Raw genomic sequence first — 115343 nt, 5'->3', positions numbered from 1 at the left:
CCCGTGTGCTACTCCTGATATCGAGTATAGCATGCCTAGAACATCTTTTCAACAAGCAAGGGCTCAAGCCCGGACACACCTTACCCCGCTCTCAAGAGACGGGGCTTGCGGTGGGCTCAAGCCCAAAATGTCAGGAGAAAACGATGACATCACCGATCCACGTAGAGGGCTTCGCGGGAAGCCTGCGCAAACAATCGTATAACAGGGCTCTTTTGCGCGCAGCTCTGGAGTTGTTGCCGGAGGGAATGGAACTGGAGATCGTCGAACTCGATGAGCTGCCGCTGTGAAGCTGTGATCGGGAGCATCCCCCACCGGAAGCCGTCCGCGTCTTTTGCCAGCACATTCGGCAGGCGGATGCCCTCTTGATCGCCACGCCCGAATACAATTATTCGTTCAGCGAGGTACTCAAGAATGCGATTGACTGGGCCTCGCGTCCCCCTGGTCACGAGGCCATGCAAGGCAAGCCCACGGCCATCATGGGCTGTTCGCCCGGTCGTTTCGGCACCGTGCGCGCGCAATTGGCCTTGCGCTAGACGCTGCTCTATCTGAACATGCCAGCGGTGATGCAGCCGGAAGTCATGGTCACGAACGCCGCCGAGCGCTTCGACGAGGAAGGACAGCTCCGCGACGAGCGCACCCGCAAGCAAGTCACGGAGCTGTTCGTCGCGTTGAAAGAGCTCATGGACATCACTCGCCAGAGTGAAAAAGAGGAGCTGGCACCCATGATCTGATCCCCAGACGGTGCCAGATCCCCTCTGAGCGCCAAAACGGCTCTGTTTTCTTTCATCTTCATTGTTGAGGTTGGCCCACTTTTATGGAGTCCCCGAAGATGGGGACTACCGGTATATTCTACAGGTTACGCACCTTGTTCAAGCCGAGCAAAGTATACGATGACAAAAGTGCGAAACACACGTGCTGCTCCTGTCAAATAACGTTTTTTGATCTGTGTCAGGCCAATAGTACGCTGGCAGTGCATGTTTGTAACATGGAGTGGCACAACATTCACTCCTGTGATACTACGCAGAGCAAGTGCAGGGATAAAAGCAACTCCAAGCCCTGCTGCCACCAGACCACGTACAATTGTAAGGTCGTCAACCTCAAAGGTGGATTTGGGCTTGAAACCGGCTTGCAAACAGAAGCGGTCTGTCATCTCTCGCAAACCAGAGTTGGGTTTCAGGTTGATGAAATCTTCTTCTTTGACTGTGGGCAGATCAATGCTGCCTTGCGCGGCAAGGCGATGATCAGACGGCACCACAAGGAAGATCTCCTCGGTCAGCAGTGGAATCCATTCCATGTCCGGTTGCTCAGGACTGGGAGACGAAATACAGAAGTCAATCTCGCCTTGTTCAAGCTGACTGAGCATTACTTGAGCCGGGTTTTGAAAGAGGTGAAATTGAATAGAAGGATGTTCCTGACGAAAGGCTCTGAGCAGTTCAGGTATCAGTTGGGCACCGACAGTATACAAGACTGAGAGCCGGACAAGTCCCTTTTCTATTCCCGCCAGATCTGCTACTGCATACTGCCCTTGCTCTATTTCAGCTAATGCCCGTTCTATATGCTGGAGAAAGACTCGCCCCAATGAGGTGAGGTAAATGTTCCTTCCCTGCCGATCAAACAGAGGGACGCCAATCTCCTCTTCTAATCGCGCAATTGCCCTGCTTAATGAAGGCTGTGCAACAAACAGTTCCTTTGCTGCCTGCGTCATGTGCTCTAGACGCGCAACGGTTTGAAAATATTTGAGCTGTTGCAATTCCAAAATCGGTTTTCTTTCCTCCATTTAATAGCCTGGATGCATAGAAGTGGTAGCAAATTATATATTGGACATCATGAATAAGTCAAGGGTAAGATGAGCATAGCTTCGAAATGTTGACAGAAGCCTAAAAAGCACAACATTTCATTGGGATGTTGGAGTTCAATTTCAATAGTCGCAATTGGGATATCTCCCAAAAAAGGATTCGTTTTCCATGGAATTTATCGAAAAAGGCACCCCTGAGTTTCGCAGAGTTAATCTCTGTCTTTTTCTCGGGGGGCTGGTTACCTTTGCTACGATGTATTGTGTGCAGCCATTGTTGCCGCTTTATGCTCACGATTTTCGTGTAAGTCCGTCAATGGCGAGCCTGATCCTCTCTCTTACCACAGCGCTTCTGGCTGTGATGATAACCTTTGCATCCTCTCTCTCGAATGCGTGGGGGCGCAAAAGCATCATGGGGATCTCTCTTTTTACGACCTCTCTCATGACGATGGTGAGTTCATTCAGCCCGAACTTCACTCTGCTGCTGATCTGCCGAACGCTGGAGGGAATTGCGCTGGCCGGTATTCCTGCTATCGCGATGGTCTATTTAGGCGAAGAGGTCCATTCCAGGCATCTGGGAACCGCCATGGGCCTGTATATTGGTGGTAGTGCTTTTGGTGGCATGATAGGGCGCGTCGCTACGGGAGTTCTGACGGATCTTTTTTCCTGGCGTGTTGCTCTTTGTTGCATTGGCCTGATGGGGATCGTCTGTTCCTGGTATTTTTGGAGGTTTCTTCCATCCTCTAAGCATTTTGTTGTGCAGCCCTTCGGCGCAAAACAGCACGTCCTCGGACTGGGCCAACAACTGAAGAAGCCTGGCCTGCTCTGTCTCTATAGTATTGCCTTTTTGCTCATGGGAAGCTTTGTCACCTTATATAGCTACAGTGGCTATCAGCTTCTCGCGCCGCCTTACAATCTGAGCCAGGGACTGATTGGTTGGCTCTTTGCCATTTACCTCGTTGGTTCTCTTGGCTCGGCCTGGCTCAGCAGGCTTGCCGATCGCTGGTCGAGGCAATATGTCCTCTTGTTTGGCATTGGCCTGATGCTGATTGGTACACTGATGACACTGAATACCAGCCTGCTCCTCAAATTGCTTGGTGTAGCGGTCGTCACTTTCAGCTTCTTTGGGAGTCATGCCATCGCGAGCAGTTGGGTGAGTATACAGGCGGGGAACGGAAAGGCACATGCTTCCGCGCTGTATCTGTTTTTCTACTATGTCGGCTCCAGTATAGGCAATACATCTGGAGGCTTCTTCTGGAGCATGAGCGGTTGGCCCGGGGTAATCGGGATGATCAGTACATTTTTACTGATCTGTCTGGTGCTGGGGCTTGTCTTACCGATCATATCACTATGCCGTGCAGAAAATCCCAGTAGAGAGTAATAGTGCCGGGTGTGTCCGAGGTAGCGTGCGAATTGACCTGAAGGCGCGCACCTTCAGGTCGTGTGCCACGACGTCGAAGCTATGCTGTACGTCGCGTGCATACATGAGCTGGAACATGGGCGCAAAGAGACCCAAAAACGTCTCACGGGCAAAATATTCGGTGGTCTGGCATCGATGGGCTTGGGTTCCTGAAGGCGTTCACCACGCAGAGACCAGACAGACGAGCGTGTCTTCTACAGCGCTTTCCAGGGTGGAGGGACCCGTCATGCAGCTCGAACACCTGGTCGAAGAGTTACTGGATGTCTCCAAGATCCAGGCAGGCAGGTTGGAGTACCTGCAGGAGACGGTCGATCTCGACGCGTTGCTCTATGAGGTGGTCGACACCACGCAGCAGACACAAACGACGCATACTATCGTGGTGCGTGGCACGGTACCCTGCTCACTGGTTGGGGATAAAGATCGACTCGGGCAGGTCTTCATCAACCTGATCAGCAATGCCATCAAGTACTCTCCTGATGCAGAGACGGTCGAGATTGACCTGAGCGCCTCCCCTGAGATGGCGACAATTCGCGTACGCGATCATGGCCTTGGCATCCCGCAGGAGCAGCGCGACAAAATCTTTGAGCGCTTCTATCGCGTCTCTGGTCCAAGCCAGAAGGTCATTCCCGGCCTGGGGATGGCCTTGTATATTGTGGCGGAGATCGTCAGGCATCACGGAGGAACCCTGACGGTGGAGAGCGAAGTCAGCAAAGGCTCGACCTTTCAGGTGACCCTTCCCCTCAAGAGGGATGGCTGACCAGGGAACGGCCACCACGCGCGTCATGTGAGACGATGATGGCGGCAGAAGCTGTTTCGACACGGATTTCGCCGCCATCACTGACCAGCTTCCTGCGGACAACCCTCGCTCGTCACGAGCCGCTGAATACAGGCAGCTTTTCGGTGCATCATGGGCCTCTCGTTTGCATTCTCGCCTTCCCTGGCCTTTCGTACCGCGTGCCTCAAGCGCTCGCGGCGGTCATCTACAACGGGAGGAACTACCGCAAAGAGCGAAAAGACGAAGCCGCGCTGAGAGAATGGCTTGAGTGCTAGAAAGAAGGTGGAAATGGGGAAGCGCATTGTAGTTGTCGACGACGACCAGGCTTTACGGCTTATACAAGAATTGTTGGAAGATGAAGCATATGCGGTAGACACCGCAATCGATGGTTTAGACGCCTTAGGCCAACTGGACCATCAACGGAATGTGTACGATATGATCTTGCTTGATTTAACGATGCTGCGTCTCAATGGATTGCAATTCTTGCACAAGGTACAAGAGCAAGACCCGGCCCTCTTGCACTCGATCATTGCCATCAGTGTCGATGAGGAAGCTCTCCGGCAAGCTACTGGTAGAGGAATTTGCGGCGCTCTTAAGAAACCGTTTGATATGGAAGTGTTGCTTGCGCTGGTTGTACGAGCGAGGTGCTGAAGCTAAGAGAAATCGATGGCCCAATCTTTTTGACCACTGCAATAGCGGTAGTTTGTGGACTCGGGAAAGCATGCCTGATTTCGGGTATCTATCCTGAGCAATTTGAGCTCAAGTTGTCACGATCTGGTGAGTTTAAAACAAGCCGAAATCCGAAGTCAACAAAGTACCGGTAGTGCTCAATTCCTCAAAGGCGGTAAGAAAAGAGACGGTGCAGGTGGCGTCGCGTTTTGGGCGGCCGTCCCCAGATCCACGGTTTGGCACGGTGATTGAGTTGCGCCGTGGCGACGCTCATCGCTCGCTCGATCTCATGAGCATTGGCAAAACTCTGGCCAGCGAAGGCATCGCGTCGGAAGAGGCGCCACCACCCTTCTTGCAGATTGAGCCAACAGGCGCCTTTGGGAATGAAGATGTGCTGGATGCGCGGATGGTCCACCAGCCAGGTGCGGGTTTCCAGACTATTGTGACTGGAGAGATTGTCCGTGATGATAAAGATGTCCCCTGTCGGATTATCCGCCTCGATGTCTTTGAGCAGCTCAATGTAGTTCTTGGAATTACGCGCAGCCGCACAGCGCGTGATCTCCTTGCCATCGCGGACCCGCAGCGCTCCATAGATCCACACCTTGTCATCCCCACGACTGTATTCCAGGGGAGCTTTGATGCGGTGCCCATCCGCTGACCAGCCAGGCGCTGGCGCGAAGGTACGCGGGGTCACCGGTCCTAACTCGTCAGTGCAGATGGTCGTCGACCCGTCGGGTGGCTCGGTGTAGTGGGTGACGACCGCAGTTCTTTTGGGGCAAAGTCTTTGTCATCACTGGTTCCCCAACTATGGCGATTGCGCCAGCGTACCCCTTCACGCAGGTAGATCCGTCGGATCTGGCTCCGCTCCACCTGGATACCCGCGGCATGGGCCGCCTCCGTGAGAGCATCCAAGCTCCATTGCGCTGAACCTTCTTCCTCGCGGGCCTGCAGGCTCCCATCGGCATACCGCTCTAACCTCCCTGGAGGTGGTCGCTTCACCAGGGCCAGAATCCGGCTGCGCTCCTGCTCGGTCAAGCGCGGTTTACGTCCCGCTCCTTCCCGCATTCCCAGGCCGTTGATCCCTTGCGCATTGAAGCGGTTCAGGTGGATGCGCACGGTTCTCGGATGGCATGAGAGCGTGGTGGCGATCTCTTGCGGCGTCTTGCCTGCCCAGCTCTCCACCACCATCTGGGCATGAAACTTCCAATCAGCAGGTGCGTGGTGACTCCTGGCCAGTTTGCGCACCTGGCGTTCTTCCTGGGCATCCTGCGCCGCTCGGGCTTGCACGTGTTTGGGCATAGCTCTGCTCCTCTCTTGGTGACTTGCTTTCTCTCTTTTAGCGTATCACCAATGAGGAATTGAGCAGTAGATCAGAGGAACACGGAACACGCAAACGAGCACTGGCAACCTAGTGCTGCGTTCCTCATTGGTATGAATAAAACGCTGAATCAAGGTTTAGAACCAATGCAGGCATATTTTATCCATAGACTCTGCCTGGCAGTAATGATAGCGCCAATGAGGAACGCAGCACTAGCCCAGTGCTCGTTTGCGTGTTGCATCTAAGCGCAATGTTGATGTTTATTCATTCCGCTCTGCAAGCGCCATCATGCACTACAATGTGACAGCTTATTTGACAGCTTACAGGGTGGAATTCTTGGATAGAATGGACGTATCAGGATGGAACGGATAGGGGAATTGAGCTCAATACAGGTGCGTCCATTTGCTACTGTACAAACGTATATAAGCTAGAGCCTTTATATATAGCAATAGTATGCTTGCTGAGCGTTTTAGTCCACGCAAGCATGGACCCTACATGGGTGTTTGTACTCAGGGGTGAATGTTGGGTGGAGTAGACGACAGGAGATAAAGGATATGCGCAAAGTATGGATTCATCTGCTTGGTGTCTGTATGGTTGCAGCCCTTTTGCTTACAGCATGTAACTCATCTAGCTATGGTGGTTCAGATGTTCCGGGTGTGACCTCAAGTCCTGATAATACAGGTTCAAACTCCGGTTCGAGCAGCGGTGGTGCGCCGAACTGGGGCGTGCAAAGCAAGACCTCTGGCTGCCAGGTCCAGGGGCCGCTTCAGGATAAAGCCTGTTCGCCAGGTGCCATCTTCCCCAACGTGACGAAGACGGATATCTGCCGCTCGGGCTATGCCTCCTCGGTGCGTAACGTGCCAACAAGCGAGAAGAATCAGGTCTACCAGGAGTATGGCATTACGCATCACTCGACGGGCGAGTACGAGGTCGACCACCTGGTAAGCCTTGAACTGGGTGGCTCTAATGACATCTCCAATCTCTGGCCCGAGGCTGCCAGCCCTAAGCCGGGCTTCCATGAGAAAGACAAGGTTGAGAACTACCTGCACGACCAGGTGTGCTCTGGCGCGATCAGCCTGAAAGACGCCCAGATTGAGATCGCGACCAACTGGCTCGACGTCTATAACAAAATGGGCGGTAATTAATAAGCCTGCCTGCCGGGAATATAACATAAGGTCCATGCCTAGGCATGGACCTTATGTTATATTGGTAGGGTCCATGCTTGCATGGACTTTCAACGCCCAGGTAAGCGGATAGCCAGAAGAAGGAGCAAAATTATGGAGCAAGCGCGACCCAATATTTTGCGGCCTAATATTTTGTATATGCACTCGCATGATACCGGTCGCTATATTCAACCGTATGGGCATGCTCTGCCCACGCCACACCTGCAACGCTTGGCGGAGCAGGGGGTGCTGTTTCGCCAGGCCTTCTCTGCCTCTTCTACCTGCTCTCCCAGCCGCGCCGCTCTACTTACCGGACAGAGTCCTCATTCGGCGGGTATGCTTGGCCTAGCTCATCGCGGCTTCTCACTCTATGATTATCAACAGCACCTGGCGAACGTTTTGCGCCCGGTGGGCTACTCCTCGCTGTTGCTCGGTATGCAACATGAGGCGCGCGATCCTGCTCTGCTTGGCTACGATGAGATAGTAGAAGTCGCCAGTGCAAACACGAAAGATGTTGTTCCCAGGGCGGTTCAACTCTTGAAGAAAGGTCTGCCTCAACCCTGTTTTCTCTCCATTGGTTTTTCGGAGACGCATCGCCCCTTCCATGAGTCGCTCACTGCACAGGACGAAAAGTATATGCTACCACCCGCGCCACTGCCTGATACGCCTGAAGTCAGGCGCGACATGGCGGCCTTTAAGGCCAGTGTGCAAAAGCTTGATGAAGCCGTTGGCGTGGTTCTGGCGGCGTTGGAGGAGAGTGGCCTGGCGGAGCACACGCTTGTAATCTGCACTACCGATCACGGCCTCGCTTTTCCCAGAATGAAGTGCAACCTGACCGATCATGGCATCGGGGTGATGCTCTTGATGCGCGGCCCAGGTGGCTTTCGTGGCGGGAAGGTCTGTGATGCCCTGGTCTCGCATATCGATATCTATCCAACGCTCTGCGAGTTGCTGCATGTGCCCAGGCCTGAGTGGGTGCAGGGGCGCTCCCTCTTGCCCTTGATACGCGAGGAGCGTGAGCAGATCAACGAGGCGATCTTCGCCGAGGTGAGCTATCACGCCGCCTACGAGCCACAGCGGGCCGTACGCACGCAGCGCTGGAAGTATATCCGCTATTTTGATACGCACCATCGCAGGCCGGTCCTGCCCAATTGTGATGATAGCCCCACCAAGGATCTCCTGATGCGTTCTGGCTGGGGAGAGGCGACCAGGCGCGATGAAGAGCTCTATGACCTGCTCTTCGACCCAAATGAAGGCTGTAACCGCATCGATGACCCTGAGTTATCCACAATCGCCGACGCCATGCGCCAGCGTTTAATGCAATGGATGCGGGCCACACACGATCCCTTACTGCATGGAGCCATCCCTTTGCCCGCAGGTGCGCTAGTCAACAGCCCCGACCAAACCTCACCTGAGGAGCCTGCACCGCTTATTGAATAGACAAAAAGTAACAGACAGAGAGAAGGAGCAGCCTCGCGAGGTTGCTCCTTCTCTCTGTCTGTTTTTTCTCGTGGATTGACGAGGCGTTATTAGTAGCGGCGAGCCGTACCACGGGAGACGAGGCGCAAGAGGGCGATCAGCACACAAGCGCCGATGAAGGCGATGATAATTGTGCCGATGAGACCGCTCGAACCCAGGCCCACCAGGCTGGCCAGGAAGCCACCGATGAAGGCGCCGATCAGACCGACGACGATGTCACCGACGATACCATAGCCCCCACCACGCATCACAACGCTGGCCAGGAAACCGGCGATCAAGCCGACGAGCAGCCACCATACGATGCTGGTAAGGTCAAGGGCCGCAAGTACGAGAGTAGCCTGTGTAAACATAACTCTAGATCCTCCATTTCCCTGCTTTGAAAGAGTGACTTAATTGATACCTTTTGTGAATAACCATTGCTGTATTATTTACATTTTCTAGTACGGGTCGGCGATAGAAAAAGTTTCAGCATCATAACCGATTATAGAGGAATTTATTATATTCTAAAGCGGCGTTAAGCTTTTTAAGGAATAAATTATAAACACAATTTATGGAGCGGCTAGCTTCACCAGCCACTCCATAAATTGTGTTTATAATTTATTTCCACCTGGGCAAAGTTGATGCCGATACAGATGTTGTCCGACGCGTGCCCTGCGCCCTGAAGGGCACAGGGCACGCGTCGGACAACTTACTCTAGCGTGTAAGTTGTTCACGTTGCAGGTGGGTGTAGAAGGTATATTTGTGGCCACAGTACATGGAGGTAGCGTACTCAAGAGGCTGCTTGCGCTCGGTATAGGTTGTGCGGCGGGTGTAGAGGACGGGGCTGCCCACGGCGATTTTTAAGACTTTGGCCTCCTCTGGCCCAACCAGGCCCGCCTCAAGCTCTTGATCGGCCTCCATGGGGGGCTGACCATATTTTGTTTCTAGCAGGTAGTAGAGCGAGTGCTGGTTGAGGTCCTCTTCAAGCAGTCGTTCGCAGCCCATAAAGTGAATAAATGAGGTCTCCAGAGCCAGCGGATCGCCATCGGCCAGGCGTAGGCGGTGCAGGCGAAAGACCTTGTCGCCTGGTTTAATATGCAGGCGTTCAGCCACTGTTTCGTCAACTGGCCACATCTTCGCCGAGAGGACGTGGGCGCTGGGACGTTGTCCGCGCGCGTGCATGTCCTCGCTAAAGCCGGTTAGCTGCGTCAGGTGCTGCGTAATACGGTGGTGGCTCACAAAGGTGCCGCGCCCCTGCTCACGGTAAAAGAGTCCTTCATTGACCAGTTCAGTGATGGCCTGGCGCGCTGTCATGCGACTGATACCATATTGTTCGCTTAGCTCGCGTTCCGAGGGAATAAGGTTCCCTGGCTGCCACTCACCGTTGCGGATCTTTTCGCGCATAATCTCTTTTAACTGATAATAGCGCGGTAAAGGACTATTTCTAGAAATAATACTCATGCAAACATCTTCCCAATGTAAGAACACCACTGTTAAGGTGTGGTTTGGAGCGTTACGATTGGGAGGGCACAATAGAACGTTGACCCTTTGCCCTCCTTGCTTTCAACCCAGATGCGTCCACCGTGCCTGGAAATTACCTCTTTGACCAGGTAGAGGCCAATACCGAAGCCGCTCTGGCTCTGATCAACGTTGCGCGCGCGGTAGAAGCGCTTGAAGATCAGTGGGATTTCATCGTTGGCGATGCCAATGCCTTGATCCCTGACCCAGAAAACAACTTCCTGATCTCCCTCTTGCTCTCTATTGTAACGCAAACCAACCTCAATTTCACTGCCTGGCGCGCTATATTTTATCGCGTTGCCAATAAGATTGTTGAGCGCCTGGATTAAGCGCTCTTCATCCACCAGGGCCAGCAGGCGGTCGCTGGCACTGAGACCACGCAGTATGAAGTGAAGTTGATGCTGGCGAGCCGCCACCTGCTGACCCTGAAACACATTGGTGATGATGGGTAGCAGGTCATATGCCTGGCGTTGAAGGGTGAAGCGGGATTGCTCAATCCGCGAGATATCGAGCATCTCTTCGATCAAGTGGGTAAGATGCTGGCTCTGTTCCGCGATGCTGCTCAGGGCATATTTCGTTGTGCCATCAAAGGCGGTTTCTTGTTGGGCCCTCATCTGGAGGATCTCCGCAAAGCCCTGAATGACCGTGATTGGTGTGCGTAGCTCATGATTGGCGATAGAGAAGAACTCATTTTTATGCTGTTCGAAGGTCTTCTGGGCCGTGACGTCCTGCAGGACGACGACCGCGCCCTTCATAATACCATCTTCTGTGTAGAAGGGCGCGCAGGAAGCCAGCGTAATCAGACGACTTCCCTCTGCATGCACAACGATAGCCTCTTTGCCTTTAATGGTTTCGCCACAGAGCGCTCGCACCACGATAACCGTCCAGGGCGTGAGCATTTGCCCACCCACGCGCAGATCCTCGTTCTTCATTTGCCGCCGATAATGGTGCAATGGCTGATCAATAACATCCTGTGACTCTAAACCGAGGATGTTGGCGGCGGCCTCATTCGCGTAACTTATGGTCGCGTTGGCTGCCTCAACAATCAGGATGCCTTCAGGGAGCTGATCTAAAACGGCCTGGAGATAGGACTGTTCGCGTTCGACAGAGGTATGGATGCGCGCATGCGCCATAGCCGAGGCGATATACGCGCTGCATCCGCGTAAGATGCGGATCTCAGGTCCTGCGGGATCGATGGGGGTCTGGAAGAGTACACAGAGCGCCCCCTCAAAGCGATTGCTATGCCAGAGGGGCAGGTAGGCATAGCCCAGTATCCCGGCGGTCACGAATGGGTTCCTGGCGGGCACACGCTCCTGAGCGGCGGCTAGTTGGAGATCAGTAATGAATACAGGCTCACGCTGCTGGAGAATTGAGGAAGTAAGGGGGAGATCCTGGCTCTCGAAGGGCAGGTAGTCAACGCCTAGCAGATGATGCTCGGCCAGGGCGTCTTGGTGCGAGGACAGGCAGCGTAGCGCGCGGTGCGTGGTGTCGCTGACAAAGAGACTGGCCTTGAGGGGGCGGATATGGTGCGCAATCGCATGAATAGCCGTCTGAGCCACGGTTTCGATTTCGAGGGAGTTGCGCAGGCTGCGCGCGATGTGTTCTATGACTGCCACCGCCTGGTGCTCTATTTTGGCTAAATCGCTCTTTGTGCTGAGAGTCGCACCAGCTTTCTGGCGTGCCAGGACCTGCTCAGTTACTTCCGTAATGCTCTGAATAATATGCGTGATATTCTGCTGATCATCAAAGACCGGTTGGAGGGTCCAGCTCCAATAAGAAACGCCTTCGCCGCTGTGGAAACAAAACTCAGGGTTCTGATAGGCCTGGCCGCTGGCTTTGACCTGCTGAAAGATGGTGAGAAGCTGCGCGCTCTGGGGATGATATACCCAATCGGCAACAGTCTGATCGGGCCGGAGCTTATGCGCCGGTTGAGTCGCAAAGTGGGTATCAAAAAAGCCCAGGAAACGCGAATTGGCCTCAAGCAAACGAAAATCGGCGGCATCATAAATAGCCATACCTACTGGAGTATGCTCTAACATTGTCTCCGCATAGTGATATGGCCTGGTATTCATAAGGGAACTCATAAGCGCACCTGCTTAAAATTGCTGCGGCAACTGCTCAGGACTTCTCGCCACTACGTGGCTCGCAGGGTTATGGGATGTGGGAAAAAATGTCTTCGGCATTTTTCCCACATCCCATAACCCTGCTCAGCGTCGCAGACGCTGCGAGTATCTCTTGGAGAGAGGATCTGAGTAGCTACTTTCTGCGTTCTACTTCAGGACTTTTTTAAAAACATATGTATGGTGGATGAGAGGCAACAGAAATACGCAATTATTGTAATCTAAACCGTAATTAGGATACGTGTCAAGAGGTTAAGCTATATTGCGGTACTAAAGTCAGCATATTATAATTGTTTTGGAGAGAGGTTATTTTTGATACTTTAAGGAAGTAGGACTCTATGTCGGAGCAATGGGAAGCTATTGAAGCTAAGAGAGAAGAACAGGTTGGTGAGAGCACATATTTTATAGATGCCGATAATTTCGGTGAGGTCGCGCGCCTGTGTAAACAGCATCGCCTGTTGGCGAATGGCATGGGAGGTGCCCTGCCAGAGATAAGCGACTTTTCCTATATTCAAGATGTGCTTGATATCGCGTGTGGCGCCGGAGGATGGGCCGTTGATATCGCGCTTGCGCACCCGACTGTCCAGGTGACGGGCGTTGATATCAACCCGGGAATGCTAGAATATGCGCGCTCACAGGCTCAGGAAGAGGATGTACAGAATCTGCACTTGCACCTCATGGACGTAACCAGGCCATTGGATTTTTTCCACAATACATTCGACCTTGTCAATGCGAGGTTGCTCTCTAGTTTTATGCCAACGAGCAAATGGCCCACCTTTTTGCGGGAATGCGCGCGTATCACGCGACCGGGCGGAGCTATTCGCGTCGTAGAAGCGGAGGCGCCGCTCACCAATAGTGCTGCCTGTGAACAGTTGAACGCCTTGATTGCCCAGAGCCTGAAGGCGGGGGGACTTGGTTTTTCACCTGATGGGCGCCACCTCGGCCTTATACCAGTGATGAAGCGCCTGTTGCAGGACGCGGGTTGTTGCAATGTGCGTCTCTTCAGCTATGCTATTGATTGTTCGGCAAACAGTCTTGAGCATGTGCGAGCCTATCAGAATGGGCAGACGGTCTATAAACTGGTGCAGCCATACCTGCTCCAGTTAGGACTGGCGACGCAGCAAGAGCTAGACCGCCTCTATCACCTGGCACTGGAAGACATGAACTCGCCGGACTTCTGCGCCCTCTGGACCTTTGTGACCGTGCTTGGCGAAGTTCCCGATCCAAATAAGGCTTGATCTAAGGGAGATCTGTACTAGAAGGCTTGTTTCAATATTAACGTATAAGAAGGTAGCCTTCTCTCCCTAAATCATGCACGAGGTCGTTGATCGATGACACGCCGGGCCTTTAGTTCAAAGCGCGGCAACGTCTGCGGCTCAACGGCCTCTATAGGGATGCGCAGGCTGAAGGCAAGCCGTAGATTCTCCTGAAGGCGCGGAACAAGCTCTGCGGGACACTCAACTCTGAGTGTGATTTCATCCATCCCGCCATCACGAGTAACGAGCACCTGGTACTCCGCAATCTCAGGGAAGCGATGCAGTACATCTGCCAGGGCCGAGGGATATAGATTGACCCCGCGTACGATAAGCATATCATCCACGCGTCCGAGAATACCTCCCTTCAGCAGGAGAGAGCCTCGTCCACAGGCGCAGGCATAGCCCCCATGCTCAACCAGGTCGCCCGTGCGATAGCGCAAGGCGGGACTGCCCCAGCGCCCCAGGTTGGTCAGTACCAGCTCGCCCTTCTCGCCCTCCGTAACTGCCTGTCCAGAATGGGGCTGAACGATCTCGGCAATGAACTCCTCTTCATTGATATGGATGCCGGTATGTGCGCTACAGGTGAAGCCATAGGCTCCTATTTCGGTCATACCTGCATGATCGAAGGTCTCCGCGCCCCAGGCCTCCTCAATCCGTTTGCGTGTTGCGGGAATTGAGGCACCTGGCTCGCCTGCGTGAATGGTCAGGCGGATGCGGCTCTTATGTAAAGGAATATGCTGCTCGCGAGCGATCTCGGCCAGGTGCAGGGCATAGCTTGGTGTGCAGACCAGGACTGTCGCGCCCACATCCTGAAGGGCCTGCAATCGCTGTAGCGAGGTCATGCCACCGCCAGGCACAGTCAATGTGCCTATGCGTTTAGCCCCCTCATAAGCTGACCAGAAGCCAATAAAAGGGCCAAAGCCAAAGGCCAGAAAGAGAATGTCCTCCTTCGTCACGCCTGCCGCCCTATACACAGTCTCCCAGCACTTTGCCCACCAGTCCCAGTTCTCCTGTGTATCAAGAATCTTCAATGGGTGACCTGTAGTACCTGAGGTCTGGTGCAGGCGTATATAGGCCGATGGCGCATAAGTCAGATTGCTCCCAAAGGGGGGATACTCCTCTTGATCGGCCACCAACTCGCGCTTGATAGTAAAAGGGAGCCATGCCAGGTTGGCTATAGATTGAATATCATCAATATTAAGCCCGGCGGAGGCGAACTTGCGCTCATAGAAGCGGTTATGAGTGGAGATACGGCGTAGCCCCTCCTGGAGCCGTTGTAGTTGATGAGCAGCGATCTGCGCCCTCGTGGCGCCTTCCAGGTCCATCATGGTCCCGTCATCCTCTCTGAACGTACACGTTCATGCGGATAATTTCTACTCCACTTATTGATTGCTATTCAGTAAGAAACTGGTTGAGGGCGCGCCGGATGTATACGGGCGTGACCTGTTTGCGGTAGTTGATAGTAAGGTCGGCATTATCGAGTGGCTTGGCGAGCCTGGTGGCCTCTTGGGCGACATGTTCAATGAGATTGACGCTGAGGCGCTGACCATGTAGGAGCGCCGCGGCTTTCTCTGCTACAATCGGATACGAGGCGACTGCTCCAAGTACGATGCGCGCTTCTTGTATGGTGCCATCGTGCTCTTGACGCAGAGCGATGGCCACACCCAGTAGGGGGAAATCGAATGAACCACGACGCCGTAGCTTGAGGTAGGTACTCTTCCAGCCCTCAGCAGGCGGGAGATAGATCTCGCGCAGTATCTCATCAGGCTCGTGGGTATAGGGATGCATGCCATCGTCGCGATAAAGTTCCTGGATTGGTAACATGCGTTCTCCACGTGCGCTAACGAGTCGCACCTGGGCCTTCAGGCTGAGTAGTACAGGTGCGGTATCGGCGGAGGAGATGGCCCAGCAGCGTGGACTGCCCGGCGCGACCAGACAGATCTCGCCATCTTTCTTCATGCAATAGCCAATGGAGTGGCGCCAGAACTCGCTCTGATTGTAATAGTTGCAGCGTGTATCAAGCAGGATATTGCCGCCAAGCGTACCCATAGCGCGTAATTGAGGCGTCGAGACCGAGCTAGCCGCGCTGGCCAGGGCAGAGTAAGCACTCTGGATGTCGGATCGCTCGGAGAGCCTGGCGAGTGTCACGCCCGCGCCAATGTGCATCCCACTCTCGGGCGAGCCTGTGATAGGGCTTAGCTCAGGAAGATTGCCGATGCCAATGAGGACCTGCGGGGTAAACTGGCGGCGTTTCATATTTGGGAAGAGGTCGGTACCGCCCGCGACCAGCATCGCCTGCTCGCCCTCCTCACTGAGCATATGCGCGGCCTCAGCAAGTGTGGAGGGTGCCAGGTAACGAAATGGGGGAAGGCGAAGCATCAGGCATCTCCTCCTTTCATCAACGTAGCTCGCTGATTGCTCTTATAGCCATAACGTGATGCAGGCTCAATAACTTTTGCCTGCTCGTCGGGCTGCCATTGAATGAGGCGGGTGGGCCAGGGATTGGGGATGGTAATTGGTTGTACTGTACGCGCCTGGACACGTTTACCAGAGATAGCCTTGAGGGCCTGAAGAATCTTATCTGGCGTGATGGGCGTCTCATCAATGCGGACGCCTACGGCGTCGTAAACGGCGTTGGCTATGGCTGGAATCACGGGATTGAGCGGCCCCTGCCCCGCCTCCTTGGCTCCGAAGGGCCCCTCCGGGTCGGCCTCTTCGATAAGAATCGTCTCAATCTCGGGTGTATCCAGGGTTGTAGGGAGCTTATAGTCGAGCAGAGAGGGAAGCTTATGGCGACCCTTGCGAAAAGTTTGCTGCTCCATCACGGCCTCGCCATGGCCCATATATGCCCCGCCCTCGACCTGGCCCGCCACAAGCAGGGGATTGATAGCCTGCCCAACATCATGGGCCAGCCAGAGCTTCTCAACGGTCAGCTCGCCAGTCTCTATGTCGACTGCCACCTGGGCCGCGCAGGCCGAGTAGGAGTAGGCTGGTGATGGGCCGACGCCCGCGCCCTTATAATCGCCGTGAATGCCCTCGGGGGGCGCGTATGTTCCAGCCGCGACCAGCGCGCCAAACTTCGTCTCGGCAAGTTGGACTGCCAGGACGAAAGGTAGCGAACGACCAGGATCATCCTCGTCGTAGAGAGCGTTTTCTGCTGCGAGCAGGCGTTCAGCCGGAACAGCCAGGCGTGTGGCTGCGACCTCAAAAAGCTGCTCCTTGAGCTTGCGCGCCGCGCTGATGGCAGCGTTGCCCGCCATGAAGGTCACACGACTGGAGTAGGAACCCAAATCAACGGGAGTAAGTGCGGTGTCAGCGGTCTCCACGTGGATATGCTCTGGTGTGATGCCCAGTTCCTCGGCGACGATATAGGCCAGAATCGATGTCGAGCCCTGCCCGATATCCGTTGAGCCGCAGTAGATGGTCACGCCGCCGCCACGGTCCAGGCGAATCTGCACCGCGGAGTGCGGCATATCGTTCCAGTAAATAGGTTTACCTGCGCCACATATGTAGGAGGCGGCGGCGATACCCAGGCCCCGGCGAAGTGGACCCACCACAGACGGTTGATTTGGAGTACTCTGGCGCATTCCATACCAGTGGGAGCGCTCGGTGACAACGTCCAGGCACTTATCCAGGGCGCAACTGGTTACACGTAGCCCATTGATGGTGCGGGTATAGGGCTGTATCAGGTTATGTTTACGCAGGGCAAGAGGATCTATGTTGAGATCGTATGCCAGCTTGTCCAGGTGGACCTCCAGGGCATAGCGTGGCTGGGTCGTGCCATGTCCACGCTTGGGACCACAGGGAGGCTTATTGGTAAAGACACGCATACCCTCGAACTTATAGGACGGCAACTTGTAGGTGACAGTCTGGAGCACACCAGTATAATAGGTGGTCGCGATGCCATAGGAGCCATATGCCCCTCCATCCAGGAAGGAGCGGAAGTGCATAGCTGTTAGCGTACCATCCTGCTTTACGCCCGTCTTAATCCACATCTTGACGGGATGGCGTCCCCGGTGCAGCAGGAAGACCTCCTCACGTGTGCAGGTAATCTTTACGGGTCGTCCAGTGCGTCGTGAGAGTTCGGCGGCACAGATCTCGTGTGAAAAAGGATCAGACTTGCCACCAAAGCCGCCACCCACATTGGGGACGATCACACGCACATGCGATTGAGGCAGGCTCAGGACCTTGCTCAACTCGCGATGTACATAGTGAGGCGTTTGAGTTGAGCTCCAGAGGGTGAGTTTTCCGCCTATGGGGTCGCTGGGATTAGGTTCCCAGTTCGCCACGCAGGCGTGTTCCTCGATTGGTGCGTGTGTATTGCCCTCGTAGTAGAACCAGTCCTCGCGCATGTAGTCGGCCTCAGCGAAGCCTGCCTCCACATCTCCAAATTCATAGGCGACGGCCTTGTGGATATTGCCGATGCGTGCCTCCTCATTGATCTTGACATCGGGTTGGTCCAGGGCTTCGTCGATGCTCATTAAGGCGGGCAGCACCTCGTACTCAACCTCGATCAGCTTCAGGGCCTGCTCAAGGGTCTCGGGATCGAGCGCAGCCACAGCAGCCACGGGATCGCCGACATAGCGTACTTTATCGCGCGCCAGGGCGTACTCGTCTTGGCTGGAGGGGAGGATACCGAACTTGTGTGGTAGGTCTGAGCCTGTGAGGATGGCGACCACGCCTGGAAGATCGAGGGCGCGGCGTGTATCAATGGCGAGAATATTGGCGTGGGGATGAGGGGAGCGCAGCAGCGCGCCATAGAGCATGCGTGGTAGTGAGATATCGTCTGCATACAGGGCGCGACCAGTAACCTTGGGGTAGGCATCGACTTTAGGTCTGGACGTACCGATTATACTATAGGGGTGAGGCTGCCTGTTGTCCAATTGCTGTTCTTTCATTGTCGTTTGCCTCCTATCCCGTTCGGCGATGAAGCTGGCACGGCAGTCTCCTGTTTTTCTCCCTTTCCTCGCTCAGCCGCCTTTTCCAATGCCTCATAGATCTTGGTATAGCCAGTACAACGACAGAGATTGCCGGCCAGGCCCTCCTTCATCTGTGTGCGGGTAGGCTGAGGAATTTTTGCCAGCAGGGCCGCACCCGCCAGGAGCATTCCGGGAGTGCAATAGCCACACTGGGCCGCGCCCAGTTCTGCAAAGGCCTCCTGTAGGGGGTGAAGTTGACCATGGTGTTCCAGGCCCTCAATAGTCGTAATAGCGCGGCCCTGTATGGCCAGGGGAAGCACCAGGCAGGAGAGAACAGGTTCACCATCCAGCAGGATTGTGCAGGCACCACATTCGCCTAGTTCACAGCCATGTTTGGTACCAGTCAGCCCGAGATCTTCGCGTAATACCTCCAGGAGTGTATGATGGGGGAGGACCGCAACCTCTCTCTCTTCTCCATTGACTGTGAGCGTAATGAGCGTTCTTTGCATAGTCGGTGCTCGCTCCTTTCGGCGCGCCGATGCGCCAGTGAGATTACCACTACAAATAGTCAGGAGCTGTGAAGCGTGAGGCAAAATCAATAATCTACAAAAGCAAGTATATGTTCAGATGTGAGTATATACAAGTGTAACATGGTACTTATTATCACCACTTTACTTTCAAAGCACTTTTGGAGTTGTAGTAGCAAGCGCAGGTTATAGCAAGAGGTGAGGAAATTAGGAAGAGGTGAATAGTCTACAGACTATTCACCTCTTTAGCGCTTCCGGGAGGCCTCGTTCGACCCCGTGAGAGTGTATTCAGACGTTTCAACGTACTGTGTTTAATCACGTCTTGCCTGGCGCGTCGAGCGCGTCCACTTGTGCGCGCTGTAGGCCAGAATAGTCGCGATCCCAAAGAGCAGCAGGGCGTTGGCAGGATGCAACGCGGTAAGGGCCGTTACCTTAAAGAGGCGCAGGAAAGAGACCAGCCCTACCTGAAACACCACGTCTACAATGAGCAAGAGATGCAATAGGATAATTCGGCGTGGAAAGCGGCCCAGGAAGAGCAGGATCAGCATCAGGATGGAGAAGTTTCCTAGTTCCCAGCCTAGATTTGAGTGATCCTTTAACCAACTCACATTGGTGAAGATGCCCATGCCAGCCAGGTAAGCCTGGATAAGCACGCCAAGCGCAAAGAGCCACGCGACGATAACATATATTACCTGGAAAATGCGAGTCACAGCTCCATAGGTATGGGTGACTGGCGGTTTAATCACCCTCTGTTCACGATTCTCGATCATTTGACGATGACCTCCAGTTGCATCCCCCCGTGTATGGTGCAGTAGAGGTGAAAGGTGCCAGCAGTAGTAAAAGGACCAATGGACGTCGAACTATTGCCACTAACCTGAAGATTTTTGACTGTGGGCGCGCCCGCTTCGGTAGAAGGCTTGGCCGTGTCGTTGTCCCAGGTCCCATTGGCGATAGTATGCGGCGTCAAGGTGTCGGCTACAAGGGTGATACTATCACCCTTCTTGATGGTGATTGATGACTGCACAAAAGAGTTATCGCTCATATGAACGGTATTGGGCGTGTCATTCGCGGTGCTACTACTACAGGCAATAATGCTTAACAAGAGCAAACTACATATAGACAATAGGATAGTGCATTTGCGAAACATGTGGTTACCCCTTCAATTGCTATCTTTGTCTCGCGGTTTATCCGCGCTATCCTATCTACGGATATGGTTTGGGGATCGCTATCACCCTGCAAGGGTGATTAAGAGGATGATTGAAGGAGGGTGCTGACAGTTGCAACACATGTTGATTTTTCGTATACTTCAGGTATCGAGGTCAACGCATCGATGGCCCAGCAGCGAATCGTCTCGCGGGGTCAGAAACCAGGAGGACGCAGGTGGTCAAAACGCAAACGCTCTCGTTCCCCATCCGCGTGCCCGATGGCATGCAAGCTCAGGCCCTGCGGCTCCTCGATGCCAGCCGCCTCGCCATCAACCAGATCATCACCACGCTCTGGCCCCAGCTCGATGCCTTTGCTGGCGAGAGGGCCGGTCCTGCCTGGAAGCAGGTCGAGCGCCACCTGCTCATCCGCTCTGGTCACGGCAACCGCCAGGAGCGCTGCGAGATGGAGCAGGCGGGCCGCATCCTGCGCGCCCAGGCCAGCCGCAAGCGCGTCTTCGAGGCGATCGTGCCCCTGCTCTCCGAGGGCTTGATCATCCCCGCCCAAGGCAAGCGGCCCGCCAGAAAAGATCACCGGCAGATCAACGAGCAGGTTCGCACCTCGCGCGCACAGCTGCAGGATGCCGGGGAGGATGCTGAGGCGTTTGTGGCCATGACCAATCTCATGGCACAGGCCTGCAACTGGTACTTGCAAACCGGAGCGTTCCCCAGCACCTATGAAGCCCTTCAACCCGTGCCCGTCCTCTCGGTCGGTCACCTGACCTTCGCCGGAGACGACGGCATGAAGGCAGAGCAGACCTATCGGGCACGCATCGAGCTGGCCCCGGGCTGCGATCTCGAGAGCAGGCAAGAGCGACAACTCGCATCGCTCTCCCTGCGACTGCGCACCCCCGATGACCAGGGGAAATGGAGCTGGGGAGCCTGGAGCCAGGCCATCGCGCTGCCCCCCGCCGTCTGCGCGTCCCTCGCGCAAGGGGCTCTCCCCCAGGCGCCAACGTTGAGAGAGATCCGGGGCGACGATGGCAGCCGCGTGGCCGTGCTCGATCTCACCCTGGAGGTACCGGCCAGGTACGTCTCTCCGCTCGAGCAGGAGACGCGCGTGCTGGGCTGGGACTGGGGCGTGCGCTCGCTGATCACCGTCTCGATCCTGCAACGACCGGAGGAGGGCGACGAGGAGCGGTCCCGGCAGGTGAGCCGTCCGGTCTTCCTGGATACGGGCGGCATCGATGGCAGGCAGGCGCGCTTGCGAAGGGAGATTGATCGGCTCAAGGCCTGCCGCGATCGCTACGGACAGTTCGTCAAGGAGGCCCAGGCCGCCCACCAGGAGCATGGGGTCCCACTCCCCGCGCATCTTGCGGGCTGGCAGCAGCGGGTCCGGGAGTACGATGCGCGCATCAGCCAGTGCTGGAAGAGCTACGAGCGGAGAAACCGCGAACTGGCGCACCTGGCCTCGAACCTGTTGATCCTGCTGGCGCTGCTCTCCGACTGCCGGCTCATCTGCGGAGAAGACCTCAGGACGCTCAAGACGCAGGGGCGTGGCCGTGGGGTGCGGGGACGCTTCCGCAACTGGCGCAACAATACCACGGTGCGAGGTGAGCTCTGGCGCGTCCTCAAATACAAGTGCCACCTGTTGGGCATCCGGGCGCGGCAGGTGGAAGCGCGTGGCACGACCCATACCTGCCCTCGCTGTGGTGAGCCGGCCAAGACGTACGCCTCTGCGGCACCAGAGGACCGCACACAGGCCATCTCGTGGGGGCCGATGCTCTGCTGCTCGAACCCCGAGTGCCTGTGGAAGGGGGCGAGGGATTACGCGGCGTCGCTCAATATCGCCCGGCTGGGCATGGCCTTTCTCCTCACCTATCAGCAAACCAGGCGGTACGAGTCGTACCGCGTGACTTCTTTGGAGGTCAACTCCTGCTTGTATAGCGGGCAGGAGGCGACGCTGCTGTTGCCGTCGCAGGGGATCACACCCCGCCCGCGAGAGGGCAAACATGTGTACTATGCCGGATGGTCCTACACCATCGCACTGCGCACCTCTCAGCCCAGAGAGGTGCTTGCCATCCTTTCGACGTCTCATCTGAGGAAGGACGTGCTCTCAAGTGCGTGAACATCGCATAGTATCATGTTTTGCAACGGTAGGAAAATTGATCAGAGTAGATGCAAGCGTTTTGCGGCATCGTAGGCATCTTTACGGCTGGACACATTGAGTTTGTGATAGATACTCCTGATCTGGGTCTTGATGGTATTGACTGAGACGATCAGCTCGCTTGCGATCTCTGGACGAGAACGACCAGCCGCAAGCAGGCGCAGGACACGCACTTCCTGAGGACTAAGCAGGTCTTCGCCAGGAACGGTATCGGGTCCGGAGAAGTGGCGGATGAGTTCGTGGGCATAGACACGCAGAGAGTTGTCAGAGATATCACGGATGGTCGTGCGCAAGAGAATACACATTGGCTCACCCTTATCGAGAAAGAGACGTTGATATCCCTCAGGATGTGCCTTCTCAAGCGCGAGGAGGAGAAGGCGTCGAGCATTGAGCAAGGCGCTCTCATCCTCACGCTCAGTAGCATGGGCCAGGACCATTAGTGTGAGGCACTCTAATTCGCTATTCACCCGGCCTTGCTCGCGGGCCTGGGGAAGCAGTGATGAGAGTACAGATAGTGCCTTGGCTGTATACTCTTGCGCGATAAGCAGGCGTGCCGTGACCAGTGTCTCCCGCTCGCGGAGTAGGTAGGTCAAGGACTCTTCATGGCAAGGAAGGTTGGCAGACCAGCGCCGCGCGGTCGCCAGGTTGCCATGTACGAGTGCTACGCTAGCCTGCTCCAGTAGCAGTTCACGGCGCAGACCCGCTCTTTGTACATGTGTCAGAAGGGAGGACGCATTCCGTGCATACTCCTGCTGTCCAGTTATACGGGCTAGCAAGAACAAGGCCCGGATTTTAAGCTCTTCCGTTTTGCGATGCTGACCTATAGAGAGAGCCTCGCGTGCCTGCTGTTCCGCGCATTCCAACATATTCCACTCGTAGGAGAGATGTGCCAGCCCGAGCAGCGCGCCCCCTTTATCATCGAGCCAGTATTCCTTCATATTCTGGCTCTCCATCTCTGCGAGGATCTGTTTATAGAACGTACTTGCCTGGTGGAGTTGGCCGCGCCAGTGGCTCATTTCAGCCTGGGCGGCGATCGACGCGAGCATGGGAGAGGTCGAACCACAGGATGTGAGAAGCTGGCGAGCCTGGATACAGGCCTCCCAGGCCTTGTCGAAGCGCCCAGCCCACAGGTCCTCCAGGCTCACATTCAACAGGCTCATACCGCGCCATTGCACTTCATGGTCCGCGAGATGAACCAGGGATTCTCGTGCCAGGCGGAACGACTCGGCATACTCTTCCTGCCAGAGTGCGACGAGCGCACGGAACGCCAGGATCTGAGCAAGGCGCTTCACATTGCCCTCATCGTGCCAGTAACGTTCCGCAAGGCGCAGGGGGACCTCGATGCGTGCCTTCGTAAGCGGAGCATAGCGATCCTGCGTAAAAAGCAGCGCTACAGCGTACAGGAAGCCCAGACCAGGTTGGGCTTCCATAGCCTCTGGTGGCAGCGTTCTCAGCCAGCGCCAGAGCGTCTGGTGCTCGAAGTAATCACCCCAGGGTTCCACGAGGCGTATGATGAGGTTCGCCATGTTGGTAAAGTCATGGGCACGCATAGCAGTTTCAATCGCCTCCGGCAGCATATGCTTACGCTCAAACCATGCGCTGGCACGCTTCAGGCACGCATAAATCTCTTCCTCGCCAAGGCGTCTCTGGGCCTCGTGCTGCATAGCTTCAGCAAAGAGAGCGTGATAGCGATACCAGACTTGCGCGCCGTCGAGAGGCTGCAGAAACATGTTTGCGCGCTCCATATGCTCAAGCGCTGCAGCACTATCAGTCCGACCAGTTACTGCGTCGCAGAGGGAGGATGTCAGACCATCGAGCAGACTTGTCTGAAGCAAGAATGTCTGGAGGTGTTCAGGCTGTTCACGTAGGATCTCGTCGACCAGGTATTCTTGTATGTGGCGATGACGACCAGAGAGGTCTGCGATAATCTGTTCAGCTTCGGGCGTGTTTTCATGCCCGCGTAAGGCCAATGAAGCCAACTGGATACCAGCTGGCCAGCCCTCAGCGCGTTCGTAGAGGTGCTGAACGATTTTATCGGGTAGCGGATGATCAAGCGAGTTTCTGAGAAAGAGTCGCGTCTCCTCAAGAGTAAAACGAAGGTCAGCGCTACGCAACTCATAGAGATCATCGCTGGCACGCAGGCGCGCCAATGGTAAGGGAGGATCGCTTCTAGTCAAGAGGATCAGGCGCAGGCCAGATGAGTGAAGCTGAAACAGCCTCGCCAGAGCTTTATGTATCTCTGGTGTCACGATGACGTGATAGTCTTCTAACACCACCATACCCACCTGGGTGTAGCTGCTCAGGTCATTGAGGAAGGAGGAGACAACCATATCCTGCAAGCGCTCGGGTTGCAACCGAAGCGGCGACTGTAATAGCGCCAGCGTGGTTCGCCCCACACCTGGGTAGAGTTCCTGGCAGGCGGTAATGAAGTAGCGCCAGAAACGAATGGGATCGTTATCACCTTCATCGAGTGCTAGCCAGGCCACAGCGGGTGATGCCTGGCATGTGTTGCGATGGGTCGCCCACGCACTGGCCAGCGTAGTTTTCCCATACCCGGCGGGGGCAGAGACAACGGTCAGCCTGCGTTCGGAGGCGGCGTCCAGGCATGCCTGAAGCGCTTCGCGTTGCACCAGTGATGGGCGCAAACGTGGTAGTTGGAGTTTGGGGGCCAGCACTGGTGGCAGTGACAGTGCCTCACTACTCACAAGAATTGCTCCTTCGTCAAATCTATCGTGACAATACCTTTCCTCAGATTACAATGTTTGTGAGTCCAACGCAATGCCTGTACTTATTCAGTACGCCTAAAAACCTTTCTCTATCATCTGCCTCTTAGGGAAATCTCCTGAGGGTTTATCGGTGAGGAAAAGGTTATCTCATGAGTGCGACTATGCGAGTATAGTTTTGCTGGCTATAGGGATACCGTACTTTTTCGTCAACATCGCATGGTAGGCCATAGGCATGATGCTAGCTTGTCTGTAGTGGTGCGTAGGCTCGGGTAGTAGCGCGGGGCACAATTTGTACTGGCAGCAGTTCGGAGCCTATGGCGTCCTCATGTTGCAGTTGAGCCAGGAGCTTGCGCATGCCGCTTCGGCCTAAATTGCGCAGGCCAATATGGACTGTCGTGAGGGCGGGCACAACCACCTGGGCCATGGGTAGGTCACCAAAGCCACAGACGGAGAAGTCTTCTGGCACGCGCCAGCCGAGGCTGTTAAGTCCTCGAAGAACGCCAAAGGCCGTCTCGTCGTTGGCGGCGAAAATCGCGCTGGGACGCTGAGGCTCAGGCAACTGGGCCAGGTTGCGCACCGCCTGTTCGCCTCCCTCGCGGTCAAAGCCTCCCGCCAGGATAAGCGTGTGATCAACATCCAGGCCTGCCTCAATGAGCGCGGCCATATAGCCTTGTAGACGCATATTGGCCACAATCAGGTTGGAGGGGCCGCCTATAAACGCGATTCGCCGATGTCCCAGCTCCAATAGATAGCGTGTCATGGCACGCGCTCCGCTAGCATTATCAACCTGGATAGCGGGTACCTGAAGTGTATGTTGAGCCAGGGTTACTATTGCTGCCCCGCGCTCACGCATAGTTTGCACTATGGTATTGAGACGCTCAGTATGGCCAGGTTCATTGAGGCCGCTTCCCGCGAAGATGACACCATCGGCGCGGTAGTCCTGGAGCATCTGGAGATAGTGTAGCTCGCGCTCACCTTTGCGCTCAGTATTGCAGACGATAGTGAGATAGCCGCAATCGTTCGCCACCTCTTCGACACCGCGTGTAATCTCAGCGAAATAGGGATCGGCGTTATCGCCCACAAGGACTGCGACCAGGTTACTGCGTTGAGCACGCAGGCTACGTGCCAGAGAGTTAGGTGCATAATGTAACTCCTGGGCGGCCTGCAGCACTTTGCCGCGTGTCTCCTCGCTGACGGGATAGGAGGCGTTACTTAAAACACGACTGGCGCTGGCCACCGAGACCCCGGCGTGCCTGGCCACATCCACAATTGAGACTAACTGTTTCCCCATCGCTCTAACTCTCTACTCCCCATTGCGCACATATGCAAGCTGTATTAGTAATGGATTACTATGCAAGTATTCCTGAGTCCCCCACTTTTGTCAAGTGGAAGACAGGGATGCTCAAAAGTTCTTTTTGAGCATCCGCTTTCGTGCTTGCTGCGCTCAAGGGTAAGGAGGGATGAGCAGGAAGGGCATGACATGGATAACTTTTGAGAAGCCCGCGTGAAGGAGAAAAGACATTGACAAAAATACTCCGGGGTGTTTATAGTTAGTAACAGTAAACGTTTACTATAAAATGGACCTGAACTTAGTCATATTTTGGGAATAAGAGCTTATAAAGCCCTTCTCTTTTATCCTGAACATGAGAGCGAGAGGATAACGTTTTCTCGATGGCGAGATAGTGTGGCATAGCCGCGAAAGGAATGGACAATGGCAACACGTAGAATTGGCATCATTATGAATGGTGTTACCGGGCGCATGGGCATGAATCAGCACTTGATCCGCTCGATTATCGCCATTCGTGAGCAGGGAGGCGTCAAACTGCCTGATGGCGATGTATTAATGCCCGATCCTATTCTGGTTGGGCGCAATGCGCAAAAGATAGAGGCTCTGGCGCGAGCGCACGGCATCACACGCTGGAGCACCGACCTGGAGAGTTGTTTGCGCAACCAGGAAGACGAGATTTACTTTGATGCCCAGACGACGAAGCAGCGTTATGAGAGCGTCAGTGCCGCCATTCGTGCCGGGAAACATATCTACTGCGAGAAACCGACCGCGACCGATACGCAGGAAGCCCTCGCGTTGGCAGTCCAGGCGCGCCAGGCGGGGATCAAACATGGTGTGGTACAGGATAAGCTCTTTTTGCCAGGCCTCTTAAAGCTCAAACGTGTGATCGATAGTGGTTTCTTTGGGCGTATCCTCTCGGTGCGCGGCGAGTTTGGCTACTGGGTCTTTGAGGGCGATTGGCAGCCTGGGCAGAGACCATCCTGGAACTATCGCCAGGAGGATGGGGGTGGCATCATTGTAGACATGGTCTGTCACTGGCGCTATGTCCTGGCGAACCTCTTTGGTGAGGTTCAGGCCCTCTCCTGCCTGGGAGCTACGCATATTCCTGAGCGCGTCGATGAGCAGGGCCAGCCCTATGCCAGTACCGCTGATGACGCCGCTTATGCCACCTTTGAGCTAGCTGGTGGTATTATAGCTCATTTTAACTCATCCTGGTGCGTTCGTGTGTATCGCGATGAACTGCTTTCGATCCAGGTTGATGGCACACATGGCAGCGCGGTCGCTGGCTTGCGCGAGTGCAAGGTGCAGAGCCGCGTGAACACGCCAAAAGCGGTCTGGAATCCTGACATTCCAAACCCCATTGATTTCTATGCCAACTGGCAGGACGTGCCAGATAATGCCATATTTGAGAACGCCTTCAAGGTCCAGTGGGAAATGTTCCTCAAGCATGTCGCCTGTGATACCCCCTTCCCGTGGGATTTGCTGGCAGGCGCTCGAGGCGTGCAGGTAGCCGAACTGGGGCTACGCTCCTGGCAGGAGAGACGCTGGGTAGACGTTCCCGACCTGGCTGCTGAACTGAGTTAGGTGAGGAGTGAAGCACACATGACCTATCAGATACGTCTGCCACGCGTTAACCATACGCTGGAAACATACACCCTTTCAGAGGTCTCACCATATTCCCTGACAAGCGCGCCAGCGCGCCAGCGCAAGGCCTACGCAGCTGCGCACGTGGTTGCCGACCCCTTCGCCGATAATACTCCTGGCGCCGGAGCGACATTGGATTGGGATGCGACCCTGGCCTATCGCCGCTATCTCTGGGGCCTGGGCTTCTCAGTCGCAGAAGCCATGGATACGGCACAGCGCGGCATGGGTTTGGATTGGATGGTATCTCAAGAGTTGATACGCCGCTCGCTGACTGAGGCGCGGTCCTATGGGGGTGAGATCGCCTGTGGCGCAGGTACAGATCACCTACTGCCCAGGCCGGGCCTGACCCTCGCCGATGTCATAGAGGCCTATCAGGAGCAGTGTGCCTTTATCGAGGGGCAGGGTGGACGCATCATTCTGATGGCGAGCCGCGCCCTTGCTGCCTGTGCGCGTGCGCCAGAGGATTATGTCTACGTCTACGATGCCATTCTCTCGCAGGTAAGCCAACCCGTTATTCTGCACTGGCTTGGCGAGATGTTTGATCCCGCTCTTGCCTCCTATTGGGGGCATGCTGAGCATGGTGCGGCGATGGAGGCCTGCCTCGACCTCATTCAGCGCCACGTGAGCAAGATTGGCGGCATCAAGATCTCACTCTTAGATGCTGAGCGCGAAGTCGAGATGCGGCGTCGCCTGCCGGAGGGAGTGCGCATGTATACCGGCGACGACTTCAATTTTGCCCGCCTCATTCGTGGAGATGAACAGGGCTATAGTCACGCCTTGCTGGGGATCTTTGACGCCATCGCGCCCGCCGCCGCTGCTGCTTTTCAAGCGTTAGATGCCCAGGAATGGGAGCGCTATGGAGCCATCCTGGCACCCACGGTGCCGCTCTCGCGTCATATCTTCCAGGCTCCTACCTACTACTACAAAACAGGCGTCGTCTTTATGGCATACCTGAATGGGCACCAGGAGCATTTTCGCCTGGTAGCAGGCCTGGAGAGCGCGCGCTCGCTTGTGCACCTATCCGACCTGTTTATCCTGGCGGATAAGGCGGGCCTGCTTGTAGATCCTGCTATGGCCTGTGAACGCATGCGGCGTGTGCTGGCTGTGGCTGGCATGGCCTAGAGAGGAAGAAGCATGCACGACGACATATTTACAAATCTCTCAAATCTCTCAAATCTCTCAAATCTCTCAAATCTCTCAAATCTCTCAAATCTCTCAAATCTCTCGCGCTTGAGCTTGAATCAGATGACCACTAAGCCCTGGAGCGTACGCGAGGCCGTTGAGGGCTGCGTCCGCGTTGGTATCCCCTCGATTGGTCTCTGGCGCGACAAGGTGGCTGAGGCTGGGCTACAGGAGAGTGTGCGCCTTGTACGTGACGCGGGTCTCAAGGTATCCAGCCTCTGCCGTGGCGGCTGGTTTTGTGCCGCGAGTGCGCGGGAGCGCCAGGAGCGTCTCGATGATAATCGGCGCGCCATAGAAGAGGCAGCAGTGCTGGGAACAGAGACGCTGGTGTTGGTGTGCGGCCCCGCCGCGGATCGGGATCTGCTTGCGGCGCGTGCCTATGTCGAAGAGTCGATAAGCATCTTACTGCCATATGCACAAGAGCACGGCGTAAAGCTAGGTATCGAGCCACTACATCCCATGTACGCGGGCGATCGCTCAGTGATCGTCAGCCTGGGCGAGGCAAATCGGCTTGTGCGGCGCCTGGCGCATCCAGGTGTTGGCGTCATCATTGATGCCTATCATGTATGGTGGGACCCCGAATTGGAAGAACAGGTTGCCGCAGCGAGTGGCCACATCCTGGGCTTCCATGTGTGTGACTGGCTTGTACCCACGCCCGATATGTTGAATGGCCGGGGCATGATGGGCTATGGCGTCATCGACCTGCGCCGCCTGCGGCGTCTGGTGGAGGCCGCAGGCTATAGCGGCCCCATTGAAGTGGAGATCTTCAATCAAGCGCTCTGGGAGCTACCAGGCATGGAGGTCCTACACTTGATGAGCGAGCGCTACAAGCAATGTGTCTAGCATAAAAGTATAGTCAAACAACTGCCTGGAGCTTGAAATGCCAGGCAGTTGTCTTGTTTAAGAGCGTGTAGCAAGCGTTTAGCCAGCATCCTGAATGGAGGCTTCGGGTGGCGAGGTTGTTGCCACGCCGGGTAGGCGTTCGGCGGCAAAGCCAATGGCCAGGGCGATAACGCCGAGTAAGAGATGGAGGATATGATCCTCCAGATTGGCATGCATAATGCCCAGCAGGCGACCATCGAAGTAGAGAACGGGATAGGCCAGGCCGAGAAGCCCTACCAGGAGATAGATCACGCCTATCGTACGGTTAAAGGTCCTGGACCACGTGGGACCCATAATAGCCACGACCATAGCTACCACTCCGGTCAGGAAGTGCACCATATTGTGTACAACATCGACATCGAAGATGAGCATGTGTCCTGTTTGCATATCTGCGGAGTACGCAATACCAATGGTGCCTACGATGAGGAATATAATCGCGATAGCCAGGGTAAAGTAGCGATTGACTGTCCAGGGCATTTCCACGCCTCCTTTTGTGGCAACTGAGCAGGCAGACCATAGAAGAGGTGTACAAATTTATTTTAATATGTGTTAATGGATAAAGCAAGCATGGATATCTAATCTTTCGCGCCTACGGCGTGCAGGGAGAAAGAGGTGTATGCATGGGAAATTGGGCATTGCCCAATTTCCCATGCATACACCTCTTTCTCGAATGCTTCAATTATCAGGTTTGTGTAAAAGGGCGTTAAGAACCCTGAACCTGGACAGTCTGCGTGGCTGGGTCGCTTTTCTGGCCGAAAGTATCGGTGACCACGAGTTTTACTGTATAGGTTCCGCCTTTACTATAGCTGTGTGAATTTGAAGTACAGTTATAAGAGCTAGTATCGTCCTCGACTGTGCCATCGCCAAAGTCCCAGGTGCAGCTAGCAATTGATGTGCTTTCACCGATATTTGAGGTATCGACGCGGAAGTAAACATACGTGTAAAAGGAGTTATCTGTCGTGAAGGTGACGACCGGTTTGGGTGGATAGGTAGTGACAGACATTTTATCCTGGCTTATATGTCCTAGCGGATCGGTCACGGTCACTGTGACGTTGTGTGAGCCTACGCTTGTAAAGACAAAGTTGACGTGCTGGCCCTCTTTATTTACGACATTGGTTCCACTGCTACTGGTGTTTGAGGTATCGCTGGTGTTCGCGGAGGGCGTATCGTCGAAGGCCCAGGTGTATTTCAAATCGCGTCCGGTACCCTGGGCGCTAAATTGAATTTCGTCTTGCGTATGGTAGGTTTGCGCCGTCAATTGATTGATGTGCACGACAGGCTGGGGGTATCCCAGTTCCAATCCTCGCTGGCCTGACCAGGAGAGCCAGATCAAGCTGGCAGCCAGGATCGCAATGATCACCAGAATGGTGAGTACCAGCGCAATGCGTCGCCGTGTGCTCAATCCCGCTGGCAGTGGATAAAAGCCTGAATTTGTGGGTGTAAATGTAGGGATGGTGGTACCAGGCTGCATTATGCGTTCCCTCCCTGAATATTTGATTCTGTAAACGGCTGTGATGCTTCGACTGGCGGTGTCGTCGGAGGTTGAGGTTGTACCCCTGTTTGGGGTTGGAGTGAAGCAAAGTAGGGCAATAGCGGGTCGTGGGCCAGGGCCGCTGCTGCCGAACTTACAAGCAAGATACCAGGTAGAGCAATCAATAAGAGCGTCATAACATTGCGGAAATTCTCGCTCTGCTCGCGGGTAAGCGCCTGAGCCTGTTGGACCAGCATCAATCCAACGAAGAGAGAGAGAATACCCAGCACAATCGCCACAATCAGCGCTGTATAGAGCAGTACATAGGCGCTACTCCGCTTCATCTGTCGAGGGCGCCCCAGGAGCAGATCAAAGAAGATATAGAGCGGGGTAAAGAGGAGCGCGACTGGTTTAACCAGGAGGCCAAGCACTCTACTTATGACCGAGCGTAAGCCGCTATTCTGATAGGCTCCACCGAGCGCCCCCAGGAGCACCCCGCTGACCAGGCCCCAGAGCAACACATCTCCTGCCTGTGTCCCAATAGAGATGGTGCCTGGGTTGGCTATATTGGCTGTAGAGAACTGGGTTACGCTATTGGTATTGATCGCGGTGAAGAGCAGCAGCAAGGCGGTAAAGGGGAGCGAGATAAGAGCGCCCTGGATGGCACCGGGGCCGATACCACGCACGCGTGAAATTGCCGCGCTTGCCCGTCCGCCCAGGAAGAGCGCCACGATAGGCACCAGCAGGAGCGCGAAGACCCAGGGGTGGGCTTGAATTCCCATGCCAAGCTGTTTCCATATCTGGTAGGAGCCCGGCTCTATACCAGGGTAGCCATCTTGTCCCTTAGCGTGCTGGACAACAAGAGGAATACCACAGGCATAGGCGAGAAGGCCAACGGCTCGCATCAGTCCCTGGACAAAAACAGCTACTGCCTGAAGCGGGCCGATGTTGGGGTCCGCGATGCGGCCCGGGTTAAAAATCACGTCGGGAATGGAATTATTGGCAGGATAATGGCTGATCTGTGAATACAAACTATAGCCAAAGATCATAGCCAGAGAGAGCCCCAGCAGGAGTGCGCTCAGCCCACCAGCGATGATGCCAGTTAGCTGGGGATGTCTCTGGGTATACAGATAGCGATGCAGGTGATGGCGCATCTGTCCCTGCCCTAGCTTGATTGCAGCGCCCACAAGGCCAAAAACTGCTCCCCACAACAGACCATACAGGAGCAGAGTTGTACTATCAATGGAAATTGTGGAGATGCTCTGTTGTGTCGCAGAGGTGCTGCCCACCGGGGGGATGTTTCCGTTGACCTGGGTTGCGAGCAGGAAGAGCAGGAAGGTATAGGGAATAGCGATGGCCATGCCCCGTACCAGGGAGGCGCCGCGTCTATTGCGGAAGTCTGTGCTAGCTGCGATATAACCTCCCAATGCCAGGAGTAGAGCCTGGAGTAGCAGGAGGCCATGGAAGGGCGAGGTCATCGTCTCAGTATAGGTAGTAACCGTCCCGTTCGAACCGCCAGGAAAGGTATCTTGCAGAGTGGTCTGCGCGTTTTGAGAGATTAGAAATAGCTCAGCAGAATCGCGAAAAGGACTCTGTAGAGGCAGGAACTGGAGCAGATTGCCAGCGGTAAGCTCCCCAGCGTTTGCTATGTGGGTGTCGCTAGAAGCAACATAGTACTGTCGGGAAATGTTTTCCGGTACAGCATTGCTTAGCAGGCTGATAATGCAGAAAAAGCAGAGCATGCCAAGCAGAGTTGAGACCAGCGCGCCCAGGATGATCCCGAAAATAGCATTGTTTGCCAGGTAGGGTTGAAAGAGACGAATAGTAAACTTTTGTGCCCAGTTGGGTCGCTCTGGCAGCACGATAACCACAGGCTGCCGGGGCTGGGCTGGCGCTCCAGGCTGTGCTGGATAGGGAGACGGGGCATAGTTGGCACCCGAAGCCGCCTGCGGAGGAAGCGCCGGCTGAATGCCAGACTGAAAATAATTGGGATTGCTCTGAGCCTGCGGTACAGGAGGATAGGCACCCGAAAACCCGCCCGGCATTGTTGGCACGGATGGATGTGAGGGGTGGGGGCCGCTTGTCAAAGGCTGGGATGAGGCAGGCGTAACCTGTGGAGAAGGTGTATTGATCGGCCCGGTCTCGTTGATTGCAGGCGTATCCTCAACAGGAGACTGAGCCTGAATAGTGGTTGCCTGTGTTGATTGGCTGGAAACCTCGTTTTCAGCTTTGCCGGCGTCAGGTTGAGTATTGACGCTTACCGTCTTATCATCTTCTACTTCCTGTTTCGAGGTAGGTCCTGGTGTAGGTAATCGCGTTCCACAATAATTGCAGAATAATCCATCTGATAGCGTTTCTCTGCCACAATTGGGACAAAACATAGCAATAATACCACCTTACATTCCTAATGTTTTTGCATGTAAGTACTATATTGAAAGCAATGCATCTAAGCGCCCTAATTATAACAGAGCCGTTGGGGTCAATCAAGGAAAAAAAGGTGTTTGCTGTATAAAGTGTCAGTACCCTACGGCGAAAGCCGAGGGCTTGGAGTTGTGTCTGAACTCCACCGCAATTCAGCATACCGTTTCAGGCGTGCGGCTTTGGCTTCATCGTCCGACACAGAAGGCGCGTACTGACAAGAGGCCCGTTCCTATCCAGTCTTGCCGGATAAGAAGCGTTCGCATCGCAATGTTTCTTGCACCAACCAGATCGGCATGGAGCGTGTACTGACAATTCTGACAGACGAAGAGCAATCCTTTGTTGGGTCTATTCTCTTTGCAGGTGTGCCCACATTTGGGGCACGCTTGCGAGGTAGAGTTGGCATCGACCTTGATTGCCATACTTCGATGTAAGAGCGCTTTATAGGCAATCATGCTATGCAACTCAGCGAAGGACCATTTGGAGAAGGTACGATTGGCTTTTCGCTGTTTTGCATTTTTGCCTTTGCGTCGTTTGGTACGTTCTCGAATGTCTGTCAGATGCTCCAGTCCAATCAAGCTTTGAGGGTGCTGTAGGACAATCCGCTTACTCACGACATGATTGGTATTCTGCTTCAACCGTCTCTCTCGTCCACTGATGGCAACGAGCCTTCTTGTCGCTGAACGAGTGCCTTTCTTTTGCAGACGTTTTCTCAGTCGTGCGTAGTGGTTTGCCTTGGGGACAATCTGTTTGCCTGAATGGAAGGTGCAATCCCCTTGCATCATCGCCGTGACGGCAAGGTATCGCATCCCCACATCCACTCCGGCGACCTGCTTGTGCGTTTCAGGTGTAGGATCAGCCGTCTCAATTGCAAGAGAGACAAGGAGGTAAAATTGTTTCTTGGGCTTGTCATACCAGAGTTTCGATGCACCAATCTCCGCTCCACGCTGGATCAATGCAACATGCTTATTGTAGCCAGTATAGGGCACGATAACACGTCCCTCAAGGGTCAGGATGCTCACCTGCTGCTCTTTCTTGAAGGTGTAGTCTTTCTTGTACTGATAGGTCAACGTGGGGGAGATGAACTTGGGAGCCTTATCAAGCCCTTTGTAGCGTTTCTTGGTCTTCCCTTCCTTACGATGAACAGCATTGTTCTTGACCTTTGTCCAGAGGGTTTTATACGAGGCACCAACTTGGCGAGGAACAGAACAGGCCATTTGCGAAGGCAGATGAAAACGGAGGCGGATCTCTTCGTAGGTGGCATCTTGCAAACGAACAGCATTGCTCATCTTGCCATGCGCAAAGGCGTACTGGCTCACATAGTTGAGAGAATCCCGATACGCCAGTTGCGTTGTACGTAATGCCTTGAATTGCTCGGGCGTTGTATTTAATTTGAGTTTCGCTGTTAATACCGTTTGCATACGCTAAATTATACCATAGTTTTCATCTGACTGTCAACAATACATGAGCAGATGAGAGAATGTCTACGGCGTATTCCACCCAAGCCACCTCCAAAGGAACGCCGCATTCCTCCCCATGCCTGAAAGGGCAGGAGCATCCTGCGGCGTTTTGGGTGAAATAACTCACATATTTGTCTTTACAAGCAAGCAAGGCCAACTGAGAAGGTAGGGTATCGTGGTCGTCGCCGACGCGACGACCACGATACCCTACCTTCTCACGAAGCGCCACAGGCGCTGAGAAGTATCGTATAATCAATAAAAAAGCAAAGAGAGGAATAGCACCTATGTTACATAAAGTAGAGCACGGGAGCATCTTCCCACGTGAAGACGGGAAAATCATCGACGAGCATTTTGGTGCTTTACACAGCAAGCATGATGGATTTAGCCTGGCGCATATGTTGGCGCCCGCGGCCTGGCGTGAGCCAGCCCAGGTAGCGGACTTCGACGAAGTCGTCATCGTCGTGCGAGGTGTGCTCGCGATCGAGGCCGAGGGAGAGCACCTGGAGGTTGCGCCCGGCGAGACCTGCCTGATCGAGCGTGGTACACGCGTCACCTATAGTAACGCCAGCCAGGACCAGGAGTGTGAATACTGGTCGCTCTGCATGCCCGCCTTCCGCCCCGAGCGCACGAAAATGGATAGCTAGCAGAGAAATGAGGCACTTTAAGCTGTAGAAAGTGCCTCGCTTTACCGGTTGACCACAACGACCTGGAAAGATCGAAGCGGGACATGTTTGCCTTCCACATCAACCACGTGCGGCAACAATGATTTGTTGATCAGGAGCACGCTGCTTTTGGATGCGAGCGCGACAACGTCTTGTGATGTTGAGCTTGTCTTATAGAGAGGTGTTCCAGCGGGGAAATGTTCCTTGATGGCATTGGCGCTCCCATACCAGGGGCCCGGTGTTGCTGGGTTAGCGTACCACAGATCGTCATAACCCCATGCTAGCGCGACACTTACTCCCGAATTAATAAACTGGAGCAAGGTGTAGGTTTTGAGGGCGTTATTATAGTCTGGATTATTCTCTGTTGCGAAAGGGATCGCATACCATTCGGCCCACCAGATAGGGAGGGTCGTCGCCCCAGGATATGTATGGGGATCAAGCGAGCGAATCCACTGTACGACGTCAGCGAATTTCTCTGTGGCGGTAAAGGGGTCGGTAAGATTGGTCTGATCTTTATTAACATTGCCGCCATCAATGGTAAGGAAATCACCACCAAGCTTCTCAGCGAGCCATGTTGCGACGACATTAAGGCTTCTCCGGTCAAGTGCCCCATACTGATCTTTGACGTTTGAACGATCAGGGGCGTTGGTTGAGGCCCAGCTATCCATCACCACATAGGGGCCACCAACCTTCACTTGTGGAGGGTCTATGCCCTGTCCCTGAGCAACTTGTTTCAAGGTTGTGTAGACCTGGTTATACATGTAGGTATAGCCATGACGCGCGTTATCCCCTGTGGGATCTCCCTGTGACTTCCCGCCATCCCAATTATTGGTTATTGGATTGTAATAGCCTTTAAGCTCATTCCAGACCTGAAAATAGCGTACATTGTAGGGTGGCGCCATATAGCGTTCCGCGATTCTTTGTACAAGGTGTAACCAGTCAGACATATGGTTATCTAAGACGCGTGCATCATACGTAATGTCGGCGAAGTCATCATTTTTGGTAAGGCGTGTCGTTGAGCCATCGGCATTCAGGCGACCTTTCATCCACCATGGCGCCTCACACAGAGTAATCACGGGTGTAGTCCCGGTATCGAGCGCGATTTGCAGTTTCTTATCCAGTGTGCTCCAGTTTGTGGGTTCTGGCTGCGCTGGATCTGGCCAGGGATCATCCGCTCCCCAACCCATGATGTGAATGTTCGTGAAAGAGCTGCTCTGCGCTAATAAGTGCTTGATCTGTGAGGCCTGCTCAGAGGATTGTGGATAGATAAGGTTCGTGTCAACATCGCTCATGCCCAGGGTAAAGGCGCTAGTGTGCTGAGATGTTGTTGCGATATGCAGAGTCGTATCGGGTGGCATATCTGGTGTAGGGGCTAGAGAGGAGAAGGCCATCTGTTCATCAGAGGTAAAGAGGAGCAGAAAACTGCTTAAAGCTGCAAGCGCAACCCCCGAAACTTGCCTACGGTTATACTGCTTTTCCCTACTCATCTCGTGTTAACCTTCTAAAAAACTAAGTTTTCTGGCTACCTTTTCCTTCTAACCACATTATAATGTTTTCTGCATAAAAAATGTATAGCGATATGTTCCTGCCTTCTATGCTCTAAAATCCGTTTTAAGTTTGCTAGGCACGCAAGCAAAAAAGGAACCAATCAGAATTTGTTTGCAATCAAATGTTGTCTTGTTCTGAGACCTCTTGCTTTACAACTTCTTTAGTGAGACGCTTCTTTCTCAAAACATTTTTTGCCGCAGGGTCCTGAACTATAGCTTTATGAGGATTGGTGTGTGGAATTATTGTTCTGGTAGAAAGAGTTTTTTCTTTTTTCTGCGACTCCTTGGAAGGCTCTGGTTTTGCTGTAGTAATGACTGACTCTTTCTCTTCCTGGTCCTCTTGTTTTTTCTCTGAAGTTGAAGAATCGGCTGGTGGTTCTGCAATAATGGCTGGCTCTTTCTCCTCTTGCTCCATCTGTTCTTTCTTTGAGGCTAGAGTATCGGCTGGTGTTAGATCAGACTCAGGCACCTGTATCGATGTAACGTTGACAGTTTCTTTCTCCTCAATGGCCTGTTCTTCGTCAGAGGAAGAGGATGAAATACCTGGGACAGGAGCAATATCTTGTTCCTCGATGATATCTTCTAGTGTTTGTTCAGGTATCAGATCAGGCTCAGGTGCCTGTACCGATGGAATGTTGACAGTTTCTTTCTCCTCAATGGCTTGTTCTTCATCAGCAGAAGGGGATGAAATACCTGGGATAGGGGCAATGTCTTGTTCCTCAATGATATCTTCTAGCGTTGGTGAAGTGATAAGAGAGGTTTCTTGCTCCTCAATGGTTTGCTCTTCGTCAGTAGAAGAGGGTGAACTATCTGAGCTAAGGGCAATGTCTTGTTCCTCGATACTGTCTTTTTGTGTTATTGAGGAGATAAGAGAGGTTTCTTGCTCCTCAATGATGTCTTCTGCTTGGAGTGCGCTGATGTTTAGCTGTTGTGTTTCTTGTTCCCCTAAAGGTTGTTTATGAGTGATTGGCTTCGCTTGAGGTACAGGGGAATAAGCAATACTAATACTGGGAACATGCGCTGTTGCCTTCTCTTCAATTGCCCTGGTATCTTCCTGCTCTTCAATTGCCTTCTGATTAAGTTGGGTTTGATGAGGGCTTGTATCTTTGATGGCAGCCATAAAAATGGTATCGCGATCCACAATATCCTTTTGTTGAGGAGCCATGCGTGTAAGCCTGGGTAACTGCATGGTCTTAGCCTCGGTAAGGTTTAGAGTTGGCATGCGAATAGTGTTTTGAAGATCAATAAACTTGAGACGGTCGGAAAATGCTGGATGAAGCATTGCCAGTTGTATAATTGAGCAGCCAAGGCATAGAAGCAGCAAGGTTCCCATGATCCCCGAGGGAGACCAGTGTCCAGAATACATGAAAAGCCCAGCGATGATAGCCCCCAAAGAAAGGCTGATAGCAACGGCCAATGTCAATTCTGCAACAATGTAATTCAGTCTGAAAAAGCGGACTATTGCCATTCCTGGGCAGAAAAATAGGAAGCTAAATACAACAAATGGTTGAAGCGTTGTCCCTGGTAATGCAAAGGTAATGAGACCAGCGACAAGTGCTGCCAGGACGAGGCAAATTGGCCATAACCAGGATTGGCGCATAATTATTCTCCTTTGGCAGCGGAAACAAGCTGATAGATTTGTATATCGTTATTACGATACACCAGATTGAAATCGCCAGACAGTGCTACCGTGTTTTCAAAACTATCCAATTTACCTGCTGGCAGGCCTGACATCGCATTAAACCAGGTCTTTTGGCTGCGTGAAAATAGGATATATGCCTGGGAATGCGGTTGGCTCTGCATAAAGCGTATCACTGTATTAACAGTATTTGTGTCAACTGCATTGATGAGTGTATCATCATCGGCCAGGGTCACAAGTTGAAATTTCTCAAAGTCTTTGACTTGCCAGGGAGTACCCAGCCAGCCCGCGACAAAGAGTGAGTGGGGAGCAGCGATATCATAGAGATGAAAGACGCCATTCACCTCGTCATAGGTCTTGTAATCTGTATTCTCATTACCATAGCGTGTAAAGAGAAAACCACTAAGGAGCACAAACAAAAGCATCGCTATTAAGATCCCTTGAAGTTGAGGGAAATTTCTGATTGTCTTATTTGTTAACAACGCATTATTATTGAAGCGTCTACTTACACGTGCAAACCAGGAAATGTTCTTGAGATCTGCCAGTGAAGGCACATCAAAAAAGATAGAGGCCGCGAAGAAGGACATGCCAACTAGCATAAAAAGATAGCAGCGTAGCAACATTTCACCACCATATGGTTGTATGACAAGTAAAATAATTGGTACGATTGCTAAAATTGCGGCGTTCGCATCTTTATGCCCTTTTATCAAACGGAAGGTCCCTCCAAAGAGGGCCAGTAACCAGAGAAGGAAGGTCATAATAATACGCATGCGTGCTATGAAGGAATGTTCAGGATTACCGCTCAAACGGTTTGAGACGTTCGACGAGAATATGCCCATGATCTTTGTCAGCCCACCGAAAGCTTGATCCATGTGGCCTGCTAAATAGGGACGCGCCATAAAAATAAGCCAGGCAGCAATCATAGCTGCGAGTGCTAGAGGTAGCCACCAGACTTTGGGTGAACAGCGGCTGAAGAGCACTAGTGCGGTGACACTGGCTAGAATGAAGAAAGGCGTCAGCTGATGTCCAAAGACGCTAAAGCCAAACACAGTCAGCAGGCTAGCTAATAGCGCATAGCGTTGTAGAGGTAAGGTTGGAATAGAAGCGGTTGCGCTAGGAGCAGTAAGCCATGCATAAAATTGCGATACAAAGCGAATGCGTCCCAAGCGAGCAGGAAGTGCGGATATGCGTCTTTCAGGTGGAGATTTAAACCAGGTAACCAGGATTGCGATAATGACCAGGTAGAGAAAAAGATTGAGACCTTGTGGTGAGAAATAATCTTGCCCAATCCAGTTGCTGATAGCGAATATCCACATGGACAACCATACCAGGCGTTTGTTGGAGGTAAACGTGGTAAAGATCATATAAAGGGGACCCATGTAGATGATGTTGTAGAAAAGTGGTGCCCAGTTAGCGTAGGCCAGAACGCTCTGATAACCCGCGATCCGGGTAACGAAAGCACTAAAGACGAAGAAACCGGGCCAGCTAAAATAGGCATCGAGACTTGGGTCAACTGTTCCCGTACGCATAATGTATTCTGTATAGCCATTATGGCGGTAAACAATATCAAAACGTGGCTCCTGCTCAATAAAGATATGGATAGTAAAAAGCATAAATAGCAGGAGAGCGAAATGAAGCAATATAATTGGTGTACGAAGCTTTGGTCTTTGTAGCGTTAAGGTGAAACTGACCATCATTAGTGCCAGACCAATGAAAAGAGAAGGCGGCATGATAGAAACGAGTCCCAGGTCATTCATCTTACGGACATCCATGGCACTCAAGGAAAAATACCAGAGCAGAAATGCTCCGATTGGAAGGAGGATGCATACCAGCTCTAAGAATGCTGCCATGTTTCCTCTCTCTTGTGATTGCTCTATGCTTAGCGCTTTATTCATTGCTCTCTGTTTCTCGTTCTTGCTTTAGGCGGTTTTTTTAGTCGCAATGGTGGCTACGAACTTCGCTACTATGACCTATGGCCCTAATATTTTTTCCCTGGAAGTTTGCTCTTTCTGTGGAGGCCCAGGATACGACTCAATTGTCGGAGGGGTGTTAGGGCTGGTTGCATTTCCTATTTTTGACCAGGAGTCATGCCTCGCTTGAACTACAGGATCGTTTTGGGGTGTAGCAACAGTTTCTTCCCCGTGGAGGCTCACACCCCGCATCTGAAGTGTTGGCGCATCCGCGATGGAAGTATCGATGTTTCGTTCTAGTTTTGGCGTCTTCGGTATGTTGCGGGCTGGTATCCCTGAAGACCTTGAAGCTGTCTTGATGCGCTTCAGTTTGACTGTTGGTTGCTCATCACTGGAAATCCTTTGCAACTGGACCGTCGGGGCATCAGTCAGGACTAGGCTTTTAATAAAGTCGGTAGAGCTGCTCAAGCTCATAACTACATTTAATCTCTGCGTTGGAGTCTCAATCACTGTGCCCCAATCATCTATAAATGTTCCTGGACGAATAGCTTGCATAATCATTGTATCTGTATCAGCGATACTACTGATGGTATTGGCATCAGGATCGACGCCGAGCATTGTTCTGATGACGAGGCGAGACATGAAAAGAGCTTCAACCCCCAGAGCTATAACCCAAGCCAGGCAGAAGCCTGATAGGCCGCCAAGTTTGGCTCCAATGGCAGCTAGTACCAATTCCATCACACTACCCAGGATTATGGGAAGCATCGCGCTGGTAATCTCATCTTTAATTCGACGAATAGCGATGAAGTGATCTTTAATGATGAGCGGGAATGCGCCAATGCAAAGGAGGCGCAATGGCCAGGCTGCCTGAGTGGCATAGCTTGGACCAAAAAAGCGTAATACAGGCTCAGCAGCAACTGCAACAATAATGCAAGCAATTAAGCCGATAAGCGATGCCAGGAGAACTGTTAATTTCGTCTTTTGTGATAAGGTATTAGCTTGGGCGGCATTGGTGGCATGAAGAACTGTGGTCAGCGAGAGCGAGATGGAAAATACGAAATTGGCCATCATAGATGCCACATAAAACCAGGCATTCATAGAAGCTGAAAGCAGGATGGTGACCATCAAGGGCAAGACTTGTACGGGTGCGGAAAGAATAAGATTGAGGATATGATGTTGAATTGCAGATGCTCCCAGGTTGCGTAGCAGTGTCCGACTTGGCAGTATACTATGAAGTCGTTTGCGCATTTTCCATAGAGCCAGAATGAAGAGGGGAATGAGTGAGATAATGTTGCCCAGCGTCCAGGTGGCGTAAATGGACATACCAATGGTATCTGAGAACCAGGTACCTAACAGATAAAGGGCCACAAGTTTGGCTGCCGAGAAAATAGCATTGCGCCAGAATTGTAGCCCTCCTTTCAGCAATCCAATTACTGCCTGATCAACGAGAACGGTAATCGACGTGATGCAGATGCTGATAGCGAATGCGGCTATATTTGTTCCATTCGCCCCCAACGGATTGAGTTCTCGTGAAAGTAAGGGTGCTAGCATTGCAAAGATGGCGCCTGCAATAAGACTAATGCCTCCTACAATCAGGAGCGCAGTACTAATAAGAGATCCCTCTTTGCCTTTATTGCGTGGTAGTTCAGTGATAATAAGAGTTGTTAAGCCAAACATGCAGAATGCAGAGAGCAACATCATGGCAGAGGTAGCAGCGGAAGCCAGGCCGACAGCTTGAGGCTTAAATAAGCGAGCTGCCACCCACCAGTAGGCAAAGCCAAGACCTGAAGTGACAACCATGGTGCCAATCAGTGACCCTGTATTAAAAAGAAGAGTACTATTCCTCTTGATCCAGCCAAAAAGAGACGTTATCACAAAATATAACTCCACGCATGAGCACTTATTTTTGCTTGACCTGTGTTTATACTTTAACGCTAGTTTTGCTCTATTGCGTAAATATAGGTACTAAGGTATAGTATCAGGCTCATCGATTGAGGAAGCCAAAAGCGCATTGGCTGTTTTGGGTTGGAACCGAGTTGTAGGCTTACTCTCATTTCTTTGAGAGAAAAAGCGACCTACCAGGTAGCCAAAAGTAGTAACGGCCAGGCCAATGATTATGGCACAAACGCGCTCCAGATGGCCTAACCTTTTTTTTCTCAGTGCCAAGCCTAAATTGCGCATTACACCTTGAGGGAGTGTGCGCAGTGTATAGACACTTTCGGATGAGAGGGTGTCTTTGGCGCCTACAAAACGGGCCACAAAGGCTTTAGAAATACCTTCAGCATAACAGCGGGCCCAGAAATAGTACCAGTTGGCACGTGAGGTTGGTACACGGTGGTAGACATTGGCATGTGGTTCGTAGAGAAAAAAGCGTTCGGGCCAATGCTGACGCGCACGTATACAAAATTCTGTCTCCTCACAACCTACAGGCCGTGTTCCGATGCGTCCTATGCCGCTACGAAAGCCGCCGATTGTTTCGAAGACCTCTCGCCGTATGCACATGTTGGCCCCGATTGGGTTGCGCACAGGTGCCGTTTCCAGTGGGAGGCCGCGATAGGTACAACCAACAACCCAGTAAAATTCCTCGGGAAACCAGGCGGGCTCTTGAGCCATCCATTGAGGCGTTACAGCTCCACCTACTCCCATAACATATGAACTGCTCAGAGCCTCTTCTAAGGACTGCAACCAGGATTGGCTTGCAATAGCATCGTCATCAAGGAAGGCGATATAATCCCCTTGAGCGATACTTACACCTGTATTGCGTGCGCCTGAAAGGCCACGCTCCTCCTGGTTTTCCAGTACTCGTACACCCTGTAGATGTTTTTGGGCAAGCGTAAGCAGAGTTGGATTATGATCGACCACAACTATTATTTCATGCGGAGGCTGTGTTTGTTGTTGGACAGACGCCACAGCTTCTTGTAAATCGTTCCAACGCTCTTGGGTATAAGCGCAGATAATTACTGAAGCATGTGTTGTGGTTTTGGGTGAGTACTCTACTCGCTGGTCACCGTGCATGGATGATGTGCTGAATACCATTTCTGTCTTTCTTACCAACTATCAAAAGTGCCTAATAATAAATTGTTGCTATATGCCAATTCCCTCTGTAGTTGGGATCTCGATCTCAGTGTGTTGAATATGTCGCCTGGGCGAGCGTTTTGTCAACCCAGATTGTTTGTTTCGAGAAAGAAACTCTTTCAGAATTGTTTTAAGAACACGCCAGCCGTCAGGGAAAGTACGCAAATTACTTTCGCCATGGATACGCTGATGTTCGATGCTTGGGACTTCCACAATGCGATAGTGCGCTTTGTGCATACGCAGGCAAAGTTGTGCCTCAATCTCAAAACCTGTACAGTCTAATTCGACGCTCTCCAGGCAATAACGCCAAAACGCATTATAACCGTAACATAGATCACTAAAGCGACGGCCGTAAAGAATATTCGTGAATTGACATAATCCAAAGTTGCCTATAGCACGTAACCAGGTGAGATCATGACTACCCCCACCTTTAAGGAATCGCGAACCTTTGGCAAAGTCATAATCATTCATTAGTGCCTCGACGAAGAGTGTAATTTCAGCTGGATGGGCTGATCCATCTGCGTCGAGCATGACAATAATATCACCAGTGCAGGCTGCGAAACCTGCACGCATCGCATCTCCTTTGCCACGACCTTGTTGAGTCAAGATACGAATATCTGGACGCAGTTCACGAGCAACTGCGATAGTGTTGTCAGTAGAATGTCCATCGACAAGAACAACTTCGGTGACGATGGTTGGTATCTCTGGAAGGATATGAGGCAGATTAAGAGCTTCATTGCGTGTTGGAATTACTACACTGACACTTGGATATGTATGTACTTCCATTTGCACTTTCCTATGAAATATTTAAATATTCAAACAAAATAACGTAATGCTTTTAAGTATTCTTTTCCCTATAGAACGTAAGCTTTGCGGGAATAAGAGTTAGATCATAAAACCTATACCTGACAAAAAGGTTGGTTATTTTTTAACATTCCTAACTCCCATTGACGATAGTTATCCCTAACCACATGTTTCATTACCTTTAACCTCTTTTGCTGTCAAGCACAGCTAGATCAGCTCATTTGGTTAGCTGGTAGCTTGTTGATAAATTGTAAAGAGTTTGTCAGCACATTCATCCCATGTTGGCAATGAGAAGTTTACTGGAAGAATGGGATGATGTATCTGCTTGAGCACGGCTTGCGCAATTTGTTCACTATCACTTTTAAGCGGGATCGCACATACAAGCCGTTGCTCAGCAAACTCATGAAGGGCAGAGGTGTCGGTAACAAGTACGGGACGGCGGAGTGCCAGTGCTTCCATAACGACTATACCCTGTGATTCATACTCACTGAGCAAGGTAACAACTGAGGCCTGTGAGAGCAATTGCATCATAGTTTGCCGCTCATGTGGAGGGATGGAGCGAATTTCCACGTGATCCGCCACACCATATTTCTGAGCTAGTTCGCGCAAGGCTGTTTCATAAGGTCCACTACCCAAAATCAGGACGTGAGCATCAGGACAGCGCTCACGAATAAAAGGAAGTGCGGCAATAAGTTTGTGATGTCCTTTATACCGTTCTAGCCGACCAACCGAAACAATCAAAGAGCCTGTAGAAGGCGGAGGAGTAAGTAGCTCTGGATCGTGGCTAAGTGGAATAAACCCATTGGGAGCAAGCGAAAATTGATCTTCTGGCAGGTGGAGCGTGTCTCGAAAGTATTCTTTTTCAAAGCGAGACACGGCAATCAGTCTGGATGCGCCAGCTAGCAATGGACGTAGACTATGCCACTGGACGCTTCGTAGCATATTACGTATGTGCGATGTATGCCCACCAGTGTGGAAGGTAACAACGTAAGGAATATGCATTTGTTTAGCGGCAAGCATTGCCAGAATCGGCACAAAGGTATGGCTACCCTGACAATGAACGAGATCCCAGTTGCTTTTTTTTATATAAGAACGTATTTCGGAGGTGTAGTAGTAGTCACGCTGTGCTGGCCAGGCACGTACACGTATTACACGCATTCCTTCAACGGTTTCCTCGTGTGGCAAGCGATCATAATCATCGGGGTTGGCAATTGTAGTCAAAATCGTAACATGAATGCCGCGCTCGGCAAGACGTGGACCAACCTCGTGAACATGAGTCTCTGTTCCCCCTACATATGGAAAATATCGAGGAGTGACCATTAGAACTTTTAACGGATGTGCTACATTTTTCATAGATGTATCTCAAAATGTTTTTTTGCTGCTAATTGGTAGAATATATCCCTGGCTATCACTTGAAAGAACCAGAAGCAAAAGGTCTGATAGGTGTCTGAGTTATACAATAGCGAACATGATGAAAAGTATACATGGGCCAGTTTGAATGCGCAAATTCACTGTGCGCTATAGGTGAAACTGGCTACCTCTAGCCCAGGAGTGTTACACATGCCTATTTAAAGGCGTACATATATAAGTTAGTGTCATGCATTGGTGTAATTCAATTCACTGGCGTGGACACTTCAAGTGGCTAGAGAGGACTTGCATCCTCAACGATAGAGGCCACAGTATACAGCGGGGTTTTTATGAACACTCAAAACAAGCGTATTCCAGGCTTTCTTGCGTGCTTGCCCTTATTTTTCGTGCTTTTTGTTTCTTGCTCTTCAATTCCATCGCAAGTTCAGTTTCCAGCCTCTAACGCATCTCCAGATGCTAAAAATAGTAATCCTTCTAGCGTTCCCTGCAAAAAAGATGGGATGAGCGAAGGGGAGGAGAGCAATGCAATAGTAGTAACTATCGATCCTTCCTGTCAGATTGGTGAAAGTCATTTTACCACTGGCATAACCCAAACAGATAACTCGCTTCTTTCCTCATGGGGATCCAATGATCTTGAGGCTGTTAATCAGGCGAAGGCCCTTGCCAAGGGCAATATAGCATTTCAGAATACTCATATTATGGGATGGGGTTTGCCCGATCCATGGCCTAATCCTTCTGATCCTGAGCCAACCAATTGGAGCCTACTTGATCAGCGTTTGCAGACCATGGTAGAAACTGGCAGTACACCTGTTCTTACCCTTTGTGAGGCTCCCTGGTGGATGAAAGGGAGAAATGTGGGACGAAAGCCAGCTCAGACGCTTACCGCAGCGGATGAATGGTCTACCATCGCATATGAGTCGCGTATCCTCGATAATAAGATGGGTTCCTGGTTACACCTTGTCCAGCGAGTTGCGGAACGCTATATGGTTCCACCATATAATGTCCGGTATTTCCAGGTCTGGAATGAGATGAAAGGTTATTATGATCCCGCGATTAATAACTTTGATTATACGACCAGTTCTGGGAACCCTAATGGTTCGTATGCCAATCATGGTTATACCTACATGTATAATCAGGTGTATAATACGCTGTTGCAGGTTGCGAAGGCGCATGGAATAGATCCTAAGACCATCAACATAGGCGGTCCATATATCTTTATGGATACCTGGTCCACACCTAAGCATGCAAGTGATCCCTCCCGATTCTCCAAGGTTTATGGAACCATCGATCAGCGCTCACTCGATGTTATTCAATATTGGCTTCAGCATAAGGATGGCGCTGGCTTTATTACAATAGATGGTTCTGTTGAGAATCGTGATACAGGTTTGCTAGCGACAGATCCATTTACGGCTGGCGGTGTCTTTGCTGATCTCGTTACCTGGATACGTTCACTTGACCCTACGCTTTATCCAGGCTCCACTACCTTGCCAATCTGGATGGCTGAATGGTTCGCCGCACCACGTCAATATCTTTCTGGCGGTCCTGCTGATGCAGCGTTCGACAACGCTGTAAAGGCTAGTACGACGATGAAATTCATTAAAGCAGGTGGTTCAGTTGCCTTGAGTTGGGGTGCTTCAGGTGATGGGTCTACCGATCTTGGTCTTTGGACGAGTCCCTCGTATCCAGGTGGAGGGCAGGCTCACCCCTGGTTCTACACCCTTAAGAGCCTCAAAAATGATTTTGGATCTGGCGAAAAACTTTACAGCGCCGATATTACAGGTTCCAGTGGCGTCGAAGCTTTGGCTACGCAAAGTCATGTCATGCTGGTGAATAAGTCCACTACAACGCTCGTGGTATGGATCAATGGCAGTATAAAAGTCTCTCTTGCGCCACATGAGGTAAAGGTTGTGTCCTACGAGGGAAAGGAATAGTTGTTGTTTGCGCCAAAAATTGCTGGAATAGCATTGGAAGCAGCAAGAGAGTTAATAGCACTATCTAAAGTGGGGTCGGCAATTGTAGCATATATCTTATAATTGTCGACCCTTTTTTGTTAGGGAGTTGAGAGCTGAGATTCCAAGATGGATGCCTTTTCTTCTTGACTCTGCACTACGAAGGTTTTTAGGTGTTCGGCAAGCAAGCTCACATGGTCTGTAACGCATGCTAAATGGGCACCTGGAATAATGACGAGAGGAGCATTTTGTTCAAATGCCTGCCACTTAGCCCTGTTATGCAGATCCTCCTCGACCCAAATAAACTTAGCAGGTTGCGGATCAAAATGTGGTTTGTAATTGCAGGCGAGCCAGGTGAAAACGCCAATATAGTCGTTATAGAGGGCTTCTAAGGGAGGGAATAGTGCTTCAAGCCGTGGTTCAAGCTTCAATAATTGCGAGAAGCCAACAAGATGCTTGTTGTTGGGTGGAAGGAGCTTGCGGTATATGTGTCTTAACACGTGTCGCAGTTGTATAAAGACATCGCGTTGGCGTGTTGAGGTCAGGCCAACGAGAGGACCAAAGGTACGTAACATAGTGTGAATTGTTTTGGGAACAGAAGAAAGCGTAGAAGGAGTAATAAGGACAAGGAGTTTTACCTCTTCGCCTTGTACCTGTAGTTGGCGTGCGACCTCGCCGGCTACGAGTGCACCATTGCAGTAGCCACCCAATAGATAAGGGCCTTCAGGCTGAAGCACTTTTAAGGCTTGGAGATGTGCAGTGGCCATCTCCTCGAAAGTTAGAGGTTTCTGAGGGCCATTGAAGTTATACGGATCAAGCGCATAGAAGGGATACTCGCGGCCCAGGGAACGTGCCAGGGTGTAGCAATAAAATGGTCCTCCTGTCCAGTCACCATGAAACATAATAAATGGTTGCTGGTTTTTTCCCACTTGAATAATATGAATGGGGACTTGCAGATTCTCTTGCGAGAGCTCTGAATGTTGTATTCTTTTCTCCATACGAACACTTTCTCACTAGGATTCGATATTTTCTAAAGCAATAAACTATACATAACTCGCTATTTAACCAGAAGCTGTACCTTTGTATATGTTTATATTTATATCATTCATACTATTGAGTGCTGAGAGCGATCCCCATAGGGATGACTTTTTTCCCATCGGTACCAGCCGGACTATTTTCTCACTTCCGGGACGCATGTGGAAGTAGTTCTCTTCTGGTAGGTACTGGTTTGCTCGTATAGCGACGGATTGGGCGAATTGCTCGGTCTTTATGTGCAGTTCGTAAGAGCCATCTTCCAGAGGGCGAGCGTGGGCTTGTAGACCGACTGACTGCTCGCGGGTGTTGGGCAGGCCCTGGTGGGGGAAGTAGAAGGCTTCTCCAAGTACCTGGCCTGTCTCCTGGGCGCTTAGGGTGGCAACCACGAGATCCTGTCCCGGTGGACCAAAGCGGAAGGCGTAGGTCAGGTCCAGGAAATGCCCGAAGAGCTTCTCAGCGTGCAGTTCTTGCGCACTACATGCAGGCAGCAGGATTTCAGCGTTTGCTGTCTCCAGGAGTGTGCCTGGCAGGCGATAGCGTGTGAGCTGTACCACGGCAGGAATGTTGTATTCAGTGTCGTTGACGAGGTGCAGACTCAGCCCACTCAAGCCCTCGTCCGTGAAGAAGCAGGTGGTGGGAGCCAGTATGCGACGCAGGTAGTAGTAGGGCGCCTTGGGATAGCCCGTGGAGTCTACTACGCCCCAGCCTGCTCCTGGCCAGAGGTCGCGATAGAACCAGATCAGCCCCCCCTGACAGGAGGAGCGCTGGCGCCTCCATTCAGCGAAGACGGAGGCCATGACCTCACCTGTGGTGACGCGCCCCAGCGCCAGGTAGCGCTGCATGTCCGCGTAGCGCAGTTTCATAGGCTCAACGCGGAAGAGCTTCTCCAGGTAGTAGTCGCGGATATCGTCGAAGTCCCAGCCGGGACCATTGTCTCGTGGCACACGCGCCTTCCACCTGGGATGATGGACGGGCGACTGATTGGGCTTTAAGAACAGGTCAAGCGTCTGGTCTTCAGGGATATTGGCGAAGGAGAGACACTCGGTGGCGAAGCGTACCCCGCTCTGGCGTGCATCCTCCAGCGGCCGCAGGTAGGCTCCTACACCTTGATAGTTTGAGGTCCCCGCATTGACCTGAAACGGGAGCGCGCCACCATTTGGCGTTGATGACCAGTAGGGGGCATCTGTATAGCTCTGGCAGAGTTCTGGCAGGAGCTGGTCGAAGAAGGCGTTGCTCCAGCGCTCCTCGGGCAGGCCTAGCATGGCGACCTGTTGCGCGATCTCGCTGTTGCCGCATAAGAGTACGAGGGATGCATGCCGTTGCAGGCGTTGTAGCACCTGCTTGCACTCAGCCTGCACGTTGGCGAGGAAGTCCTCCTGCGTGACTGGATACTCCATGTTGGCGAACATAAAATCCTGCCAGACCAGGATGCCCAGCTCGTCGCAGAGGGTATAGAAGGCCTCGTCCTCATAGACCATCGTGCCACCGACGCGGATCATGTTCATTCCGGCATTTTTAATGGTCAGCAGCGCCTCGCGATACTCCTGTGGGGACGCTGTGAGGGTCACCATGTTGAGAGGCGTCCAGCAGGCACCGCGACAAAAGATGGTTGCACCATTGACGTGGAGGCTGAAACCTTCTTGTGCAGTACAGAGTTCAAGCGTGCGGAAGGCCAGCGAACCGCAATCTATCTCCACCACTGTGTCTGGATAATAAAGCTGAATACTGGCGGGATAGCGTGGCTGCTGCCCATGGGTATGTGGCCACCATAGGGCGACATCGTTGAGCCGGGCCTCGCCTGTCAGGGCAAAGGTGGATGGCGTATCGGTCTGCACCTGTAAGGCTACAGTGGTCTCGCCAAGCCGCAGCGTGACGCGGCTTGGTACATCTCCATCCAGGCTCCTGGCCCGGAGGTCAAGGCTCACTACACCCGTATTTTCTTGCACCTTCGGGCGGATGTGCAGGTGTTCTATGACGAGGGTCGAGCGCTCCACCAGGGAGATTGGTCGCCAGGGACCAACCGCCTGAACGGGAGGCGACCAGCCAGGAATTTTACCCAGCAGCGTCGTGCGAAACCAGCGTAGCTGTTGCTGCTCAACCAGGTTGGTACGCCAGCGTGGACGTGGGCGCTTTTGTGCCAGCAGAGCCGCGAGGGAGTGGAAATGGAGATGGAGTTCGTTTCGCTCAGTGAGGAGCGGCGTCACGTCGACCTCATAGGCCCGGAACATGTTCTCGGCCTGGAGTATGAGCTTGCCATTCAGCCAGACATCTGCGACCGTCGCCAGACCTTCGAACGCGAGAGTGTAATGTTTTCCCTCCATGCTGGCGGGCGCCGCGAAGGTGCAGCGATACCACCAGTCATGCTCGTCGGCGTTCGGAGGTGCGTTGAAGTCCCAGGGCTGATGGCGTTGTAGCGCCTGCATGACCGTGCCGGGTACCGAGGCCGCAAGCCAGCGCGTGGTCTCTGATGCCAATTGCTCCGGGTTTTGGTAGCTGCCTGGAGCAACTGAGATGAGTTCCCAGCCATCATGCAGCGAGATCTGCCGATGCGTAGACGCCTGATAAGTGGGATGCATAGCCTTGCCTCTTTCTTCCTATGCCAGATTGGCGAGAATATGCTGCATGGCTTGATCCCAGTGCATCGCCATCTCCTCAAAGTAGGGGAGATGGTCCAGGGGTTTCTTGTTTCTGACCACGCGCGCGGCCCTCAGCAGGAAGACCTGAGTGCCGCTGGAGATAGCCTCCAGGTGTGCCGCAGCCTCTTTGAAATGGGCGCCCTGGTAGTCTGCCAGCCATTGAAGGAAGAGACTGGCATAGGCATAACAGGCGCCATACTGTCGCAGGGTCGCAAAGGCATATTGGTGATAGGCTTGCAGGTCAGGGAGCGCTGCCAGATGCGCCTGGAAGTGCTGGCTATAGGTCGTGAAGGGATTGGCTGATGGGATACGTCGACTATAGCCGCGTAATAGCTCAAGCGCTAACATGGACAATTCTTGATCCGCGTGGCGCTGTAAACGGTCAAATTTGGCAAACTCGACGTAGGGAGGGAGAACCACCGTCCTACCCACCTGTGCATCTGGATGAAAGATGCCATCGAAATCCTCGCCTTGCAAGCTATAATAGCCGCTGTTGTGGAAGTAATGGAGTTCACGCACCTCAGGATCAATAGATTGAACGCCAATCGTGGTCTTCTCATGCATGCGATGATAATTTGTATCGCTCACATCTGGCAGATAGAAGGCATCGACCTCTACAAGTGCCAGGCGATCTCGGCTTGCCTGCTCACAGATCTGCGGCAAAAGCGCGTTCCAGATATTCAATTCCTGGACATCGATGCCATAGAGTAAGAAGAGATCATGAATGGGGAACTTGAAAAACGTCCACTGATCTCCCTCAAAATCGATGGAGAGCGTAAAGGCGAAGCAGGCCAGGGGATTGACATGCAGAGTATGCAAAATTTCAATCCATAGATCTACATAGCAATTGGACTGTGGCCAGTGATTGGTGCTGCTATGGAGCCAGTGCGGCGTATAGTTCTCAACATCGATACTCGTCACAAGATGTTTCATATGGCCAACCTTTTTCGCACTTCAACGGGCCATTCAGCGGTATCCAGCCCATGCTTGCGGAAGAGGGCCAGGGCGATGCGTTCAAGGCCAAAGCCGATGCACGAGGTATGCGCGATCTCGCCGCTAGCGGTATAAATGCCAAACTTGCTCGCGAAGTGGTCCTGGTGATAATTGCAGGAGGAGATGGCGGTCAGATGCTCGCTTGAATTGATGGGTGAGAGAAGCTCGAATTTTAGCTGTTGCTCCTGCTGGCTGGCTGCGAGCAGGCGTCCGCCGGGACCGAAGAAGGGATCATTGGCGGGTGCGACTACTGGCTCCAGGCCCAGTGAACGCAGGAACGCGTCGCCTCGTTTAATCCACTCGCCATGCCACTGCTCAACCGTGTGGGCGTCCGCGATGCGAATGAACTCGTGCTGGCGGAAGGACTGCATGCGGGCGGGATCGGGCGAAGGCTCGTGGCGGAAGCAGAAGCAGCAGACGTCAACCAGGCGTCCATCTTCCGGAAGCGTGCCTGCGAGGGTAGGATAGACTGGATAGCAGGCGGCTGGGATCAAGACATCCTGCGTTGAGGGGAGGGATTGGCTCCAGTCCTGGCCCTCTTCCATCGCGTTCAGCAACTGTTGATGCTCGCGATGCTTGCCAGTGAAGGAGTGAACCGAGCCCAGCAACTGAGGGAAAGACTTCATATAGCCTGTCTGTTCAACGGTTACCCGGTTCATGACGGGTGGGAAGCGCATAATATCCGCGCTCATCTCGCGCCCGATATCGGTCAGTAGCTCGTCAATACGGCAAATAACATTCTCCATCACGCCGCTTTTGCCATAGATGCCCTGCACGCCAGAAGGAATAAGCAGGCCATGGGCAATTAACTGGTCAAGAAACGTGCTTTCGTGGGCTGAAAACTCTTGCGCCATCTTCTTCTATCTACTTTCTATGCTTCTTCTTTATGAACGAGCAGTAGGGCAGCATTGGTGGTATTGAGGCGATCATTGCTGATCATAAGGCTGGCGGAGTAGGCATCGCGCAAGTGGCGCCCAATGCTAAAGGGGGAGTCTTCTTTATAGCCGGCCATGCCGCAAATATAGAGAGCCTGTTGCACCACCTGTATCACAAGTTGTGAGGCAAGAGTTTTGACGTTGTTCTGTCGGATGCTATAGCCCATGTCGGAGGCTTTCTCCGCCGCGTGCTCGGGATCGCGCAGGATATCTTCGTACTCCTGTACCGCGGTAGCGAGCGTAGAGCGCATCAATTGCAGGTTACTATTGGCCTCAACCAGTCGCCCATCGCCTGGCAGGGAGGTGGTTCTGAGCTGGCGAGCTTTGGATTGCATAAACTTGCGTGCACGCGCAAAGGCATCGATGGCGATACCTTGCCAGCAGGCAGCCCACAGCAGGTGCGAGAAGGGAACCATCGTCAGGGGAGCAATATCCGCGAAAGATGTGCTCAAAACCTGTTCCGCAGGGAAGGTAGAGGTGATATTAAAGCCCGGGCTACAGGTGCCGCGCATGCCAAATGTGTTCCAGGTTCCAGTCTGCTCTAGCTGGGTCGTGGGGCGGGTGAGTAGTACAAAGACCTGGTCGCCAGGAGCCGCTTCAGGTGAGCGGCGGGCCGTTACCAGGTAGCCATCCGCATATAAGCCATAGGAGACCGTGGTGGCTTTTTTGAAGAGACGGCAGCCTTCTCCATCCTGCTCGACCGCGGCAACACTGCTGCGAATATCACCGCCCACGCCTACCTCGGAGGTGGCTGATGCCAGGAGAAGCTGGTGCTCGGCGATCTCGCGTAGATACTGCTGAAAGAAGGGGGAGTTTTGTTCATGGTGGACCAGGCAGGCTACTTGAATCTGATGCATAGCCCAGATCATTGCCGTTGAGGCACAGTATTGCGAGAGGGTTTGGGCGATTGCAATCAAGTCGCTAAAACTACATTCGTCACCGCCATATTGGCGAGGAATATAGAGCGAGAGGAGACGTGCCTGGCGTAGCGCGTCTATAGCTTCGTGAGGAAAACGCGCCTCGCCATCCACACTGGCCGCTGCCGGTTGAGCGATTGTTTTGCCGATAAGACGTACTTTTTGGATCAGGTCATCTCGATTTGAAATAACCTCGGCAACAGAATGAATAGTTTCCATTAAAGAGGTAAGTCTCCTTTGTTGTGCTTAGGAAGCATAAAGACATGGATATTGTAGTTTGAGTAAACGCAAAGAGCGGAATAAAATGGGATATATAGATCTAGAATAGGAATTTTTATTTATCAATACATGGCTCCTTAAGGGAGCCCTGTAGCTGTGCACTGTTTTTGAGACTAATGGATACCAATGCTGTAAGACATATGCCGTACTTTATCTATCGCACTATAATATAGCCCATCTGTTTCGTCAACAGAGAAAAATCGCCAGCAAGGGCTTCAGAGGCTGCACTGTACCACTATGGCAAGGCAATGTCCTTTTACCCTTTGGTCCCACCCGGTATATTCGATCTCGAGAAAAGAGAAAAGATTGACATGTACAATTGAAGACTTTTATAATGGGCAATATTCGAAGAAGTCGTCATAGCGATCGAAAAATAGCAAATATATGCATGCATCACCATATCGGGTGGGTATAGATCTCGTACCTGTAAAACATATCCAAGAATCTATTGAACGCTTTGGCAAAATCTACCTAAACCGTCTGTTTACTGAAGAAGAACAGGCCTATTGTTGCAGCCATACCAGTTCTCAAGCGGTTGCTCAGAGCTTCGCCGTGCGCTTCGCGGCGAAGGAGGCAACGGTGAAGATCCTGCGCCCTGAACCTTTTTGGGGCGGTTGGCGTGAGATCGAAGTCAGACGCGCTCCGGATGGAGCCTGCGATATTGTTCTCCATCGTACAGCTGCTGAACTGGCGGAGCAACGGGGAATTTATGCTCTTTCTCTCAGTATGAGCCATGAAATAGAGTATGCTACAGCTATCGTGATTGCCGACCTTGTATCCAGCTAAACGTTGGATGCTCCTGTATATATATCGTTTTTATCTTTCTTTATTTCTCTCATAGAAGGGACTTAGAACAAAAATGAATGAACGTATTCGAACTATCTTACGTGAGAATGCGCGTTTACCAATCAATGTAGACACGCTGAGCGACGATGCGAATCTCTATGATGCCGGACTCTCTTCTCATGCAAGCGTGAATGTCATGCTCGCCCTGGAAGATGAATTTGAAGTAGAGTTTCCCGCTCGCTTTCTCAATCGTGCCTCTTTCTCCAGCATCGCTAATATTCAGCATGCACTCAGTGAACTGGTCGGCGATTCCAGCTTAGTTGGTAACGATTAGTGTATCTTAAACGTTTGGTGTGAGTTAGAAAAGGCTTGAAAAAGAAGAGTTCCAGGCCGTACAGTGAGCTTACCAAACCAATTCGTAAGAAAAGGAACTCGCTGATGATGGACCTGGAGACCTTCATAACAACACTGTACGTCATGGTCGATAATTTTGCCAGTCGAAGCCGGGAACAGAGAAGCCCAGACCTGGCCCCCAAACGTCCTTGAGCCGAAGTGAGGTGATCACCCTGGCTTTGTTTGGGCAATGGGTGCAATTTCCCAGCGAACGCGCCTTTTACCGTTACGCGGAGTATCACTTGCGCAAGGCGTTTCCCCAGTTGCCCAATCGCAGCCAATTCAATCGGCTGCAACGAAGCTATCGCGACGAGATCACGGCCTTTGCCCTGTTTGTGGTGCAGTTGTTGCGAGCACAAGACACGGCGTATGAAGTACTCGATAGCACCGCTGCTCCCACGCGTGATGCCAAACGCCGTGGCCTGGGCTGGCTGGCTGGTCAGGCGGATATTGGTTGGAGTAATCGCGTTGGTTGGTACGAAGGCTTCCATTTGCTGCTCAGCGTGACAGAGCAGGGAGTGATCACCGGCTTTGGGTTTGGCAGCGCGAGTACGCATGATCAGCATCTGGCAATGACATTGTTTGCTGCACGACATACCCTTTCGCCCCAGTTGCCGAGCGCTGGCCGGCCTGCTCGCGGATCGTATGTCGCGGATAAAGGGTTCGCGGAGAGCGGCCCAGGTGCACCTTCCAAGAGCGCTATCAGGTGGATCTGATTACTCCACCGCATCAGAGCAGCAAGCAGCACTGGCCCAAAGCCTTGCGCCGTTGGCTTGCTCATCTGCGGCAAATTATTGAGACGGTCAATGACAAGCTCTTGAACACCTTCCGCTTGGCGCGCGAACGGCCCCATGATCTGACTGGTTTTCAAGCTTGTTTGGCTGCGAAAGTAGCCTTGCACAATTTTTGTATCTGGTTCAACTTGCAACGCGATGAGGCTCCTTTAGCGTTTGCTGAGCTACTTGCATGGTGAACAACCTATCGGAATTCACACCAAACGTTTAAGAATAGAGCGCTGGCGGATGCCAATGCTCTATTCTCATATTCTTTACAGAGAACGCGGCGAGAAAGCCCCGGTCATTGATGCCGGGGATGAATCGCTGCCTCTGCTGGATGAGAGGAAAGAGAGCAGGGTCAGATACCTAGAACTTGCGTTCTTCCCGTTCCTCTGGTACAATAGACGTCAGTGGATCGAGATCACGTGTATGTTCGAAGAAGGGGCCACAATGCCGAAGAAGTGTCAGGGACAACACAAACAGAAGGAACAGCAGGAGAAGCGACCGGCGACGCCCACCTTTCTGCTGGAACTGCCCCTGGCCGTTGATGCAGGGCAAGCCGCCCGCCTGCGCGCTCATCTGGAAGCCGCTCGTCAGCTCTACAACGCTATCCTCTCCCAAGGACAACAGCGCCTGCGCCGCATGCGGTCTGACCCCGCCTGGCAAGAGGCCCGCGCCCTTCCTCGCACCCACAAAGCGGAACGAGCGGCAGCCTTCTCCGCCTTGCGCAAGGCGCATGGCTTCTCCGAAGCCGCCCTGCATGAAGCCGTCAAGGGGCTGCGCGTGGGTTGGATTGCCGAACACATCGAGGCCGTGCTCGCCCAAACCCTGGCCACTCGCGCCTACCGTGCTCTCAATCGCGTCTGTCTGGGCAAGGGGAAACGGTTGCGTTTCAAGAGCCGAGGACGTGGCCTCTCCAGCATCGAGAACAAGCGCAACGATACCAGTCTCCGCTTTGTCCTGCAGCCCGCCTCTGAAGGCAACGCCGGCTATCTGCTCTGGAACGGAGACCAGATGCCCGCCCTCATCAATTGGAAGGATGAGGTGGTGACCCATGGCTTGAGGCACCGCATCAAGTACGCCCGCCTCATCCAACGTCCCGCCAGCAGCCCCAGAGCGGCCGGAGCCGATGCACAGGGCTCTCGCTACGTCGTGCAGTTGGCCCTGGAGGGCAAGCCCCACCACAAACCCAAGCACACGATTGGCCAGGGCATCGTTGGGGCTGACCTGGGACCCTCGACCCTGGCGCTCGTTCCCCAGCAAGGGGAGGCGAGCTTGCAGGTGTTCTGCGCGGAACTGGCTCCTGAGGCCTGTGCCATTCGCCGTTTGCAGCGGCAGATGGATCGGCAGCGGCGAGCGGGCAATCCAGAGCACTACGACGAGAAGGGGCGCGTTAAGAAACAGGGGAAGAAGCGTCTGCCCTGGAAGAACAGCAAGCGCTACCAAGCCACCCGGCGACGCAAGGCGACCAGAGAGCGCAAGCTGGCGGCGCACCGCAAGAGCCTACATGGGCGCAAGGTGCACGAGGTGGTCGCGCTGGGCAGGACCATCATCCTCGAAAAGGTCTCCTACAAAGCATGGCAGAAACGTTTCGGCAAGAGTGTGGGACTGCGAGCACCAGGGATGTTTGTGGAACTCCTGAGACGCACCGTTGCAAGCACGGGCGGCACCCTGGTCGAGGTTCCCACACGCACAACGGCGCTGAGCCAATGGTGCCACGGCTGTGGCAGACGGGTCAAGAAGCCGCTTTCTCAGCGCTGGCATCACTGCGAATGCGGCGTAGGACCGGTGCAACGCGACCTGTATTCGGCCTTCCTTGCCGCCTATCTCGATCCAGCAGAACCCACTCCCTCGTGTGTCCGGCACCAAGCGTATTGGGAGGGTGCGGAAGCGCGCCTGCGGGCAGCACACGAGCGTCTAGCACAACGCGCGAGAGAGGGGCAGTCCTTGCCCCGAAGCTTTGGCATCCCCAGAGCTGGAGCGCGTCTGCCCAAAAGTCCAGGGGAACCACCACAAGAGCCAGCTTTCCTGCATCAGTGGGAAGGACTGGAAGCGTGGAACGAATCCCTGGAACCCCCAGCGCTTTAGCGCGGGGAGCTTCAGCTCTGACTTTATCTCCCTTGTCTACACATAGCGCTTCAGCCAGTGTAGCAGGCGTTCGTAGTAGTCTTTGATATGCTTGCGCTCGCTTAGTCCATGGCCCTCTCGGGGATAGATAACGCATTCGACAGGCACGCCGCGCTCGCGTAGGGCGCGGTAGAAGGCGTAGGCTTGTGCTACGGGAACGGCTGGATCGGCGTCGCCATGCAGGATGAGCGAGGGGGTCTCAATACGCCCGGCGAAGGCCAGGGGCGAGTTCCGCAGATAGGCCTCGGGATTCTCCAGGGGATTCTGCATAAGCAGGCGCGTATCGGCATCGGGAATATTTGAGCCTGCATGCATGCCGATCCAATCAATGATAGCTGCGCCGATAAGAGCTGCTTTGAAGCGCTTTGGCTCCTGCGTAATCGCCCAGCCACTCAAGAAGCCACCATTACTCCAACCACCAATGGCGACGCGTTCGCCATCCACTAGCTTCTGCTCTACGAGATAGTCGATTCCATGCAGAATATCCTGAAAATCTTTGCCGCCCATATCGCCCAGGACGGCATCCGCGAAGGTGACTCCATGTCCCCAGCTGCCGCGCATGTTAGGTTGCAGGATCGCGAAGCCTGCCGCCGCCAGGAATTGCACGAAGGGTGACCAGCTATGTTGGCGTGCCCAGGATGGACCGCCATGTACCTCAACATAGAGAGGGGGCAAACTATCTCCGCTCCAGTGCGGAGGCGGCGTATAGATGGCATCGATCAGCCAGCCATCGACGCTGGGATAGCGGATCTCCTGACTGGGCGACAGGGCCAGCGTCTCTTCCTGGAGCTTATTGACGTGGGTCAGACGTCTCCAGGCCAACTGGGCTGTCTCCTGAGCAATGTCCGCTAGCCAGACTTCATAGGGCTGAGTCGAAGAGGAGCGTACAGAGACCAGGTGTTTGAGATCGGCGCTCACGCCTGGAAAGCCGATGCTGAGATCAAGGATACACTCCCGGTTCTCGCGCTCTAGCAGGGTAATGGCGCCATCCTGCTCATTGATCAGTCCAAGCTGGGCGTTGGCTCCATACCAGCCTGCATAGAGCAACTGCTCGCCCTCGGGGAGCCAGCGGCACCAGCCTGGACTACAATCGATGCCCGGCGTGAGGTTGCGCGCCTCACCTCCCGCGACGTTGATGACAAAGATATCTCCCCCGCCGCGACAGGGATCGCTCCATTCGCCCGAGATATACGCCAGACGTGTACCATCAGGCGACCAGGCAAGGCCACTAGCCTGGCGCGCCAGTTTGGTTAGCTGTCGCACCGCGCCCCCCTGTATGGAGACGATGCCTATCTGTCCTCGGTACCAATCGGTATCATCTGGGCCAGTAGAATAATAAATAGCCACGTGCTTACCATCAGGCGACCAGGCATACTCCCAGACCGTAATATTCTCCTGAGTAAGAGGACGAGGAGTGTCGCCGTGGCGATGAACGGCCCAGAGACGCTGATGTGATGCGGGCGCCAGGACCAGTGGATCCTTGTCAGGCTCTTGACCAGTACGCGCGAGAAAGCCAATATGTGAGCCATCAGGCGACCAGATTGGCTCCTCCAATCCTCGTGACATGCTACAGATACGCCGGGCTTTGCTCTTCCCATCAAGGGCGCGCACGAAGAGCTGTGGGAGCTCTGGCTCGCCATCAAGGGCCATGAAGGCCAGTTCTTTGCCATCAGGCGACCAGCTGGCTCCCCACTCGCTCTTGTTGTTTCCACCAAAGGGGACTGGTTCACCGCCCTGCGTATCAACCAGCCAGATGCGCCCGCTCCTTTTCTGCTGCTCTCCTTCAAATGACCAGAGCGTATAGGCTACCTGGCGCCCATCGGGTGAGATCGCTGGTGTTGCGGGAAAGTAGGTGGCAAAGAGGGTCTCACTCTGGACGGGTATGCGCGGAATAAAACTTTCATGCTTGTTGGTATCCCTGACCACGAAGGACCTCTTTTCTAGAAAAGAAAAACGATATTTATCAATATACTTTGCCACTATATCATACTTTACGGCCTGGGGTGCTATTGGCCAGCGAATACATGTGCTATGAAACTTTCTTTTTATTAAACTAAAAATTATATTTTTGCATTTTCTATGGACATAGATATTCTGTATCAGATACAATGGCGGCCGAGAACCCTTTCACACCTGTGGTGCCAATAGGGGCCTGAAGATGAGCTTGTGAGGAATTTACGACAGTATCTGGTCAGCGATAGCAGAACCAGGCATCTGAAGATGAGCTTGTGAGGAATTTGTGACAGTATCGGATCAAGAGCGGCAAAAACAGAAGCAAGCAATGCAACGCGAGAAGAATGTGGTCGCACTCTCCTCGGTAGGAGCAGCCATAGGCTTGACGGCTTTGAAACTGGTCGTTGGCTTATTGACTGGTAGCCTGGGCATTCTGGCTGAGGCGGCGCACTCTGGACTAGACTTGATCGCTGCGCTGATGACGTTTTTCGCCGTTCGCTTTGCCTCGCGTCCAGCCGACGAGTCGCATCACTATGGGCATGAAAAGATTGAGAATCTCTCAGCGTTTCTAGAGGCGGTCCTATTGCTCGTAACGGCGCTCTGGATCATTTATGAGGCCGTACGTCGTTTGCTGTACCACGAAGGGCATGTTGAAATTAGCATCTGGGCTTTTGTGGTGATGGGCATCTCCATTGTGGTTGATTTCACACGCTCACGCGTCCTGTTGCGCGTAGCCCGCAAAGTGGGTAGCCAGGCCCTGGAGGCCGATGCCTTACACTTCAGCACCGATATCTGGAGTTCGGCGGTAGTGATTATTGGCCTGTTTATCGTGCTTGTCGCAAATGCGTTGCATCTCCCTGCATGGCTGACTCAGGCTGATGCGGTAGCCGCCCTGGTCGTCTCATTTATTGTCATCTGGGTGAGCGTGCAACTGGCGAAAGAAACACTTGATGCCCTGCTGGACAAGGCTCCGCACGCGCTTATTTTGCCGATCACCGGGCATGTGCGAACTCTACCTGAGGTGCTAGAAATCCGTCGCTTACGCGTACGCCAAGCTGGCAACACGTACTTCATCGAGATCACCATCGCCGTCGCGCGCACCCTGACTTTTGAGCAGACGCACATGGTAAGCGAGCAGGTTGAGGATGCGGTGAGCCAGGCTGTACATGAGCAGGCTGAGCAAGCGGAGGCCGATATTGTCGTGCATGCAGAGCCGATGCGTTCGCCAGGTGAGACAATTGCCGAACGCCTGTATCGCCTGGCGGAGAGCCAGGGCGTGCATATCCATGATATTCACCTGCGCGCCGTGGGTAGTCGCCTGGAAGCCGATGTCGACCTGGAGGTCCCCACAGACCTGTCACTGCAGGAGGCCCATGCTCAGGCGTCACACTTTGAGCAGACCATTGTCGCCTCTGAACCACAGATCCAGCGCGTGACCACGCATTTAGAAGCGCCAGAGACCCATGTCGCCGTGCGCAATGAGGTCACGGCAACATATCCTCAACTGGTAGACGCGATCCGCCAGCGGGTAGATGAAAAAGTGGGTAGGGAACGGGCGCATGATATTCACCTCTATTGCGCTCAGGATGAGGGGGGGCGGGCGCGGGAAGGCATAACCCTCGAGGATATGTCTCAACTCGACCTGACGTTCCACCTGATTTTTCAAGCGCATGCCCCTGTAAGCCAGGTACATATCCAGGCCGAAGAGGTCAAGCGTGATCTGCGGCAGCGCTTTCCATGCTTAGATACGATTACGCTCCACATGGAGCCTCCCGAAGAAGATGGGGGCGTCAACTAGCGAAATTGTGCCTGTGTGAAGCATTTACTGGCATGCAGTCGCGCACTGCTGACACATGTTGGCACAGGCATGCATCTGGGCATCTTCCTGGAACTGCTGACAGGTCTGGGTGCACCGGTGGCAAGCCTCAGCACAGAGATCGCGTGCACGCTCCTGAAGCGGCGACTGGCGTAGCGTGAGATCCTGCGTAAGCTGGCAGATTTGCGAGCAGTCGATTAGCGCCTGTACACAATCGCCTTGCAGGAGGCGTCCTCCCTTGTGGAGGCAATAGTGCAAAGTTTGCTCACAGACAGCATGGCAGTAGTTGCAGGCTTGTGTGTATTGCTGCAAGTGACTCTCGATAATAGGTTCATGCATAACAGTTTTCCTTTCATCAGTAAAGGTCGAAATATTAGCAGTACACGCTTGCTGATGCGAAATCGTAACACACAGAGGTAGACAATATTCACACAGCCCGTATACTGGAATACAATAGAGAGGCAACTCGCTATATTGAGGAGGAGAGACAGCTTATGCGCTCGACTGAAGAGAACAGACCCTTAAATCCCGACCTTACAGATCCAGCGCGACGAGATCTGCCTGAAGGTATAGTAGTAGCCCCCCGCTGGGCCGCAATCCTTGGCTCTCTGGTGCTAGGTGTGCTTTATTTCTTCCTACCCGCGAAATTGCGCCTGGGTCCTGATTGGCTTTTGTTGGCGATTGAGATTGTAGCATTATGCCCAGTGATCATTGCGCGTTTGCTTGGACGGCGCCTCCCTCATTTCACGACCCGCCTGCTGGCATTACTTACGCTGGGAGTGGTGACGGTGGCCCTGGCTATTGGTGTCTTGTTGCTTATTGTGACTCTACCAGCGGATAAGCATGCCCAGGCCCTCTTCTCATCAGCCATTGTGCTATGGTTGTTTAACATTCTTGTTTTCTCACTCTGGTACTGGGAGGTGGATGGAGGAGGGCCTATCAAGCGTCACCAGGCCGGTCACAAGGCTGTTGATTGGCAATTTCCTCAACAAATAGGTGGAAATGATGGCAGTTGGGCGCCTCACTATCTTGATTATCTCTTTGTGGCTTTTACCACGGCAACTGCGCTCAGCCCCACCGATACGATGCCCCTGACGCGCCGTATTAAAGCCTTAATGATGGCCCAGGCCCTGATCGCCATGTCATTGATCGTTATTGTAGCGGCCCGAGCGATTAACATGCTTTAGGGCAAGTCAGAACATTATCATATTTATATTTGAGTGTGATGGCTAACCACGTTCGCACCACGATATACTGCGTCCGGAACAATATGCCTACCAATAGTACCGATTTCTCGCATTGTTTGACAGTACAACACAGCTGTGGGATAATGCACTTCGCTCCAACACATGGTAAACAGCGACAATCACCGACCTGATCGGTGCTCCTGTCCGATTTACCCGGCGTCTGTACCTCGCTTTTGAAGCGCAGGTGAACAGATGCCCAGGTGCCACGCTAAGGTGGCTCGCCACGGGTACTTTTCCCCGCTGCATCACACGTTCCTTCACATGATGAATGGACGTGGTTTTGTGCTGTCTCCATCTGGGGACGAGCTGGGGAGCCGACTGGGTTTTGCGCGACTGCAAACGAGTTTTCAGTCATCTCAAAAAGAGGTCGGAAAAGTACTTGACAAAGCGCAAAGCATATGCGATACTGACACAGTCAACGGCGAGCACGAACACCGCGAACGCCGGAGCGACACCAAGAATACAAGCGCAAGCCCACGGGTTTGCCGGGTTGCGGTTCAACAAGCAAAAGAAGAACGAACCAGAAGCACCCTGAACAACTGAAGAGTGGAATGCAGAAGTACAACGGAACTTCGTTGAGTAAGCTTGTCTTGCTTACGGAGAACACCGTTCCTGTCAATTCTGCGAACAAGCAATTTGAAGTAACGACAACGTGCTTCTAGCCTGGACGCAAACTTACAATGCTTACTACATCGCTGTGTAGCAGTGGTGTGGAAGATACATTCACAACTTGAATGGCGAGTTTGATCCTGGCTCAGGATAAACGCTGGCGGCGTGCCTAACACATGCAAGTCGAACGCCCTCTCGCAAGAGAGGGAGTGGCGGACGGGTGAGTAACACATGGGTACCTGCCCCGAGGTGAGGAATACCGGCGAGAAATCGCCGACAATACCGCATACGTTCCTCCGGGAACAAAGCTCGCAAGGGCGCCTTGGGATGGGCCTGTGGCCGATTAGCTTGTTGGTGAGGTAAGAGCTCACCAAGGCCACGATCGGTAGCTGGTCTGAGAGGATGGTCAGCCACACTGGGATTGAGAACGGCCCAGACTCCTACGGGGGGCAGCAGTGAGGAATTTTCGTCAATGGGGGCAACCCTGAACGAGCAACGCCGCGTGCAGGAGGACGCTTTTCGGAGTGTAAACTGCTTTTCTTGGGGACGAGTAAGGACGGTACCCAAGGAATAAGCCCCGGCTAACTACGTGCCAGCAGCCGCGGTAATACGTAGGGGGCAAGCGTTGTCCGGAGTTATTGGGCGTAAAGCGCACGCAGGCGGTTTCGTACGTCCGGAGTGACAGTTCCCGGCTCAACTGGGAAAGGTCTTCGGAAACGGCGAGACTTGAGGGCTTCAGAGGGACACGGAATTCCGGGTGGAGTGGTGAAATGCGTAGAGATCCGGAGGAACACCAATGGCGAAGGCAGTGTCCTGGGAAGCATCTGACGCTCAGGTGCGAAAGCTAGGGGAGCGAACAGGATTAGATACCCTGGTAGTCCTAGCCGTAAACGATGACCACTAGGTGTGGGAGGTATCGACCCCTTCCGTGCCGTCGCAAACGCAGTAAGTGGTCCGCCTGGGGAGTACGGTCGCAAGATTAAAACTCAAAGGAATTGACGGGGACCCGCACAAGCAGCGGAGCGTGTGGTTTAATTCGATGCAACGCGAAGAACCTTACCAAGTCTTGACATGCAGATGCACCAGCGGTAATGCGCTGTCCCTTCGGGGCGTTTGCACAGGTGCTGCATGGCTGTCGTCAGCTCGTGTCGTGAGATGTTGGGTTAAGTCCCGCAACGAGCGCAACCCCTACTGCCTATTACAACTTCTAGGCGGAACTGCCCTCACGGGAGGAAGGCGGGGATGACGTCAAGTCAGCACGGCCCTTACGACTTGGGCGACACACACGCTACAATGGCCAGAAACAAAGGGATGCCAACCCGCGAGGGGGAGCCAAGCTCAAAAACCTGGTCTCAGTTCAGATTGCAGGCTGAAACTCGCCTGCATGAAGGTGGAGTTGCTAGTAACCGTAGGTCAGCACACTACGGTGAATACGTTCCCGGGTCTTGTACACACCGCCCGTCACACCACGAAAGTCGGCAACACCTGAAGCCGCCAGGCTAACTCTTCGGAGAGGCAGGCGTCGAGGGTGGGGTTGGTGATTGGGGTGAAGTCGTAACAAGGTAGCTGTACCGGAAGGTGCGGCTGGATCACCTCCTTTCTAGGGAGTCATCAGTGCTCACTGTAGCACTGCACTCTCAGGTCGAACAGGAACGACCTGTCCGTTGTCCCCTGCTTCCACTCTTCAGCGGTTCGGCCGCTGGTTTTGACCAGTACCGAGACCCGCATAGTACCTGAACAACCAAAGAAGTATTCCTTCAATTTTGCTGAGCGAGCACGTTGGCATGCAAGTGTTCAACCGTGACGGAAGTCATGTTCAGCTCGTGACAGTGAAGAAAGAAGACCGAGATCCCATACAACAAGGGTAACAGACCAACAAGAAGAAGCAGACAAGGCAGAACAAGCGAAACAGAGTACGAGGTGGATGCCTTGGCGCTGAAGACCGATGAAGGACGCGGAGACCGGCGAAACGTTCAGGGGGAGCTGCATCCAAGCGATGAGCCCTGAGATTCCGAATGGGGCAACCCCTCCAGAGTGATGTCTGGAGACCTATCGCTGAACACATAGGCGATATGGAGGATCGTGGGTGAACTGAAACATCTCAGTAGCCTGCGTAAGAGAAATCAACCGAGATTCCCGTAGTAGTGGCGAGCGAACCGGGAAGAGCCCAAACCATCTATTCCTCGTGAATAGGCGGGGTTGTAGGACTTCTATCAGCAGACGTTTTCTTACTCGAAGGCATTGGAACGTGCCACCAGAGGGGGTGAGAGTCCCGTAGAGGACGAGAGAACGACTGTGAGAAGTATCCTGAGTACCACGAGACACGTGCAATCTTGTGGGAAGCTGGGGGGACCACCCTCCAAGGCTAAAGAACTTCAGCGACCGATAGCGAACAAGTACCGTGAGGGAAAGGTGAAAAGTACCCCGAGAGGGGGATGAAAGAGTCCCTGAAACCACGTACTCACAAGCAGTCAGAGGCCACTGTTCCGTTGCGGAACCAAGGGCTGATGGCGTGCCTTTTGTAGAATGATCCGGCGAGTGCATCGCACGTTGCAGGTTAACCAGCGCTAAAGCTGGGGAGCCAGAGGGCAACCGAGTCTGAAACAGGCGTACTGTGTAGCGGCGATGCGACCCGAAACCGTGTGAGCTACCCATGAGCAGAGTGAAGCGGATGTAACAGTCCGTCGAGGCTCGAACCCACCAGTGTTGCAAAACTGGGGGATGACTTGTGGGTAGGGGTGAAATGCTAATCGAACACGGAGATAGCTGGTTCTCCCCGAAATGTATTGAGGTACAGCCACCTGAAACGACTATCCTGGAGGTAGAGCACTAGATAGGCTAGGGGCCCTGTGCGGGTTACCAACCCTACTTAAACTCCGAATGCCAGGACAGGATCCAGGTGAGTGAGACGGCGGGGGCTAAGCTTCGTCGTCAAAAGGGAAACAGCCCAGACCATCGGCTAAGGTCTCCAAATCGATGCTCAGTGTCAAAGGGGGTCAATGCGCCCAAACAGCCAGGATGTTGGCTTAGAAGCAGCCATCATTTAAAGAGTGCGTAATAGCTCACTGGTCGAGTGCAATGGCACCGACAACGTATCGAGGCTTAAGCATCGTACCGAAGCCGTGGATCTCTACCTTGTGTAGAGATGGTAGGGGAGCGTTCTCGACGCCTGAGAAGCCAGACCGTAAGGACTGGTGGAGGTAAGAGAAGTGAGAATGCCGGAATGAGTAGCGCAATGTCTGCGAGAACCAGACACACCGAATGCCTGAGGGTTCCTGGGCAACGTCAATCGTCCCAGGGTGAGTCGGGCCCTAAGCCGAGGGCGTCATGCCGTAGGCGATGGAAAGCAGGTCAGAGAATCCTGCACCGGAACGTTTCGTTATGAGCAATGGGGGGACGCGGTAGGGAAGGTGAGCCGATCGAATGGACAGGATCGGTGCCTCTGTTGAAGCGCGTGACCGAGGAAAATCCCGGACACAGTATGCGTAACACTGAGGCCGAGCGCCCGCGAGGGTGCGGAAGTCATTGGTCCCCAGGCCGTCAAGAAAAGCCTCTCGCCAGAAATTGTTCCGCCCGTACCGCAAACCGACACTGGTAGGCAGGGGGAAATCTCCCCAGGTGATCGAGCGACCCTCTGTTAAGGAACTCGGCAAATTAACCCCGTACCTTTGGAAGAAGGGGTGCCTGCGTAGCTGCCTCCCTCGGGAGGTGGTGAGAAGGTTGCAAGAAATCGGCTCAAGCGACTGTTTACCAAAAACACAGGTCTCTGCGAACGCGAAAGCGGAAGTATAGGGGCTGACTCCTGCCCAGTGCCGGAAGGTTACGAGGAGTGGTGTGCGTAGCCACGAATCTAAGCCCCGGTGAACGGCGGCCGTAACTATAACGGTCCTAAGGTAGCGAAATTCCTTGTCGGGTAAGTTCCGACCCGCACGAAAGGAGTAACGACTTGAGCGCTGTCTCGACAGAGGACTCGGCGAAATTGAAGTACCCGTGAAGATACGGGTTACCCACGACAGGACAAAAAGACCCCGTGGAGCTTTACTACAGTTTGGCCTGGAAACGAAGTATGGTGTGCGTAGCATAGGTGGGAGCCGGAGAACTCATCCTTGTGGGGGTGAGGGAGGCAGCAGTGAAATACCACTCTCACCATGGTTTGTGTCTCACACGTCACCGTGAACCGGGACGTGAACAGGGCCAGATGGGTAGTTTGACTGGGGCGGTCGCCTCCCAAAGAGTAACGGAGGCGCCCAAAGGTTCCCTCAGGGTGGATGGACATCACCCTTTGTAGAGTGTAAAGGCACAAGGGAGCTTGACTGTGAGGCTGACACGCCGAGCAGGGACGAAAGTCGGGCTTAGTGATCCCACATTCCCGTGTGGAAGGAGTGTGGCTCAACGGATAAAAGCTACCCCGGGGATAACAGGCTTATCTTGCCCAAGAGTTCACATCGACGGCAAGGTTTGGCACCTCGATGTCGGCTCGTCGCATCCTGGGGCTGGAGTAGGTCCCAAGGGTTGGGCTGTTCGCCCATGAAAGCGGCACGCGAGCTGGGTTCAGAACGTCGCGAGACAGTTCGGTCTCTATCCGTCGTGGGCGTCGGAAAAGTGAGGGGAGTCATCTTCAGTACGAGAGGACCGAGATGGCTTGACCGCTAGTGCGCCAGTTGGGGGGCCTCCTCCAGAGCTGGGTAGCTACGTCAAGAAGGGATAAGCGCTGAAAGCATCTAAGCGCGAAGCCGACCCGAAGATAACTTTTCCCACTCTCTTCGAAGAGTCAAGATCCCAGGAAGAAGACCTGGTGGATAGGCTGCGCGTGGACGCCTGGTAACAGGTGGAGCGGAGCAGTACTAATGATCGTACGGCTTGTTTCCCAGTGTGTTTCTTCATGAGTGGTGTGCGTCTCCTGTTGTGTGTGAGAGCGGTCTTTGATCGGACCTGAGCACGAGCGAGAGGGCTTGGCGGCACGGGGAGCATGAGCGGGCCAGCGTGGCTCAGCAAAATTGAGGGAATACTTCTTTGGCAGGTAACAGACATAAAAGAAGAGCCGGTAATTATTTAAGCTTCGCTCAAATAATTACCGGCTCTTCTTTTATCAAACACGCGCAAAGTTGACGATGAGAAGAGTTTGCTTGCAACGCTCGTCTACGCGCTTTGCTCCTGGAAACGGAAGAGGCGCAAGGCCAGGAAAAAGCAGATCAGGCCATACCCAAGCAGGCCAAGGATATTGAACTGCACGTCGGAGAAGCCTTTTCCAAAGATCATGACTCCGTTTAGCCCATCAATGGCCCAGGCTGTAATGCCAATTCTGGCTATCTGCTGCATCCATTGCGGTTCCGACCAGAGCGGCCACCAGGAGCCGCCAATGGCGGATGTTACCAGCGTAGTCAGCGTGACAATGGGTGTGAGCTGTCTCCTCGATTTGACGATTGAGACGAGTAACATGCCGAGACCTGTGGTCGCGAAACTGGTGCTGACCAGCAGGAGCGCGATGGCCTGCCAGGAGCCAATGTTGAGCTTGAACACATAATAGCCAATTGTAAAGAGTATGCTCAATTGCAGGAGCGTGAGCAGGAACTGGGCGATAAGCTTGCCCCCAAGCAGGGCATACCTGGGAACCGGGGCAATCAGCAGACGGCGAAATGTTCCCTCCTCCTTCTCCTGGAGAATGGTGGACGCGGCCGAGTTGAGACCAAACAGCGCGAAGAGTACCGCGAAGCCCGGCAGCAACTGGTCGAAGTTGTTGCTTCTGGGTGCGCTCCCCGTTGTAAGCATCTGCACCAGGCTTATATTTTTACTTGTCTGGCTGGCTTCCCCAACCGTTTTACTGATGGCTTCAGGTTTGATAGTTGCATAATTACAGGTATTTGCTGGCTGCTGGCAGACAGCTTGCACCTGCTGAACGGCGGCGCTCCCCGCGTAGAGGGCGTCGATCTGGCGATTGATGACGCCAGTGACGAGCTGTTGCGTGAAGGTACTGCGTTCATCTCTGCTGTTAGGGCGGGTGTAGAACTGAATGACGTTGTTCGGCGTCTGGCCTTTGCTGGCGGCATCCTGGAGCTTCTGCGAGGCCCCCATGGGGATTATGATGCCTGCGACCGCTTTTTCGTCCTTCACCTGCTGTAAGACTTGCTGAGAAGTGCTATATCCCTTCACATTAAGTTTGAAGCTGCTATTGGTTCCTTGCAAGGTTTTGACAATAGTATCCCCTACGCGCCCACTGTCCTGGTTGTTGACGGCAACCATAAACTCTACCGATGCATTGTTGCTGAAGGCGCTGCCGAAGGCACTGCCCATAATGCTGATCAGCAAAAGCGGGACGAGAAGTAGCAGAATGAGCGAGTGTTTATCTTTAATGACCTGCAAGAGATCTTTTTTCGCGATATGCCAGAGAGTTCTCATAGGATTGTTCTTTCAGTCTAGTCCCGTAGCGTTTTGCCTGTAAGTTGGATAAAAAGTTCTTGTAGTCCTCGTGGTCGTTGGATGGTACGTTCTGGTTCTAGTCGGGCAAGTAGCTGGGGTAATGTGCCTATAGCGATGATGCTCCCTTCGTTCATGATCGCGATACGCTGGCAGAGGCGCTCTGCCTCTTCCATATAGTGCGTTGTGTAGAGAATGGTTGTTCCCTGGTCGCGCAGGCGCTCGATGGTTGCAAAGATGTGCTCGCGCGATTGCGGATCTACTCCGACGGTTGGCTCGTCCATGAGCAGGAAGGATGGACTGTGCATCAAGGCAATGGCTATATTGAGTCGGCGCTGCATGCCACCAGAGAAATGCTTCGGTGCATCTTTGCGCCGCTCGTAGAGTCCCACAAAGTTGAGGACCTCTTCGGCGCGCTTCTTACGTTGCTGGCCAGGAATGCCATACATTTTGGCAAAAAAGGTCAGGTTCTCCAGGGCGCTTAAATCACTATATAGTGCAAGCTCCTGTGGTACGACACCGATGTGATATTTGACGGCTCTGGCTTTCTTTTTGACGGAGAGATTGCGAATGTAGGTATCGCCAGCGGTGGGACGTAGGTAGCTACACATCATATTGATGACGGTACTTTTGCCCGCGCCATTGGGTCCAAGGAGGCCGAAGATCTCCCCCCTGTTGATGCCAAAAGTGACGCCCTTGACCGCTTCCAGCTTGCCGTAACGCTTCGCCAGGTTTTGTACCTCGACCTCGGCCACGCTTTTCCTGTAAATGGTATTAGGCAGCCGCTCATTTAGCTTTAAGGTAGCATCAAACATTGTTTTACTCCTTAAGATGTTTTCACGATTTTCGACCCAGGATGCTCCACGTCTTGAGACTGAGGAGGAATGGGCACCCCTTTTGGCGGCATGAGAGGAGTAGGGCTTTCTTCGCCATTTGCCTGTATTGACATAGTTCTTCCTTTCTGCTATCTTTGTTTGTAAGCTAAAGACACTCCGGTTTACTGGAGAGATACAGCTAACGCTCAAAGTAATTCCCCAACTGAGTGGCCGGGTGGGTTCCAGACAAGAAAGCCATGTCTGGGAAAAACACTCATGGTCGATCAACGCTCTTGTTCTGGCACGTCTGGGGCAAGACGGGGTCCTTGCCAAGGTCCTCTGATGTGTCGGTCTGCGAAGCCAATGCTGGAGACTCGAAAGGGACTTCAGAGTTGCGGTGGAGACTAGACACGAGCCTCCAACATTTAGGCGGAGGTGCTTGACATTCCCTCCCACTTACCACTTACTGCGAAAACATTCGATTATGCTATGGGTACTTTATTGACTTCTCGCGCCTGCGGCGTCATCTTCTTGAGTGTTGGTGGACTATGGCAGCTTACGGCTGCCATAGTCCGTCAATGCCCAACAGGAATTGTTCAGGGAGAGCAATGACCACGCTGTCAGCGCACCCTCGGCACAGTGTTTAATAAGAGATACGGTGGTTAGCTTACAGCCTCTGCTGCCAGCTTATCCGCCTGTCCAGACTCGATCTTCTCTTTGATATTCTGCTGGTTCTCTATGGTGTGAGCGTTCATGCGGTCAAGTACGACGGGCAGGGGATCGGGATATTTGGGATCGAGCTCGAAGTCCTGGATCCAGGTCATCTTTGTACCCTCTGGCGCGGCCTCGCAGGTCCACTTCAAGTGCATGTACGCGAAGGGATAGAGTGGCTCCTCGCGCTCAGCGGTGGCGACCATTTGCTGGTGGTCTAACAGGCGCTGAGAGCGCCAGGTGTTGCCCTCGGCATTGGTGAGCTGGAAGATCAGGCGGGTATAGCGGCCTTCGCTCTCGCGATTAAGGATCTTCGCGCCGTGGTACTCATTGAAGAGAATGGGCCAGCGCTCGATGTCATTGGTGATGTCGAAGACGGTCTGTGGGTCTTTGCGAATGATGATGCTATTTTGAATACGTGGCATGGTTGTTATCCTCCAAAATATATTTATGACTATTAACTGAAACTAGGAAACGGCTACCTGTTTGTCCATGAGGGCTTGCAGGAATTGTTCAACGTCGCTAAAGGTCTGTAATTTGCCCAGGGCGGCGTCGTCAATCGTCAGGGGGAGGCGCTTTTCAAGCGCGACCGCCATCTCGACGATTTCGGTGGAGTCCATATCCAGGTCATCTTTCAGCCGGGTTGTGGGCGTCACCTTGCTAATATCAATGTGCAGGTCCTGCATGACATGAAGAAGTTCCGCACGAATATTCATAGTTTCTATCCTTTTTCTCGTTAGTAATTTGTTTACAAAGTAAAAAGGGAATTGTGTGGGGACACCCCACGCCCCGGCAGGAGGGTCTCCCTCCTGCACCTCCCTTTTACTATGAAGCGATCACAGTGGCGATGGCCATGCCTGCGTCGTGCGAGATGCTGAGCATCAGGTGGGTGTATCCCAGGCACTCGAATGCGGCCTGCGCACGCCCGTGAAGCCTGATATATGGCTCGCCATATGTCCCATTCAGGATCTCGATCTCATTCAGGCCTACCAGTTGCCCCTGACTAGCCAGAATCTTTTTAACGGCCTCTTTGGCGCCAAAGCGGCCTGCCAGCGAGCGCCAGCGATAACCGTTGGCATTCTGGCAGGAGCGGCGCTCCTGGTCAGTGAAGATCCTGACCAGTATGCGCTCGCCCCAGCGGTCGTAGATATCCTGCATGCGTTGTATATGCATCAGATCTACGCCAAGAGCCTGTATGGTTGGCAGAAGCTCGAGCGACTGTATGGGCGATTGGATATTTGGTATCTGACTCAGGCCACGGTTGTCGGCCAGGCGCTCACTACCATACATGCGTTCACTCCTCCAAATCCGCGTGAAACGACGAGGGTGTTCTGGAAAGATTCCAGTTTCTGGGCGTTGCCGCGCACGAAGTTCAGGTCAAAGCCGGGTGCTGGCTGATCCAGGTTGGCAGTGGGCGGAAGCTCCTTCTTTGCCATGGCGCGTAGGGCCAGGGCTACATCTGCCGGGGCTGCCGCGCCAAGCATATGACCGATGGCGGACTTGGGAGCCGTAACCGGAACATCCTGGCTGCGTGTACCAAAGGTATCCTTGAAGGCGTAGACCTCGGTCATATCCTCCACTGGAATGCCGGAACCATGAGCGAAGATGGCGTCGACTTGCTCGGTCGCCAGGTTCGCGTGGCGCAGGCTCTTCTGGATGGTCTTAGCCAGGATATAGCCATGCGGCTCCACTGTGTAGAGCGGGATATAGCCATCGCTGCCTACTGCCCAGCCCTTGAGTTCGCCATGGATGGTCGCCCCACGGCGCTGTGCATGCTCCAGCTCTTCCAGAATCAGGAAGGAGCTACCTTCGCCAAGGACGGTTCCAGTATGTTTGCGCTCAAAGGGACGATAGGCCGCGTCTGGTTGCTTGTTACCATGGCGCGTGAGATAGCCCGCGGTCTGGCAGCAGAGCCAGGCGTATGGTGAGAGCGGCGCCTCGGTGCCGCCCGCGATAACCACGTCGGCCTGGCCACGGCGAATGACGTCTGCGCCATGAATCAGCGCGTAGGCGCCGCTGGCGCGGTCAGAGACAAAGGTACGCGCCGGGCCTTTGATGCCCAGGTTGATGCAGATATTGCCCTGGGGCGCCGCGGGGAACCAGGCCGTGGCCTGGTAGGGGCTGACCTCGCGTGCGCCATCGCGCCACAACTCGCGCAGTTCGCGCTCGGCGAACTCCCAGCCGCCGAGGACGTTGCCGACCATGACAGCGACGCGCTCCGGGCGGACGCCGTTCTCGGCATCCACGCTCAGGCGAGCGTCCGCCAGGGCCTGGTTGACCGTGGCGAGGGCCAAGTGCGTAAAGCGGTCCGTGCGTTTGACGGTGCGCGCTGGCAGCTCCTGTTGCGCGTCAAAGGTATTGGCCTGGCCCGCGACCTGACACTGGTAACGCGCGGGATCGAAGCGGTCAATGGTTTGTGTGCAGGCCTCTCCCGAACGAGCGCGCTCCCATAGCTCGTCCATGCCTATTCCCGCGGGTGTGATACACCCGATACCTGTGATGACAACCTTTTTCATTACTTCTCTCCTGGTGCTGCTCTCAGAACCATTGATGCGTGTAACCCGGCGAAGCCGCTGGCATTGGTGAGGATGACATCACCATTCCAGGGGCGTCCCTGGTTGGGCACGTAGTCAAGGTCGCAGAGGGGATCGCGCTCTTCATAATTGATGGTAGGATGAATATAGTGGTGCTCCAGGCTCAGGGCGCAGGTGACGATCTCCATGGCGCTGGCCGCTGAAAGAGCATGTCCCTGCATGGACTTGGTGCCATTGACCGGAATCTTGTATGCGTGATCGCCCAGGGCCATTTTGATCGCACTCGTCTCGCAGCTATCGTTCTGCGTCGTCGAGCTGGCGTGCGCGTTGACATAATCGATCTCTGTTGGCTGGATGCCGCTCTGCTCAATCGCGCTGTTGATGGCGCGGGCGAGGTCATCTCCATCGGAGAGTAGGTCGGTCATATGCAAGGCGTTGGAGGTGTTGGCGAAGCCTGTGATCTCGGCGTAGATATGCGCTCCACGACGTTTAGCGTGCTCCAACTCTTCCAGAACCAGGACGCCGCAGCCCTCGGCGAGCACGAAGCCATCGCGCTTGCCATCGAAGGGGCGGGAGGCGTGCTGTGGCTGGTCGTTATGGCGCTGCGAGAGGCAGTGAATGATCTCAAAGGAGGCGATGGTTACTGGCGTAATCGGCGCCTCGCTGGCACCCGTGAGCATGATGTCCGCGTCGCCATTCTGAATGGTCTCAAAGGCATAGCCAATGGCGTCGAGTCCGCCAATGCAGCCGGTCGAGAGCGTCACGCAGGGACCTTGCAGGCCCATAAGCGCGGATATCAGAATACCCGGTGTGTTCGACATTGAGGCCAGGAAGAGGTTGGGACTGACCTTGCTGGGATCGATCTCTTCGCGTCCCAGGTTGGTGACCTTGATAAACTCTGACTCCATCTGGCGTGTGCCACAGATAGCGGTTGAGAGGGCGACGCCGGCCCGGTCGCTGTCGATGGACTTCACATCAAGTTTGGCATCCGCGACAGCTTGCATAGCTCCCGCGATCGCGAACTGGATAAAGCGGTCCAGGTTCTGCACCTCGCGGGGAAGCCCAAGCTGCGCGGGATCGAAGTTATCGACCTCGGAGACAACCTGCGAGGCGAAATCAAATTTCTCAAACAACTGACAACTGGTTACCTGTGAGAGGTGTTTTGTCGCGCTGCGACCGGCAGATAATCCCTGCCAGTACTGTTCTTTGCCGATACCAAGCGGACTAACAACACCTAATCCTGTCAAGACAACTTTGCGCATTTCTTTTACCTCGAAGCTAAGAGTAAGGGGAGTGGCCCTATTCTCAGTTCTTTTATCTGTTCAAAACCAGTGGCTCGTAACCATGTATGGAACTGGGTCGTGGTGAACACGCCGCCTTCCTGGGAATTAAGGAAGAGACTCAGGCCAATCATCAAGGCCGCCGCTGGCCCGGTTCGCTCATCATTGGGCATGACATCGGCGAGGAGTAGCTTCCCATCTGGTTGGAGCAGGCGATAGCATTCGCGTAAGAGGGCCTGGCTCTTGCGCGCTCCCTTAAAGCGGCATACGTGACCAACGATAACCAGGCTAAAGCTCTCGGAAGGCAGCGAGCGTAGCTCCAACTGTGTGGGTTGAAGAAGGATACGCTCTTGCAGACCAAACCGGGTGACCTGTTCATGTAGGTCCGGGAGGAGACCTGGCTCGTCGCGCGCGATGATCTCGACCTGTGGATGGCGTAACGCCGTGGCAATGCTCCAGGCCCCGCTGCCCGCGCTGACATCGAGCACACGCCCTTGTAGCTCGGTATCTAGCTGTGAGGCGGCCTGCCAGGCCGCCGGAAAGACCAGCGGGAAGAGGTGTGTGAACATGCCAGGGTCTTGCTCACGGCCCTCGGGTGAACCCCAGTCTCGCCGCAACTGCTTCTTGCCTGTGCGCATGACCTCGGTGAGGTTGCCCCAGGTATCCCATTGCTCCATAACCGCGCTCAGGTGGGAGCCGATATAGCCCGGCTGCCCCTCTACCAGGTAGACTGCCGCGAGTGCGCTTAAGCTGTAGGCCTCGCGCTTCCGCTGGAGAAGCTCGAGTCCCACCAGGGCATCGAGCAAGATCTGTAGCGCCTGGACGTTGCAGCCTGCGACCGTTGCCAGCGCGGAGCAGGTGTGTGCTCCTCCCGCGATGTGCGTAAAGAGCTTGAGCTCAATTGCTGTATCAAGGACCCTGGCTCGAGCAAAGCCGAAGTTGATGTCTAAGAGTGGCGCGGCAATCGGTACCTGTAGGTAGGGCGCGAGCAACTCTTGATTGGGAATTTGCAGTACCATAATTCCTCTTTTACACAATCGCTACAGCACGAACCCAGGAGGCGCCAGCATCGCGAAGCGCGATGGGAAAGCAGGCAACCTGGAAGCCATGAGATTTCGGCAGGAGGTGCAGATTCGCTAGCCGCTCCATGTGGAAGTATTCGCGCTCTCGCCCATACATGTGTGTGGGCCAGAGCTTCTCCGAATCCTCGGTCGCGAGATAGGACTGAACCATCTCCATGAAGGGGAGATCGAAGCCGTTGGTATCGATGCCAATGACTTTGATGCCTTTCTCCACAAGCCAGCGAGTTGCCTCCAGCGTCATTCCCGGGTGAGCCGAGAAATACTCTGGTCGAGGCCACAATTTATCGGAATCCGTGCGTATGAGAACAATATCCTTGGGTTGTAGTTCATAGTTGGCGCGCACTAGGGCTTCTTGCAGATCGGCGACCGTAATGGCGGATCTGGGGTCCTTGTGCGAGAGATCCAGCACAACGCCATGCCCAAAGCAGTATTCAAGCGGGACCTCGTGAATACGGCGGGCCGGCTTCCCTTCACATTCGGGACCGAAGTGATAGGGTGCGTCAAAGTGCGCTCCACAATGCACCGAGACCGTGTAGACCTCGTTGCTGAGAAACTTGCCATCAGGAAAGCTGTGGCGATTCGCCTTATGGCGCAGGCGCAGGTAGCGCCGGAAGCCATTGAGCCTCTTGCGCAGGGACGCCTTCTTGGGGAAGAAGAGCGCGCGCCAGATCTGGTCACCGCCCGTGGTGTGATCGGTCGTGCGTATCCCTTCAAAGTTTGGATCGCGTGGATGGGGCTCAATAGGCAAGCTTAAGTCAATAATCTGCGGCATAATGTAGCTTTCAAACAATGCAAACAATGTGAAGGCATAGCCAGTGGGTAGCCATAGACGCTTCTGGTACGGATAAAAGTGTTGCCTTTCGGAAAACCTGAGCGCGAAGCGCTAGCCGCGAGAGCGGCGTTGGTTTTCGAATAAGATCTAATGGATGAATAATTGTATGGGTCTGGGAGGCCTCCCCCTTAGAGAAGAGGAGAGGAGGAGGCCTGGTTAGTTATATATAGCTTGACTGTTAAGGCCAGGAACTAGCGACGATGACCAGCGGTCTCCTCATACTGGTATGGCTCCTCGGTCAGGAAGTAGTTGCGGATGGGCGGGCGCTCCGTGGGAGCGACAACCAGGAAGCGGCAGGTCTCATCACTACCGGTAATGAAGCCATGAGGCTCGTTGCGAGGGATGAAGATAACATCGCCAGCGTTGAGCTTCACGTCGCGCTTCTCCTGCGGCAACTGAAGCGTCATCGAACCCTCGAGGATGAAAATTTCATGCTCCCACTCATGGTAGTGAGGAGGGGTCGAGCCATTGGGCATGACCTCGAAGAGGCTAAGGACGAAGCGGTCCGCGCCATCGGTAGTGTCAATGAGGCGCTTAATGGTGGCCTGCTTGGCACCTGGCTCGCGAACGATATCGGTTGGGACATCCTGAGAACGAAGGTGTTTCATTGTAGTAATCCTTTCTTGAATGCATACCGTCTACTAGTATTTAAGGACTAAGAACTAAGAGCATACTAGATCCGATTTGATCTGATCTCGCGTCACGCGCTTCTTATGCCCTGTTGAGTTAAGTATAGAGTACGGTAGAAAATAAATATTTAATTGCCTCATAACTAGTTATGAGTAGCTTGCACTAACAAATTACTGGAAAGAAAGAGATAAAGTTTCATGACTTTCGTCCATGTTCGCTAATGCCTGTGTACGCTACTTGCGTACACAGGCTGTGTAGGGGCAGAGCTTGCTCGGCCTCCGAGCGCAGTGATCTTCCCACGCGCCGGGTGTCGGCCTGCGTGTCGGGCGAGTCCATGCCAGCATGGACCCTACAATTTTGGCGCAGGTCGCAGCAAGCGCGGTTGGATGTGCTCTTGCCAGCCGCCGAGGGCTGTGATACGGGTGGGAATCGTACCAATCACGGGGGCGCGTAGCAGCAGGCGGGCGATTGGCGGTAGTTGGAAAGGCGTGCGTGCATTGAGAGATTTGACGATCTGTTGCTGGATCAGACCAACCCAGCCCTGGGCGATGCGTGTACGTAGCTCGCGTCGGCGCTGTACGGCGGCCAGATCGCTCTCGCTGAGTGTTTGGTCTAGCAAGGGCCTGGTGAGCAGATTGGCGGCGGCAATCGCGTCCTGAATGGCCAGGTTGATGCCGACGGAGCCGATGGGCGACATGACGTGGGCCGCGTCCCCGATGAGCAAGAGGCCCGGGCGATGCCAGCGCTCCAGGCGGCTGGATTCAATCGAGAGCAGCGAGACCTGCTTCCAACTATCCAGGTGCTCAACGCGATCAGCGAACCAGGGAACGCAGCTCTCCACCTCCCGCTGAAGCGCATCAATGCCTGCCTGTCTCACCTGTTGATAGGTCCCTTTGCTAATGGCGCAACCAACCTGCCATTTATCGCCGCGATCCAGGAGGATGATAAACATGCCGGGCGCGAAATGCAGTTCGACTGCTTCAGAGTGTGGATCGCTCTCATGGCGTGGGAGATGGAACCAGAGAAAGTCCAGTGGCGGCGATAGCGTAATGGGCGCCATATGTGCGAGACGCCGCGTCCAGGAGAAGCGTCCATCCGCGCCGATGGTCAGCGCGGCCTGTACCTCCACCTCACCCTCGGGCGTGCGATAGCGTACGCCACGGATGTTTCCCTCCTCTTCCAGCAGGCGCTCGACACGCGCCCCCATCACGAGCTGGAAGTGAGGATATTGCCTGGCCTCTTCCACCAGGAAATTGAGAAACCTGACCTGAGAGAGCTTCATAATATAGGGGTAGGGTGATTTCAGGCGACGGAAATCGTCAAAGGTAAGCTGCCTCTCTCCCATATGGAACTGGACGTTATAGGCCCTGGTATGGGGGAGTTGGAGCAGGCGCTCGGCGAGGCCGAGCTTTTGCATCTCTTCCAGAATAGATGGATGAATGGTATCGCCACGAAACTCGCGCGCAAAGTCTTTATGCGCCTCAAGTAGTATGGTAGGCACCCCTTGACGCGCGAGTAGCAGGGCGAGAAAGGCTCCAGCTGGCCCCGCCCCCACGATACAGCAGGTCGTCTTCTTAACCTCATGTATGTTCTCCTGCTGCGCGAAAAACTCCTGAACCTGTGGCCGCTCCGGCAACGCTTTACTCATCGAAAATTACCCTTTCCAATTGTTACCTGTATTGCTCTTATATTTCAGTATAGATAGCAATCACAAAGCGATCACACTTAGTAACAAAAATGTGCACTAAAAGTTGTGATATATGCCTATATAGAGTTAAAAGTGAAGAGTTACAATAGAAATAAGAACGCTTTGAGATACGCAAAAAATATTAAAAATGAGTAAAGACTCTCGTATAACTTTGCTCTACTTTTAATAGTTTTCGTTGAGAAAAGGGACGTTATGCGCCTATTTGCAGCCAGGTGGTTACGAGGGTTAGGGATTGTGCTCTTATGCCTCGTAAGCATTTTTATTACTGGCCAGGTATTTCTCCGTATCAGGCGCAGGCTTCACCCGGAACCCATGCCTCCTGAGATCGCGCCATACCTGGATGCCCCGCTCAGGCGCAAGCTCTTTGGCTCCCCGGAGCACATCGTAGAGCGCGCGGGCGTGGCGCTGGGTATGCGCGTCCTGGAGATCGGGCCGGGGCCGGGACTCTTCACGACCGTCCTGGCACGTCGTGTGGCTGCGGGCAAAAGCTCTGGCAGCGTCACGTGTGTGGAGGTGCAATCGAAGATGATTGAGCTGCTGCGCCAGCGCCTGGAGCGGGAAGAGGTGGGCAATGTGGAGATCATTCAAGCGGATGGTTGCCATATGCCTTTGCCCGAGGGGAGCTTTGACATGATCTTCCTGGTGACGGTCGTAGGCGAGCTTCCGTATCCAGTGGCGTTCTTACGCGAGTGTGCGCGTGTGCTCAAAGTGGGAGGCGTGCTATCGGTCACAGAGCAACTCTGCGACCCTGATTTCTGCCTGCCTGGTATGGTGCGCAGGTGCGCCGAAGCGGCCGGGCTGGAGGATGCCGGATATGTAGGCATCCCCTGGTGGTCTTATACCGCGAGCTATCGCAAAACTGTCTCTAATAGTGTTGTCTCTTCCCTATAAGGGAATACGGTGTTTCTACACTTTAAGAGGTGTGTTCATCAAAGAAAGGGGAGGTGCAGGAGGGTCTCCCTCCTGCCGGGGCGTGGGGTGTCCCCACAAAATTCCCCCCTCCTTACTTTGGAAGCAAACCGCTAAGTAGTACCTGGAAAGGATATACAATCTTATGTCCAAAGAGCAGAGCGAGCAACTGGTAAAACGTTTCTTCGAAGATGTCTTCAGCAAGGGTGACCGCGCGGTCGCCAATGAGATCCTGGCTTCGGACTTTGCCTTTTATGGTCCCCCCGATGGCATTCGTGGTGCTGAGGGTTTCCTGGGCTTCAGCAGTGAGATTCGTAGCGCCTTGAACGTCCAGTTCAAGATTGAGGTCATTATCGCCGACGACGAGAAGGTCGCCGCCTATGCCATCATGAGCGGTGTCCACCAGCGTGATTTCCACGATATTCCTGCCAGCGGTGTGCGCTTCGCCCTCCCACGTATCGACAACTTCGTCATTTATGACGGCCAGATCCATGAAGTGCGCACCACTTTTGATCACCGCGTCCTACTTGCGCAACTGGGTTCACCCGAAGAGGATGCCGACGATCACCTGACACACGTCGCGGCCCGCTCACAGCGTGCCTAACTATCTTCCCTTTTTCTGACTACAAATAGTAAATGACAGCGCTGTCACTCTGTAAGCAGTCTATGCGCTGACGGCGCTGTCATTCATAGGATCAAAGCCAGGAGGGAGTTGACAACGTTGTCAGCTCCCTCCTGGCTTTCCTGAACCATTGGGACCAAGAAAACCAAAGACATCTCCGCGCCTGACCTCCAGACTGATGTTATTGACTGCCGTGAGCGAGCCAAAGGTGCGCGTAGCTGATGGGTACGAATGACGTACTCGCTTGCGCCAATGTATGATGCTTCGTGCATTGTTCTCTGCTCCTTTGAAGCTTGTAGTAGGTTTCGCTCTGGAGTATAGCTGAGGAAGGGCTTTGCCGGGATCAGCGAGAAAGCGGAGATTGACTCAACGTTTTGTGGAGATAATGCGGTACTTTTGTCGTGGTGCTGTCTCAGGCCTCTATGGCAGGTATGAGCGATTTGTGTCCCGATCTTGGACTTACCCATGTTGACCAGTCCCCGCCTGGGCACCCTGGCGGCCCTGCATGCGTACCAGGCGCGGCAGGAGCAGGCAACCAGCAATCGTGAGCCAGAGCACGACGCCCGTCGCGAAGAAGCGCCCCAACAGTAGCGAGGCACCCCAGCCGCTGATGGGCGCCAGGAGTGCGCCAAGCAAGGTCATGCGCCACCAGCCAAAGTCGCGGTGGCGCTGTCCCGGCTGGGCGAGCCATGTCAACAGCCCCAGCAGTGCCCCCAGCAGGAGCCAGCCAAGTGTGAGCGATAGTTCTATCATCTGCAATCTCTCTTTCTTATTGTCCGGAGTGAAGGGATGTGGATTATGGAAATGCCGGGGCATTTCCATAATCCACATCCCTTCACCCAATTTATCCTGCCTGGAAGACCTGACTGATCAGGTTGAAGAGCTTTGAGCCATCGCCGATGGTCTGGAAGAAGTTGAGGTTGGAGCGTACTTCAACATGATCAAAGATATGGAATTCGACGTAGTTGTGTGAGTGATGCAGGCGCGTGAGATCCCGGTCGAAGGCGCGGGTCTCGGTGAAGGGCAGAAAGGCGTCGTTGCGGTCATGCAGCAGGTACACGGGCGCGTGAATCTCTTTGATGATCTGGCTAGTTGAGAGGCCCTGGAGCTGCGCGTGCATCGCGGGCGTTAGCGCGGCCATATTCTGTGCGACATGGTTCGGCGCTGTACCACTGAGAAGCTGATAGGCGGCGCGTCCCTCTGACGAGAGCTGATCCTGTTCTCCTTGTGAGAGTGGTGAGCCATCCTGGCTGAGGGCCTGGCGAATGAGTTCTTGCTCATAGACGGGAAGCTGTTCGGTGGTCACGTTGGCAAGCACCTGTAGCGCGTAGGCAGTTGGTTGCCAGGACTCGGTCTTGCCATCGTAGGAGATGGCGCGGCGCCCAAAGGTCTCAAGCAGGGTTTCAGCGTTATAGTAGCCGCCAAAGGCGGTGACATAGGCCACCTGGTCGCGAATATGGGGGTCCGCCGCCGCGTGCGTTATCAGTGGCACACCCGCACTAAAGGCGATCATGCCCGTGCGCTGGCCCTGTAAGGCGGGGAGGGCTTGCAGGTATTGATAGGCTTGCACCACGTCCGCGCTATCCTCTATAGAGACGTCATCCTGCAAGAGGGTCGAGGTAGTCATTGCCACGACAACGATGCCTGAGCGTGCCAGCGTCTGCTCAAGATTGATCAACTGTGGCACCTGGCGCTGGTCTCCCACTCCGGGTAAGAGCAGCACGCCCTGGCGCTCGCCATGGATAAGCGGAACCATGTCAGGCGTAAAGATATCCAGGTAGAGCATGCCATGCGAGGCTGGAAGCGCTTTTTGCGTATGCGTGATTGGTTCGCCCGCTAGTGTGAGCGGTAGCGGCTCTGAAGCCGTGAGCAGCGATGGAAGAATAAAGGTTGCGCGCAGAGTCGCCTGGCCCCAGGGGAGGAGCGAGGTGTATATGCCGCTAAGGAAAAGCAGCGCCAGCAAGAAACGTGCCATGAGAGAACCTATGGCACCGCGCCTCTGAGATTTGCCTTTCGCTATAGGTGTGGTCGCGAGAGTTTGCTCTCCCTCAGCGCCTTGCCCTGAGGGGTAATTATTCTGTGCCTCGGTTTGCATGCTAGCTTTCCCTCTTTTATTATGTATAATCCCGTACATGCATTGTGTTGCCAGTAGTATAGATGCTTTTCCTCTTAGTTAAAAGGGTTATTTGACCCATAAAAAGAGTATATTGTATGAGGTCGTGATGCCGGTTAGCAGCCGTAGGCTGCTAACCGGCATCACGACCTCATACAAACCAATACTTGTCGCAACTTTGTCGCAATTTATGGGTATATACTCTGTAGGGCCTGTATGCTATTTTCATGTCCAGTTGGCAAAGCTATAATAGAGCACATGTATAGAGGGGATGACGCACCTGTTATGGAGAAGATACTACTGGTTGAAGACGAGAACGACCTGGCAAAGATTGTTATGCGCGAGTTGAGGGGCGCGGGATACGAGGTATTTCATGCTGAGGATGGCCTGAAGGCGCTGGATCTGCATGAGCGCCACCAGCCAGATGTGGTCTTACTGGATTGGATGCTGCCCCGACTCAATGGACTGGAGGTGCTGCGGCGCTTGCGTCAGAGCTCAGCGACCCCCGTGTTAATGCTGACGGCTCGCAGTGAGGAGGCGGATCGCGTCATAGGACTGGAGATCGGGGCCGACGACTATCTGACCAAGCCTTTTAGTATGCGCGAGCTTGTAGCGCGTGTGCGTGCCCTGCTCAGGCGCGCCGAATTGATTAAGTTGACTATTAGCGCGGACCGCCGTGTGGCGAGCGAGGAGCTATGCCTGGGCAACCTGCGCCTCAATCCTCAAACGCACGAGGTAACCCTCGACGGTGCGCTGCTGGATTTGAGTCCTACTGAATTCGCGCTGCTGCAACTGCTTTTGCGCAGCCCCGGGCGTGCCTTTAGCCGCTCCTATCTTATTGAAACGCTCTGGAGTGGCACCTACATCGGTGGTGACCGTTCGGTTGATAACGTCGTCTTGCGCTTGCGCAAAAAGCTGGGCAAGCTGGGCGATTCCATTGAGACGATCTGGGGCATCGGCTACCGCCTGCACAATGGAGCATCAGGTAAAGTGTAGGGTCCACGCTTGCTTGGACTTTTGTCGGGGGAGAGAAATGCTTGACTTCCTGGACAAGGCCATGCCAGCATGACCCCTACAGAGCGGGCAGAGTAAAATGGTCAGGAGCCTGGAGTTTGTGGCCTGGAGACATATGATATGGGAAATACATTGATCAGGAAGATGCGCGAGTTCTGGTTTCAGACGCGTGGCTGGCAGGCCTTGCTCGAGATGGTACTCATTCAGGCAGTGGTGATCATTACCTGGTGGCTGTTTTTTCGTGCGCGGATGGCGGACGAACCTAGAAGCTTAATGAATAATACAGTCACATTTTTCCTGTTTTATTGCCCCGTAAGTGTGTTCTGGAGTACCATGCGCTGGCGTACGTCAAAAGTGCGTCCCTGGCGCAGACAGGTGGGTGTCGAATTTCTCATGGCGGCCTGTGTGCTTGTGATTTTCCTGCTTGAGATGGTTTTTTTGGTCTGGACCCCTTTCCCTTCATTATCGGGTCTGAACGCGATCATTTGGTCTGACTATGCGGATCGCTTTCGATCCACTGATGTAGCGCATGCTCCGGCAACTTCGCTTATTATTGATGTCTTCCTCTCTTTCTGTAGCGCCGGTTTCTTCCTGTTCCTGCGAGCAGCGATTCGTGTGCTCCAGGCCTGGAATCGCTTGCGTAAGCAGCATTTGAGCTGGGCGCTTACCCATGCGATTATGATGATTCCCATGTTTGGAGTGGGAGTGCTCTCGCTTTTTATTTTATTCGCGAGTGCTTTCTCTTACTCAAAACCAGAGAACCTGCCGCTCTACCTGTTCTTGAACCTGTTCCTTTCAGGGGCCGCGATCGCGGCGATTCTGGTCTTTGTGTTACCCCCTGTCTTACTTTTCTCGAACTTCTTCGCGCGCCGTATTACGCAGCGCATAGAGACGCTTGTGAGCGCGGCCAGTGCCATGCGCGCGGGCAATTATAGCATTCGCATTCCGGTACAGGGCGAGGATGAGGTGGCGCGGCTACAGAACGACTTTAACGCCATGGCCGCCCACCTGGAAGAGACGCTGCATGAGCTTCAGGAGGAGCGCGACAACGTTGCGCAACTGCTCAATGAGCGCCGGGAGCTGGTTGCCAGCGTCTCGCATGAGCTACGTACTCCTGTGGCGACGATGCGTGGCTATCTTGAGTCGACCCTGGCCAACTGGAATGAGGTTCCTCCCACCATGTTGCGCCAGGATCTGAACGTTATCAACCAGCAGACGGTACGTTTGCAGGGGCTGATTGATGACCTCTTTGCCCTGGCGCGGGCCGAGGTTGGCAAATTGAAGTTGCGCTGTGCTCCCAGTCATGTGGATGTGTTAATACAGCGCCTGGTGGATGTGTTGGCGCCCCTGGCCTGGCGTGGTAGTCGTGTTGAGATCATCGCCGATGTCGCGGCGAACCTGCCGCAGGCTCTGGTTGACGAGGCCCGGCTGGAGCAAATTCTGCAAAACCTCCTCAACAATGGAGTACGACATACACCACCAGGAGGTATTATTTCTGTTAGTGCGCAGGCAGATCTGGCACATGAAGAGATAGTGCTGCAAATCAAAGATACGGGTGAGGGTATCCCCGCAGAAGAACTGTCTCATATCTGGGAGCGCTTCTACCGTACGGAGAAGTCGCGCGAGCAACCTGCCTCTGGGACCGGCCTGGGACTGGCGATTGTCAAGGAGATGACGGAGGCTATGGGGGGAAGTGTGGAAGTTGAGAGTGAGGTGGGGTTGGGGACCTGCTTTACCCTGCGTTTTCCCCTGGCGGTGCAAGATGTCGCGCAAGATATTACCGCTAAGATGCCTATTACGAAACTGCTGGAACAGCGGCAGCAGCACTAGACGAGCATAGGAGTTATGCCCGGCCGGTGCGCTGCATCTGCCCCAAAGTGGTAAGCAAGCAAGATACGGATACGTTGTCTCGATGTTGGATTACGCCTCTATCTATAGGAGCGTTTCGTTTCCGCTCCTGTTGTTACTATATCCCCTGCCCAGAAAAGATGTGTTTAATTTTATCTATTCTATAAAGAGAGGGAGGTGATGAGGACAGCCTGAGACTGTCCTCATCACCTCCCTCTCTTTATAGATAAAGTGCTTTTCAAGTATGGGCGTATGATGGGCTTAAGTATAGTAATTATCCAGTAGTATCGTACCATGCTTGACTGTTATGCTTCATCATTTAGGAATAGGCACGAGAGAGGTAAAGTAGAGATATGTTAGATACGTCTGTTTCGGTCTCACAGACATCATGTTGTATTGTTGGTGGGGGGCCTGCCGGTGCTATGCTTGGTTTGCTGCTGGCTCGGCAGAATATTCCTGTTATGTTGCTTGAATCGCATATGGATTTTGACCGGGATTTTCGTGGCGATACCGTATTTCCCTCGGTCCTGGATGTGGTGTATGAGCTTGGCTTGATTGAGAAACTGATGAAGATTCCGCATACCAAGATTTCAAAGCTGAGTATGCAGACGCCGAAGGGGGTAATCTCTCTAGCAGATTATTCGCGCCTGCGGGTTCGCTTTCCGCATGCGACGATTCTGCCTCAGCCTAACTTTATCTCGATGCTGATAGAGGAGGCCAAGCAGTATCCGCACTTCCAGGTCTTGATGGGCGCCCAGGTTGATGGCCTGTTGCTGGAGAATGGCAAGGTATGTGGGGTGCGTTATCGTGGTCAGAGTGGACGTGGTGAGATACAGGCGCAACTGGTTGTCGGCGCGGATGGTCGTTTCTCACGTGTACGCAAGATGGCGGGCCTGGAGCCTCAGTTCGCGGAACCCACTATGGATATTCTCTGGACGCGCCTCTCGCGCAAACCATCCGATCCTGAGCTGGCGACGGTCATCCAGTCAGATAAAGGAATTCTCTCGGTCTCGCCGCGCCCAGATATCTGGCAGCTTGGCTATCCTATTCCCAAGGGGAGCTATGCTCGTGTGCATGAGCGGGGTCTGGAGGCGTTGCGTCGCTCGATTGCCAGTATCGAGCCACTGTTTGAAGAGCGCGTCAATGAGATTAAGGATTGGAAGCAGGTCTCGGTCTTCTCTATCCAGACTTATTGCCTCAAGCGCTGGTATGCGCCGGGCGTGCTGCTGATTGGAGATTCCGCGCATGCCATGTCTCCCATTGCAGGCGCGGGCATCAATCTCGCGGTCCAGGATGCGGTGACCGCCTCGAATATCCTGGGTGATAAGCTGAAAGCTAAGGATGTGCAGCTAGCGGATATGGAGCAGATTCAGCGTGCTCGCATGCTATCGGTCAAGCTGATTCAAAATCACCAGCAGAAGTTGCAAAAGCGCCTGGTGAAGCCCCTGGAGAAGGAGGGGACGCCACTCAGCCTTCCGCTGATGATGCGCGTCTTCTTTAGCATTCCCTTCTTGCGCGATATTCCTATGCGCGTCCTGTTATTTGGTTTGCGCCCTGTGCACATCAAAGCCTGACCTTTCGCGCCTGCGGCGCTCAGGGTATGGAATGAGGATGTGGTTGACGAGCTTCGCCCGTCAACCACATCCTCATTCCATACCCTGACTTACTATTCTGTTATGGCTTCGACCAGGTGTTGGGGGAGAAAGGGTTCGCTGGCCTCGGCTGTGATGTCTGGCAATTGGAGGACCTGTAAAAAGGCTTCGACGACTGTGGAATCAAACTGGGAGTCCGCGCAGCACTTGAGTTCCGCGCAAGCCTCTTCATGGCTGATGGGTTTGCGGTAGACGCGCCCTGAGATCATGGTGTCATAGGCGTCGACAACCGAGAGGATACGCGCGGCCAGTGGAATCTGCTCGCCGGCCAGGCCACCGGGGTAGCCCTGGCCATCCCAGCGCTCATGATGCGCGCCAATGATATAGGCGACAATGGCGAAGGTCCCGCCGGCGCGTGAGAGGATCTGTCTGCCAGTGTCCGGATGGCGTCGAATAACCTCCCATTCATCTGTGTTCAGCGGCCCTGGCTTGTGTAGAATGCTATCTGGAACGGCGACCTTGCCGATATCATGGAACATGGCGGCGAGGCGCACGTTATGGATTTCCTCCGATCCACAGCGTAAACGACGGGCGACGGCCTCCGAGAGGTTAACCATGCGTTGCGCGTGCTCATATGTCTCTTTGTCATAGGCTTGCATGGCGGCCAGGAGGGCGCGTGCCGTGCAGATCTCCTCAGAGGAGAAACTGCCCAATCCCGAGACGGTAATGATCTGGTGGGCGCGCTCTTCTGCGAAGACAATGCAGACACGATTGCGACCGCTATGCTTGGCGCGGTACATCGCGCGGTCGGCCTGCTCAAGCAAGGCTTCGCGTGTCTCGCCATGATAGGGATAGATGGAGATACCGATACTCGCCGTAATGGTTAGCTCAACCGGTGTTGCGTTCTCGTCGATATCCCAGATGAAGGGTTTTGCCATGATCTTGTGACGAATTTTTTCAGCGACCTGAACGGCCTCAGAGACATTACTGTGACGCAGTATGACCGCAAACTCTTCGCCGCCGTAGCGACCCACAAAGTTTGTTATGCCAACGGTGTCTTGCAGGCGTATGCCAACCTCGTGCAGGACAGCGTCGCCTGCCGGGTGCCCCCAGCTGTCATTGATCAGCTTGAAGCGGTCTAAATCCACGAAGAGGAGGGCCATGGATTCCCGCGTTTCGCTGGCCTCGCGTAGAGCTGTGTCAATGTATGCGATGACTGCCCGGTGGTTTGGCAGGTTGGTGATGGGATCGGTTACTGCAGCGCGGGCGTTTTCACGATAAAGCTGATCCACGGCTGTGAGAAGCTCCTGCTGCTGGGCAACGAGAATCTGTTGTTCGTGATATGCCTCCTCTAGCTGGTTGCGTAGTGCCTGCTCACGTGTATTGACTTTGCGCAGTGTCGTCAGCAGAGTATGTTTCCGTGGTATCTCGGCACAGAGCCAACCAATGACAATAGCGATGAGGGTAAAGGTGACGACGGTAAAATTCCAGCGCATTTGTGAAAAGATTGTAGGTGCCCAGGAATGGCCAATAACCTCTACGATGCCAATCAGCATTGTGATAATGCCGAAGCATGAAATAGCTACAATCCAGGCACCCTCACGTCCGCTAATACGGGCCTCTAAGCGTGAATGGCGAGAACGATTTTTTAAGTGCACAATATAACGAATGACCATGGCGAAGACCTGGATGGCAGCCAAAAGCCAGATAATTGTAGTAATAGCACGTAGGAAAAGGTAGAAAGGGAGACCGTGCTGTGTGCTGATTGGATTAAAATCAGATATTCCCGTTAGAAGCAGGTCCATCAAGAGAACAAAAGCCGCAGTTATCCCTACCTGAACCAGTAAACTCATATAGGGAATGCCCTGGCGGTTGATGCGCGTTAGCCTTTCGGGTAACATCCCATCGCGGGCGGCCATAAACAGGAGACGTGAGGACATCGTGATGAACAGCACAGTCTTTCCGGTCGTACCGATAAGAAAGAAAATGAGAACAACTTTACTTATCGCTAGCCCGAAGGTGTTTTGAATCGCAGCAATACCTGTTTGTATAGGGACAGGATTGTTTTGTTGGCCGAAGAATAAGAGAATACCTAGTGTTGAGAACAGGTAGAACGAGAGGATGATGGCATAGCTCCTCCAGATAAAATTACCCACGTTGCGGCCTCTATCAGGATGCTGATTTTTCACCTCGCTCGTCATGATGTATGGAGCTTCGCCTCCCAGCAGACCCCAAATGGCGATACTAAAAAATTCCATATGCTGCGGTCCTGGCAATATGGTAGCTGAACTTGTCGCCGGGGCATGCCCATTGAGGACCCAGAGATAGCCTGCCAGCCCCAGGAGAAGAATCTGAAGCATATTGAGGATGAGAATACCTGCGAGAATATACTTGAGTTTACCTAGAGGAATAAAGATGAGTCCCAACACAATGGCTGTGAGGCATAGCAAACCCTCTAGCTCCTCAACAGGTGTAGTAAATAGAGGTAAAGCAAATATTTGGAATATTACCAGACTACTTATGAGGGAGGCAATAGTGGCGAAGAGTCCCGCGAGCCAGAAGAAAAGCCCCGTAATTGATCCCCATTGTGGTCCTCCCAGAGCCGTAATCCAGCGATACTGTCCTCCATAACTGGCAACGCGTAGCGAAAGCCAGCGTGAGATAATGATGATAGGAAGGACAATAAGGAAGGCCAGGAGCCAGTAGATGAGTGCACCGTACCCTACACCGCCTGCTATGCTAACGGGTGTAAACATCAGGACGGTGAGCAAGGAGAACACCAGCAGGTCTCTTTTAGTAAGCGTTTTTGGGAGCTGGCGCAAGGCATGAACAGGCTGGGTGGCTTTCAGAGGAACGTTTGCATCGATATCCAGGCGCCTCAGAAAGGGATCCTGGTCTGTGTGGCGCTCAGGTGTAGGATTGTTATGCGGTTGAGCCGGAGTAGGGCTGGTTTCCATTGGTGGCACTCCTTATATACGCGCACCTTCTTATAGTCTTGATTGTTGATTCTACCTGCTCACTGTGTCGCTATGTTTTATTCCAGTGTAGGCCCATCTGTATAGGGACTAAAGTCCTTAATTTTTATTGCTGGTAGCAATAAAGAGAGAGCGAGTGACGAGGACCCGGGTGGGAATTCGCCCACCCGGGTCCTCGTCACTCGCTCTCTCTTTATTTACTTCTTTTTGGCGTTGAAGACGCCATAGGGGAGTGTTAGTTTGCCTTCAATGACCTGGCCTTCAGCATCCTGCACAAAGTTGATGCGTATGCCTGATAGACCTTTGACGTGGAATTCTGTCTCTTTATAGGGTAGGAGCTCGTAGTCGGGTTGACCGAGAATGGTTGCCTGGAGCGTCTGTTCGCCCTTGAGGACGACGACCATAATTGTATCAAGTACCTCATATTCACCGATAAATTGCTCCAAAAAGCTCTTCTCGGTGAGCTGCTTGTTGATGCTGCGTTTGAAGACGATATCGCTGGCGGTGGGCTCTAGCGGAACGATGAGGGTATCAATATCACCACGGACATTGCCCTGGAACGAGGCCTTGAGGTTGATATCGAAACGCTCGATCTCCAGGGAGAAGATATCGTAATGGTAATGCTTGAGCGGCGCTTTCATCTGGTTAAACTCGGCGTATAGCTCTTCGCCTTCCAGAGTTACTTCAAATGTGCCATAGCCTGGATGCGTATAGGTTCCCACATACGCTTCAAGCTGGTGTGATGGTTGAGTGTCTGGTATGCGCTCGCCTGCGTCCTGCTCCTGGCCTTGCTGCTCCGCTGCTTTGAATTCTTCACGAGTTTTCTGCGCGCGCGCGTGCCAGTCCACTCTCTCCAGGCCCACCAGGTACTCAAATGCCGCGTAGGTCAGGAGAGTTGGTACAGGGGAGCCACTCATATTTGTCAGCACGGCGATACCAATATTCTGGCCGGGGAAGAGCGAAACGAGGGAGCTAAAGCCGTCAATATTGCCGCCGTGATGGATCATGGGGTAGCCACGATAGGGCTGTACAAACCAGCCCAGCGCGTAGCTGGCAAAGGGGCGTTCGGGATAGTTGTCCACGCCCGGGATGACCATCTGAGGGGAATGTAGCTGTGTTACCTGACTCTCAGAGAGGATGCGCTGGTCGTTGTGAAGCCCCTTGTTCAGGTGTAGTTGAAGCCAGTTGCTTAGCTCTTCGATATTAGAGACGATGGCTCCCGCGGGTCCAATGGCACCCTGCGCCCCGTAGAAAGCCATCTCATTGACCTCGCCCTTGCTTTCCTTGTAAGGATGGGAGAAGTTTCCAGCCTGCTCGCTCGTCTCCACAATAGAGAAATTACTCTGGCGCATGCCGAGCGGCTCGAAGATGCGTACACGTACAAACTCTTCCCAGGTCTGGCCGGTAATCTGCTCAATCAGGTAGCCTGCGGCCATGTACATCAGGTTCTGGTACTGCCAGAGAGTACGAAAGTCTTTGGTCGGTTCCAGATAGGGCAGGCGCTCAAAAAGTTCTTTTCGGCTGGCGGTTGAGTTATACCATGCCAGGTCATGGCGCGGCAGGCCGGAGCGATGCGAGACCAGATCGCGAGCCGTCAGGCGCTCGCTGGCAAAGGGATCCACCAGGCGAAAGGTAGGGATGTAGGTGCGAATCGGTGTATCCCAATCCAGGCGTCCCTCATCGGCCAGGATCGCGAGAGACGCTGTCGTGAAGGCCTTGCTACATGAGGCAATGGGGAAGAGCGTCTGAGGTGTGACATCCAGGTCATGTTTTGTATCGCGCTTGCCGAAGCCTTGCTGGAAAATAACCTGCCCATCTTTGACAATCGCGATAGCTGTTCCCTGGACCTGCCATTCCTTCAGCATCTGGTGGACAAAGGTGGTGAACTCTTCCAGGCGAGGGGTCGTTGCAGTCGATGGATTTTCGGACACAGTATATCCTTTCTCTGCTAGCGCCGCTTCAAACATGCGACGAATGTGTGTACTGAAAACAAGTACGCATCTTGTCGCTGATCAGTTGCAAGACAGACGGGGTGCTGTAGGCGCGAATGCAGATTTTGAGGTATACTGTGCGTAACAACGTTTGTCTATAAGGTGAACACCGCTGTCAAGAACCCCCACATTGAATGTGTCTGTCTTTTACCCACATTTTACAATCAGATTTTGTGGAACAGCACAGGAGGCTAACTCCCCCTGTTGAGTGTTTCACAAACACATGAAAAGCGATTGGCCTGTGAAGCCCCTCCAAAAAGATGTGGGTAAGAATCAGCATTGAATGTGGGGGCTTGCTCAAACGGCTAGAGCAAAGCAATTCTTGGACTAGTGGGCTTTGTTTTTCGGAACAGACAGCAGCGTGAGGGGCTACAAGGATGTCCACGGACGCCACCCTAATCCGTACCACTCCTAGCCACGCCGAAGCTGATGCTACGGATACAATCGTAGCTACGCCTCTCATGCCACCACGAAGGGTCATATTCACCCTGGCTTGACCAGGAGAAGGGCAATCCCTTATGCGAATACCTGTTGTCGATACACGTGGGATCGCGCTCATGCCTTGCACACCGGCGAAAGCACGCCACTTGCTCAAAAGCGGTAACGCACGACCCAAGCGCAATAAGCTCGGTCTGTTTTACGTCCAACTGAGTTACGAACAGGAACCAGACAACCAATCCCTCGTCGCAGGCATCGATCCTGGGTCGAAGTTTGAAGGGGTGAGCGTGGTAGGCACCAAAGACACCGTGATCAACCTGATGGTGGAAGCACCCGATCATGTCAAAGGTGCGGTTGAGGCCAGGCGCACTATGCGCAGGGCCAGACGGCAGCGCAAGTGGCGCAGGCCCAAGCGCTTTCACAACCGTCTCAACCGCACGCAGCGCATTCCCCCCTCAACGAGAAGTCGATGGGAAGCCAAAGCCAGGATTGTTGCGCACTTGCGGACCATCCTTCCATTCACGGATGTGGCGGTAGAAGATGTGCAGGCGGTCACACGCAAGGGCAAAGGGGGCACGTGGAACGGCTCATTTAGTCCTGTCCAAGTGGGGAAGGAGCATCTCTACCAACTCTTGCGAGAGATGGGACTCACCCTACATCTGCGTGAGGGCTGGCAGACGAAGGAGCTTCGAGAGCAGCATGGCCTCAAAAAGACGAAGAGCAAATCGAAGCAGTCCTTTGAGTCGCATGCAGTGGATAGTTGGGTGCTGGCAGCCTCGATCAGTGGGGCAGAGCACCCCACCTGCACCCGTCTGTGGTACATGGTACCAGCCATCTTGCATCGTCGCCAACTCCATCGTTTGCAAGCGTCAAAGGGAGGGGTGCGCAAGCCCTATGGGGGAACCCGCTCATTGGGCGTGAAACGGGGAACCCTTGTCGAGCACAAGAAATACGGACGCTGTACCGTCGGCGGAGTTGACCGCAAGCGAAACACCATCAGCTTGCACGAATACAGAACGAACACACGACTCACGCAAGCAGCGAAAGTGGAGACCTGTCGAGTCTTGACCTGGCTGTCTTGGCGCTCCTGGTTGATCAGAGGAAAGCACACGTCGTCAAAGGGCAAGGGAAGCCCCCTTCCTAGCCCCAACGAAGGAACGCCTGTTTCCTCCCCTGGCTGAAGCACAGGGGTCTCCACAGGCGGAGATCCGATGAGTACACGTAGCCCCTGCTAACCCGCAGGTAACTTTCAGTTTTGCAACCCGGATTCTTTCACGGGTGAAGATTGGCCGCGAGCGGCAATGGCCGGTCGCGGTCTTTGTGCGCGCGCTCCTCCTGCTCTGAATGAGGTTTTGCTCTTTATTCAGAGTTTTTGTTGGAGGAGAAGTTTGCGCGATGTACTTCAAGAATGTCTTTCGTCAGCCTGCTACCCGGGGAATACCGGCGGCCTATATGCAGGCGACCCTGCTCAGCTATGGCTTATTCGACGAGATTGTTTCAGGCTTTCCAGTCGTTGGCCTGCCCCTCTTGCGTGATCGCCTGGGACTCAGTTATGAACAGATTGGCCTGTTGTTTGCCGTTGGCAGTTGTTCAGCTATGGTTCTGGAGCCGATTATCAATGTGCTCAGCGACCGCCACTCCAAGCGCTGGTGGATTTTAGGCGGGCTGCTGTGCCTGATCCTGTGCTTTGTCGTGGCGGCTTTTGTTTCCAGCTATAGTGTTCTGCTGGTGGTGTTTGCGCTCTATTATCCCGCCGTAGGAACCGCTGTGGGGTTGGCGGAGGCCACGCTAATCGATAGTGACCCGGCCAGGAGTGTAGCGATAATGACACGCTGGACCCTGCTTGCCAGCGTTGGAGATATCCTGGCGCCGCTCCTGGTAACGGCCCTGGTGAGCTTGCAGCAGGGCTGGCCCGAGATCTGCTGGCTCGCGGCCGGTTTATGGGCGCTTCTATTCCTGCTTACGGTCGCGCAGCCATTTCCCAGGTGCGAAGCTGTGGGAATAAAAGCTGAAGGGTCATTCGTTAGCAGTGATGATACAGCTCGCGCCGAGCCTGGCGTCATCCCAGAAGAAGGCCGTGTAAGTACCTGGAGTGCTTTGAGCCAGGCTATGCGCAATCCTGCTCTACTGCGCTGGGGGCTGCTCGCGTTAATTCCAGATATGGTGGATGAGGTCTTGCTTGGCTTTGCAGCGCTCTACCTGCGCGATACGCTCCATGCCAGCGAGGCAACCATTGGTTGGCTGCTTACAAGTACATTCTTGAGCAGCCTGTGTGGTCTGGCGCTGCTGGATCGTCAGCCGTGGCTACGCCGGGTCGCCAGCCAGGTGCCGCATCGCGTGCTGGCTGGGATGGCTGTAGTTGTCCTGGCAGGCATGCTCTTGCTGTTGACGACGCATACCACCTGGTTGGCGGGCCTGGCCCTGGGTATAGTCGGGCTAGGGGCTGCAGGCTGGTATCCCATTGCTCAGGCTCAGACTTATGCGCAGTTGCCGGGACGTTCCAGCCTGGTCCGAGCTATTACTGGCCTTGGAGAGCCTTTTAAGGCCGCCCTGCCCGCTATTGTAGGTCTGCTGGCGGCACGCTTTGGCCTGCTTGCTGGCCTGGCCCTCCTGGGGAGCGCGCCGGTGCTCCTGCTGCTGGCATTAATCGGCTATGCACCTGTAAAGGAGCCGCAGAAGTAATGGTTACGATAAAGGAGTAGAAAGATGAGTTTCTCTATTGAAACCTTGAAAGAGCACACAAAAGAGCGTTTGACGAATGAGGTGATTGCCTGGTTTACAACGGTGCGACCCGATGGACGCCCGCATAGCGTGCCTGTCTGGTTCCTCTGGGAGGGCGAATCAGTCCTCATCTTTAGCAAGAATAACCAGAAGATCCGCAACCTTGCCCAGAATCCTAATATCGTGTTAGCCCTGGACAATACCGATGACGGCGGTGATGTGATTATCCTTGAAGGCCGGGCGCGTGTGCTCTCAAGCGAGGAAGAGCGGTCCGACACTACCCTGCCCGCCTATAAGGCGAAATATGGTGCTGAAATGCAGGAAATAGGTTTCACCCCCGAGTCGATGGGGAAGGAGTATAACCAGGCCATTCGCGTGACCATCGACCGCTTCACCAGCCAGTAGGCAACCTCTTTTGCACCTGCGTTGTTTCTCGCCGGGTAAGGGTGTGTTGAAGGATGGCGGCCCAAGGTCGCCATCCTTCAACACACCCTTTTATCGGCGGTAGCGTGTTAGCAGACGTGGGGGATGAATCAGGAAGCGGTCGGAGACCCAGGGGGCGCGGGGCGCGTCGGTGAGTTCCGCCAGGGCCAGAAGGGGCGTATCGTAGTTGACGCGCCAGCCAGAGAAGTCGCGCCAGGCCTGCTCGCGGTCTGGCTTCATAGGCACGCCTTCCGCGGCGAGTTCGTCGTAGGCGAGGTCAAACTCTACCCGCGAAATACTGATGGGATCTGTTGGGTCCGGATTTGGATCAAAGGGCATTTTGAAGAAGCTTGAGACATAGCGCAGGCAGAGATAGCCAGCGCGGATACAGAGATCCGCCTGAGGATCATGGGGAATATCTAAAGCCGCATTGATCAGTGAGGCGGTATCCAGGATGGCGCCCGCAGCAGTAACCCATGAGCGCTGTGGTTGAGGCGAGCGGAAGAAGGTGAGTGAACCCAGCGAGGTGTGACTCTCTTCGATTTCGGCAAACCATTTCTCCCAGCTACGCCAGATCTCTGTGAGTTTTTCCAGGCCACCAATGCGGTAGTAGCGTTTGATCATCTCGACCGCTGAAGGTGGCGAGCCAGCACGTGTCTCCAGTAATGTCACGGCCTCTTCACGACGCGAGAACGATGTATAGATGGTTGGTAGATAGGAAATTAATAATGCAACGAGTAGCAAGCCTATAGCGGCCTCCGAAAAGGTCAGGAGTGTCGCGGGAAAGGTATCGACAAAGGCTATCCCTAGGGTGAAGAGCGAGGAGCCACTGATCTTGAATGCCTGGTAGAGGGAACCGTCGGTGAGCCCCCAGAACATGGCGGTATATCCCAACTGGATGCAGAGAAGCCAGGCGGTCAAAAGGGCTAACAGGCTAATGGGCGCGTACAGCTCCATAATTTGATCGCGTTGCTCATAGGTGGTGGTACGCCGTTTGCGCAATTCAAAAAACATGCGTACGACGAGAAAGACGTTGCGGCTGAACACATCGGAGACGCTACGTGGTAGCACAAAGGTGCGTATCGCGGAAAGCGCCGCGGCAATGACGCTCGTTGCTCCTAGTAGAAAGACCAGGATGCGCAATAGAAGCCAGAGTATATCATACATACAGGGACTACTCCGTATTTTACACTGATTATTATGCCCTGGTTGGCATTGTCTCTATTTTACCAGGGAAGCGGTCTGAGTGCAGGCTGTTTGCCACGAATGTGCTGTGGCAGATTGATTACAACGATGCCCGGGCGGAACAGGAGTTTGGCCTTCAGGCGTAACACGGTCTGGTTATGCAGAAAATACTCCCACCAGTGTGCGACGACGAACTCGGGCAGAATCACGGAGAGTGTTTCATCGGGATGGCGCTTGCGCATCATATCGATATAGGCCAGCAGGGGGCGGAAGAGTGAGCGATAGGGAGATTCGATCAGCAGCAGGTGCGTCTCCTCGTCCTCACCAATATACTGCTGCCACTTCATCCAGTCCTGGCGTATCTTGAGTGCGCTCTCCTCATTGACGACGATATGAACGGCTGTCACGTGGCGTGTAATGGAGCGCGCATAGGAGAGACTTTGAATGGTGACGCGGTCAAGCCGGTCAATGGGAATGATGACGCGGTGCTTGATTTGCTGTGGTTGAGCAGGGACGTCGGTGGTGCGCTCGCTTTCAAACACGCGGTAGTGGTGCTCGATGCCCAGGAACATCAGCACCAGCTATTGAAGTTGCACCATACCATACTTTCCTATCTGAGCTCCGTTCCATCCTAGCTTCATGACCTGACCTGTCTAGACTATGGGGAGCGGTCCAAGTGGGGCCGTTCCCTTTCTTTGTCTGCTTGCCTTGCCCTCTCTTCCCCTCCCCACCTCTCCCTAACTAAGTAAGTATATACTTAGGTCCAACCAGGACACCGATTAACGGGATTGGTTATTTAGGCTATCCTTGTTAAACGGTAGGGGTGGGGTAAAGAGGGGGGATAGTTGGGGAGGGTTAGGGGGTAAATTTAGAAAAGTCCCTATAGAGAGCTAGTAAGGAAAGTTTCCGAAAAAAGGGCCTTAACTATCCCCACCCTCCCCCCTTTTCTGTTTGGGGATTTTTGCAGCTATTACCCGTTCTGCTTAGTGACATGAAATTGGTCGAATAAGTGATAATTATCCCGCTGGGTTATGTTATAATGAATATAGACAGTTTGATTCCCCAGCCCTTGGTCTTCATTCTGTTGCGCTCATATACAATCCCTCTCAGGGTTCTCGGTCACCTTTTCTTTTCCTTTGAAGTCGCGGGCCATGCTTGCCGGTTCGGTCCGTGGCTTTATTTCTTCCCCTTTTCCATCGTTTATTTGTCGTACCCTTATATTGTTCAGCTTAGTTAGTAGGAGGTTTCGTGATGGCTGTCAACCAGCTTGACCGAATTGGTGAATTCATGACCTTGCGGGAAGCCGCTCGGGTTAAGGGTTCGACGCCCAACGCGCTCTATAGGTGGCTTTGCAGTAAAAACATTCCCCACTCGAAAGTAGGGCGGGCTATCGTAGTACGTTTCTCGGATATCATTGCTTACACCCCGAGGGGACACAAGGGGTAAGCCCGCACGGCAAGCAGCGGGAGAGGATAAATACACTGTTAGGAACAGAAAAGATGAATACGAAAGTACAAAAAAGCATCCTGACCCAAGTGACAGGTTGCTCTGAATTGATGGATTTTAGTGCGGATGACGGTGGCAACGCCGACACTTTTGAGGTTCTGTATGGCAGTGACTTCCTGCATGTGCCTGAGCTTGGTTGGTTACACTACAACGGTAAGTTCTGGGAACAAGACAGGGCAGCGCTTGTCAGGGCCGTTGAGGACACCCTGGTACAGCGGCGACTAGAGGCTGTTCGCTGCGACAAAGAAAAAATTGTGGGCGTAACCAAGCGGGATGTGTTCAGGATAGACGGGGCTACAAAGCTTCTTGAGTCCCGGCTGAATGCGGATATAGAGGACTTTGACAATAACCCCGACCTGCTAAACGTTGCCAATGGTGTTGTTGAGCTAAGCACGGGAGACCTGGCCCCCCATGACCCCTCACAACGATTCACTTATGCTCTTGCAACCGACTACGACCCTATGGCAGATAGTTCGGAGTGGGAGGCGTTCCTCAGTCAAGCGGTAACACCAGACGGACAAGAAGAGGACAAGGAGCTTTTAAACTTCATTCAGCAGGCCGTGGGGTATTCCGTAACGGGCCACACCAGAGAAGAGCGGCTGTTCTACGTCTATGGTCCAACGCGATCAGGCAAGGGCACGTTCACGGAGTCTCTAATGACGTTGGTACCGAGGCCACTAAGCATGGAGGTTGATTTTAATACCTTCACTGCACGTCGAGACGGTAACGATCAAAATTTCGACCTGGCAGATATGAAGCCCAGCCGACTGATTTTTGCTAGCGAGTCAAACAAGTACCAGTCCCTTAACCCTGGCAAGATCAAACAGCTAACGGGCGGAAACTGGGTACAGGCGGCATTCAAGCACAAACAGCGCTTCTCGTATCGCCCACAGTACGCCGTCTGGTTGTCCAGCAATCATAAGGTCATGGGAGATCCTGAAGACGACGCTTTATGGTACCGGGTCCTTGTAGTTGAGTTTCCGAACAGCCACAAGGGTAAAGAGGACACCTCACTCAAGGCACGTCTCAAGCAACCCGAAGCTCAACGCGGCATACTCAAGTGGGTGGTCGATGGGGCTTTCAACTGGTATGCAACCGAGCGGCTACAGGTGCCGGAGGGTGTTAAGCTGGCTACACAGGCCCATAGAGACGACCTAGACAACATAGCCCTCTGGATAAATGATGAGGTTATCGAGGAAGATGGGGCCTTTGCTTCAAGTGCTGAGCTTTACCAGTCCTACAAGCCATGGTGTGAAGACAACGGCGTTGAGCCAAAGAAGAGTCGGGAGCTAGGCTTGGCACTCAAAAAGCGGGGGTACGAGGACAGCAAGGACTATATCCTCCTTGAGAACGGCAAACGCAAGCAGGTGCGGGGCTGGCGCGGTGTGCGCGTTGAGACTTCCCGCAACTTTAACCACATGCCAGCCACGAAGTAAGACGCAAGACGCATGAGACAGAAACTTCTGACTTTTTCTCTTTGTAGCTCTTATAGGGAGATTCTCAGTTTTTTCTGTCTTATCTGTCTTATGTCTTATGTCTTAGTGGAGAATACCGATTAACAGGAGTCGATAGAGTAGCCTGTAATCTAGCACAATCAGGTTAATCGGTTCTATTAGGGGCGCGGTGGGGTGGTAACTTCCCCGGAATTTAGCTACACCACCTACACCACCTACACCAACCTCACGTTAATCGGTCTAGTCAGTCCATATAAAGAAAGGCAGGCAGCCATGCTTGTATTGCAGCTTCTAACCCTTATCGGCCTGATCGGGGTTGGGGTGGTCCGGGTGCGGAGGGCTACCAGATGAATGCGCACAAATTAGAGAGGCTCGTCAATCAGATCAGGGAGCGTGAGGGGCGGCTTGAGGGGGAGTCAGTTGATGGGTTTATGAAGAGGACGTGGCGGCTTGCCCTGGCAGAGTATGAGACCAACCGGGAGGAGTTACCCCTCGTCAAGGCACTTCAGGAGAGGTCGGAGCGGATTCTGGAGAGAGATAGACAGATAACCTTTAGCTTGAGCGAAAGCGAGAGCAAACCAACTAACCAGTAAGAAAGTAGAACAAACGAAGTGAAAGAAGCAAATGCGGCATTGCGACGGCTTGAAGAGCTGTTCCGCGACCATTCAGAGGTTGATACCGCTAGCCTGGTAGTCCAGTGGGCAGACGAGTTTAGGACCGAATACGAGAACCGGATCAAACGGTCCCAGGAAGCCGCCCGAGCGCAAGCAAGCATGCAGTATTACGGGCTAACTGAGACTCAGTGGCGTAAGGAAGCAAGCGGTACCATCTCCCGTTACAACGTAGCAACGCACCGGATCAAGCCAGAGGACTTCCCGGCCTTCTGCAAGAGCCGCAACCTGAACGAGAAGAAGCTCCTGGCAGTTGCAGTAGGGGACGAGGGGATGTATGAGGGGTACACACGCGCCCCTATGAACGGGTTCATGCTAGGCCATGAGTACCACCCCAAGAACGAGGACGCCCTCCCGCCCCTTCCCAAGCGCCCCCGTGTACGCCTCTTCCCTGAGCCGAAACCAGAGGGCAAACAGTACGGGACCAGTCAGCCCTTCGGGGAAGGAGCCCGATCATGAAACAGCTACCAACCTGCGACCTTTGTAACGACCCCCTGAACCCAGCAAGAGGCAGCCATACATTCCAGACCGATATTGCTGAGCTTACAATCCACAAAGAGTGCGCACTGCAACTCATGGTCGGAGTCTGGGACGAGATGGAGAGTCGTCATGCGAGAGGTGAGCTATACGCCGAACCGCTTGCACCCCCGCAAGAAGCCCCGGCACCCGTTCAGAAGGGCGTTCAGGAAGCAACAGGCACGAGCTACCTAGATGAGTTGCTAGCCAGTGCCGCTTATAAGGCCGACCCGCTCACGAGTAAAAGATCAAAACTAGCTACTAAGCTTTCCCCTGGAGGGTCCCACTCCGAAGGGTCCTTCCCCGCAACCCTCCTGGCCTGGTCCATGAATGACGAGGGAGAGTGGGAGCAGACACCGATACCAACGTTCGTTCAGAAGTCCCGTCTCCCACAGACTCAAGAACTTATATGGAAGCACACCCAAACAGCAGAAAGTGAAACCGAAGAATAATGGCAACCTCAACAGTACAGAAGCGCTTCATACGCGTCCCCGCCAACCAAGCCCCCAAAGTCCAGGCAGTTGTAGCCGACATCCAGCAGGCCATCGCGCCCTACAAGCCCGTCCGGCACCTGTCCGATGACAGCTCTACCCTGATCTACGAATTTCAACTCTCATCGGCGCAGGACACCACTCTCCAGGCTTCAATGGCCGGATGGGCCGCTCGGCTGGGTGTGGCCCTCTTGGACACCGAAGTAATCACGGTCACAGCAGGCCACTAGGAGTAGACCACTTGTCCAATAAATTCTTCAATCTCGGTATAGACCAGTACACCCGGATGTCCCGTCCTATGCAGCCAAATCCGCCCTCGCCTCCTGGATGCCACCATTGTCCACACAGACTCACATCCGGCTACTCAGACTCCACCTGTCTCCAATGTGGTAGACCTCACTGTGCCGACTGTCGCGAGCTGTTCGGCGAGATCTGTCCGATCAAGGAAGATTGGAATACGAACGGAGGTCTCCCCATCGGCCCTAAAGCCGACTGGGATAGGACCCGAGCAGGCTAGCAGGCTATGCACCCACCGGGGGGGTTCCTGGTGGGTGTGCCTATCTTAGAACCAAGCGACCGATTAACCGGGTGGGGCCTGGGACTGCATGGGAGGGGAGTCAAGTCTAGTCTAATCAGTCGGGGTAGTCGGAGAGGGGCGCTCACCCGTCATGCCCGTCATGCCCGGAAAGGTTTGAGAGGGGGGCCGTACTTTTTGAGAGAGGGGTCGTACTTAGAGAGAGGTACCTCGTTTGCCGACCGAGCGATCTTAGCGCGGCCCGATGGGTCCCTTCCGCCCCGGACGCCGCCCGCCGCCGCCCGACACCGACCGAGCAGTGATACCAACCGACCAGGAGCCGGACGCGATAAGCTCTACCATTGGGTGCCTGCCCTGCCTATGCCCTACCCAGTTAATCGGTCTCGTGCTCTCCCCTACATACAGACATGAGTATTTCGAGTCCTATCAAGTCAGGTCAGGTCTATCTCTATCGTATGTTCGTATGTATGCACCCCTTGACAAGGTGAGGACCGGGTGTGTATGCTCTCCAATGACCGATTAGCACACTATTCAGACATTCAGAAAGGGGTGCCCAAATGACCAGTCAAGCCGCTCGTAGCCTGCTCTTAGTGAACCCGAATGATGCCAACCTCATTAATACATGGTTACACGACAAGGCCCAAACGACCCAGCGTGCCTATAGACGGTTCGCATATGAGTACCTGACCGCGCTTGGCAAGCCGTTTCAGATGATCGCGCCACTTGAGCTTAAGCAGTACGCGATGTCTCTTGAGGGTGATGCGGGTACTGTTGCATACCGGGTCAATGCTCTCAAGTCCCTGTACAGCTACGCTACCAAGCTGGGCTACATTCAGGTCAACTTGGGTGAGCTATTAGAGGCCCCGAAGGTACGCCAGAAGCTAGCTGAGAGGATACTGGAAGAGGATGAGATGCTTCGCCTGGTTGCTGGCGAGACTAACCCCCGTAACCATGCCACTCTCCGACTGATGTACCATGCCGGACTGCGTGTATCCGAGATCGTGAGCCTCAAGTGGGAGAACATCCACAAGACAAAGAGCGGGGGCGCTACGCTCGACGTGTGGGGCAAGGGTGAGGAGCAGCGATACGTGCCTATTAGCCCATCCATGCTAGAGGAACTAGAGGCGCTTCCGGGGCGGCTCCCTTTGCTAACGCGCAGCACAGTGGGCAATGATCGTTACGTATTCCAGGGGCGCAAAAGCAAGGGCGGCTCGATACCCCTGGATACCCGGCACGTACACCGAATCGTGCAAGAGGCAGCTAAGCGAGTAGGCATAGAGGACAACGTCTCGCCTCACTGGTTCCGGCATGCCAACGCCTCTCACTCCCTCGATAACGGGGCACCTATCAGCGTGGTACAGCAGTCCCTTGGTCATAAGTCCCTGGCTACCACAATGAAGTACCTACACGTCAAGGCAGACACCGGGACCTCTCAGTACCTAAAAGCCTGAGATATGCCCCCTAAATAGCCGAATATCGAAACACAACCGTATCGAAATGCCATCGGAATACCGCCCGGTGGCTATCTTTTTGTCTTTGAATGGGCCTGTTAAGCGGTCTCGGCCTGTCCCGTCCCTGGTCCCCCACATGGTACAGTGCCAGAATGAGAGCCGGGGAATGTATCCGTTGCGGATATATCACCAGGGCACTCACTTGTGCTCATGCGCTCATTATCACTGCTCACCTGCTCATTCCTGGCTCACCGGCTCCTGCTCAGTGCTCATTTTTTGGCGCATGTGCTCATTCCTACTGCTCACCTGCTCATTTTGGTGCTCACTAAAATGGGCGATACTTAGCTTGTCTAACTATCGCTCACTTTTTTGGTCACACGTTTTGGCGCATGATCATTTTTTTGGCGCTCACTGATCATTGGTCCACCTTTAGCGTTGCGAAAGCAAGGTTTGAGCCGCTCACCTGATCCACCGATCCATGCTCATTGAGCCACTGATCCATCCATTGAGCCATCCAGGTTACTCACCCACTCACCCACTCGTCACGACTGTTGTGAGTATGCCGGGGTTGTTCCTCCCCTATCACCAGGACAGTCTCGGCTACTCTACTCCCCACACCGACCCCCGATAGGATAGACCAGAGACCACCGATTAACATGGCCCTATCCACTACCCCTAGCCTCTCCCTACCACCCACCTGGTTAGACGGTCTAGTCCCTTTGCTTACGCGCCAGCACAGCTCCCTGCTTGCCAGGCCCCTCCACACCACCCAGTTAATCGGTCCTCCTCCCCCTCCCGTTCCACAGGCCATGATAAGCAGGCATACAGCTACCATCGTTCCAGGACGTGATTCTGAGGGCCTGAAATTGGGGCGGTCAATTAGTCGTCTAGTTTGGTCTGTCCTACCTGTTGCTTATCTTAGAGTGAAAGAACGGCACTCTAGGGTGATTAGCGGAATAGTTTGGTGCCAACGGCTAATCCTCACTATCGTCACCAAGCGGGCGGCGTTGCTTTTTCCTTGCCTCTACCCATGCATTTAGATCAGCTTTGGTCACACGATACCCACGCTTGCCTATTGTGAAAGCAACCAAGCCCTCTTTTTCTATCCAATTCCTGACTGTACGCTCGCTCACCTTCATTTGCCTTGCGACATCTTGGACGGTGAGAATATCGTCTTCCATCGGCTTTACTCCTGTGTTTATGCCCATTGTACCACTATTCGTCAATAACCCGTTGCGCTTGTACAGTTCCGATCATAAGTGAATAAACGGCACTGGATTGCAAATAGCGGAAATATCTGGTACTCTTGTCTTGAACGTTGTTTTTGTAGCGAGCAGAGAGGAGGTCAGGCAAGCAGTGATAAAGATAACGACGAAGGACGCGCAGGCCGGGTATGATGAGGGCCGGATACAACCGAGCAGTGATCGACCCCTCAATGACCTGGAACTAGCTAAGCTCATCAATGACATGTACACACGAGAGGATGTAGACGACTACCAGGAACTACGGAATATTGGCTTCATTCTTGGCGTTCTAGGAGTGATAGTGTTGTTCGACGTTAGAGGATAAGCAAACAGGCAGTAAAAGCGCCCACAGGGAGGGAAGGAACCATGAGCACGAGACGAATTATCAGTGCAGACGTAAAGCTCGTTGAGGACTTCACGTACGATCAGGAACAGTTGCCCATTGATAAGCCCATTGCTCAGTACATCCGGCAGTCATCCGTTGCTCAGAAAAGGAATAATCGACAGTCAACCGCAATGCAAGATGAGGATTTAAAGGCGCGGCTGTTGAAGCAGGGCTGGAAGGATGAGCTTATCCTCAAGTTCGACCAGGACCAGGGAACATCAGGACAGAAACGGATTGACGAACGCATAGACATGAACAGGCTATTCGCTGGGATCAAACGGGGTGAGATAAAGGCGGTTGCTTGCTATGACCCCTCTCGACTCTTCCGAGACCTGACCAGGGTGCAGTCTGCTACTTTTGTTGATCTCTGTACCAAGCACAAGGTACCTGTTCTCACCTGGACGCGCATTTATTGGTGTGGGAAGAGAGAGGATTCTACGGCCCTGTTTGACAAGCTCGAAGAGGCAGCTAACTACATTGATGAGGTTATCAAGGGCAAGCTTCTCCCGGCAAAACTAAGGGCCATTGAAGAGGATATGTCCTACGGGGGCCACGCGGTACCGATGGGGTATGTTGTGTTCACTGAGACAGGCAACGACGAGGACCGTCCGAGAAAGCACTACAAGATTTACGAGCCGCATGCAAAACTGGTCCGGTGGCTGTTCAAGCGCTTTCGAGAGCTAGACGGCAACTTAGCACGCTTGGGTAGGGAGTTGCGAGATTCGGGCTTCAAGTTTCCTGCCTTTACCAGGGTAGAGAAAATACCGCATGTTGGCTTACGATGGGACGGGAGTGGCTACCCCCTGCGGACGCGACCGGGTATTATCGGGATACTTACCAACCGTGCGTACATAGGCTGGTACCTGTTCAGCAAAACGCTTGAGGACGGCACAGAAGTCACGAAGATTATTAGCAAGCAGGCCCATGACCCTATTGTCCCGATGGGTGACTTTATGTATGCCTACTCTCGCCTGTCTAGCACGACACTGGACGGAGAACCGAATGAGGACAGGCCCAAAGTAGAGCAACGCTATGGGGTGGCCTGTGACGCGCTCCTGGAAGGGGTGTTAGAGTCTAACGGAAATCCGGTGTATGTCATGGCCGTAAAAGATGCCTACGTGGCAAGGACCCATGCAAGCGGGTGGAAAACAACCGAGCTTAGTGTACAGGTAAAAACGCTTGATAAGGTGGCTAGTGAGGCCCTCATAGCTTTCCTTGCTTCACTGGAATTAAAGCACCAAGCAGGCATAGAGGACAAGCTATACAAGCAAGCAAAAAGCATACAGGAACACAAGGAACAAGAAATAGTCAGTCTGGACGAACAGCTAGAAAACGTTGAAAAGGCCATACGAGAGGCTGAGCTAGAAAAAAAGGTAGCGAAACAAGAGGAATACGAGCAGGGTGTAAGGGAAGCTATCAAGGACCTCAAGAGACTAAATGCGGCTAAGGCGGCAATAGAGGCGAAGTTAAATCAAGCAGACACAGAAGCCCATGAGCTTGAAGAGTGCGAGAACCTCATAGAGTGCGCGGTTAATGACTGGTGTGGTATGAAGTTTGAGAGCCAGAAGAGACTCGTCAAGCTAGTTACAGGGCGGGCTAATATTGTTGAGGTTTCCCCACACTTTCTCAAGTTGGAGCTAATCATGAAAGCGCCCCTGAGTGGGATCCTGACTGGTTTTATCTACCGGAGTGTAGGGTGTCGCCCCGATTGGACAAGTGAAGAGGGTGCGATCATTCGAGAGATGTACCCAACTGAGGACCGAGCGGCAATCCTTGAGGCACTGCCAGAGAGAACTTGGCACAGCATCAGGAGCCGAGCCAGCATCATGCGGCCTGCTGTACTACGACACGTAAAGCTCAGCACAACTGCTATCCCGGAGTCCCTCTCATATTCTGATGTGGCCCTGATGGAAGAGCTGGGCATAACCGATACGAACATACCATACTGGACGGCACAGTCTGAGCAGATTTGCGAGCGCTTTGGCGTGCTTGTTTCACCGGGATTTATCAAGCGGGTCGTAAAGTCCCCTTGGTGCAAAGAAGATACCTCGTCAGTACCAGCAGGGGGATCAGCAGGACGACGATCCAGGCCCCTTCCAGGAACTTCATGGAGGCGATAATCAAGGCAACAATCGCGGTAGTAGTGGCGCCAAGACCATTGATCGTGATGCTCCTGCGCCAGTTCTTAACGGTCCCACGCAGGCGCCACCAGTGCATGACCATGCCCGCCTGTGAGAGGGTGAAGGCGATAAAGACGCCGACCGCGAAGAGGTTGATCAGGGCATTGGTGCTGCCGTTAAAGGCTACGAGCAGGATACAGGACATGACAGCGAGGGCGATGATGCCGACCGAGAACGCCAGGCGGTCCCCCCGGAACGAGAACTGTCGGGGGAGGAAGCCATCGTGCGCGAGGAGCGAGGCCAGGCGTGGGAAGTCGGCATAGCTTGTTTCTGCTGAGAGGGCCAGAATACCCAGCACTGCGAGCTGAAAAATGGGAAAGAGGACGATAAACGGGCCAGAATTGCTGTAAACCTTCAGGGCGATCTGGGCCACCACGGTGGGGTTGCCGGAGGGATGGGCCTCAATGCCATAGGTCATTGCCAGCAGTGTAATGCCCAGGAAGAGTGTTCCCAGAATAAAGGCCATGATAGTCAGGGTCGTCGAGGCATTACGTGTCTCTGGCTTCTTAAAGATAGGGACGCCGTTGGAGATCGCCTCTACTCCCGTCATCGCTGAACAGCCAGTCGCGAAGGCGCGCAACACAAGTAAGACCGTGAGCGGCTCGAAAACCGTTCCTTGCATCGGCGCGAAGGTGCCAATGATGGGTTGGTGACCAGTGACATATGCCTTGAAGAGGCCAACGCCGATGAGCAGGGCGGCGTTGATGACAAAGAAGTAGGTCGGGAAGGCGAAGATAGAGCCAGATTCGCGCACGCCTCGCAGGTTAAGCAGTGTGATGAGCACCACAAGCGCGACGTCGAGCAGCACAATCGAGCCGTGTAGCTCTGGAAAAAGCGAGACCATATTCAGGACGCCAGCCGAGATACAGACGGCGACGTTGAGCACATAGTCGATGAGGAGCGCGGCAGCGGCAACTAGCCCGGGAAGCTTGCCCAGATTCTCGCGCGCCACGGTATAGGAGCCGCCACCATTGGGATAGGCGGGAATAGTCTGGCGGTATGAAATGGTGACGATGCAGAGAAGCAGGATAATGACCAGGCTGATAGGTAGGGTCAGGCCCAGGTGAGCAGGTCCGGCGGCCGCCAGATTGATCAATATGGCCTCGGTGGCGAAGGCAACTGAGGAGATGGCGTCAGATGAGAGGAGAGGCAGGGCTTTAAATTTGCTCAGGCGTTCATGCTCCGCCTTAGCGCTGGCCAGGAGGACTCCAATCAGGGCGCGTTTGGCCCAGTAGGCCGCTTGGGACAGGCGACCCTCGGGAATCTCCGCAGCCTCGGTGGCCTCTAGCATACCACTGCCGACGCGACGTAGAGGGGGATTCTCTGGACGAATAATAACATAGCGCATATCGCCCAGGCGCCCGCCTCGTCGCTCCTCGCCTACAGGCGTCTGCAGATCGTAGTCATCTGCTTGTATCTCCGCACCGTCTTTACCGATGTATGTCGCCCTATTGAAGAGTTTATCGGGGTTATCCATATGTCAGCTCAAGCTTTCTCTAGCTCAAAAAAACGTTTGTGACACTCGCCTGGGAGGTGCTCTCAGCGTCTACAACGCTTTGCTGGGATCAGGTGTGGCGAGAAAACCTGAGTAGCTACCTCGTTGATTACGCTGAATATAGCATACGCGACCGCTCATAGAAAGAGATTTAGCGCCAGCGACCAGAAGCTTGAGCAAAATTTTAGAGGGGAAAAGTGTTTTGAGTATTGTGATGGTCTGGCTCCGCCAGACCATCACAATACTCAAAACACAGATCATTAGCGCTTCGCGGCTCGCCTGGATCTGTCGGGATCTGGTGTGAGCATAGACATCTCTGGCTGGGGCGGAGCATTGGTATGCGGTGGAACCTGCAAGGGGGGTGGGGGCGTGATTGGTGGTAGTTGGGTTCCGGGCGCGTCGCCGATAATATCCGCTAGAGTTTTGAATTGATCGTATCCCTGACGGTTCTGCGTGCTGCCCCACATTTTCTCGCTCAAGGCCTGAACGGCGGGCTTGATGCGTTCATGTAGTCCGGCTTCGTCGACGGCTCCCCCCAACCTATCATTCCATTCGGCGAAAATGGCGCCTTCAAGTTGTGGGTCTCCTGGTGCATAGTTAAGTTTTGGGTTGCTCAGGTCAAAGATGTATGGCTCCCACTTGTTGTAGAGCAATTGGGTATCCAGGTAGTCGTGATAGTAGGTGACGCCAGGCACGATATAGAGATTCTGATCGTTGGCGTTAATGATACGAAAGCCCATCTTTTTCATATCAATGGGGTTCGACCACTGGTTATTCCAGACCTCCAGCGTGGCATCACTATCGACCGGGACCGAGCTTTTCATCTCTGAGAGGCTGCCCCAGATGCGAGCCTTCTTGCCATGCTGTTTCAAGTAGGCGATATAGTGATTGATGTAGCGCCGGTAGTTATCGGCGTCGCTCACCGCATACTCGTCGACGCCGATATGAAACTCATCGGTATCAAACCAGGGCAGGAACTCGCCCCAGACGGAGTCCATAAAGGTATAGGTTTTGGGATTGCTTAAATCCAGGAAGTCTTTATCATATTTGCTGCTCGCCAGGTCAGGCCGGTACTTAGTGAAAGCCAGGGCATGCGCTGGCGCATCGATCTCAGGTGTGATCGTCACGCCATAGGCACGGGCCAGGTCCTGTAGCTCGCGCATATCTTGCTTGCTATAGGCCCCATCGGTTGCCGCCAGCCCCTGAAACTTGTCACTCTTGAGGCGAAAGGCGGAGTACTTTGCTTCCCACCCATCCTCACTGCCAACACCTGACTGGTTATCGTTGAGGTGCAGGTGAAAATCATCCATTTTGTACCAGGCGAGCAGCTTCACATAGTCCTTGAGGATGTTTAAGGGTACGAATTTGCGTCCAACGTCCAGCATAAAGCCGCGCATAGGATAACTGGAATAATCCCTGGCCAGACCCCTGGGGATGTGAGATTTGGCGTCATCTTGCGTAAGGATCTGGAGCAGGCTCCGTGTGCCATAGAAGGCGCCCTTGCTGGTGCGGGCATCGATGATGACGCTGTCCTCGATTGTGAGCAGGTAGCCCTCATCGCCGATGGCGCGGTCGGTGGCCCCCAGCGTCAGGAAGAGATCGCCCGGACTGGCATTAGGAGCTGTAGAAATAGAGGTATTGCGCTTTGTGACGGTGCGCAGGTCATTTTGAAAGGTGCTGGCCGCCTCTTTCAACTGTGTTTCATAGCGTTTATCAATAACAATATGCGCCAGGACTGGTAGTTCGAATTCCCCCACACTACCCCGCCACTCGCGCAAACTGGGAATGACTTTAGGCGCGGGATTAATCATAACAGTGGCCTGCCTAGCTGTAGGTGCCTGTGGATTAAAAAATATGGCCAGGAGGACGCCCAGTAGACAGAAGAGTAGGACGATCCCGCTTGTTAGTAAGAACCGTTTGCGCTTCAACTATCATCTCCTAAAAATAGAGTATATTTGCGCAAGAAATTTTTACTTCCTCTTATCAGGAGCTATGCGCATCAGATGTAGTATAAGAGTGGTAAAATGGGATGTCAATTTCAGGGCGTTTCACCCTATATTAGTCCTGGCTATTTGGTAACAGCCATTTTCCAGCTAGTTGATTGTTCTTCTGGAGGGGCGTCGAGCCTCTGTCAAAAAGAAGATGAAACCGGAACATGATTTTTCCCTCTAGCAACGAGTTTTGCGCAAAGGTGGACTATGATTATTGCGCCCGCAAATCCTTGAGCAGGGATGAGTAGCGTTGACGATTGAGCGGCAATTCGACCTCGCAGTGGCAGTGGCTTGAATAGATCATTGCATTCGCCAGTTCCAGTTCCTGGCATGCCTGTACACCATCGGCATAGTCGCTATTCCCGTGGAGAAGAGCGTCGTGGAAGTCGCGATAGACGGCTATGTGATTGCCTTGCCCTTGTTCCAACGTAATGGCATGTGGATGATGTACAGGTTGGGCATAGGGATCGTGGCTGGTAAGCGCATATTCGCTCATGTCGAGGTCTAGCGTGCGGGCCAGCAGCTTGCCACGACCAATTTCCAGCGAGCCGCGGGTCCCTATGATCTTCAGATGCTCAGGATCATCGGCCTCCGCTGAGCTGATGTGCACCATTCCTAAAGCTCTATCCTGCCATTCTAGCATCGCCTGGACTGTATCCTCAGTTTCGATCTGGTGCAGCAAGTTACGCGTCCAGGCAAAGACGCGCCTGGGGGAGCCGAGCAAATGGCAAAGCAGGTCGAGATTATGCGATGCCTGGTTGGTGACAATTCCTCCTCCTTCTCCTGACCAGGTCGCTCGCCAGGGTGCCATTTGATAGTAGAAGGATGGCCGTGTCCACACCGCCATCAACTCGACGCGCTGGATCTTGCCCAGAAAACCCTCTTGCAGCATCTTGCGCGCGGCCATGATCTCGGGACGATAGCGTTGCTGAAATACGACGCCAAGCACACGTTTGTACCGATGCGCGGTCGCGATCATCTCGTCGGCCTCCGCCACCTGAAGCGCCATGGGTTTCTCAACCAGCACATGACAGCCTGCTCGCAAACTCTCTATGACCATGGAGGCATGCAGAAAAGGAGGAGTAAGAATGACGACAACGTCTGGTTGCATCTCGGCCAGCATCTGCCGGTAATCCGCATAAAAGGCGCATTGCAATTCGTCAGCGCGCTGCTGACCTATTGTCGTATTGATATCTGACGCGGCGACAAGATCAACTATTGGTAACGCCAGGGCCGGTCGGTGGCCATTCAAAATGCCCGCACCTACGCCAATGATGGCGTGCCGCAAACGCCGTGCCTGCGATGCTTCCACTACGTTATCTGCCTTTCTTGCATGAAAGAAGCTCTCTAGAGAGCTTCTCCCTTGTCTCTGACCTCTTAGTTTCTCTCGATTGAGGGGGTAAATAGAAGATACAGAGAAATCTCGATATATTGTGTTAGTTGAGCGCTACTTCCGCCTCTTGTAGCATCTGGTACAGGGCGGCAAAGGACTCACGAGTGGCCTGCTCACGTCCACCGTTAGGGTGAATATAGTGGGTTTCAAGCGAAATAGTCCCGGTGTATCCATCCTCAGCAAGCGCACGGAATTGGCCTACATAATCGATGGAGCCAGTGCCCATCTTGACGAAGCGTCTCTGCTGGGGCGCATCCGGGGGATAGATAGCATCTTTCACATGTATATGCAGAACACGTCCTCGCACATGCTGGTAGCCAGCTGGAAAAGGGCTTGAGCCAACATACGCCTCGTTGCCGGGATCCCAAATGACACCGAATGTGTCTGCGGGAAGGCGCTGAAGCAGCCAGCCAGCTTCCTCCCCTGTCGCAATATTACAGGCATGTTCATTCTCTAGTACAAGCTTCAAACCAGCTTCTTCTGTGAGACGAGCAGCCTCAGCAATCACTTCCAGGAGAACTGGACGTATAGTTGTCGGATCGGGTATGCGCAGGAAGGAGAAGGTTCGTACCAGTGGAGCCCCAAATAAGGTGGCGACCTCAAATGAACGCTGCAATAAATCCCATTCTCGCGCCTGCTCCTTCGTGCGGGCTGTAAGCGCTAGCTCGCTCCAGAGGGGGCATTTCAGGAAAGGTGAAGCAATTGAGCATACACGAAAGCCTTGATCGCGCAAGAGAGATTGAATGCGCATCAAGCTGGCAGTATCATGGAAAACTATATCTTTGCCCTCAACCTTGCGTAGTTCGACCATATCGACCCGGAGATCGCGACAAACGTGAAGCGCCTGCTTAAGATCCTGCGAAATCTCATCTGTGACAATACTTAGCCGCAAAAGTAACTCCTCTCTTTCAATACTCATGCTAGAATATCACATCGCCCAATGAACGACTGCCGAAATCTGTCCTATCGAAGTGTAGTGCCCAGTTCCTCGCGATAGGCCAGGTCAAAGGCCATTTCAGGCGCGCCATCTCAATCAGCATATGACCAGTAGAGCGCCAGGCATCCTCCTCACTTGTCTCTCTCATCTGCTGTTTTGTCCGGGAGCACAAACAGGTCATCAACGACGACCATCTTGCCAGTGCGCATTGACTCATTGGAAGCGATGCCAACCAGGATTGAAGCGGCACCATCGATATGCGAGGCGGCTCGATTGAAGGCATCAGCTGGCGGAGTGGGCGAGAAGAGTTGCTCTAGCAAAATGGGATCGGCGCCGCCATGTCCTCCATCTCCCGTTGGAACTTCAACATCGTATGGGAGAGCGAACATTGGGTACACACGGATGCGTGCGGATTTGAAAGGCCCTTTGCTGGCGTTCATTCTGGCCTCTCCATTCCCTTGGAGATGATTGACATTCTCGACAATA

General features: G+C 53.7%; 92 protein-coding genes, 2 rRNA genes and 2 pseudogenes (2 of these 96 running past the window's edge). 41 read left to right on the top strand and 55 right to left on the bottom strand.

The genetic code is table 11. The features are described 5' to 3' along the window. Together KRAC_RS77275 and KRAC_RS74945 are read left to right on the top strand one after the other, a co-directional pair. Window positions 1-533 (top strand): annotated as a pseudogene (locus KRAC_RS77275) (NAD(P)H-dependent oxidoreductase); it begins 19 nt to the left of the window's first position. A gap of 18 nt (window positions 534-551) precedes the next feature. Beyond that, complete coding sequence (locus KRAC_RS74945) at window positions 552-731, top strand: hypothetical protein (protein ID WP_211221453.1); 180 nt, start codon at window positions 552-554, stop codon at window positions 729-731. A 125-nt stretch (window positions 732-856) separates the two neighbouring features. Here the strand turns inward: KRAC_RS74945 and KRAC_RS46450 are convergent, their stop codons facing one another. Next, window positions 857-1756 carry a LysR family transcriptional regulator gene (locus KRAC_RS46450; protein WP_040447245.1) on the bottom strand — a complete coding sequence of 300 codons (900 nt, stop codon included), beginning with the start codon at window positions 1754-1756 and terminating at the stop codon, window positions 857-859. A 208-nt stretch (window positions 1757-1964) separates the two neighbouring features. On the opposite strand from KRAC_RS46450, the gene KRAC_RS46445 reads away from it, so the two are divergent. The 4 genes and pseudogenes from KRAC_RS46445 (at window position 1965) to KRAC_RS46430 (ending at window position 4638) form a co-directional block, all read left to right on the top strand. After that, window positions 1965-3173, top strand: a complete 1209-nt coding sequence (locus tag KRAC_RS46445) for an MFS transporter (protein WP_007919248.1) — start codon at window positions 1965-1967, stop codon at window positions 3171-3173. A gap of 229 nt (window positions 3174-3402) precedes the next feature. After that, window positions 3403-3969 (top strand): annotated as a pseudogene (locus KRAC_RS46440) (sensor histidine kinase); the annotation flags it as partial. Window positions 3970-4004: 35 nt separating this feature from the next. Further along, window positions 4005-4262 carry a hypothetical protein gene (locus KRAC_RS46435; protein WP_040447243.1) on the top strand — a complete coding sequence of 86 codons (258 nt, stop codon included), beginning with the start codon at window positions 4005-4007 and terminating at the stop codon, window positions 4260-4262. 13 nt (window positions 4263-4275) lie between these two features. Next, complete coding sequence (locus KRAC_RS46430) at window positions 4276-4638, top strand: response regulator (RefSeq protein ID WP_007919246.1); 363 nt, start codon at window positions 4276-4278, stop codon at window positions 4636-4638. Between the two features lie 184 nt (window positions 4639-4822). Here the strand turns inward: KRAC_RS46430 and KRAC_RS46425 are convergent, their stop codons facing one another. Both KRAC_RS46425 and KRAC_RS46420 read right to left on the bottom strand, forming a co-directional pair. Beyond that, a complete protein-coding gene (locus KRAC_RS46425) occupies window positions 4823-5374 on the bottom strand; it encodes an IS630 family transposase (RefSeq protein WP_157508168.1) in 552 nt (183 codons plus the stop codon). Next, entirely contained in the window at window positions 5356-5955 is a 600-nt protein-coding gene (locus KRAC_RS46420; RefSeq protein WP_007921833.1) for a helix-turn-helix domain-containing protein, read from the bottom strand. The genes KRAC_RS46425 and KRAC_RS46420 overlap by 19 nt, the downstream gene beginning before the upstream one ends. Window positions 5956-6528: 573 nt before the next feature. On the opposite strand from KRAC_RS46420, the gene KRAC_RS63920 reads away from it, so the two are divergent. Together KRAC_RS63920 and KRAC_RS46410 are read left to right on the top strand one after the other, a co-directional pair. Next, a complete protein-coding gene (locus tag KRAC_RS63920; protein WP_007919245.1) occupies window positions 6529-7119 on the top strand; it encodes an HNH endonuclease signature motif containing protein in 591 nt (196 codons plus the stop codon). A 132-nt stretch (window positions 7120-7251) separates the two neighbouring features. After that, the gene (locus tag KRAC_RS46410) at window positions 7252-8577 is read left to right on the top strand and encodes a sulfatase family protein (RefSeq protein WP_007919244.1); all 1326 of its coding nucleotides are present in this window, start codon (window positions 7252-7254) and stop codon (window positions 8575-8577) included. Between the two features lie 89 nt (window positions 8578-8666). On the opposite strand, the gene KRAC_RS46405 is transcribed toward KRAC_RS46410, so the two are convergent. From KRAC_RS46405 to KRAC_RS46395, 3 genes are all read right to left on the bottom strand, one after another. Next, on the bottom strand, window positions 8667-8966 hold the full coding sequence (locus KRAC_RS46405; RefSeq protein ID WP_007919242.1) for a GlsB/YeaQ/YmgE family stress response membrane protein: 300 nt from the start codon (window positions 8964-8966) through the stop codon (window positions 8667-8669). A 343-nt stretch (window positions 8967-9309) separates the two neighbouring features. Beyond that, window positions 9310-10056 carry a GntR family transcriptional regulator gene (locus KRAC_RS46400; RefSeq protein WP_007919239.1) on the bottom strand — a complete coding sequence of 249 codons (747 nt, stop codon included), beginning with the start codon at window positions 10054-10056 and terminating at the stop codon, window positions 9310-9312. A gap of 32 nt (window positions 10057-10088) precedes the next feature. Further along, window positions 10089-12197: an ATP-binding protein gene (locus KRAC_RS46395; RefSeq protein WP_007919238.1), complete on the bottom strand. Its 2109-nt coding sequence runs from the start codon at window positions 12195-12197 to the stop codon at window positions 10089-10091. Window positions 12198-12571: 374 nt separating this feature from the next. On the opposite strand from KRAC_RS46395, the gene KRAC_RS63915 reads away from it, so the two are divergent. Next, window positions 12572-13471, top strand: a complete 900-nt coding sequence (locus tag KRAC_RS63915; protein ID WP_007919237.1) for a class I SAM-dependent methyltransferase — start codon at window positions 12572-12574, stop codon at window positions 13469-13471. 71 nt (window positions 13472-13542) lie between these two features. Here KRAC_RS63915 and KRAC_RS46385 read toward each other — a convergent pair whose 3' ends face one another. The 6 genes from KRAC_RS46385 to KRAC_RS46360 form a co-directional block, all read right to left on the bottom strand. Next, window positions 13543-14817, bottom strand: coding sequence for a phenylacetate--CoA ligase family protein (locus KRAC_RS46385; protein WP_007919236.1), 1275 nt, complete (start codon window positions 14815-14817; stop codon window positions 13543-13545). A 64-nt stretch (window positions 14818-14881) separates the two neighbouring features. Continuing rightward, on the bottom strand, window positions 14882-15868 hold the full coding sequence (locus KRAC_RS46380) for an FAD binding domain-containing protein (RefSeq protein WP_007919234.1): 987 nt from the start codon (window positions 15866-15868) through the stop codon (window positions 14882-14884). Continuing rightward, the gene (locus KRAC_RS46375; RefSeq protein ID WP_007919232.1) at window positions 15868-18387 is read right to left on the bottom strand and encodes a molybdopterin cofactor-binding domain-containing protein; all 2520 of its coding nucleotides are present in this window, start codon (window positions 18385-18387) and stop codon (window positions 15868-15870) included. The genes KRAC_RS46380 and KRAC_RS46375 overlap by 1 nt, the downstream gene beginning before the upstream one ends. Then, a complete protein-coding gene (locus tag KRAC_RS46370) occupies window positions 18384-18917 on the bottom strand; it encodes a (2Fe-2S)-binding protein (protein ID WP_007919230.1) in 534 nt (177 codons plus the stop codon). The genes KRAC_RS46375 and KRAC_RS46370 overlap by 4 nt, the downstream gene beginning before the upstream one ends. 329 nt (window positions 18918-19246) lie before the next feature. Next, window positions 19247-19705 (bottom strand): DUF6220 domain-containing protein, encoded by a 459-nt coding sequence (locus KRAC_RS46365; protein WP_007919228.1) that lies wholly within the window; start codon window positions 19703-19705, stop codon window positions 19247-19249. Further along, window positions 19702-20082 (bottom strand): cupredoxin domain-containing protein, encoded by a 381-nt coding sequence (locus KRAC_RS46360; RefSeq protein WP_007919226.1) that lies wholly within the window; start codon window positions 20080-20082, stop codon window positions 19702-19704. Before KRAC_RS46360 ends, KRAC_RS46365 begins: the two co-directional genes overlap by 4 nt. Before the next feature lie 281 nt (window positions 20083-20363). On the opposite strand from KRAC_RS46360, the gene KRAC_RS46350 reads away from it, so the two are divergent. Then, window positions 20364-22205 carry a zinc ribbon domain-containing protein gene (locus KRAC_RS46350; RefSeq protein WP_338010162.1) on the top strand — a complete coding sequence of 614 codons (1842 nt, stop codon included), beginning with the start codon at window positions 20364-20366 and terminating at the stop codon, window positions 22203-22205. A 41-nt stretch (window positions 22206-22246) separates the two neighbouring features. On the opposite strand, the gene KRAC_RS46345 is transcribed toward KRAC_RS46350, so the two are convergent. Then, window positions 22247-24949, bottom strand: coding sequence for a winged helix-turn-helix domain-containing protein (locus KRAC_RS46345; RefSeq protein WP_007919221.1), 2703 nt, complete (start codon window positions 24947-24949; stop codon window positions 22247-22249). A gap of 259 nt (window positions 24950-25208) precedes the next feature. Next, on the bottom strand, window positions 25209-26261 hold the full coding sequence (locus tag KRAC_RS46340; RefSeq protein WP_007919220.1) for a LacI family DNA-binding transcriptional regulator: 1053 nt from the start codon (window positions 26259-26261) through the stop codon (window positions 25209-25211). A gap of 420 nt (window positions 26262-26681) precedes the next feature. Between KRAC_RS46340 and KRAC_RS46335 the strand changes: the two genes are divergently transcribed. The 3 genes from KRAC_RS46335 to KRAC_RS46325 all read left to right on the top strand — a co-directional run bounded on the left by KRAC_RS46335 (window position 26682) and on the right by KRAC_RS46325 (window position 29927). After that, window positions 26682-27842, top strand: coding sequence for a Gfo/Idh/MocA family protein (locus tag KRAC_RS46335; RefSeq protein ID WP_007919219.1), 1161 nt, complete (start codon window positions 26682-26684; stop codon window positions 27840-27842). Between the two features lie 18 nt (window positions 27843-27860). Further along, window positions 27861-29024 (top strand): dihydrodipicolinate synthase family protein, encoded by a 1164-nt coding sequence (locus tag KRAC_RS46330; RefSeq protein ID WP_007919218.1) that lies wholly within the window; start codon window positions 27861-27863, stop codon window positions 29022-29024. A gap of 123 nt (window positions 29025-29147) precedes the next feature. Then, window positions 29148-29927: a sugar phosphate isomerase/epimerase family protein gene (locus KRAC_RS46325; protein WP_040447938.1), complete on the top strand. Its 780-nt coding sequence runs from the start codon at window positions 29148-29150 to the stop codon at window positions 29925-29927. 78 nt (window positions 29928-30005) lie between these two features. Here the strand turns inward: KRAC_RS46325 and KRAC_RS46320 are convergent, their stop codons facing one another. From KRAC_RS46320 to KRAC_RS46305, 4 genes are all read right to left on the bottom strand, one after another. Then, the gene (locus tag KRAC_RS46320; protein ID WP_007919215.1) at window positions 30006-30443 is read right to left on the bottom strand and encodes a DUF4383 domain-containing protein; all 438 of its coding nucleotides are present in this window, start codon (window positions 30441-30443) and stop codon (window positions 30006-30008) included. A gap of 226 nt (window positions 30444-30669) precedes the next feature. Then, the gene (locus tag KRAC_RS46315; RefSeq protein WP_007919213.1) at window positions 30670-31437 is read right to left on the bottom strand and encodes a PKD domain-containing protein; all 768 of its coding nucleotides are present in this window, start codon (window positions 31435-31437) and stop codon (window positions 30670-30672) included. Further along, a complete protein-coding gene (locus KRAC_RS46310; RefSeq protein ID WP_007919212.1) occupies window positions 31437-33818 on the bottom strand; it encodes a zinc ribbon domain-containing protein in 2382 nt (793 codons plus the stop codon). Before KRAC_RS46310 ends, KRAC_RS46315 begins: the two co-directional genes overlap by 1 nt. Before the next feature lie 225 nt (window positions 33819-34043). Next, window positions 34044-35276, bottom strand: coding sequence for an RNA-guided endonuclease InsQ/TnpB family protein (locus KRAC_RS46305; protein ID WP_007919210.1), 1233 nt, complete (start codon window positions 35274-35276; stop codon window positions 34044-34046). A 323-nt stretch (window positions 35277-35599) separates the two neighbouring features. On the opposite strand from KRAC_RS46305, the gene KRAC_RS46300 reads away from it, so the two are divergent. Then, a complete protein-coding gene (locus KRAC_RS46300; RefSeq protein WP_007919209.1) occupies window positions 35600-35959 on the top strand; it encodes a cupin domain-containing protein in 360 nt (119 codons plus the stop codon). 41 nt (window positions 35960-36000) lie between these two features. Here KRAC_RS46300 and KRAC_RS46295 read toward each other — a convergent pair whose 3' ends face one another. From KRAC_RS46295 to KRAC_RS46265, 7 genes are all read right to left on the bottom strand, one after another. After that, a complete protein-coding gene (locus KRAC_RS46295; RefSeq protein ID WP_007919208.1) occupies window positions 36001-37464 on the bottom strand; it encodes a hypothetical protein in 1464 nt (487 codons plus the stop codon). Between the two features lie 178 nt (window positions 37465-37642). Then, window positions 37643-39124 carry a ribonuclease E domain-containing protein gene (locus KRAC_RS46290; RefSeq protein ID WP_007919207.1) on the bottom strand — a complete coding sequence of 494 codons (1482 nt, stop codon included), beginning with the start codon at window positions 39122-39124 and terminating at the stop codon, window positions 37643-37645. Between the two features lie 2 nt (window positions 39125-39126). Then, the gene (locus KRAC_RS46285; protein WP_040447232.1) at window positions 39127-41013 is read right to left on the bottom strand and encodes a hypothetical protein; all 1887 of its coding nucleotides are present in this window, start codon (window positions 41011-41013) and stop codon (window positions 39127-39129) included. A 120-nt stretch (window positions 41014-41133) separates the two neighbouring features. Next, window positions 41134-42963: a lipopolysaccharide biosynthesis protein gene (locus KRAC_RS46280; RefSeq protein ID WP_157507922.1), complete on the bottom strand. Its 1830-nt coding sequence runs from the start codon at window positions 42961-42963 to the stop codon at window positions 41134-41136. Between the two features lie 75 nt (window positions 42964-43038). After that, a complete protein-coding gene (locus KRAC_RS46275; protein ID WP_211221451.1) occupies window positions 43039-44109 on the bottom strand; it encodes a glycosyltransferase family 2 protein in 1071 nt (356 codons plus the stop codon). Between the two features lie 48 nt (window positions 44110-44157). Next, window positions 44158-44934 (bottom strand): glycosyltransferase family 2 protein, encoded by a 777-nt coding sequence (locus tag KRAC_RS46270; RefSeq protein WP_007919199.1) that lies wholly within the window; start codon window positions 44932-44934, stop codon window positions 44158-44160. A gap of 243 nt (window positions 44935-45177) precedes the next feature. Next, window positions 45178-46305: a glycosyltransferase family 4 protein gene (locus KRAC_RS46265; RefSeq protein WP_007919197.1), complete on the bottom strand. Its 1128-nt coding sequence runs from the start codon at window positions 46303-46305 to the stop codon at window positions 45178-45180. A gap of 344 nt (window positions 46306-46649) precedes the next feature. Between KRAC_RS46265 and KRAC_RS46260 the strand changes: the two genes are divergently transcribed. After that, window positions 46650-48251 carry a hypothetical protein gene (locus KRAC_RS46260; protein ID WP_007919195.1) on the top strand — a complete coding sequence of 534 codons (1602 nt, stop codon included), beginning with the start codon at window positions 46650-46652 and terminating at the stop codon, window positions 48249-48251. A gap of 119 nt (window positions 48252-48370) precedes the next feature. Here KRAC_RS46260 and KRAC_RS46255 read toward each other — a convergent pair whose 3' ends face one another. From KRAC_RS46255 to KRAC_RS46235, 5 genes are all read right to left on the bottom strand, one after another. Then, window positions 48371-49267, bottom strand: coding sequence for a thioesterase domain-containing protein (locus KRAC_RS46255; RefSeq protein WP_007919193.1), 897 nt, complete (start codon window positions 49265-49267; stop codon window positions 48371-48373). A 63-nt stretch (window positions 49268-49330) separates the two neighbouring features. Next, window positions 49331-51880: a glycoside hydrolase family 2 protein gene (locus KRAC_RS46250; protein ID WP_007919192.1), complete on the bottom strand. Its 2550-nt coding sequence runs from the start codon at window positions 51878-51880 to the stop codon at window positions 49331-49333. A gap of 18 nt (window positions 51881-51898) precedes the next feature. Further along, entirely contained in the window at window positions 51899-52873 is a 975-nt protein-coding gene (locus KRAC_RS46245; protein ID WP_007919191.1) for a DUF1839 family protein, read from the bottom strand. After that, window positions 52870-53787, bottom strand: coding sequence for an amino acid--[acyl-carrier-protein] ligase (locus KRAC_RS46240; RefSeq protein WP_007919190.1), 918 nt, complete (start codon window positions 53785-53787; stop codon window positions 52870-52872). Before KRAC_RS46240 ends, KRAC_RS46245 begins: the two co-directional genes overlap by 4 nt. A gap of 17 nt (window positions 53788-53804) precedes the next feature. Then, window positions 53805-55004 (bottom strand): acyl-CoA dehydrogenase family protein, encoded by a 1200-nt coding sequence (locus KRAC_RS46235; protein ID WP_007919189.1) that lies wholly within the window; start codon window positions 55002-55004, stop codon window positions 53805-53807. Window positions 55005-55448: 444 nt separating this feature from the next. Here KRAC_RS46235 and KRAC_RS46230 point away from each other — a divergent pair, with 444 nt between their 5' ends. The 5 genes from KRAC_RS46230 (at window position 55449) to KRAC_RS46210 (ending at window position 59107) form a co-directional block, all read left to right on the top strand. Then, window positions 55449-55850 carry a holo-ACP synthase gene (locus KRAC_RS46230; RefSeq protein WP_007919186.1) on the top strand — a complete coding sequence of 134 codons (402 nt, stop codon included), beginning with the start codon at window positions 55449-55451 and terminating at the stop codon, window positions 55848-55850. 73 nt (window positions 55851-55923) lie between these two features. Next, complete coding sequence (locus KRAC_RS46225) at window positions 55924-56184, top strand: acyl carrier protein (RefSeq protein WP_007919184.1); 261 nt, start codon at window positions 55924-55926, stop codon at window positions 56182-56184. A 223-nt stretch (window positions 56185-56407) separates the two neighbouring features. Then, a complete protein-coding gene (locus tag KRAC_RS74940) occupies window positions 56408-56959 on the top strand; it encodes a hypothetical protein (protein WP_211221449.1) in 552 nt (183 codons plus the stop codon). After that, a complete protein-coding gene (locus KRAC_RS74935) occupies window positions 56950-57216 on the top strand; it encodes a hypothetical protein (RefSeq protein ID WP_040447227.1) in 267 nt (88 codons plus the stop codon). Before KRAC_RS74940 ends, KRAC_RS74935 begins: the two co-directional genes overlap by 10 nt. Window positions 57217-57469: 253 nt before the next feature. Further along, window positions 57470-59107, top strand: a complete 1638-nt coding sequence (locus KRAC_RS46210; RefSeq protein WP_075164625.1) for a zinc ribbon domain-containing protein — start codon at window positions 57470-57472, stop codon at window positions 59105-59107. A gap of 36 nt (window positions 59108-59143) precedes the next feature. On the opposite strand, the gene KRAC_RS46205 is transcribed toward KRAC_RS46210, so the two are convergent. Next, window positions 59144-61072 carry an alpha/beta hydrolase family protein gene (locus KRAC_RS46205; RefSeq protein WP_040447224.1) on the bottom strand — a complete coding sequence of 643 codons (1929 nt, stop codon included), beginning with the start codon at window positions 61070-61072 and terminating at the stop codon, window positions 59144-59146. A gap of 313 nt (window positions 61073-61385) precedes the next feature. Here KRAC_RS46205 and KRAC_RS67810 point away from each other — a divergent pair, with 313 nt between their 5' ends. Then, on the top strand, window positions 61386-62897 hold the full coding sequence (locus KRAC_RS67810) for a cation diffusion facilitator family transporter (RefSeq protein WP_007919179.1): 1512 nt from the start codon (window positions 61386-61388) through the stop codon (window positions 62895-62897). A gap of 24 nt (window positions 62898-62921) precedes the next feature. Here the strand turns inward: KRAC_RS67810 and KRAC_RS46195 are convergent, their stop codons facing one another. Then, window positions 62922-63254, bottom strand: a complete 333-nt coding sequence (locus tag KRAC_RS46195) for a four-helix bundle copper-binding protein (RefSeq protein WP_007919176.1) — start codon at window positions 63252-63254, stop codon at window positions 62922-62924. 155 nt (window positions 63255-63409) lie between these two features. Here KRAC_RS46195 and KRAC_RS46190 point away from each other — a divergent pair, with 155 nt between their 5' ends. The 3 genes from KRAC_RS46190 to KRAC_RS46180 all read left to right on the top strand — a co-directional run bounded on the left by KRAC_RS46190 (window position 63410) and on the right by KRAC_RS46180 (window position 69639). Then, window positions 63410-64102, top strand: a complete 693-nt coding sequence (locus KRAC_RS46190) for a DUF1345 domain-containing protein (RefSeq protein WP_007919174.1) — start codon at window positions 63410-63412, stop codon at window positions 64100-64102. 791 nt (window positions 64103-64893) lie between these two features. After that, window positions 64894-66371: ribosomal RNA gene (locus tag KRAC_RS46185) — 16S ribosomal RNA — on the top strand. A gap of 297 nt (window positions 66372-66668) precedes the next feature. Further along, window positions 66669-69639, top strand: a 23S ribosomal RNA gene (locus tag KRAC_RS46180). Together the 16S and 23S rRNA genes form the textbook arrangement of a ribosomal RNA operon. A 271-nt stretch (window positions 69640-69910) precedes the next feature. Here the strand turns inward: KRAC_RS46180 and KRAC_RS63905 are convergent. The 11 genes from KRAC_RS63905 to KRAC_RS46125 form a co-directional block, all read right to left on the bottom strand. Then, window positions 69911-71167, bottom strand: coding sequence for an ABC transporter permease (locus KRAC_RS63905; protein WP_007919170.1), 1257 nt, complete (start codon window positions 71165-71167; stop codon window positions 69911-69913). A 17-nt stretch (window positions 71168-71184) separates the two neighbouring features. Then, on the bottom strand, window positions 71185-72000 hold the full coding sequence (locus KRAC_RS46170; RefSeq protein WP_007919169.1) for an ABC transporter ATP-binding protein: 816 nt from the start codon (window positions 71998-72000) through the stop codon (window positions 71185-71187). A gap of 662 nt (window positions 72001-72662) precedes the next feature. Next, entirely contained in the window at window positions 72663-73136 is a 474-nt protein-coding gene (locus KRAC_RS46165; RefSeq protein WP_007919168.1) for an SRPBCC family protein, read from the bottom strand. A 42-nt stretch (window positions 73137-73178) separates the two neighbouring features. Then, window positions 73179-73427 carry an acyl carrier protein gene (locus tag KRAC_RS46160; protein WP_007919167.1) on the bottom strand — a complete coding sequence of 83 codons (249 nt, stop codon included), beginning with the start codon at window positions 73425-73427 and terminating at the stop codon, window positions 73179-73181. A gap of 109 nt (window positions 73428-73536) precedes the next feature. Continuing rightward, a complete protein-coding gene (gene acpS, locus KRAC_RS46155) occupies window positions 73537-74001 on the bottom strand; it encodes a holo-ACP synthase (protein ID WP_007919166.1) in 465 nt (154 codons plus the stop codon). Then, window positions 73962-75227, bottom strand: coding sequence for a beta-ketoacyl-[acyl-carrier-protein] synthase family protein (locus tag KRAC_RS46150; RefSeq protein WP_007919165.1), 1266 nt, complete (start codon window positions 75225-75227; stop codon window positions 73962-73964). The genes acpS and KRAC_RS46150 overlap by 40 nt, the downstream gene beginning before the upstream one ends. After that, a complete protein-coding gene (locus tag KRAC_RS46145; protein WP_007919164.1) occupies window positions 75227-76507 on the bottom strand; it encodes a beta-ketoacyl-[acyl-carrier-protein] synthase family protein in 1281 nt (426 codons plus the stop codon). Before KRAC_RS46145 ends, KRAC_RS46150 begins: the two co-directional genes overlap by 1 nt. Before the next feature lie 5 nt (window positions 76508-76512). Then, window positions 76513-77544 (bottom strand): methyltransferase family protein, encoded by a 1032-nt coding sequence (locus KRAC_RS46140; RefSeq protein ID WP_007919163.1) that lies wholly within the window; start codon window positions 77542-77544, stop codon window positions 76513-76515. Between the two features lie 10 nt (window positions 77545-77554). Continuing rightward, window positions 77555-78379 (bottom strand): cyclase family protein, encoded by an 825-nt coding sequence (locus KRAC_RS46135; protein WP_007919162.1) that lies wholly within the window; start codon window positions 78377-78379, stop codon window positions 77555-77557. A gap of 251 nt (window positions 78380-78630) precedes the next feature. After that, entirely contained in the window at window positions 78631-79047 is a 417-nt protein-coding gene (locus KRAC_RS46130) for a cupin domain-containing protein (RefSeq protein ID WP_007919161.1), read from the bottom strand. A gap of 371 nt (window positions 79048-79418) precedes the next feature. Continuing rightward, a complete protein-coding gene (locus tag KRAC_RS46125) occupies window positions 79419-80717 on the bottom strand; it encodes an FAD-dependent oxidoreductase (protein WP_007919158.1) in 1299 nt (432 codons plus the stop codon). 252 nt (window positions 80718-80969) lie between these two features. On the opposite strand from KRAC_RS46125, the gene KRAC_RS63900 reads away from it, so the two are divergent. Together KRAC_RS63900 and KRAC_RS46115 are read left to right on the top strand one after the other, a co-directional pair. After that, a complete protein-coding gene (locus KRAC_RS63900) occupies window positions 80970-81668 on the top strand; it encodes a class I SAM-dependent methyltransferase (RefSeq protein ID WP_007919156.1) in 699 nt (232 codons plus the stop codon). 163 nt (window positions 81669-81831) lie between these two features. Then, on the top strand, window positions 81832-82290 hold the full coding sequence (locus tag KRAC_RS46115) for an ester cyclase (protein ID WP_007919155.1): 459 nt from the start codon (window positions 81832-81834) through the stop codon (window positions 82288-82290). Between the two features lie 477 nt (window positions 82291-82767). On the opposite strand, the gene KRAC_RS46105 is transcribed toward KRAC_RS46115, so the two are convergent. After that, complete coding sequence (locus KRAC_RS46105) at window positions 82768-83061, bottom strand: hypothetical protein (RefSeq protein WP_040447219.1); 294 nt, start codon at window positions 83059-83061, stop codon at window positions 82768-82770. Window positions 83062-83152: 91 nt separating this feature from the next. Further along, complete coding sequence (locus KRAC_RS46100; protein ID WP_007919151.1) at window positions 83153-84403, bottom strand: alpha/beta hydrolase family protein; 1251 nt, start codon at window positions 84401-84403, stop codon at window positions 83153-83155. Between the two features lie 303 nt (window positions 84404-84706). Here KRAC_RS46100 and KRAC_RS46095 point away from each other — a divergent pair, with 303 nt between their 5' ends. The 3 genes from KRAC_RS46095 (at window position 84707) to KRAC_RS46085 (ending at window position 88857) form a co-directional block, all read left to right on the top strand. Further along, window positions 84707-85417 (top strand): response regulator transcription factor, encoded by a 711-nt coding sequence (locus KRAC_RS46095; protein WP_040447216.1) that lies wholly within the window; start codon window positions 84707-84709, stop codon window positions 85415-85417. 138 nt (window positions 85418-85555) lie between these two features. Beyond that, a complete protein-coding gene (locus tag KRAC_RS46090; RefSeq protein ID WP_007919149.1) occupies window positions 85556-87265 on the top strand; it encodes a sensor histidine kinase in 1710 nt (569 codons plus the stop codon). Window positions 87266-87636: 371 nt separating this feature from the next. After that, window positions 87637-88857: an FAD-dependent oxidoreductase gene (locus tag KRAC_RS46085; protein WP_007919148.1), complete on the top strand. Its 1221-nt coding sequence runs from the start codon at window positions 87637-87639 to the stop codon at window positions 88855-88857. Window positions 88858-88949: 92 nt separating this feature from the next. Here the strand turns inward: KRAC_RS46085 and KRAC_RS63895 are convergent, their stop codons facing one another. Together KRAC_RS63895 and KRAC_RS46075 are read right to left on the bottom strand one after the other, a co-directional pair. Next, window positions 88950-91832: an amino acid permease gene (locus KRAC_RS63895; RefSeq protein WP_007919142.1), complete on the bottom strand. Its 2883-nt coding sequence runs from the start codon at window positions 91830-91832 to the stop codon at window positions 88950-88952. A 215-nt stretch (window positions 91833-92047) separates the two neighbouring features. After that, window positions 92048-93781, bottom strand: a complete 1734-nt coding sequence (locus KRAC_RS46075; protein ID WP_007919140.1) for a serine hydrolase — start codon at window positions 93779-93781, stop codon at window positions 92048-92050. Window positions 93782-94359: 578 nt separating this feature from the next. Here KRAC_RS46075 and KRAC_RS46070 point away from each other — a divergent pair. From KRAC_RS46070 to KRAC_RS46060, 3 genes are all read left to right on the top strand, one after another. Continuing rightward, a complete protein-coding gene (locus KRAC_RS46070; protein ID WP_007919138.1) occupies window positions 94360-95460 on the top strand; it encodes an RRXRR domain-containing protein in 1101 nt (366 codons plus the stop codon). A gap of 214 nt (window positions 95461-95674) precedes the next feature. Continuing rightward, window positions 95675-96961, top strand: coding sequence for an MFS transporter (locus KRAC_RS46065; RefSeq protein ID WP_007919136.1), 1287 nt, complete (start codon window positions 95675-95677; stop codon window positions 96959-96961). A gap of 24 nt (window positions 96962-96985) precedes the next feature. Continuing rightward, complete coding sequence (locus KRAC_RS46060; RefSeq protein WP_007919135.1) at window positions 96986-97405, top strand: pyridoxamine 5'-phosphate oxidase family protein; 420 nt, start codon at window positions 96986-96988, stop codon at window positions 97403-97405. Window positions 97406-97495: 90 nt separating this feature from the next. On the opposite strand, the gene KRAC_RS46055 is transcribed toward KRAC_RS46060, so the two are convergent. Together KRAC_RS46055 and KRAC_RS46050 are read right to left on the bottom strand one after the other, a co-directional pair. After that, the gene (locus tag KRAC_RS46055; protein WP_007919134.1) at window positions 97496-98590 is read right to left on the bottom strand and encodes a hypothetical protein; all 1095 of its coding nucleotides are present in this window, start codon (window positions 98588-98590) and stop codon (window positions 97496-97498) included. Between the two features lie 59 nt (window positions 98591-98649). After that, a complete protein-coding gene (locus tag KRAC_RS46050; protein ID WP_040447214.1) occupies window positions 98650-99180 on the bottom strand; it encodes a hypothetical protein in 531 nt (176 codons plus the stop codon). Window positions 99181-99859: 679 nt separating this feature from the next. Between KRAC_RS46050 and KRAC_RS80305 the strand changes: the two genes are divergently transcribed. The 7 genes from KRAC_RS80305 to KRAC_RS46015 all read left to right on the top strand — a co-directional run bounded on the left by KRAC_RS80305 (window position 99860) and on the right by KRAC_RS46015 (window position 105232). Then, window positions 99860-100054, top strand: a complete 195-nt coding sequence (locus KRAC_RS80305; RefSeq protein ID WP_007919133.1) for a helix-turn-helix domain-containing protein — start codon at window positions 99860-99862, stop codon at window positions 100052-100054. Window positions 100055-100107: 53 nt separating this feature from the next. Then, entirely contained in the window at window positions 100108-101550 is a 1443-nt protein-coding gene (locus tag KRAC_RS46040; RefSeq protein ID WP_007919132.1) for a DNA primase family protein, read from the top strand. Window positions 101551-101915: 365 nt separating this feature from the next. Beyond that, window positions 101916-102161: a hypothetical protein gene (locus KRAC_RS46035; RefSeq protein WP_007919131.1), complete on the top strand. Its 246-nt coding sequence runs from the start codon at window positions 101916-101918 to the stop codon at window positions 102159-102161. An 18-nt stretch (window positions 102162-102179) separates the two neighbouring features. Continuing rightward, window positions 102180-102698, top strand: coding sequence for a hypothetical protein (locus KRAC_RS46030; protein ID WP_007919130.1), 519 nt, complete (start codon window positions 102180-102182; stop codon window positions 102696-102698). Beyond that, entirely contained in the window at window positions 102695-103207 is a 513-nt protein-coding gene (locus KRAC_RS46025) for a hypothetical protein (RefSeq protein ID WP_007919129.1), read from the top strand. The genes KRAC_RS46030 and KRAC_RS46025 overlap by 4 nt, the downstream gene beginning before the upstream one ends. Beyond that, the gene (locus KRAC_RS46020) at window positions 103207-103476 is read left to right on the top strand and encodes a hypothetical protein (protein ID WP_007919128.1); all 270 of its coding nucleotides are present in this window, start codon (window positions 103207-103209) and stop codon (window positions 103474-103476) included. The genes KRAC_RS46025 and KRAC_RS46020 overlap by 1 nt, the downstream gene beginning before the upstream one ends. A gap of 862 nt (window positions 103477-104338) precedes the next feature. Further along, window positions 104339-105232 (top strand): tyrosine-type recombinase/integrase, encoded by an 894-nt coding sequence (locus tag KRAC_RS46015; protein ID WP_007919126.1) that lies wholly within the window; start codon window positions 104339-104341, stop codon window positions 105230-105232. Window positions 105233-106206: 974 nt separating this feature from the next. On the opposite strand, the gene KRAC_RS46005 is transcribed toward KRAC_RS46015, so the two are convergent. Next, the gene (locus tag KRAC_RS46005; protein ID WP_007919125.1) at window positions 106207-106413 is read right to left on the bottom strand and encodes a helix-turn-helix domain-containing protein; all 207 of its coding nucleotides are present in this window, start codon (window positions 106411-106413) and stop codon (window positions 106207-106209) included. A 175-nt stretch (window positions 106414-106588) separates the two neighbouring features. On the opposite strand from KRAC_RS46005, the gene KRAC_RS46000 reads away from it, so the two are divergent. Together KRAC_RS46000 and KRAC_RS45995 are read left to right on the top strand one after the other, a co-directional pair. Then, window positions 106589-106801, top strand: a complete 213-nt coding sequence (locus tag KRAC_RS46000; RefSeq protein WP_007919124.1) for a hypothetical protein — start codon at window positions 106589-106591, stop codon at window positions 106799-106801. Window positions 106802-106842: 41 nt separating this feature from the next. Then, the gene (locus KRAC_RS45995) at window positions 106843-108981 is read left to right on the top strand and encodes a recombinase family protein (RefSeq protein ID WP_007919123.1); all 2139 of its coding nucleotides are present in this window, start codon (window positions 106843-106845) and stop codon (window positions 108979-108981) included. Here KRAC_RS45995 and KRAC_RS45990 read toward each other — a convergent pair. The 5 genes from KRAC_RS45990 to KRAC_RS45965 all read right to left on the bottom strand — a co-directional run. Beyond that, on the bottom strand, window positions 108869-110518 hold the full coding sequence (locus tag KRAC_RS45990; protein ID WP_052569198.1) for an APC family permease: 1650 nt from the start codon (window positions 110516-110518) through the stop codon (window positions 108869-108871). The genes KRAC_RS45995 and KRAC_RS45990 overlap by 113 nt on opposite strands. 278 nt (window positions 110519-110796) lie before the next feature. Beyond that, the gene (locus KRAC_RS45980) at window positions 110797-112464 is read right to left on the bottom strand and encodes a family 20 glycosylhydrolase (RefSeq protein WP_007919120.1); all 1668 of its coding nucleotides are present in this window, start codon (window positions 112462-112464) and stop codon (window positions 110797-110799) included. A 274-nt stretch (window positions 112465-112738) separates the two neighbouring features. After that, window positions 112739-113839, bottom strand: a complete 1101-nt coding sequence (locus KRAC_RS45975; RefSeq protein ID WP_007919118.1) for a Gfo/Idh/MocA family protein — start codon at window positions 113837-113839, stop codon at window positions 112739-112741. Window positions 113840-113963: 124 nt separating this feature from the next. Further along, entirely contained in the window at window positions 113964-114812 is an 849-nt protein-coding gene (locus KRAC_RS45970; RefSeq protein WP_007919116.1) for a sugar phosphate isomerase/epimerase family protein, read from the bottom strand. A 176-nt stretch (window positions 114813-114988) separates the two neighbouring features. Continuing rightward, a protein-coding gene (locus tag KRAC_RS45965) for a Gfo/Idh/MocA family oxidoreductase (RefSeq protein ID WP_169461031.1) crosses the window boundary here: on the bottom strand, window positions 114989-115343 show its 3' portion. 38 nt of this gene lie beyond the right edge of the window; the window shows 355 of its 393 coding nt (coding positions 39-393); its start codon lies off the right edge, out of view; the stop codon is at window positions 114989-114991.

Source organism: Ktedonobacter racemifer DSM 44963 (genome assembly GCF_000178855.1).
Lineage (GTDB): Bacteria > Chloroflexota > Ktedonobacteria > Ktedonobacterales > Ktedonobacteraceae > Ktedonobacter > Ktedonobacter racemifer.
The sequence above is the reverse complement of the archived record's forward strand: the minus strand, read 5'-3'. Positions and strand labels throughout refer to the sequence as shown.

What these genes read in the sequence shown, in the direction of transcription:
- KRAC_RS46340 (WP_007919220.1), bottom strand. Translation starts at nt 26,261, where the DNA reads ATGGGGAAACAGTTAGTCTCAATTGTGGATGTGGCCAGGCACGCCGGG.
- KRAC_RS46290 (WP_007919207.1), bottom strand. Translation starts at nt 39,124, where the DNA reads ATGCGCCAATCCTGGTTATGGCCAATTTGCCTCGTCCTGGCAGCACTT.
- KRAC_RS46230 (WP_007919186.1), top strand. Translation starts at nt 55,449, where the DNA reads ATGCATGCATCACCATATCGGGTGGGTATAGATCTCGTACCTGTAAAA.
- KRAC_RS45990 (WP_052569198.1), bottom strand. Translation starts at nt 110,518, where the DNA reads ATGGATAACCCCGATAAACTCTTCAATAGGGCGACATACATCGGTAAA.
- KRAC_RS46210 (WP_075164625.1), top strand. Translation starts at nt 57,470, where the DNA reads ATGCCGAAGAAGTGTCAGGGACAACACAAACAGAAGGAACAGCAGGAG.
- KRAC_RS46135 (WP_007919162.1), bottom strand. Translation starts at nt 78,379, where the DNA reads ATGCCGCAGATTATTGACTTAAGCTTGCCTATTGAGCCCCATCCACGC.
- KRAC_RS46020 (WP_007919128.1), top strand. Translation starts at nt 103,207, where the DNA reads ATGGCAACCTCAACAGTACAGAAGCGCTTCATACGCGTCCCCGCCAAC.
- KRAC_RS46125 (WP_007919158.1), bottom strand. Translation starts at nt 80,717, where the DNA reads ATGAGTAAAGCGTTGCCGGAGCGGCCACAGGTTCAGGAGTTTTTCGCG.
- KRAC_RS46420 (WP_007921833.1), bottom strand. Translation starts at nt 5,955, where the DNA reads ATGCCCAAACACGTGCAAGCCCGAGCGGCGCAGGATGCCCAGGAAGAA.
- KRAC_RS46250 (WP_007919192.1), bottom strand. Translation starts at nt 51,880, where the DNA reads ATGCATCCCACTTATCAGGCGTCTACGCATCGGCAGATCTCGCTGCAT.
- KRAC_RS46035 (WP_007919131.1), top strand. Translation starts at nt 101,916, where the DNA reads ATGAATGCGCACAAATTAGAGAGGCTCGTCAATCAGATCAGGGAGCGT.
- KRAC_RS46225 (WP_007919184.1), top strand. Translation starts at nt 55,924, where the DNA reads ATGAATGAACGTATTCGAACTATCTTACGTGAGAATGCGCGTTTACCA.
- KRAC_RS63900 (WP_007919156.1), top strand. Translation starts at nt 80,970, where the DNA reads ATGCGCCTATTTGCAGCCAGGTGGTTACGAGGGTTAGGGATTGTGCTC.
- KRAC_RS46305 (WP_007919210.1), bottom strand. Translation starts at nt 35,276, where the DNA reads ATGCAAACGGTATTAACAGCGAAACTCAAATTAAATACAACGCCCGAG.
- KRAC_RS46315 (WP_007919213.1), bottom strand. Translation starts at nt 31,437, where the DNA reads ATGCAGCCTGGTACCACCATCCCTACATTTACACCCACAAATTCAGGC.
- KRAC_RS46395 (WP_007919238.1), bottom strand. Translation starts at nt 12,197, where the DNA reads ATGAGTTCCCTTATGAATACCAGGCCATATCACTATGCGGAGACAATG.
- KRAC_RS46065 (WP_007919136.1), top strand. Translation starts at nt 95,675, where the DNA reads ATGTACTTCAAGAATGTCTTTCGTCAGCCTGCTACCCGGGGAATACCG.
- KRAC_RS46255 (WP_007919193.1), bottom strand. Translation starts at nt 49,267, where the DNA reads ATGGAGAAAAGAATACAACATTCAGAGCTCTCGCAAGAGAATCTGCAA.
- KRAC_RS46005 (WP_007919125.1), bottom strand. Translation starts at nt 106,413, where the DNA reads ATGGAAGACGATATTCTCACCGTCCAAGATGTCGCAAGGCAAATGAAG.
- KRAC_RS46105 (WP_040447219.1), bottom strand. Translation starts at nt 83,061, where the DNA reads ATGATAGAACTATCGCTCACACTTGGCTGGCTCCTGCTGGGGGCACTG.
- KRAC_RS46090 (WP_007919149.1), top strand. Translation starts at nt 85,556, where the DNA reads ATGGGAAATACATTGATCAGGAAGATGCGCGAGTTCTGGTTTCAGACG.
- KRAC_RS46235 (WP_007919189.1), bottom strand. Translation starts at nt 55,004, where the DNA reads ATGGAAACTATTCATTCTGTTGCCGAGGTTATTTCAAATCGAGATGAC.
- KRAC_RS46160 (WP_007919167.1), bottom strand. Translation starts at nt 73,427, where the DNA reads ATGAATATTCGTGCGGAACTTCTTCATGTCATGCAGGACCTGCACATT.
- KRAC_RS46330 (WP_007919218.1), top strand. Translation starts at nt 27,861, where the DNA reads ATGACCTATCAGATACGTCTGCCACGCGTTAACCATACGCTGGAAACA.
- KRAC_RS46325 (WP_040447938.1), top strand. Translation starts at nt 29,148, where the DNA reads ATGACCACTAAGCCCTGGAGCGTACGCGAGGCCGTTGAGGGCTGCGTC.
- KRAC_RS46190 (WP_007919174.1), top strand. Translation starts at nt 63,410, where the DNA reads ATGCGCTCGACTGAAGAGAACAGACCCTTAAATCCCGACCTTACAGAT.
- KRAC_RS46365 (WP_007919228.1), bottom strand. Translation starts at nt 19,705, where the DNA reads ATGATCGAGAATCGTGAACAGAGGGTGATTAAACCGCCAGTCACCCAT.
- KRAC_RS46370 (WP_007919230.1), bottom strand. Translation starts at nt 18,917, where the DNA reads ATGCAAAGAACGCTCATTACGCTCACAGTCAATGGAGAAGAGAGAGAG.
- KRAC_RS46445 (WP_007919248.1), top strand. Translation starts at nt 1,965, where the DNA reads ATGGAATTTATCGAAAAAGGCACCCCTGAGTTTCGCAGAGTTAATCTC.
- KRAC_RS46115 (WP_007919155.1), top strand. Translation starts at nt 81,832, where the DNA reads ATGTCCAAAGAGCAGAGCGAGCAACTGGTAAAACGTTTCTTCGAAGAT.
- KRAC_RS46260 (WP_007919195.1), top strand. Translation starts at nt 46,650, where the DNA reads ATGAACACTCAAAACAAGCGTATTCCAGGCTTTCTTGCGTGCTTGCCC.
- KRAC_RS46085 (WP_007919148.1), top strand. Translation starts at nt 87,637, where the DNA reads ATGTTAGATACGTCTGTTTCGGTCTCACAGACATCATGTTGTATTGTT.
- KRAC_RS46285 (WP_040447232.1), bottom strand. Translation starts at nt 41,013, where the DNA reads ATGGCAGCATTCTTAGAGCTGGTATGCATCCTCCTTCCAATCGGAGCA.
- KRAC_RS46130 (WP_007919161.1), bottom strand. Translation starts at nt 79,047, where the DNA reads ATGAAACACCTTCGTTCTCAGGATGTCCCAACCGATATCGTTCGCGAG.
- KRAC_RS46360 (WP_007919226.1), bottom strand. Translation starts at nt 20,082, where the DNA reads ATGTTTCGCAAATGCACTATCCTATTGTCTATATGTAGTTTGCTCTTG.
- KRAC_RS46170 (WP_007919169.1), bottom strand. Translation starts at nt 72,000, where the DNA reads ATGTTTGATGCTACCTTAAAGCTAAATGAGCGGCTGCCTAATACCATT.
- KRAC_RS46015 (WP_007919126.1), top strand. Translation starts at nt 104,339, where the DNA reads ATGACCAGTCAAGCCGCTCGTAGCCTGCTCTTAGTGAACCCGAATGAT.
- KRAC_RS80305 (WP_007919133.1), top strand. Translation starts at nt 99,860, where the DNA reads ATGGCTGTCAACCAGCTTGACCGAATTGGTGAATTCATGACCTTGCGG.
- KRAC_RS46100 (WP_007919151.1), bottom strand. Translation starts at nt 84,403, where the DNA reads ATGCAAACCGAGGCACAGAATAATTACCCCTCAGGGCAAGGCGCTGAG.
- KRAC_RS46400 (WP_007919239.1), bottom strand. Translation starts at nt 10,056, where the DNA reads ATGAGTATTATTTCTAGAAATAGTCCTTTACCGCGCTATTATCAGTTA.
- KRAC_RS46335 (WP_007919219.1), top strand. Translation starts at nt 26,682, where the DNA reads ATGGCAACACGTAGAATTGGCATCATTATGAATGGTGTTACCGGGCGC.
- KRAC_RS46405 (WP_007919242.1), bottom strand. Translation starts at nt 8,966, where the DNA reads ATGTTTACACAGGCTACTCTCGTACTTGCGGCCCTTGACCTTACCAGC.
- KRAC_RS46040 (WP_007919132.1), top strand. Translation starts at nt 100,108, where the DNA reads ATGAATACGAAAGTACAAAAAAGCATCCTGACCCAAGTGACAGGTTGC.
- KRAC_RS46380 (WP_007919234.1), bottom strand. Translation starts at nt 15,868, where the DNA reads ATGCTTCGCCTTCCCCCATTTCGTTACCTGGCACCCTCCACACTTGCT.
- KRAC_RS63920 (WP_007919245.1), top strand. Translation starts at nt 6,529, where the DNA reads ATGCGCAAAGTATGGATTCATCTGCTTGGTGTCTGTATGGTTGCAGCC.
- KRAC_RS46375 (WP_007919232.1), bottom strand. Translation starts at nt 18,387, where the DNA reads ATGAAAGAACAGCAATTGGACAACAGGCAGCCTCACCCCTATAGTATA.
- KRAC_RS63905 (WP_007919170.1), bottom strand. Translation starts at nt 71,167, where the DNA reads ATGAGAACTCTCTGGCATATCGCGAAAAAAGATCTCTTGCAGGTCATT.
- KRAC_RS63915 (WP_007919237.1), top strand. Translation starts at nt 12,572, where the DNA reads ATGTCGGAGCAATGGGAAGCTATTGAAGCTAAGAGAGAAGAACAGGTT.
- KRAC_RS46300 (WP_007919209.1), top strand. Translation starts at nt 35,600, where the DNA reads ATGTTACATAAAGTAGAGCACGGGAGCATCTTCCCACGTGAAGACGGG.
- acpS (WP_007919166.1), bottom strand. Translation starts at nt 74,001, where the DNA reads ATGTATGGTAGTGAGCGCCTGGCCGACAACCGTGGCCTGAGTCAGATA.
- KRAC_RS46435 (WP_040447243.1), top strand. Translation starts at nt 4,005, where the DNA reads ATGATGGCGGCAGAAGCTGTTTCGACACGGATTTCGCCGCCATCACTG.
- KRAC_RS46095 (WP_040447216.1), top strand. Translation starts at nt 84,707, where the DNA reads ATGGAGAAGATACTACTGGTTGAAGACGAGAACGACCTGGCAAAGATT.
- KRAC_RS63895 (WP_007919142.1), bottom strand. Translation starts at nt 91,832, where the DNA reads ATGGAAACCAGCCCTACTCCGGCTCAACCGCATAACAATCCTACACCT.
- KRAC_RS46320 (WP_007919215.1), bottom strand. Translation starts at nt 30,443, where the DNA reads ATGCCCTGGACAGTCAATCGCTACTTTACCCTGGCTATCGCGATTATA.
- KRAC_RS46295 (WP_007919208.1), bottom strand. Translation starts at nt 37,464, where the DNA reads ATGAGTAGGGAAAAGCAGTATAACCGTAGGCAAGTTTCGGGGGTTGCG.
- KRAC_RS46050 (WP_040447214.1), bottom strand. Translation starts at nt 99,180, where the DNA reads ATGTTCCTGGGCATCGAGCACCACTACCGCGTGTTTGAAAGCGAGCGC.
- KRAC_RS46240 (WP_007919190.1), bottom strand. Translation starts at nt 53,787, where the DNA reads ATGGCGCAAGAGTTTTCAGCCCACGAAAGCACGTTTCTTGACCAGTTA.
- KRAC_RS74945 (WP_211221453.1), top strand. Translation starts at nt 552, where the DNA reads ATGCCAGCGGTGATGCAGCCGGAAGTCATGGTCACGAACGCCGCCGAG.
- KRAC_RS46385 (WP_007919236.1), bottom strand. Translation starts at nt 14,817, where the DNA reads ATGATGGACCTGGAAGGCGCCACGAGGGCGCAGATCGCTGCTCATCAA.
- KRAC_RS46430 (WP_007919246.1), top strand. Translation starts at nt 4,276, where the DNA reads ATGGGGAAGCGCATTGTAGTTGTCGACGACGACCAGGCTTTACGGCTT.
- KRAC_RS46025 (WP_007919129.1), top strand. Translation starts at nt 102,695, where the DNA reads ATGAAACAGCTACCAACCTGCGACCTTTGTAACGACCCCCTGAACCCA.
- KRAC_RS46055 (WP_007919134.1), bottom strand. Translation starts at nt 98,590, where the DNA reads ATGTATGATATACTCTGGCTTCTATTGCGCATCCTGGTCTTTCTACTA.
- KRAC_RS46145 (WP_007919164.1), bottom strand. Translation starts at nt 76,507, where the DNA reads ATGCGCAAAGTTGTCTTGACAGGATTAGGTGTTGTTAGTCCGCTTGGT.
- KRAC_RS46410 (WP_007919244.1), top strand. Translation starts at nt 7,252, where the DNA reads ATGGAGCAAGCGCGACCCAATATTTTGCGGCCTAATATTTTGTATATG.
- KRAC_RS46310 (WP_007919212.1), bottom strand. Translation starts at nt 33,818, where the DNA reads ATGTTTTGTCCCAATTGTGGCAGAGAAACGCTATCAGATGGATTATTC.
- KRAC_RS46275 (WP_211221451.1), bottom strand. Translation starts at nt 44,109, where the DNA reads ATGGTATTCAGCACATCATCCATGCACGGTGACCAGCGAGTAGAGTAC.
- KRAC_RS46270 (WP_007919199.1), bottom strand. Translation starts at nt 44,934, where the DNA reads ATGGAAGTACATACATATCCAAGTGTCAGTGTAGTAATTCCAACACGC.
- KRAC_RS46070 (WP_007919138.1), top strand. Translation starts at nt 94,360, where the DNA reads ATGCGAATACCTGTTGTCGATACACGTGGGATCGCGCTCATGCCTTGC.
- KRAC_RS46165 (WP_007919168.1), bottom strand. Translation starts at nt 73,136, where the DNA reads ATGCCACGTATTCAAAATAGCATCATCATTCGCAAAGACCCACAGACC.
- KRAC_RS46060 (WP_007919135.1), top strand. Translation starts at nt 96,986, where the DNA reads ATGAGTTTCTCTATTGAAACCTTGAAAGAGCACACAAAAGAGCGTTTG.
- KRAC_RS46150 (WP_007919165.1), bottom strand. Translation starts at nt 75,227, where the DNA reads ATGAAAAAGGTTGTCATCACAGGTATCGGGTGTATCACACCCGCGGGA.
- KRAC_RS46140 (WP_007919163.1), bottom strand. Translation starts at nt 77,544, where the DNA reads ATGGTACTGCAAATTCCCAATCAAGAGTTGCTCGCGCCCTACCTACAG.
- KRAC_RS46350 (WP_338010162.1), top strand. Translation starts at nt 20,364, where the DNA reads ATGCAAGCTCAGGCCCTGCGGCTCCTCGATGCCAGCCGCCTCGCCATC.
- KRAC_RS45995 (WP_007919123.1), top strand. Translation starts at nt 106,843, where the DNA reads ATGAGCACGAGACGAATTATCAGTGCAGACGTAAAGCTCGTTGAGGAC.
- KRAC_RS46245 (WP_007919191.1), bottom strand. Translation starts at nt 52,873, where the DNA reads ATGAAACATCTTGTGACGAGTATCGATGTTGAGAACTATACGCCGCAC.
- KRAC_RS46195 (WP_007919176.1), bottom strand. Translation starts at nt 63,254, where the DNA reads ATGCATGAACCTATTATCGAGAGTCACTTGCAGCAATACACACAAGCC.
- KRAC_RS46265 (WP_007919197.1), bottom strand. Translation starts at nt 46,305, where the DNA reads ATGAAAAATGTAGCACATCCGTTAAAAGTTCTAATGGTCACTCCTCGA.